We start from the raw sequence: 81439 nt of genomic DNA, 5'->3' as shown, positions 1-81439 counted from the left end.
GAACTGGCATCAAAATACGGCATAGAAATCCGCAAAAAGAGTCCTTATTTTGTGTCCCCAAGGGCAGACTAGTAAATATACATTATGCGCAATTAAGTATTAATGCGGATTGGGGGGTTGCCTCTGGTTACGCTGCTTCTGTTCGCTCGCGCGCCGCAGGCTCTGCGCGGCATCACAGCGCAGCGTCAGCTGCACTCACTTTTGTTTCAGATGATGTAATACGCGGTCGACCTGATGCTGGTAAACATCAAGGTCTTTTACTGTATCGATTGCCGGCATGTATTCCGGCATCAGTTCGTTGTAGATGTATGGGATAAGTTCTGCGTCTGATGTTGCCGGGTAAATCTGGAAGTCCAGATTTACCGGGTCTATCACCGATTCAATCATGTCATCCTGTAACGCATCGAGATCTGCACCGGTATATGTATCACCTTCGACTTCATACATATCTCTTAAACTACCGCCAACATATTCAATGCTGAACCTCGGGCCATTATCTTCAGGTTCTTCATCTTCAACCACTTCATAGCTAAGTTTGAACGCGCAGTATTTGCCGCGCCATTTGCATAAACAAGCCACCGTTTCTTTGTCTGTATCAGCGTGCTTTGCATAGTCCATTGCTGCTTCTATTTTCATAATGCATTCCTTGCTGATTGATGAATCAGCTGTTTACTGTATGCCCATTCAGGTATTTGTGCAGGCTTCGCTTCAAGGATTCTGAACAGCGGCACAACGTTCGTCGTTGCCGGTTCACATGGCCGTAAATCGATGTTAATTCCGTACTCCATCAACGCTTTGCGCTGCCGGTAATATGTGGCTTTTGACATCATTTCGCGTAAGTCATGGCCCTCAGTCCATAAGGTATAAGTGGCAACTAAATTGTTTGGTAACTTGGCCGTGACATCATTGGTTAAGCGGATTTGATCAGTCATTTCGATTCTACCTAAGTATTCGTTAAACACGGTTTTCACTTGGGAAGACGTCACTTTATTAGCGGTAATTAAGTCGAGCTTTTCCAGTTCTTTTCTGTGTAACCGGAGCTCAATCCGCAGTTTATTGTCTACCCAGTTTTCTATGCCTTGGTTGGTTAATGGCTCAGGTAACTGTCCGTTTTTAGTTCTGATTTCTTCGGCTTTGCAATACAGTTTAATTGCCCAGCGCTCAGAGGTTTTTCCGAAGTAAAGTGTTCCTCCTTTCATAGATGGCCGTCCATGGCGGGTTTTCGCTTTAAATTCCATAGCACGTATAAATGCCAGAACGTCAGCTTTCGTTGGAAGTTCGAATGAGTAATTTATGTCAATCATTCCGATGTCGTAAGCACCATCACGGATCTGTGCGATCTCTGATATTTGCGGTGTCAGACCAAGTTGCCGGATGATGATTTTGAACGTGTCGTACACCAGAGCCGTAAGGCTATCTGAGCCAAACACGTTATGGCCTTGAAGGAATTTGGCAGGGTTGCCGCTTATCCATAAATGCGTTGCGTTTCCCTGCCCGTCAGCGCCTACGCTTTTGATAGAGATTTTCTTTTCATAGCTGCCGACAGCTTGCTTTCTTTTTGGGGTGCGCCATTCGATTTCACCGTTTTCATTCGTGCAGAACACTTCGCCCGCATTAAGCGGAGCGTGAACGATCGGGAGTGTGGCACGCACCCAATCAATCATCGTGTTGTATCCTGCAGAGTCTCATTTTGAGACTAAAGTCGGGTATTACTAGACTCCCCGACTTGGTGAATTTGGTTTGCATCCTAAAACCTGTCAATACGCCTATATGTGAAATATAAATTCACATAAAGAGCAAATCAACAGTTTCATTGCATAAACGTGGTGTATGATTTCACCTATATGTGTAAATCAGGATAAAAACCATGTCTATAGGTGAAAACGTAAAGGCTTTAAGACTCCGTGCAGGCTTAACGCAATCACAGCTGGCAAACGCTGCTGGCATTCAGTTAACGCAGATTTCGCGCATTGAGAACAACGATACGGATCCGAAGGCCTCAACGCTGGATAAAGTTATCCTGGCTCTGGGCTGCACAGCTAACGACATTTTCAATAAGCCATCCGGCGAGAAGATGTCTTTAGAGGATTTTATCGGTGCGATTGACTACCGTTCTGGCATGGATATGCGCACAGCAGTCGTTTTATGGAAACAGCTCAACGACCACCAACAATTCATAAAACAGGTTAGCGAGACCTATAAAAACGACTCAGATCCGCAGGGGGATTTGGTTAAGCGGATTCAGGCTACTGAAGCTAAGTGATAATCACGAGCGAGCTATCTTTAAAGCCGGTTTTCGATAGTTCGCTCATGCACCGCAACTTAGTTTGGCAGGACAAGGATGGGCTAATGTCCGTTTTAGAACAGAGATGTCCGATTTTGGATAGTACCTTCGTTCAGCATTGTAAGGTTACCGTTCGCTGCGCTCACTGCATGCCGCTTGCGGCATTAAAAATTAACTCTGTTCATGCCTTTTATTTCTCGCTTCTCTTCTAAGCCTAATCCTTTCTGGAAGGGTGTATCGAGATTCAAAATAGCTTACTGTAAAGTCCAGAATATCTTGAGCTTCAACTTCTGTTACAGTTCCGTCATGTGCACCATCATTTCCATTCTCCCGAATACAATGTGATAACTCTTCAAGGTCAGAAGGCAGTAATGACTGACTAAACAGCTTTTGAAGCCTCGCGAATAACATCCCCGAGATATCATGTTTTTCAGCTATTTCCTTAGTATCGAGGTCTAAGCATAAGCGGAACATTGCTACAGAAGCGTTATAGCAAGATATGGCAAAGCAGGCTGCTCCTTCTTCAAAAACTACTTTTAGATGCTCTGGAGTATGTTCTGGACATTTAATAGATATCTCATCCTTGAGAGATATGTGACCAGTAATATCAAATATGTCATTTAAAGACATATCTACTTGGAAAATTTCTGCAGCATGTTCAGGCCTGCGAAAGAGTCGACTAGCATCTTCAGCGCGATATGATTGCACCACATCTAAAATAGAAGGTGAGTGACACGCTCGACATACGGAGAAAATTTCGTATGTATGGTCACCATTAAAACGAGCTCCTTTATAAACATGGGCTGTAACATTAAATGTAGTATGGTGTGATTTACATCTAGGGCATTCACCAACAATAGTAGGCATGTTCCATCCTTGATTTTTATATGAATAAAGCCATAACTCTTACAGTAGAACAACAGTTACTTTTGGTACGCATGCCTTGCAGGCTGCGAGGAACCTACATTACATGGTTGCTTGGATTCGATCCATACTTCCTGATGAGCAGGGAAACATACTACAGACATGCCAAAGAACTGGCATCAAAATACGGCATAGAAATCCGCAAAAAGAGTCCTTATTTTGTGTCCCCAAGGGCAGACTAGTAAATATACATTATGCGCAATTAAGTATTGATGTGGATTGGGGGGTTGCCTCTGGTTACGCTGCTTCTGTTCGCTCGCGCGCCGCAGGCTCTGCGCGGCATCACAGCGCAGCGTCAGCTGCACTCACTTTTGTTTCAGATGATGTAATACGCGGTCGACCTGATGCTGGTAAACATCAAGGTCTTTTACTGTATCGATTGCCGGCATGTATTCCGGCATCAGTTCGTTGTAGATGTATGGGATAAGTTCTGCGTCTGATGTTGCCGGGTAAATCTGGAAGTCCAGATTTACCGGGTCTATCACCGATTCAATCATGTCATCCTGTAACGCATCGAGATCTGCACCGGTATATGTATCACCTTCGACTTCATACATATCTCTTAAACTACCGCCAACATATTCAATGCTGAACCTCGGGCCATTATCTTCAGGTTCTTCATCTTCAACCACTTCATAGCTAAGTTTGAACGCGCAGTATTTGCCGCGCCATTTGCATAAACAAGCCACCGTTTCTTTGTCTGTATCAGCGTGCTTTGCATAGTCCATTGCTGCTTCTATTTTCATAATGCATTCCTTGCTGATTGATGAATCAGCTGTTTACTGTATGCCCATTCAGGTATTTGTGCAGGCTTCGCTTCAAGGATTCTGAACAGCGGCACAACGTTCGTCGTTGCCGGTTCACATGGCCGTAAATCGATGTTAATTCCGTACTCCATCAACGCTTTGCGCTGCCGGTAATATGTGGCTTTTGACATCATTTCGCGTAAGTCATGGCCCTCAGTCCATAAGGTATAAGTGGCAACTAAATTGTTTGGTAACTTGGCCGTGACATCATTGGTTAAGCGGATTTGATCAGTCATTTCGATTCTACCTAAGTATTCGTTAAACACGGTTTTCACTTGGGAAGACGTCACTTTATTAGCGGTAATTAAGTCGAGCTTTTCCAGTTCTTTTCTGTGTAACCGGAGCTCAATCCGCAGTTTATTGTCTACCCAGTTTTCTATGCCTTGGTTGGTTAATGGCTCAGGTAACTGTCCGTTTTTAGTTCTGATTTCTTCGGCTTTGCAATACAGTTTAATTGCCCAGCGCTCAGAGGTTTTTCCGAAGTAAAGTGTTCCTCCTTTCATAGATGGCCGTCCATGGCGGGTTTTCGCTTTAAATTCCATAGCACGTATAAATGCCAGAACGTCAGCTTTCGTTGGAAGTTCGAATGAGTAATTTATGTCAATCATTCCGATGTCGTAAGCACCATCACGGATCTGTGCGATCTCTGATATTTGCGGTGTCAGACCAAGTTGCCGGATGATGATTTTGAACGTGTCGTACACCAGAGCCGTAAGGCTATCTGAGCCAAACACGTTATGGCCTTGAAGGAATTTGGCAGGGTTGCCGCTTATCCATAAATGCGTTGCGTTTCCCTGCCCGTCAGCGCCTACGCTTTTGATAGAGATTTTCTTTTCATAGCTGCCGACAGCTTGCTTTCTTTTTGGGGTGCGCCATTCGATTTCACCGTTTTCATTCGTGCAGAACACTTCGCCCGCATTAAGCGGAGCGTGAACGATCGGGAGTGTGGCACGCACCCAATCAATCATCGTGTTGTATCCTGCAGAGTCTCATTTTGAGACTAAAGTCGGGTATTACTAGACTCCCCGACTTGGTGAATTTGGTTTGCATCCTAAAACCTGTCAATACGCCTATATGTGAAATATAAATTCACATAAAGAGCAAATCAACAGTTTCATTGCATAAACGTGGTGTATGATTTCACCTATATGTGTAAATCAGGATAAAAACCATGTCTATAGGTGAAAACGTAAAGGCTTTAAGACTCCGTGCAGGCTTAACGCAATCACAGCTGGCAAACGCTGCTGGCATTCAGTTAACGCAGATTTCGCGCATTGAGAACAACGATACGGATCCGAAGGCCTCAACGCTGGATAAAGTTATCCTGGCTCTGGGCTGCACAGCTAACGACATTTTCAATAAGCCATCCGGCGAGAAGATGTCTTTAGAGGATTTTATCGGTGCGATTGACTACCGTTCTGGCATGGATATGCGCACAGCAGTCGTTTTATGGAAACAGCTCAACGACCACCAACAATTCATAAAACAGGTTAGCGAGACCTATAAAAACGACTCAGATCCGCAGGGGGATTTGGTTAAGCGGATTCAGGCTACTGAAGCTAAGTGATAATCACGAGCGAGCTATCTTTAAAGCCGGTTTTCGATAGTTCGCTCATGCACCGCAACTTAGTTTGGCAGGACAAGGATGGGCTAATGTCCGTTTTAGAACAGAGATGTCCGATTTTGGATAGTACCTTCGTTCAGCATTGTAAGGTTACCGTTCGCTGCGCTCACTGCATGCCGCTTGCGGCATTAAAAATTAACTCTGTTCATGCCTTTTATTTCTCGCTTCTCTTCTAAGCCTAATCCTTTCTGGAAGGGTGTATCGAGATTCAAAATAGCTTACTGTAAAGTCCAGAATATCTTGAGCTTCAACTTCTGTTACAGTTCCGTCATGTGCACCATCATTTCCATTCTCCCGAATACAATGTGATAACTCTTCAAGGTCAGAAGGCAGTAATGACTGACTAAACAGCTTTTGAAGCCTCGCGAATAACATCCCCGAGATATCATGTTTTTCAGCTATTTCCTTAGTATCGAGGTCTAAGCATAAGCGGAACATTGCTACAGAAGCGTTATAGCAAGATATGGCAAAGCAGGCTGCTCCTTCTTCAAAAACTACTTTTAGATGCTCTGGAGTATGTTCTGGACATTTAATAGATATCTCATCCTTGAGAGATATGTGACCAGTAATATCAAATATGTCATTTAAAGACATATCTACTTGGAAAATTTCTGCAGCATGTTCAGGCCTGCGAAAGAGTCGACTAGCATCTTCAGCGCGATATGATTGCACCACATCTAAAATAGAAGGTGAGTGACACGCTCGACATACGGAGAAAATTTCGTATGTATGGTCACCATTAAAACGAGCTCCTTTATAAACATGGGCTGTAACATTAAATGTAGTATGGTGTGATTTACATCTAGGGCATTCACCAACAATAGTAGGCATGTTCCATCCTTGATTTTTATATGAATAAAGCCATAACTCTTACAGTAGAACAACAGTTACTTTTGGTACGCATGCCTTGCAGGCTGCGAGGAACCTACATTACATGGTTGCTTGGATTCGATCCATACTTCCTGATGAGCAGGGAAACATACTACAGACATGCCAAAGAACTGGCATCAAAATACGGCATAGAAATCCGCAAAAAGAGTCCTTATTTTGTGTCCCCAAGGGCAGACTAGTAAATATACATTATGCGCAATTAAGTACTAATAAGGATTGGGGCGTCACAGTGTCGCTTCCGGCTGTTGATATATCGCCTGATGCACACTCTCTTGTAGCTTTGTGCTCGTTGGCCTTTCGATGCGGTTCACATATCTGCCGGAATCATGCGCACCAACAGAAAGCATTTGAAATGAATGCTGCACATGTTCCTTTCGCTTGTATTAGCGACTTACAGTGGCTTAGTTCCATTACCATTACCATTACCATTGCCGTTACCGTTGTCTACGATAAATGAAACATCTAACACCAGACATCAGCGTTCTTTTTATTCCCTGAAATCCTTCTATTACTCAGCACGCAGCTTATCTAAATTGATATTCTCCGCATGTGCGGATTTTGGTTAACAAAGTGCCTGATTGTTACGCGACGCTACGTAAAATCTGAGAAAAATTGCGACCTCTGACCTTGCAGATTTCACGTAGCGCACGATACGTTTTCAGGCGTTAGACATTATTTTTGAATGATGACTTTGCAACAGCTTGTCAGAATCTGCTTAGCCGAATTTAAAGAGTTTTCCAAGTTTAATGCCTATAAGTGCTTTCCGGGCATTACCGGACCAATGCATAGAAAACGCCGGATAAATGAATTGCTCAATGGATGATAAATTGTTGCTGTGCTTGTACATGAGCAAAATGGTGTTATGTGGAAATTACTGTAATGCTGATGTTTTGCGTGTGATGGTTTGATTTGAATTGTTTAAGAAGTTCTTTATTGAATCATTCACCAGACAATTGAACGTTTGTACGAAGCCTGAAATTAGAGATATTCAAATATTTCCGCAATACTGTATAAATATACAGACTTCTTGCAAACAGATACTTTTCATCTATGAATTCATCACGCATGATAATTCCAGTTATCATGCGTGATGAATAAAAATGTATTTTATATTCAGTTAGTTAGAATAATCTAAAGTGCTTTTTTTTTATATGTACTAAATACATCAGTCCTCTGCGCCAGTGAGTTTCAGTTCTGTGAATCCACAAAGTCCTCATCCCCGTTTTGAGCATACTCATATACCTCCAACTCAAAGAAATTAGAAAATAAACAAAAGCAAAACATGATACTATTCAACAGATTAAACGGTCATTGATTAGAGAAACGTCTATCTCCCGCCGCTAAAATACAGGATAAAGGAGCTATCTTCTTGCAGCATCTCGTCATTCAATTTATGCGTTCACCCATAGTGTTAATGTGCGCCTCTATTCTGTTGTGGATGCTTTATCCGCCGGTGGTTAACTACCTGATAGACCGCTCCAGCCCAATCTTTGTCGCTGCTACTTCGCATACGCTGGCTGCTATTTCTACGCTTGTGGTCGTCATGGTCATGTTTGCAAAGCGGCAACAAGGCTTTTTCTCTGATATTGCAGTCCATTTCAAAACACCGGCGCTGCTTGTACCCACGCTGTTTTCCGGTGCCCTTATCTGTGCAAACCATCTGCTTTTGTATGCTGCACTGAACATGTCGCAGGAATTTGATGTTATTGCCATTCTCATATTCGAAGCCTGGCCGATTGTATTTTTCTACATAGACAGCACGTTGCGTAAAAAGCACAGAACAACCACTGCGAACGATTATATTTTCTCTGCAGCAGCGTTTGCCGGTTTCATCGTTCTGATGAGCCCGAATCTGGATATTGCAGACTGGCTGCTGCTGGAAAGTCCGATGATAAATACCATTTTGCTGGCGGCATCAGGCGGGCTTGCTATGGCAATTAACTGCTATATGCGCATGAAATGCATGGATGCCTGGTCTGCTATCTCAGATAAAAATGCTCTCAACCTCAGATCTTTGAATAAAGCTTTACTGACTGAATCAGGTGTTCGTTGTGTGGCTGCCCCTGGTATGCTCGCTATCCTGTTTTTGTTTGGCGACTCAGCAAATCAATTTGATTATATGGATTATGCGCTGGTGGCCTTTGCCGGTATTGCTATTCTGGCACTGGGAAGTTTGCTCTACGATTTATCCGTATTTTCGGCGACCAATGCGTCTGTCAGCGTGTTCTGGTATTTCATGCCTGTCGGCGCGGTAGTGATCCTTGCTTTGCTACAGGGCAGATTACTCAATCAGTATGAAGCGGTCGCATCAGTTCTTATTGTGTCGGCGAATATTTTTCTAGGACTGCGCTTTCCTCTGCGTTCATCGCTGCTCATTCTTTTCAGTACCGTATGTATGGTGGGGATATGGGTGTTATTCGCGCCAACTTATCCCATTGACTCGTATTACGATTTACTCGCTGTATCCACGGTCTTTTTTGTCCTGTTGGGTACTTTTGCTCTGGAGCGGACAACATCCCTTAACCGGGAACGGGAACGTTTGCTGGTAGAGTTTAATGATTCGGTGATGCAACTCCCCTCCTCTGCACCAGCCGGCGGCGTATCTGCAGAGAAGTACAAAGCACTGATAAATAATTATATCGTTAAACATTTATACGTGTTCTTACGAGCTTTTAACGGCACAAAGGATATGCGCAATGCTCAGCTGGAAATTCAGGACATTAAGAAAGTACTGATTGCCGGCACCGAAAATACTCCGTTATATCGTGAGCGTTTGCTGGATAATTTCCAGGTGGGTCAGAAACTAATGACCATGGAAAGTGACAGAATTCCACCGGAAGAACTGGTCATTCTCATCTTGCTTGGCGCAACGAACGTCTTCTTCTCACTCATATTTCGTCCTGAAAGTTTCTCCACGGCCTTGTTTGCGCTCATTCTGGCTACTTCGGTTATATTTCTCATTCTGGTTATTAATGAACGGAATCAGTATATCCAGATCCGCCACGATCACGCGCTGGTGTGCCGGGATTTACTGGAATATGCAGACGAATTTAAGCAGAAATCAGGCGCGCAAGATTTTGACGGGCAGCATGAAGCTGTAGAGCGTAGTCTGAGCCTGAAAACGGTCGGTCCCGAAACCGTGAGTCACAGTTACTGGATTTTCAGTATTTTTGTGTTTTTGTTTTGTGGATTCGGCTACGGCTTTTTATATGAAACGCTGGATGATGTGAAGCGGGATGAGTCAGCGCCCATTCTGTCGAAGCGCGATTTAAATAACGCCGAACTGAATATTGCCTTACTGGACTGGCCGACCGCTCAAGTTAAAGCTCATATTCTTGCCATGATTATTAATGAACACACAGAGTCGCGGGCACAGCTCATCAACGTTACTCATGAGCAAGCCTTTAAACAGATGGGCCAGCACGACGGCGACATTGATGTGCATCCGGATATCTGGCTGGCTAACAATGCCGACCTGATCCGCCGGTATGTGCGGGCGTTCGAAACGGTTAAATTGGGTGAAAGCGCCGGCATGGGAAAACAAGGTCTCTGTTATACCGATTTTACAGCGACGGCGACGTTAGCAGTAAACGATCTGGTTATTCCGGAAAACGCTTCACGTTTTGACTTGTCCGGTAATGGTCGCGGTGATATTTGGGTGGGAGCCAAAGGCTGGGCATCAGTGGCAATTGAGAAGCGACGCCTTAACGCCTATGGTCTGGATGCGTATTATGACTATCATGTGTTCGACCTGGACTTACTGGAGCAGCTGATTAACCGCAACAATCAGAATGAACAGCCGGGCTTATTCTTCTGCTATTACCCTGATGCATTGTTTGGAAACCGCCATGTACACTTTGTGGAAGAGCCAGCACATGACGCCGCAACATGGCAAGCCATTTTCAAAGCTCAGGGACTCAATGAACTCACCACAGGCACCTCCTGGCCGCAAAGTGAAATCAAACTGGGTTTTCGTTCGCAACTGGAAGAGCGTTCCCCCGAGCTGGTGAAGCTGTTAAACCGGTTTGTGATTGATGACGCGGAACTGGTGGCAATGCTCTCCGCAGTAGAAAATGGTGAGGATATTGAAACCGTGTCTCAACAATGGGCTGACAATCATAAAGATTTGATCCTTGAATGGCTGACGGGTTTTACTTTACGGGATAGCGCTGAATAGGCTTTCCCTGCCCGACACACACAACAACTGTATTTGTATACAGTCAATATCAATTTAGATATACTACCGGCATCGTACTCCCACGTATGCCGGCTTTTACCCTTCATGCGTGCCACCCTTTTAAATACCTGTATATTTTAAGGATCTGACATGAAGTTGCCGGCATCTCAGCAGTTACAGTTTACAGACTGTTACCGCGATGCTGTGAATCAGTACTTCAATGATATTTTCTCACGGTTACCCCGTAACACGCAGCGTGCTTACATCAGCGATTTCAACGAGTTTGTTATATTCTGTGAGCAATCCGGATTGAGCGGATTCAATGCCTCATTTGAAAATAATGAACTCTGTGTCAAACGTTATGTAGAGATGTTATGTCAGTCGCCACTGGCTTACCGCACCATCAAACGCAGGCTCAGCGCGTTGAGTAAATTCCTGGGTATTGCCAAATTACCGAACCCCATTGTGCAGTCTGTCTATCTTAAAGACTTCATCCGGCTGTCGCTGGCTGAGAATGAAAAATACCAGTTCAGTCACCATCAGGCTGTACCGCTGACACTGGATTTACTGGAAAAAATTAATGAACGCGTGATCCCGGACACGCTGCTGGAAATGCGCGATCTGGCCATGATTAATCTGATGTTCGATGCGCTGCTCAGGGCCGATGAAGTCGTTCGCGTTTGTTTATCTGACATCAATAAACGTACTAATGCCCTGCTCGTCTTAACATCAAAAAGTGACCAGACCGGCAAAGGCCAGTACCGCTACATTTCTCCCAATACTCTGGATATGATTGATGAGTATATCGCTGAAGCGAATTATGACCCTCAGCAAAAAGTTGAGCGAAATGAAGATGATCCGCGAAGGATAAACAAAGGTGTATTGTTCCGCCGGGTCTCAAACAGAGGCCATGCTCTGCTGCCTTATGATGAAGCTGCGAATTTCAAACAGGCCCCGAAGCTTGAATATTCGAGCATTTATCGCACCTGGAAACGCATCGCTGCCCTGGCTGGTATTCAGGAAAATATTACCCCTCACAGCGGTCGTGTGGGTGCGGCTGTTTCGCTTGCAGAAAATGGTGCCACGCTACCTGAAATGCAGCTTGCCGGAGGCTGGCGCTCTCCGGAAATGCCTGGTCACTATGGCCAGCAGGCGGCTGTTAAACAAGGCGGCATGGCCAGATTAACAAAGCGACAAAAGCGCCGGAGTTAAATAAACGGGCGCCTTATTTTTCCGCTAGCGGAAATGTATCAAACTGCAAACCGTCGAATCCTGAGACCATGAAATTGCGAATATTTGCATGATCGGTTCCTTCGGGGTGCTTAAGCACATCATCACGGTAATAACTGCCAAAAAGTGCGAGTGTCTGCGCCTGTGTTAAACTTAACAGCTGGCCGAGGGCCAACAGTTTACAAGACCCGTTATTTTGATTCGCTTCATTGTTGACTGCGCCATTGCTGAAAGCCGAAGGCGTAAAAATGTAGTTATCGTCAACAAACGAAATCACATCGCTGAATACAATTTCATCCGGGGCGCTGGCCAGTTGAGAGGTTAACGCTTCAACACTACTGAAAGACATAAGAACTCCACTATTTAAAAAACAGCCGGCATTGTGCCCTATTCTCTTGCTAAGAACCATGTTCAGATAGCCAGACCTCATCAATAACAATACCGTTTTGATTCACTGAAAGGGTCACATTGTGAGTACCCTTACTCAGCCTTCCCAGATTGACACTATTCTGAATGCGGTTATTCAATACGCCCTGCTTCCACTGCTCGCTTCGTCCTATGGTGTTCAGCGTGAATATCGTCACTGGTTTTTGTGCCAGAGATATTGCGATCTCATGAGAAAAATCATTGGAATGCACAGGTAACGTGGCAACGTTTAACGTTACATCCTGTGCAATGTCAAGGTTGAACAGGTATGTAACAGCGGCCTTTTCTGAGAAGTGTTGTTGCTTCAGCGGATAAAGTGTTAATGCTTTGCCGGAATAGCCGAGATCTCGTACTTCCTGCCAGCTGTAACCCTCAGGTGAAATAAATTTTACTGATGCCGGTTTGATTTGCTTACTTTGGGATCCGTTGTTATCTCTTTTACGCTTTTGCTTTTCGTCATTCGTCAACGTAATCATTTCCGGCTTGCTAAAAACCGGCAGTTTGCGCGGTGCAGCATCCATCATGCCGGCCCATTTTCCTTCAGACAATCTGTTATATTGCTGAGTTAGCCCGTCGATAGTGTTATGTGCATCCAGTGCTTTTTCCATCAGCTTATCAACTACAGATTGTGAGACTGTAAAAGCAGCTTTGTGCCTGAACAGCCACTTTTTATTCATTTCTGAGGACGCCTGCACCGGATAGCTCATAAGCTGAAACCAGGCTGATTGCTCATCCGGCTGAATGCTTTTACTCAGTTCGAAAATGGATGTCTCAAGCATTTGGTATTGCTGAAGACGGTTTTCAATGGTTTTTCCGTTCCAGCCGGATAATTGGGTTTGTATCGTGGGTTCGGTTTGACTCCATCCCATGAATTCCGGGCGTCGGATAAAAGCCAGATGGTAATAGACAAATAACAGATCTGCAGCGTATTGTGGTTCAGAAATCGCAAAATCTCTGCCCAACTGATAAGTAGCGAACGTCTTTGCGTCAGACACTTTATCCGGCCCGTGCCACCCGAGATGTAAGAACCATTCCATATTGTATTCGAGGGGCTTGATGTCACCCACATTTGCTATCCAGATACGGTCAGCACCATTTTCAAATGCCCGTTGCATTTCAAACTGTATTAACGCGGGGTGGGTACTGCTCAGCCACAGGTAATCATGGGGTCTGCCCCAATAGCTTAAATGGTAGTACACCCCTGCTCCGCCTGACCGTGTTTGTTCAGCACGATTACTGTGCCGGCGGATATAACCGTAGTTATCGTCGGGCCACACCAGTGTGACATCGTCAGGCACAGACAATCCCATTTCGTACAGTGAGAGTACTTCTTTATAAGGCGTAAACATTTGCATAAGCGTTTCAGCGGGCTTTTCAAAAACCGCTTTAAGTTGTGCACGCTGGGTATTGATAGCCTGCTGTAAAGTGTCTTTGGCTTGCTGCTGTGAATTGATACCTTCCATTCCGCTGTCATGGATGCCGCGCATACCCAGGGTAAACATTGCAAGATCAGACATATCACTGACCTGCTCAACACGGCTTCGCCAGTATTTATTGACCCTGGCGGCATTATTCGTGTAATTGAAATCACCTGATTGCTGCTTGTCCCATTCATCCACATTGTTTCTCAACATGGGTTCTGCATGAGAACTGCCTACATGAATGCGGTAGCGCTGTGCCATTTCCTTGTTGCCCGGCACTGTGAAGAAGGCTCGGGTTCCCGGATGCATAGCAGGCCAGATGGTATTGGCTTTTAATCTGAGCAATAACTGAAAAACTTTTTCATAAGTCCGGGGCCCTATATTGGCTGTATCTGGCTCGAATGTTTGAGATGCCCACGGCAGCATGCCCCAGTCTTCATCGTTAATAAAAATGCCGCGGTACTTCACAGCGGGACCTTCAATAACAGGTAACTTGCCCAGCGTAAGCGGCGAGGTGGCTTTTTTCACTGGCACGTTCGCCCACCATTGCCAGGGTGAAATGCCCATTTTTTCTGCTAACGTGAACAGCCCGTACACCGTGCCCCGGACATCAGCGCCGGTGATCACCAGAGAGTTCTGTTTTGTGTAAATGGCAAATGCTTCATGATTTCCATGAGGAAATGCGCTGGCATTGAGTGGCGGTAACGAGTCATCAACATTTATGCGAATGAATGGTGTTGAAGCCGCCTCGTCATCACGTTTGACCACAACAAAGGTCGAACCGGTACGCACAGATAAATCTTCCGCCACATCTTTGGCTGCCCATTCAATGAGCGGATCACTACTTTCCACAACAATAAAACGCGCAGCCGGTTCATCGACAGAAATAGTGAAACGTTCTTCGGCAGAAATTGTGACGGGTGCCGCAGTGAGCATGAGAAAAAAGAGAAAGCAATGGTTGAGCATAGTGAGGTTGGCCTGAATAAAGTGTTGCGGGATAAGAACGGGGTCATAAGAACTTATGACCCCGTAAGGTGAAGCTGTCTAGTTGTGATAGCGCACGCCAAGGAAGAACTGTCTTCCTGTGTTGTTATATTCCCGCACCATGTCCAGCGAACCGTCGCCGGTGACGAACAGCCGCGAATACTCATCCGTCAGGTTGATCACTTCAAAGGAGAACGTCAGCTTTTCCGACCAGTTATAAAACGAGGAAAAGTCGATATTCGTCGGGCCTGTTACACCATTTTGGGCATTGCCGGTGATGCCGGGCACTTCGATGAAATAGTCATCCCTGCTGTTTGCCGACAGGCGGGCACCATACTTTTCAGTTTCATAGTACAAGGTGAAATTGTAGGAATTTTCAGAAACGCCGACAATTTCTCCTGAACTTACCCGGGTATAGTTCGCCACAGTACCAAAATTATCAAACGGCGCAGGCAGAAAGTTAAATGGCTGCTGGTAGCTGATTTCAATACCATTTATCGTTGTGCCGTCACCATTGTCGTAGGAGTAATGAGTATAGGGTTCGCTGAACGGATTAACGGTTATCGCGGGGTCATAAACCGGATCGTTATTGATTGCCGTGTAATAAATGCTGTCGACCAGTTTTTCTTCCTGTGTGCTGCGAATGTAAGTTTCTATGTCCTTGTAAAACAGTGTGGCAGACAATAATGACTCTTCGTCAAAATACCACTCTACGCCAAAGTCCACATTGTTCGACACATAGGGGTCAAGATACGGGTTGCCCACCGTCACGAATCCTTCGATGTAGCGAAAAGCAGGATTACCCGGGTTTAGCGTATTTAAGCTTGGGCGTGTCATTGACCGCGTCAGACCTAAACGCACGATAAGATCATCTGCCGGCTCTAATGCCAGGTTCAGAGCCGGTAAAAAGTTCTTATAATCATGTTCAGCGACGATGGTTTCTACGGAGTCTTCCAGGCGAATATATCCCGTTGACGTGGCGGTGGTATCAACATAACGCATACCAAAGTTAGTACGCAAAATCATATCAGCGATATCGAAGTCTGTATTAAACTCCAGATACACAGCCATGGTCTCTTCTTCCACCTGCGTATTTTTCTGATCCTGGGATTGCCAGTTTAGCGGGCCGATAGCGTCTTTTACTGCATCAAAATCAGCCACCACAAAAGGAAACAAATTTCCGTCGAAGCCGTCGCCAAAATTACTGATGGGCAACATTTCTGTTAAGCCTTCTGCCGATCCCGTTGAAAAAGTTGGCAACCCGAAGTATTGGCGGGAGACTTTACGGTTGTTGTACGCCACACCTGCCTTAATTTCGACCATATCCGCCACATATTTACCATCAAATTTGGCGGTCAGGTTTTCTTTATCAGTCTGATCCTGCAAATCATAAGAGGATAAGTTGTACAGAGCAGGATCGTTATAATCGAACTGGAAGTCGAGCAGCGCAGCATTGGGGTTATCTGTAAAATCGAACCCGAAACTATGCGGCTCAGTGCTGTCCATAATGTGACGGAATTCATCACGGGAAAAATCGATTTCTGCATAACCCACCATGGCATCGACGATGAGCCGGTCTGTTAAGCCAAACTCACCCGATAACACATATTGATTAAATGCTGTATCACTGGTGGTTTCACGGCTCTCAACCCGGTTGGTCACGCCATCAAATTGCCCGGCAATAATTTGCTGACCATTAGGGGCAACGGTCACCGATGTTGGCGTAATTTGATTGAAGTAGTTTCTGAACATGGCGTACATGTGATAGTACGAACGTTCGTTTTCCAATTGTGAGTGTAGGTAGTCAAAGGTAAGTAACACATTATCAGCCGGCGCATACTGGAATGAAGACGTAATACCCAGGCGGGTCTGTTCGTTACCGAAATAATCCGGTCGTGGAATTCGGGGCGCATACAAACAATTAATTGTATCGACACTTGCGCCATCTAACTGACAATCTGAGTTGGCAGGCGAGCCGGTAACGCTTGTACTGCTGGTGTCCGCGTAAGTCATATTATTGTTAACGGGCGTTTGCCAGCCTACGGTTCCGAACCCTTGCTGGTTAACGTTTCGGGTCGAATAAGCCAGTGAAAAAAGGACACCAAATTTATCATCGTCAAAGGTATTGCTTACCATCACTGCCGTGCGGGGGTTGGTCTCTTCAGAAACATCGTTGTAGTTCGCCTGCGCTGAGCCGGCATAATGAAAGCCGGGATTATCAAAAGGCTTGGCGGTATACAGATTAACAGAACCCGCGATGCCACCTTCTTCCATTGATGCAGTGGGAGATTTTTGCACGTCCACACGATTAAATAATTCAGACGCAAATACATTGAAGTCAAATGCACGCCCGCCGCTCAGAGCGGAAATTGACGAGTCCAGCTGATCAGTTTCCGCCGGTATTTCCATACCGTTCAGTGTTGCACGGGTAAAGTCCGGGCCGAGGCCCCGCAGTGTGATACGTCTGCCCTCGCCGCCTTCGCGGCTGATTGATACCCCGGAAATACGTTGTAGCGATTCAGCTAAGTTTAGATCTGGAAACTTACCAATATCTTCGGCAGATATGGACTCCATGGAATTCACGTTAGCGCGTTTTGTCAGCAGGGATTTGTTCAGTGAGCTTCGAAAGCCTTTTACTTCGATAACTTCTAACTGGTCGCCGGTAGCGCTCTCCTGTGTGTTCTCCTGAGCTAGCGCATTTGTAGTTAAGCCAGCATGCAATACGGTAATAATGGAGAGTGACAGTTTCTTCAATTTCATAACGGATCCTTTGAAGAGTGAAAGGTCACACATTCAAACCGTATGACTTTTCACCATTTATTTACAATAAATTCACGTTAAATTTGAAGATATTCAGGGTCAATCAAAATCAATTATATGACGTCATTTTGTGTCACCGGGTTTCAATTATGAATAATTTTCCGGTGACAAAACTATTTTACAACGCAGGAAACGCTTCAGGCAGTGACCGGTGAGAGTGAGCTTGAAGAGGCTGGCCATTCACAGTATTTTTAAGTAAATATTCTTAAAATCAATGGGCTGCCCTTCACTTTGAAATGCAATATAACCTGACTTCAGGTTTTTCATCTGTTCCCATGTCGCCGGGTTTTCACCGGTGACCAGATCGTCCTTTTTAGCGAGAGCTAAATCATATTCAAGAACCACATCATCATTGATAAGTTGAGTAACGTGCCCGTCTTTAACGATCAGTTCGCCCCTCACCCATTCACCGGCGGGGAACGTGGGCGATGACGAGTTAAGGCAGTGTTCAGGATAAATGCCGCCCTGATAATAAATTTCAGTACCGGGCGAACACATATTTCCTGTAGGTCTTGCTACACCGGCTTCACGCTCAGCCAACAGCTGCATTTCCACCGAAACCGGCCAGTTTTGATCCGTGAGGATGGAATCAGCAGACTGACTGGCAAACATTACACCACTGTTTAATCGTGCGTAGCCCGGGGCGCTTTCGAGAAAGTCTCCGGTAAAGCGGTACTCAAATTTGAGATGAAAGTTGGTTAATTCAGCTTCATAGAAAAGATGGCCGAATTGTTCGTTGAAGTCATCATAGCCATCATAACGTACAAGTAGCATATCTCCTGAAAACCGGAATGTGTTGGCAAAATTTACCCCTGAAGGATGATGATTAATTTTTGCAGTCCAGTTTTTCTGTTCTGCCGGAGACAGTAAATTTTGCCAGCCATCAACGTTGTTTTGAGTCGTTGAGCATGCAGAAAGAGTCAGCAAACTACTAAGCAGAATAACAAAATGAGAAACGGGTAGTCTTGTAATCATAGGGATACCAGTGATGTCGGTTTAACTGACTTGTCTATCACTGTCCCGGTACACAGCCAATATAAACCGTAGTTTTTCTGTAATAAGTTCCAATTGTAAAACTCAAAAAAGGAGAAACTTAATCACAGGAGCTGGTCATCAATCACTACAGAGCATTGCATTTCATCCGGTTTCATCGCACTATTTCATGACTATTTATCAAGCCGCCTTTCTAACCGACTGAAAATAGTATGGAAAAATAACTTTAAAAAAGGATAAATAAAATGAGCGAAATTCCCGCGAACACCAATGCATCAGGCAGCACTGCCAAAATTGTCTATATCCTGTATCTGGTAGGCATTTTATTTGGTATCACCGGCCTTGTGGGTGTTGTGATGGCCTACATAAATAAATCAGATGCACCGGAATGGCTGCAAAGCCACTACCGTTTCCAAATCCGTACTTTCTGGATAGGTTTCCTCTACCTGGTGATCGGCTCTATTCTGTCAATTGTGCTGATAGGCTGGCTGGTTATTCTGTTCTGGGTTGTCTGGCTGATTGTTCGTTGTGTGAAAGGCATGAAGTATCTTGATAACAATCAAGCCCACCCGGATCCTGCGGGCTGGATGTTCTGATATCAACAGTCGTGCCGGCTTGGTTTATTGCCGGCACATCTTTTAGAGCAATATTTTACCGCTTCCCAGTTCCGTTCCCACTTTTTGCGCCATGTAAATGGCCGCTGGCACACCGGACACATTTTCTGCGGTAAATCAGACTTCTTCATTTTTGCTCAGTTTTGTCAGAAAACGCTGACCGTCTTCCCGCATAGCCGCGATTTTCTCTTCCGCCATTCTGTCGTAGCTTTTATAGACAAACGCCATTCTCGGGTTCTTCCTTAACTTGTCCTGATGGGCATCGAGGAAGCGCCAGTACAGGTAGTTGAACGGACAGGCTCCTTCTCCGGTCTTTTTCGACACACTGTAACCACAATGCTTGCAGTAATCAGACATCTTATTGATGTAGCTGCCACTTGCTACATAGGGTTTGCTAGCGAGATTGCCGCCATCGGCGAATAAAATCATGCCGGAGACATTAGGTAATTCGACCCACTCGTAGGCGTCTGCGTACACCAGCAGGTACCACTCCTGCACTTCAGCGGGTGATAACTCACACAATAATGAAAAATTACCTAACACCATCAAACGCTGAATATGGTGTGCGTAGGCATGTTTTTTAGTGTCAGTAATGCACTGACGCAGACAATTCATATTGGTGTAGCCGTCCCAGAAAAAGTCGGGCAAGGTTCTTTTTGCATTGAAATAATTATCTGTCTGTAACCCCGGCATGTAATGCCAGTAAAACCCCCGCACAAATTCACGCCAGCCAATGATCTGGCGGATGAAACCTTCTACGGAATTGAGGGGGGCTTCACCGGCATGCCAGGCGGCTTCTGCCTGCTGAACCACCTCACGGGGACTGAGCAAACCGCAATTGATATAAAAGGACAGATGGGAATGAAACAACCAGGGCATGTTATGACGCATGGCGTCCTGATAGCGGCCAAAGTCCGGTAGCCGTTCGTCAATAAAGCGGTTTAATACCTCAAGTGCGCCGGCACGATCGGTAGCATAATGAAAATCATCTAATTCACCAAAGTGATCACCGAACTCTTTTTCAACCAGACTGATCACGTCCCGGGTTATCTCATCGGGCTCAAATTTTACCGGTGGTGGCGGAGTGACACTGGCGGGCATGGACTCACGGTTCTTCGCATCGTAGTTCCAGTCTCCCCCCGCCGGCACACCATTTTCCATAAGAATGCCGGTTTCTTTGCGCATTTCCCGGTACCAGAATTCCATACGAAGGGTTTTCCGTCCTTCAGCCCATTCAGCAAACCTCGCTTTACTGGCATAGAACCGTTCGTCGGGTAACAGATCCACAGGCACACCGAGCTGACTTTCCCATTGCTGCATACTCTTCAGTAAACGGTATTCACCCGGTTCAGTGACAACGATATTATCAACATCGTGTTTGCTCACCAGCGCTTTTACTTCATTCAGCAAGCTACCCTGATTGTCAGGGTCATCGTACTTTCTGTAATTTACTTTGAAGCCGTCGTCTTTCAGTTCTTCTGCGAAATGCCGCATAGCTGAAAATAGAAATGCAATCTTCTTCTTATGGTGCTTCACAAAAGTGGCTTCTTCTTTCACCTCTGCCATCAATAAAATATCGCGGGTTTTCACCGCGTCAGTGATCACCGGTAAAGTGGCGGTGAGCTGGTCGCCAAGTATCAATCGCAGAGTACAGCCCATGGTTACCCCTTAATTTCATTAAAGGCGTCCAGTGCCCGTTGTCGTGACGCTTTTAGATCCACCAGAGGTTCAGGATATTGCTCTCCGAGCACGATACCAGCCTGTTTGAGCGTTGCCTTGTCCGCCTCCCAGGGCTTATGAATATATTTGTTTGGCAATTTTTTCAGTTCGGGACACCAGGTACGTACATATTCGCCCTGCTTGTCGAATTTCTCCCCCTGCAACACCGGGTTAAATACCCGAAAATAGGGCGCGGCGTCGGCACCCGACCCCGCCACCCACTGCCATCCGGCGGTGTTATTCGCACCGTCAGCGTCAGCCAGACAATCCCAGAACCAGGCTTCTCCCTCACGCCAGTCGGTAAGCAAGTTCTTCACCAGAAATGAGCCGGTTATCATCCGTACGCGGTTGTGCATATAGCCGGTATGCCATAATTCCCGCATGCCTGCATCGACAATAGGGATACCTGTGCGGCCCTTCTGCCACGCTTCCAGATCTTTCTGACTCCGGCGCCATGGAAACTTATCGAACTTCTCATTGAAGTTCTTATCGGGGAAGTCAGGAAAATGATAAATAAGGTGGTGGGCAAATTCACGCCATCCCAGTTCACTCAGATAGGTATCGATATTCTTATCATCACTGTTGCCAAAGGCATCCTTAATGGCATACCAGATTTGATTAGGAGATATTTCTCCGGCATGAAGATGAGGGCTGAGCAACGATGTGCCCTGCACTGCCGGAATATCCCGGTCGGTTTTATAATTCGCTGCGGCTTCGTCTATGAAGGTAGCAAGCCGGTCTGCTGCTCCGTCTTCTCCCGGTGTCCACATTTTTTCAATGCCATCGAACCACTGAATATCAGGCATCAGGCCGAGTTCATCAATTGACGTGCCTGCATTGTCCACATCCGCGTAAGTGATTCTGGCTACCGGCGCCTGGGGAAAGCGTGGCTCAGCTGCCTGTAAGCAGCCTTTACGGTAAAACGGCGTAAATACCTTATAGGGTGATCCTGATTTATTCTCAATGTCCCAGGGCTCCCACAACAACGAACCATTGAAACTCTTCACCGTTTTGCCGTCATCTTTCAGAGCCTGCTTCAATTTTTTGTCTCTGGCCACATGCCAGGGCTCATACAACCGGTTCCAGAAGATATGCTGCACATCGAACCGTGTCATGAGTTCAGGAATGAGTTCTGCCGGATCGCCGCTGAATACCTGCAAATGGCCGTTAAGGCGATCATTAAGGGAGTTTAATGATTGATGTAACCACCATTTAGTTACACTACCGGGGAGTCGTTTTTCCGGCACAAACGTATCTGCAATATATACAGGGATAATTTTTCCAAGGTCGCAGGCGGCGTTCAGCGCGGGATTATCTTTCACGCGCAAGTCCTGACGGAACCACATAATGCTGACGGGTACCGGCACGTTGTTATCCTTTTTATTCAGAATGATGCAATAGATACGGCATTGTAATAAATCTGATTACAAACGGGTGAAAATTAAGGTTTTGTAATGAAAACATCGCACTATACAAATAGCAGTTATCCGGCCCGTGTGAGGGGCATTTTCTGGTTCCGTCAGGATTTACGGCTTGACGATATGCCGGCACTGGAAGCGATGTGTCAGAACGTTACGGAGTTGCTGCTGGTATTTGTCAGAGATAGCCGGCTGTCAGAAACCACACCTTTCGGCACACAACGTACCGGCGCAATCAGAGAGCGGTTTATCGCTGAATGCCTGGATGAACTGGATGATGCCCTGGTACCTCTTGGCCAGAGGTTACTTGTTCTCGAGGGCAACCCGGCAGTTGTCATTCCAGAACTGATAAAAAAATACGATGTAAGCTGGCTTGGCGCACATGTGAATCCCGGTTTTTACGAATTGCAGGACTGGCAACATGTGGTTGATGCCTGTGACGGTATTAATACGGTGTATAAAGAAGCGGGATCCCTGTTTAACAAGTCTTCGCTCCCCTTTTCTCTGAATGAAATGCCCGGGCAATTTACACAATTCCGCAAACAAACAGAGAGGAACACAATACCGGAGTTACCATTAGATCCTCCGGTATCATACCCACCGCCCTTCGCCACCGAAGTGCAATCTGTGACGGCTGTACATGAGAAAAGCAAAACACCTCCTCTTTTTCGTGGCGGAGAAAATGCTGCGCTGGAACGGCTGAATGAGTATTTATTCAAACACCGGCATGTGCTGCGTTATAAAGAAACCAGAAATGCGCTGGATGACGAAACGGGCAGTACACGTTTCTCGCCATGGCTTGCGGCAGGCGCCTTGTCTCCCCGCAGGGTATATTTTGAGCTCAGGCGTTTTGAAGATGAAGTGGAAGCCAATGAGTCCACATACTGGGTTTATTTTGAATTATTGTGGCGGGAGTTTTTTCATTTTGCCCAGCTTAAGCTCGGCAAAAACTGGTATCTGCAGGCAGGACTGCGGGATGAAAAACGTCCAGGCCATTACGATGCGGACAAAATAATCTGTTGGCAACAAGGAAGAACTGGCTACCCGATTGTTGATGCCTGCATGCGGCAACTGATGCAAACCGGTTTCATGTCTAACCGGGGCAGACAACTGGTTGCCAGTTGTCTGGTCCATGAGCTGGGACAAAACTGGCAATACGGGGCGGCCTGGTTTGAACAATGTCTGGTAGATTACGATCCCGGCAGTAACTGGGGTAACTGGCTCTACCTTGGAGGAGTGGGTCATGATCCCCGTGGTCACCGCCAGTTTGACCTTGAAAAGCAGACGAATATGTACGATCCGGAACGGACATTTATCAACAAATGGCTGAGCTGAAGCCCGATATTGCGGTGGTATGGCTCAAACGGGATTTACGTCTGCGGGATCATGCCCCCCTGAAAGAAGCCGTCCGGAGCGGCTTGCCGGTGCTGTTAGTATTCTGTTATGAGCCGGAACTCATGCAGGATCCGCACATGAGCGACAGACACTGGCGATTCATCTGTCAGAGTATCACCGATTTAAACGGGCAGTTGCCGGGATTTGCCGCAGTATTGACTACCACCCGTACAGTTGAAGCGACCTTCAGCGAAATAGCAACGCACTGTACAGTCCGGGAAGTGTACAGCTATCAGGAAACCGGGCTTAAAATTACCTTCGATCGTGACTTGTACATGCAGGCCTGGTTTCAGGCACGGCAAATACGTCATATTGAATTTGCCAGCGGCGCTGTAAGCCGGGGACTGATAAACCGCCGGAACTGGGAAAGACACTGGAAAGCGGTAATGTCACAGCCTGTTGACGACATTACCTTATCCGCAGTGAACTGGTGGCAATGGACGACATCACCGCTGAGAAGTATCGCAGCCTCGCCCTCTTATCCGCATTGTGAACTCATGCAGCCCGGCGGTGAACGACGCGGATGGCAGGTTTTAAAACACTTTCTTGCAGATCGGGGCAAGCGATACCATCAGGGCATATCCAGGCCGGCGGATGCACGTATCACCTGCTCACGGCTCAGTCCTTATCTTGCATGGGGTAATCTGTCAGTGAAACAGGTCTTTCAGTATATTGAATACCGTAAGTCTGAACTCATTCATCAGCCCGACGGTGACGGAGCGCTCTGGAAGAAGGCCCTCAATGCACTGATGTCCCGTATCCACTGGCACTGCCATTTTATTCAGAAATTTGAAAGCGAACATGAAATGGAGTGGCGGGCACAAAATGCGGGATATGCAAGCTTTCCTTACATCGACGGACCGGAGGCCAGCAGACGCACCTGGCTGTGGATAAACGGGAAAACAGGTTACCCGCTGGTGGATGCCTGTATGCGGGCGCTCGCTGCCACCGGCTACCTCAATTTCCGCATGCGTGCCATGGTAACCAGTTTCCTGTGTCACCATATGAACGTACACTGGCGGCACGCGGCAGAATACCTTGCCCGTGCTTTTCTTGATTTTGAGCCCGGTATTCATTTTCCGCAGATTCAGATGCAGGCCAGTATTACCGGTATACACACCGTCAGGTTATATAATCCTGCAACCCAGTCGGCCAGGCTCGATCCTGAAGCCGTGTTTATAAAAAAATGGGTACCGGAACTAAAAAATCTGCCGGCAGCGCTGTGTCATAATCCGGCAGATATTCCGCCGCTGGAAGCAGCCATGCTGGATTTTGATATACAACGGGATTACATGCTGCCGGTGATTGATATCAGACAGCACAATAAACAAACCGCAGAGCGGCTGTGGTCTTACAGGGAAAGAGAAGAGGTGCTCAGAGAGTCAGCCCGGATCGTCAGAAAGCACACGACATCCGCGAGTCCTTCCCGGCGCTGGTTAAAATCCGGGGCTAGCGCTTCTGATCTTTAAGCCACTGATTCAAAAGACGGATTTGACCACACTTGTAGGCTGCATAGGTTATGCGTAACGCGTTGGACAGTACTTCACTGTCACTCCATCCGGTTTTATCGCTGATTTCTTTATAGCACTGCATGGCTTCGGGGCTGACATAGCCACGAACCATTTTTTTTCCTGCTGCTTTTTGTCTTTCGCGGAAACGACGCTGTTTTTCAGCATTGGCGGAAGGATTGGCTTTTTTCTTTTCAGTCATACCGTTGTCATCTCGTGATTACGTGCACAGTGTAACATGTAAATTTTCACAATAAATGACTGTTCAGAGTTGTTTAGCGTACAAGTGTTCGCTAAATTACCACGCTGAAAATCTAACAACAAAGGGATATCATGTCCGACAAACAAAATAGTTTTAACCGTGAAGACTTGCTGGCCTGTAGCCGCGGTGAAATGTTTGGGCCGGGTAATAGTCAATTACCGGCTCCTAATATGCTGATGATGGACCGTATCAGTCATATCAGTGAAGAAGGCGGTGAGTACGATAAAGGCGAAATCATTGCCGAACTGGATATCACTCCTGATCTGTGGTTCTTTGACTGCCACTTCCCGGGTGACCCTGTAATGCCTGGCTGTCTGGGTCTGGATGCCATGTGGCAGCTGGTGGGTTTCTTCCTTGGCTGGAGCGGTGGCCCCGGTAAAGGTCGTGCTCTTGGCGTAGGAGAAGTGAAATTTACCGGTCAAATTTTGCCTACGGCTAAAAAAGTAACCTACCGCATCAACATGAAGCGTGTAGTTAAACGTAAACTGTTTATGGGTCTGGCTGATGGTCAGGTTGAAGTAGACGGCCGTGTTATTTATACCGCGAAAGATTTGAAAGTCGGTCTGTTCCAGGACACGTCTAAATTCTGACTTCTTTCAGGTATAAAAAAGCCCCGTTAAATCGGGGCTTACCTATACTGAAAGAGATGCTTAACGCACGTTGAATCCTAATTGTCTGTCTTCAACGGCTTCCCTCCAGCCTCCGAGCCATTGTGACCTGGCGTCAAAAGCCTGAAATGGACAGTTCTCCTTTGAACGACCGCTGATACCAGCTTGATACCCTTTTGCGTGTGCACGCGTCAATTTATCTCTTTTTTGTCGTTTCATTGATAAGCCTCTTTTGATTATTTAACTGTGCCGTGATTGACTATCGGGCTCTCCTGTCAGTATGGGTTGATGGTGCCTTCAAGTTTTTTCACGCACATATATGTGATAGTGCAGAGGCAGGCTTGGTTCAACTTAATTAAATTTTTTTTGGTATTGACAAATAGTAAGTTAATGAAAATTTGTCTAATTTAATGTTACATTTTTTTGTCATAAATATTACGTTTTTTAAAACGTCAAACTATATGTACAAAAAAACCGCACATTGGTGCGGTTTTTGATAGGCTCGCTATACATATTTAGCACAGTTTACGTGCTATGCAGCGGCTAAACAGTGCTCATTTCACATTACTGTTTACGTCGTCTGAACGCGAGTAAGCCGCCTGTTAATAACAGCCACCATGGAGAAATTGCCGCACCTTTACGCTCGTAAGCCACATCGTCAATTTCATCTTCAGGAATGTCACAGGTCTCCACTTCACCGTTTTCCAGCGGCGTGAGTTTCACTGCAATAATGGTATCGTCGATGGGCGTTTCACCTTCATCGTCAATCACTTCCACACCCGTTACATAACGTTCACCGGTACGGTAGCGGGCATTTGCAATAATCTCATTGCTGTCATTGATACCGATGGCGTCGACAATGGTGTATACACTGTCACAAGGTAACAAATCGTTCAGATCCGTCATTTCTTTCGCTTCAATGTCGTACATGAAGCCGTGGGTTTCACGGTTTGTATCAACAGTGGAGTCGTATTCTGACGAGCCAACCACTATGTTATTATTGTTGATGCCTTTACCTTCTGAGCCGGCATTGGTAAAGAAGCCTTCCGGATACAGTGCTTCACCTGTGTCCAGGTTGTAGACGAACACACGGTTACGGGCAGTATCATTAGGGGCACGTAGTACGTAACCTGTTACCCAGTTGTCATTGTTAATGGCAACTGCTTCAGACATGATATTTTCGTCACGGGGTAACATTTCGGTTGTTTCGCCTTCTGCATAACTCACTGCAACATTCAGGCGCTCATAGCTATAACCTGAAGGACGGCGGATGTAAGCAATTTCGTCAAGAGATGACGCACCTACAGCAATACCCTGATCATTAATATCCTGCGCCAGCGACCAGTATGCAGACTCATCGTCGGCATCAGGTTCAAACACCAGCGGATACGTATCTGTAGTAATCGTGTTGCCGTTAGCATCCAATTGCCAGACAGTGGCACGGATATGCACACCCGGCGTTGAACGGTCGCCCACGGCCGGTAAACGGAAGCCGTAGGTGGATGTATCTGAAGATGCGTCTACCCGGATACTGCGGTAACAATATTCCACAGGAATGTCACCACGGGTTTCTTCTTCTTCACAGGCTTCAATGGCGTCATCAATGCCTTCAATGTGGTCAACCATGCTGCTGCCCACAACCTGAAGATTGCTGTTAATGGCAAACGCCTGACTGAGGCCGTTTAACGTATCGTCTTCAGAAGCCAGCAGTTTGGTTTCACCGTTTACACTGACAAAGGCCGTAGACTTGATGTCGTTAAGTACATAAGTGGTATCGTTGCCGTCTTCATCTTCATAATCCAGCTCGTAATACGGGCCTTCAGTTGAGCCGGTAACATAATCACCGTTCAGACTGTCACGTGCATAGGTTGTAACCGCATGGGCGTAATCATCAAACAGTTCCGACCACGCATCCAGACCGGGGATGAGATCGGCATCTGTCGTATCTGTGATATACGAGCGGTAAGGCGTCAGGTGCTGGTAAACAAAAGCATTCCGGGCAGTCGTGCTGTGAGACAGTAAACCGGTAACAATCGTGGTGTAATCCACATCTGAGAAAATGCCCTGTCTGACGTCGTCTTCACTTTCGAAAGTCGATGCATTGTTGTCGATAAATCCGGATTCTTCCAGAAAATCGAGGTCGATGGGTGGATTAAATTCTGCTGATGTCATCGTCACCGTGAAGCCGGACTCGTCGATAGACTGGGCAAAATTGTTAATACTGATATCCCTGACTGGTACAGGTGTGACTGTATAGGTGGCGGCCAGGGCAGAAGCTGACGCAGTGGTCATTGCCATGGCAGCGGCAAGCTGTGTTAATTTCATTTATAATCCTAATTACTGCTGAGTGTCTTCCAGCATGCTTTCCAGTTCATCCCAACGCGCATATTTCCGGGATAGGGTTTCTTCTGTTTCTGATAACGTGGCCAGAGTTGCGGCTGTGCTGTCGGCAGTTTGTTTAAAAAACTCAGGATCATTCACTTGTTCCTGTAATTCTGCTAACGCGGTTTCCAGCGTTTCTATCTCTGCAGGCAGAGAATCCAGTTCATGTTGATCTTTATATGATAACTTTTTCGTCTTGCGTACTGAAGACTTTGGCTTAGGACTGTCAGAAACCGGTTTAGTTTCATCTTTTACCTTTGCCTCTGCAGTTTTCTGTGCTGCATTTTGCTTATACCAGCTCTCCACATCTGTGAAGCCGCCGATAAATTCTTTGAGCTCACCCTCGCCTTCAAACACCAGGCAACTGTTAGCGACGTTATCCACAAACTCTCGGTCGTGGCTGACAAGTAATACCGTGCCTTCATATTCATTCAGCAAGGTTTCCAGCATTTCCAGCGTCTCAACATCCAGGTCGTTGGTCGGTTCGTCGAGCACCAGTAAGTTGCTGGGTTTCAGCATCAGCTTTGCCAGCATCAGACGGTTTTTCTCACCACCTGACAGGGATTTTACCGGGGCATTCACCCGCTCCGGGGTAAATAAATAGTCCTGCAGATAACTGATCACATGTCTGGGGTGACCATTCACCATCAAATCACGCTTTCCGTCACCGACAGCGTCAATAACTGACTTCTCAAGTTCCAGGCCGTGGCGATGCTGATCAAAATACGCAACTTCCAGATTAACGCCCTGGCGGACGTTACCGGATTGGGGAGCCAGTTCACCCAGTAATAACTTAATAAGGGTAGATTTACCGCTACCGTTCGGGCCGATGAGCGCTAATTTATCGCCCCTTAACAGGTTTAGGTTAAGGTGTTTAACGATGGCTTTCTCGCCGTAGCTGTAACTGGCGTCAGTTACCTCGAACACCATTTTACCTGAGCGGGAACCGGCATGTTGTGCTACCACAGCGTTGCCCTGGGTTTCGCGACGGGCTTTACGGGTTTCACGAAGCTTTTTAAGTGCCCTTACCCTGCCCTCATTACGGGTCCTGCGGGCTTTAATGCCCTGACGGATCCACACTTCTTCCTGAGCGAGTTTCTTATCAAACTCTGCATTCTGAGCAGCCTCGATATCCAGATCCTGCTGTTTCTTTTCCAGGTAGGTGGCGTAGTTACCGGGGTAACTGGTCAGCGAACCGCGGTCGAGATCCACAATACGGGTTGCCATGTTGCGAATGAATGCACGATCGTGACTGATAAAAACGATTGCACCGCGGAACGCCGTTAAGCTTTGTTCCAGCCAGCGAATCATTTCAATATCAAGGTGGTTAGTCGGCTCATCAAGAAGTAATAAGTCGGGCTGACGCACCAGCGCTCTGGCCAGTGCCGCTTTTCTTCTCCAGCCACCGGACAGCGTGGACAAAGACATGTCCGCATCCAGTTTCAGCATGGTAAGGGTTTGTTCTATTTGCTGCTCGAATTGCCAGGCATCACGGCTTTCGAGCGCTTCCTGCAGGTGTTGCAGTTTATTCAGGTTAGCTTCGGAAGGATCATCCGACACCTTACGGGTCTGATGAAAATACTGCTTAAGAATATCGCCCACATCGGCAAGCCCTTCGGCTACATAGTCAAACAGTGAGATATCAACAGTTTGCGGAGGATCCTGTTCGAGTCTCGCAACAATGGTTTTACTGTCGATAATACGCTGCCCGTCGTCAGCGATAATGTCTCCGGCCAGCACTTTCATAAGCGTGGATTTTCCACTGCCATTTCGTCCGACCAGGCACACCCGTTCTCCGGGTTGAACCACTAATTCAACGCCATCCAGTAATGGCGGATTACCGTAGATAACGGTGATGTTTTTTAACTGAATTACACTCATGATAAAAAGGATTCTGCCTGTTCTACGTCAAAAGGCCAGCCAAGTTCGGCACCGGTATCCATGCGTTTGATCACAGGAATACGGACTGCATACAGATGATACAGGTTTGCGTCGTTGCGGATGTTACATTTTGTAATGTCCAGCAACGGCGCCTGGTGAGTTTGTGCCAGCACATCACTGGCAAGATCACATAAATGACAACCCGGTCCTGTATAAAACGCTAATTTCACTTCTTCAACGTCCAGCATTGGTGAATATTTGCATGACGGGCGAAATCTTCCGGAATAGTCTTTGCGGTAATATCTTCAATGTCTTTATATCCGGCTCCGGCTAACGCATCAGTATCAAGTTTGAAGCCCCGGCGGTTATTCGAAAACATCACTTCACCGCCATCATTCAAACAACGGAACGCATCTTTCAGTAAAGCAACGTGGTCGCGCTGAACATCAAAGGTATCCTGCATACGTTTTGAATTTGAAAACGACGGCGGATCGATAAAAATAAAATCGTATTTGCCGGGGTGTGTTTTGAGCCACGTCGTACAATCAGCCTGAATAAAGGCATTGGCGCCTTTCACTTTATTCAGTGTCATGTTGTCTTTCGCCCAGTCCAGATAGGTTTTCGACATATCGACAGTAGTCACAGAACGGGCACCACCCAAAGCAGCATGCACAGAGACACTGCCAGTATATGAAAACAGGTTCAGAACATCTTTATTTTTCACCCGTTGTGACACCAGTTTACGGGTGTCACGGTGATCCAGAAATAATCCTGTATCAAGATAATCTGTCAGGTTAACCAGCAGTTTCGCACCGTTTTCGTAAACAGTCAGCCGATCACCTTTCTGATCCATTTTTTCGTACTGGTTTTTACCCTTCTGCTGACTGCGCACTTTTAACGCAATTTGCTTCGGGTTTGTGCCGGTTACTGCCGGCAAATGCAACAGTACTTCCTGTAAGCGGCGACGTGCTTTGTCTTCAGAAATGGTTTTCGGTGGCGCATATTCCTGCACAACCAGCCAGTCACCATAAACATCAATAGCCACATTGTAATCAGGCAAATCGGCGTCATAAATACGGTAACAGTTGATGTCCTGTTGCTTTACCCAACTTTTCAGCTTTTTAAGATTCTTTTTAAGCCGGTTAGCGAATTCGTGATTCACCCCGTCTGACCCAAATTGCCGGCAGTTGTCTTCATCCATGACATAATTAACCAGCCGGCATTCCAGCTTACCGTTATTCATGCCGTAGTCTTTTGACGAGCGCAGTTTCATCATTCGTAATAAATCGCGGTTGCTGCTGAGCAGGGACACATGCCAGCCTGACCAGGCCGCTTTCAACTGCTTACCCAGTTCTGAAAAGGTCGGGATAAGGTCTGTGAGTTCGCCGAGCCGTTCGCCATAAGGCGGGTTACTCACCAGATAACCGGCTTCTTTAACCTGAGGTTCAGCTTTCAGCGCATCGCAGCTATCAAAATGAATGTCTTTAAATACACCGGCCTGATCGGCATTCGTGCGGGCAATATTGATGAGCTTACGGTCAATATCTGTAGCAGTAATACGAATATCACAGGGCTTTTGTGCTGCCAGAGCATCATCGTTAATCTTGTCCCACAGAGGCTGGTTATGTTGCAACCAGCGACTGAAGCCCCAGTAACTGCGTTTGATGCCGGGCGCAATATTTCTGGCAATGTACGCTGCTTCGATAGCGATGGTGCCCGAACCACAAAACAGATCCGTGAGTGGTTTATCTGTGTTTGCTGTCCAGCCTGAGCGGATCAGCATGGCGCATGCCACGTGTTCTTTTAACGGTGCCTCACCGGTTTTCGAACGGTAAGCTCTCTGGTGAAGACTGTTTCCGGACATATCCAGGCCGATGACCACATTGTCCCGGTGTACGCGGGCCCAGATAGGAAAATCTGAAAATTTCTTTTCTACAGACGGCCGTTGATCTAACTCTTCCATAAACTGATCAACAATGGCGTCTTTTATTCGCACAGCACCGAACTGAGAATTTTTAATGGCATGGTTGGTGCCGTTGAACTGTACACTCAACGTGTCACTGGCCCGCAGGTGTTGCTGCCAGTCAACGGATGAAGCGGTATCGTATAAAGATTCTGCTGAGTCACACTTTCCTTCGGCCAGCACCCAGATAACACGGTTCGCCAGCCTGGACCATAAACAAACGGTATAGGCCTGTTCAAGGGTGCCGGTAAACGTTACTGTGCCGGGCGATAAGCGACAAGCAGTATCAGGGCAAAGCGCTTCAATTTCAGCTTTTAACAGCTCATCCAGACCACGGCTGGTTGTAACAATAATTTGATTCATAACACTCATAGAAACTGCACACGTTCTGCACCCGCGCAGTGATTAAAAATAATCGAAGTAAAAGGGCTTTTACAGCGCCTTTACGATGTTTTTCACTAGTGACGGCCCCTGATAGATAAACGCCGAATAAACCTGTACCAGCGAAGCGCCGGCGGCGAGCCGGTCTTTTGCAGTCTGCGCGTCATGAATACCGCCCACGCCGATGATAGGAATTGCGCGGTCCAGTGCAGCAGACAATTTGCGTGTCACATCCAGACTCATTTCCGTCAGAACATCGCCACTTAAACCGCCGGCTTCATCAGCGTGTTTCAGTCCCTGAACACTGTCACGGCTTAGCGTGGTATTCGTAGCAATCACTCCGTCCATTTTACTGTTGATCAGTGAACGGGCGATGCTTTCAATTTCATTATCCGCCAGATCCGGCGCGATTTTAATAAACAGGGGCACATATTTACCGTGTGACTGACACAGCTTTTCCTGTGCATCTTTCAGACCGTTAAGCAGTCTGTCCAGCGCCTCGCCATACTGAAGGTTACGCAGTCCCGGCGTATTGGGAGATGAAATATTCACTGTCACGTAGCTGGCGTAAGGATACACTTTGTTCAGACAAATGAGGTAATCATCAATGGCGTTAGCTTCTTCGGTATCTTTGTTTTTACCGATGTTAATTCCCACCGGCCCTTCGAAACGGGACGCTTTTACCTGACTGACCAGATGATCCACACCGTGATTATTAAAACCCATGCGGTTAATGATAGCGTGCTTTTCCGGCAGGCGGAAAATACGGGGCTTGGGGTTACCCGGTTGGGGACGGGGTGTTACTGTACCGACTTCTACGAATCCGAAGCCCATGCTGCCAAAGGCATCAATACATTCGCCGTTTTTATCCAGACCGGCAGCCAGGCCTACCGCATTTGGGAATGTGATCCCGGCAACTTTTACCGGCTTACTGATAGTTTCATTACTGTACAGTAATTTCAGCGGCGTATGCTGGGTTCTGTGCAGCCACTTGATGGCAAAATCGTGGCTTTTTTCGGGCTCGCACTGGAGCAAAATTTTCTGGGCGATGGATTGCATGGTCTTTCTCTAAGAAAAAGCCCTGTCAAAACAGGGCTTCGTCGTTTCTGAATAGGCGTATTCTAATGGCTAGACTTGGCGCTTAAAAGCATCAATTCACGTAAAGCCACAGAAAATTTCGCAAATTCATGTGTAGAGCTGGTTTTGAACTCTGACATCATGTGGTACCAGCGTTTCAGCAGAGCCTGATTATTGTCCATCCAGCTTTGCAGAATTTCGTCGGCATCTTTGCTGTCAGGGCGCGACTGTAACAAGTTCAGCGTAATGGAGCGCTGTTGCCAGTCAAGCTCTTCACGGTAGGACGCTCTTGCCAGGGCCTGCCAGTGGTTACTGACATTCTGGTTGGTAATTTGCGCCAGGAACCAGTGCAGTTCCAGTTTCGCGCCCAACTGGAAGTACAGCTTCGCAATGACAGAGGTATCATGGCTGTCTGTTTCATCGATTTGCGCCAGGTCGAGACTGGAGAACAGATTCGAGAAACTGGACACCTGCGTGGCAATATCTTCCGGTACACCTTTATCAACCAGTTTAGCCGCCTCTTTCTGCAATGATGCATATTCATCAGCGACCAGATAATTCTGCATGTTACTGGCAAGGTTATCAAAGGTAGCGCGGTAAGCTTCAATTGCAGAGTGAATACCCAGAGATTTATTGCCGTGACGGATATACCAGCGCGCAGTGCGGCGCATAATACGACGGGCACTCTCCAGAATTCTCAGTTGCAGATCAGCGTCGATGACATTGTCCAGCGCTTCAACTTTGCGCCAGAGCGGATCGATATTGAAAATACCTTTCACCACCGCGTAAGCATCAGCGATTTCATCCACCGTCGCACCAGTCTCTTCCTGCATACGGAACACGAAATTCAGGCCCATATCGTTAACAATGTTATTGGTTAACTTAGTTGCGATAATTTCGCCACGCAGCGGATGCTGTTCCATCTGCTCCGGATACTTGTCACGCAGTACCGGCGGGAAAGCATTGACCAGCAGTTTACCGTGATACGGATTCTCTGTGATCTCCGGAATATTAAACGCGTCTTTGAGTACCATTTTACCGTAAGCAATCAGCACACTCAGTTCCGGACGGGTAAGTCCGCGGTCTTTCGCCACGCGATCTGAAATTTCATCATCGGTAGGAATAAATTCCAGTTCCCGGTTAAGACGTCCTTCACGCTCAAGACCATGGATGAACCGCAGTTGTTCTTTAAGTTGCGATACACGTGCCCGTTCTGTAATGGAAATCGACTGCGTTTGACGGTAGCAATCTTCCAACACGATTTTGGCTACATCATCGGTCATGTCGTACAGCAGTTTGTTTCGCTGTTTAACGGTTAAATCACCGTTACTCACCAGGCTGTTAAGCAGAATTTTAATGTTAACTTCATTGTCCGAGCAGTCCACACCACCCACGTTATCAATAAAGTCGGTATTCACGCGGCCGCCGTTTGCGGCATATTCCACACGGCCAAGCTGCGTAAGACCCAGGTTACCGCCCTCACCCACAATTTTCGCCTTAACGTCTTTACCGTTAACACGTAAATCATCATTGGCACGGTCTCCCACTTCAGCATGAGACTCTTTAGTACTCTTAATATAAGTACCGATACCACCGTTCCAGATCAAATCGACGGGCATTTTGAGAATATTATGAATAAGCTCGTTCGGCGTCATCGTCACCTGACGGGTACCCAGCCATTTTTTCATTTCCGGAGTAAGCTTAATAGACTTACTCGCACGGCTGAAGATACCACCGCCTTTCGAAATCAGCTTACTGTCATAGTCTTCCCAGCTTAACCCCGGGTTTTCAAACAGGCGCTTACGCTCTTCCCAGGTTGAAGCTGCATCCGGATCAGGATCGAAGAAAATGTGCAGGTGGTTAAACGCAGCAATTAACCGGGTGTGTTTTGACAGCAACATACCGTTACCGAATACATCACCGGCCATATCACCTACACCCACCGCAGTAAAATCTGTCGTCTGACAGTCGATACCCACTTCACGGAAATGACGTTTAACCGATTCCCATGCACCACGGGCCGTGATCCCCATTTTCTTATGGTCGTAGCCCACGCTGCCGCCGGAAGCAAAAGCGTCACCCAGCCAGAAGTTATATTCTTCAGAAATGCCGTTTGCGATGTCTGAGAACGTGGCCGTGCCTTTATCTGCAGCAACAACCAGATACGGATCGTCTTCGTCCAGGCGTACCACATCTTTTGGTGGCACAACTTCGCCATTTACAATGTTATCTGTGATATCCAGCAGGCTGCGGATAAACGTACGGTAGCACGCCTGACCTTCTGCCTGGAATGCCGCTCTTCCGCCTGTTGCTGGCAGTTTTTTGCAAACAAAACCACCTTTTGCACCTACAGGCACAATAACGGTATTTTTAACTTGCTGAGCTTTCACCAGGCCAAGGATCTCAGTGCGGAAATCTTCCTGACGGTCAGACCAACGCAGACCACCCCGCGCCACTTTGCCGCCACGTAAATGCACACCTTCCACACGGGGGCTGTACACAAAGATTTCAAATTTGGGCAATGGCAGCGGCATTTCCGGAATCATTTCCGGCATCAGCTTGAACGATACATACGGCTTTTCGTTGCCGGCATCGTCGCTCTGGTAGAAGTTGGTGCGGAGTGTCGCCAGCATCATATCCAGATAACGGCGGATGATCCGGTCGTCATCCAGGTTGCTGACGTTATCCAGCGCTACTTTGATTGAATCAAGCAGCGCATCTTCTTTTTTCTTACTGCGCTTTTTAAACGGGTCGAAACGTAAGTCGAAAAACTCCACCAGTTTCTTGGCAATGTCAGGATAGGCAGACAGCGTATTGGCAATGTAATCGCGGCTGAAAGAGCTGCCTGTCTGACGCATATATTTTGCGTAGGCACGGAGAATGGTCACTTTACGACCGGTCATGCCGGCACCCAGGATCAGGCGGTTAAAGGCATCATCTTCCAGTGTGTTTGCCCACACTTTGGCAAACGCATCCTGAAACAGCGCTTGTGCCTGCTCCATGTCCAGGTCTTTACCGGACTTATGAAGCATGGTGAAGTCCATTACCCAGTTCAGCGACGAATCGGCGCAATTGACTTTGTACGGACTTTCGTCGATAACGCGCAAGCCGAAGTTTTCCAGCATAGGTAACACGTCAGAAAGGTGAATAGGCTCTGCTCGGTGGAACAGTTTCAGTTTCACAACCTGACTGTCAGCACTTTCTTCCTGCGGACGGTAAAACAACATATCCAGCGTATGGTCATCACTCAGTAATTCAAGTTTTTCCATATCAATCAGGGCAGCGCTGGGCAGGTTCTGTTCCATATAACTGCGGGAAAAAGCATTGGTATACTTGCGTTCCAGTGCTTTACCTGATGCTTCACCATGGGCTGCCTTTATGGCAGATGCCAGACGGTCATTCCAGGTTTTGGTGAGCTCAATGATGTTTTGCTCGATTTCCTTCACATCGTATTCCACATTGTTGTTTTTGACGCGGGCGATATAGTGCGTTCTGGCGTACACAGATTCAGAGAAGAACGTCGTAAATTCGATTTCTTCATCAGTACCAAATGAGCGCTGCAGCAGGTTCTGGGTATCTTTACGCAACTGGGTGTTGTAGCGCTCTCTGGGCACAAACACCATACAGGAAATAAAGCGGCCAAATACATCCTTGCGAACGAACAACCGGGTAATGCCCCGCTCCTGCATCTGGAAGATGCCCATGATGATTTGAGCCATTTCCGCAGCAGGTGTTTGCAACAACTCATCCCGTGGATAAGTTTCAATAATATTCACGAACGCTTTGTACGCGTGGGTACCCGGCTCATAGCCGGATAACGTACAGATTTCTTTAATTTTTGACGCCAGCACCGGCACTTCAGTGGCACTTGAGTTATAGAAAGAAGCACTGAAAAGACCGAGGAAACGGTGTTCACCGACAACAGCACCATCGCTGTTAAATACCTTCACACCCACATAATCCATATAGGCAGGACGGTGTACCCGTGAACGTGAATTGGTTTTAGTCAGCATCAGCGGATTCTGACTCAGGGCTTCAGCCCGCGCAGACGACGGTAAATTAGAAATCAGACGCTCACGATCGCTGACAGACTTTTTCATCAGCCCAAGGCTGCTGTCATTATCAGGGATCCAGCGGTAATCACCTTCAATGGCACGGGCGTCGTAATAACGGTAGCCCATCATGGTGAAATTATGATCAGCCAGCCAGCTTAAAAACTGCAGAGTCTGGGCTTTCTTATCGGCATCTACCGGCCAGTTGTGTTTGTCAGCATCTTTAATAACGGTTGCCAGCTTACCCGACATGGACTGCCAGTCTTCAACCGCAAGGGAAACTTCATCAACCACTGAACGAAGTTCTTTGGTAAGTTTATCAATGTCTTTTTTCGCGGTCTGTCTGTCGATTTCAATCAGCAGCACGGTTTCTTTGACGGCCGCTTTGGTTTTCTTACCGCTTTCATAAAAGGCTTCCACCTGCCCTTTGTCGCCACGTTTCAGCCAGATGGGGCTGTGCAACATGAGATGAGAAGTAATATTCAGGCGGTTCAGCGACATGCGCACGGAATCAACCAGGAAAGGCATGTCCCGCACGATAATTTCAACGATGGTATGGCTTGAATGCCAGCCATGTTTGGCGATTTCAGGATTGAAAACCCGGATATACGGTGACGACGGATCGAACGAGGAGAACTCGTTCCACAAACTTAATGTTGCCCCGTACAGGTCGCTGTCATTGCGATCTTCCAGGTCATCATTAGAAATTGTCTGGAAAAGATGTTGGCCGAATTGTTTAACCAGCGCATTTTGCTGCGCATCGACTTTCTTTTCGATGAGTGAGAAAACATTATCAAGCAGCACCGACTGCCGCTGTGAGGTGACTGTCATGGTTTAACCTTTATTAGTCGTAAGTGCACAGAATCCTTACCTATTTTCGCTAATCTCCGGCCTTAATGAAAGAGGAGTTTTAACGCTTTATTAACAGCATAGATAACTATGCAGAAAACGCATAAAAAAAAGGGCCAAACGGCCCTTTTTTGTAGTTACTTATGCAAAAATATTTTATGCATCAGGGGCGTTTTTACTTAACCAGAGGAATCTGGACAGTGCCGGCAGCACAATAATCGCGCCCAGCATGTTCACGAGGAACATAAATGTCAGCAAAATACCCATATCCATCTGGAATTTCAGTGAGGAAAACACCCAGGTGCTCACACCAACTGCCAGTGTGATCCCCGTGAAGAGTACTGCACTTCCCCGCTCTTTCAGTGCATCCAGGTAAGCCTGTTGCACTGTCTCACCGGATTTGAGTTTATGACTCATGGTAGAAAGTATGTAGATACCATAATCTACGCCAATGCCAACACCCAGTGCGATTACTGGTAGTGTAGACACGGTCAGCCCGATTTGCAGGAAAGTCATCAGTGCCTGTGCCAGCACCGACACCACATAAAGTGGCAGTACGACAGACAAAGTCGCTCTGACAGAACGGAAGCTGATAAGGCAAAGTACAATAACCGCACCAAACACGTATACCATCATCGGGCCCTGGGCCGCTTCCACGGCTTCATTAGTCGCCGCCATTACGCCTACAGGGCCGGAGGCCAGTTTGAACTTCATATCGTCGGTTTCATATTCCTTACGGAATGCTTTCACAGCATCAACCACATGAGAAATGGTCTCAGCTTTGTGATCTTCCATAAACAAAATGACCGGCATTACCGAACAGTCTCCGTTTAATAAACCGGACGAAGTAGGTACCAGCGAAATATCCTGCGCCAGAGTCTGCTGATTCCGGGGCAGTACCTGCCATTTGATATTGCCCTCGTTATAACCGGCATTGACGCCTTTTGCCACTGACGCCAGCGAGACAGCCGATTGCACACCCTCAACGTTAGTCATCTTCCACTGAAAGTCGTCCATTGCACGCATGACACCGTACGATGTACAGGCTTCCGGCGTGGTTTCTACTACCACCGACAGATAATCCACGGTCACCGAGTACTTGTCGGTGATCAGGAAAGTATCCTGGTTATAGCGGGAACTCTCCTGTAAAGACGGCGCCCCGGCATGTAAGTCACCTATCTTCATTTGCTGGGATTGTATCAAGCCGAAAATGAATAAGGCAGTCGTCACAGCCATGATGATAATGGCCGGTTTTTTACGGGTGCAGGCTGCAATCGCATTCCAGAAAGCAGTGTTACGTTGTTCCTTTTTATTGAACTGCTGAACATATTTGTCATCCAGCTTCAGGAAGCTCATCAGTACCGGCAGCAAAATAAGGTTGGTCAGGATAATGACGGCGACCCCCATGCTCGCAGTAATGGCCAGTTCCCGGATAATACCGATATCAATAACCAGTAAAGTCATGAAACCTACTGTATCGGAAAGCAGAGCAATACCGCCGGGCACAAGTAAAGCACGGAACGCACTCATGGCTGCATGTTGCGCGCCCATGCCCGCAACCACCTTTTTCTCCACAGCGTTAATCATCTGCACGCCGTGACTGACACCAATGGCAAACACCAGGAAAGGCACCAGAATTGACATTGGGTCAAGGCCGAATCCCAGCACCGTCAGTAAGCCCAGCTGCCAGACAACAGCTACCACAGAGCAAATTAAGGGCAGCAGCGTCATCATGATACTGCGGGAGAAGAAGTAAACCATCACAGCAGTGATAGCCAGGGCTATGGCGAAGAAAAGCACCACGTCTTTTGCGCCATTTGCCACATCACCAATCATTTTGGAGAAGCCGATGATATGGATGCTGACCTTATCCGATTCAAACTGGCCTCTGACCTGTTGTTCCAGGTCATCTGCGACTTTGAGCATATCCAGCGGAGCGCCGGTTTTCGGGTCCAGATCAAGTAACTGCGCAGTCACCATGGCACAACTGTAATCGTTGGATACCTGGCGGCCAACAATTTTAGCCTTTTCCACATTGGTAGCGACCTGCTCCAGTGCTGCCGGCCGTGATGAGTCGAAATCCGCAGGGATAACCGGCCCGCCGGAAAAGCCCCCTTCTACAATTTCCGTAAAACGGGTAGACGGGGCAAACAGGCTGACAACCAGCGAACGGTCCACACCGTTGATAAAAAACAACGCATCATGGACTTGTTGCAATGTGTCCATAAAGTGCTGGTTATAAATATTCCCGCTGGTATCACACACAGAAACCAATACGCTGTTGGCACCACCGAAATCACTGCGGTGAGCCATGTAGGTTTTCATGTATTCATGATTAAGCGGCACATTTTTTTCGAAACCGGCGTCCAGATGCATCATCGACGCCTGATAGCCAAGATACACTGTGGCCAGCAGAAAGAGCCCGACTACAACTTTCCGGTATCCGAAAATTAGTCTTTCTAAAAGCGAGGTAAAACTTGCCATGTCAGTGTTTTAATCCATATCCAGTTGTTTGATACCATTCGCCGTGACAGCGATAAGATGACCGTTAAATCGTGCAACGCTGACGATGCTGGCTTTGTCCTTAAGTTGTTCGCGGCTGAGACCGTCAACCGGCTCACAACTGTCTGCAGGCCCCCGGGGATCGAACTCACTTGTTTCCAGCGATGCCGGTACTGAAATCATCATCCCGTTATTGCCGAACAGGCGTACACGCTCACCGGCCGGTAAAATCTTATTCAGCGAACCTGACAAACAGGTCGGTACGTTTTCCCACTCACCTGTCCCGCGACGGACAAAGGTGTGTCCCCGCAGGCCGGCGATGACGATTGTGTCATCTGCTGTCTCAGCAACGTCAAGAAAAGACCCTTCATAGGTGGTATCCATACGGGTCCATGTTTCTCCCATATTGTCACTCATGGCGACCAGGCCCGCTTCACCGACAAGGTAAAGGGTTTCTCCCACCTGCTCCAGTTTATTCAGGTGAGGCAAAATGGCGCGGAGTTCCTCTTCGTAGTATTCCGGTGTATCCCGCTTTACTTCATCAAGATATTCCTGATCGTAGGGATTGAGTAACGTAGCGTGCAGCTCCCGGTTCCAGGTTTTACCGCCATCACGGGTGCGGAAGAATAAACCGTAAGCCCCCGCAGCGACGCCATGCTGATGATCAAAAAAGAGTATATCGAGAAAGGGCATTTCCAGCTCAGGGGCAGACATTTGCACTGTCCACGTAGTGCCACGGTCGGATGAATGCAATATGGTTGCATCATGCCCGGCCACCCATACATCGCCGCCAACAATATCCACCGCTGTCAGGGTAGCAGTGACAGGTACAGCCTGTTGAACGAAGTTTTCGCCGTCTGATGACGTCAGAATATGGCCTCTTTCCCCGGCCACAACAACGTAGTCTGCGGTATCGATATCGAGCAGTACTGATTTCGTTACCAGCGGAGCCTGATAAGCTTCCTGAGCATGGACAGAAAACAGTGCCGACAACGCGATAATCGCCGCCAGAGTGCTTTTCATGAGTATTATTATCCTAATAGCGCAGAACTATACAAAAACGGTTGGCACTGCCAACCGTTTGATTCTGTAGAATTAACGGCCTTCCCGTCTGAGAGCCTGAGATGTGAATTCGGCTTCACGTGGCTGGATAGTGAAATCATACATTTTTTCTTCGTTATCCAGCCCAATTGCCAGGTAACGACGGGAATTCAAATCATGATACACATCCAGTGTAGACCATTGGGTCGGCACATCATAGTAGTTCACACCGTACGTCATCGCGACGCGGTACAACTCACCATTCTTGTCGTACATGTCTGCTTCCTGAATCTGCCAGCTGTCTTCATCAAGGAAGAAAACACGTTTCTGGTAAATGTGACGCAAGCCCTCTTTTAAGGTTGCCTCAACCACCCATACACGGTGCTTTTCCCAGCGGGTCAGATCCGGATTGATGTGGTTAGGTTGCAGAATGTCTTCATACTTCACCTGATCGCTGTGCAACTTGTAGTTGTTGTAGGCAACGTACATTTCTTTTTTGCCTTTCAGCTCCCAGTTGTAACGGTCAGGAGAACCATTGTACATATCGAAGTCGTCTGTAGTACGCAGACCATCGGCCTCGGTTCCCGGTGTGTCATAAGCAATTTGCGGAACACGGTTCAGACGTTTACGACCCGTATTATACTTCCACGCTTCACGGGGCTCTTTCACCTGGTCAACGGTTTCCTTAACCAGAAGAATATCGCCGGCAAGGCGGGCTGGCTCAGTGATTTTCTGTTTGAAGAAGAACAGAATATTATCTTCTTCAAGTTCTTCCGGCTTCGCATTTTCATTGGAATATTTGATCAGCAGTTTCTCGTCAAAACCAATGAGATTGTAATCACCGGATGATGTTACAGCAGCCTGACCGCCAAAACGCTGAACAGCCTGACCGCGATAACGCAGAATGTGATTCCAGATTGCTTCCAGACCATTTTGCGGTACAGGGAACGGAATGCCCGTTGCCGCACCTTTGATACCGTTTCCGGATTCAATCAGTGATGCACGGGTTGCGTTTGCTCTGGTCGCATCATAAACAAACTGAGGGTTAGACGCTGAGCGGCGGCTTTCATAAACCGGCATACGGTATGTATCCGGATAGGTTTCGAACAGCTTTTTCTGACCGTCAGACAGAAAGTCCGCATACTCTTTATAATTTTGACCTGTGATCTCAAACAATACCTGATCACCCGGATAAGGGTCCGGATGATGGTCACCTGCAGAGTAACCGGCCGGTGCGGCTGTTATCCCGCCGGTATAAGCCGGAATGCTGCCATCAGCATTGGCAGCAGCCTCACCACCCAGTGGTGTCAGGCTGTTACCCAATTTATCGGCTTCTGCCTGAGACACTGCCGCCATGGTTGTAGATGACAGCGCTACCGATAACGCAGCAGCAATAAGACCTGCTTTTCTTAACATACGATACCCCTTAAATCGAATACTTGATGTTGAAAGATACAAAATCACGATCTGACAGCTGGTTTGTTGTACCCACACCACCCCAGAATGCACTGTAAGATGCAGTGGCTGACCAGCTGCTAAGATAATTAAAGGTAAATGCCAGACTGGCTGATTTTGAATCTTCGAGGAAAACATACAACGGATCGGGTGTTGTCCCTTTCACATCATGTGAGAACGTTGCACGGGTTTGCATATTTACGCCTGAGAACACGTTGTTGAAATCAGCAACGGCCAGTAAACGGTAGCCCCAGGCATCATCTGTAGCAAACGGGTTTGTTTCAGGTCCGTTTGATAAACCTGTGTGTAAACCAACACGTGGATTGCCGTCTTCTGTAGGTTCAAGTGACGGCGTTCTGCCTGTACCGGGTGCGTTCAGACGCAATACTGAAGGGTCCGGAAAATCGACGATATTTACATAGCCAACTTCACCCAGAACAATCAGGTTATCTGTACCCAGTGCCGGACCAAATACCTGAGACAAGGTAAACTGAGCCTGCCAGGTATCTGAGAATACAAAACCTTCAGCTGTTTCACCCGGTCCCACTGCCCGGCCGATGTTGTTTAACTGAGAAATACCGGATAAGTCAGGACGGTAGCCTGTGTTAGCAAGCTGTTCCGGCATACCCATGTAGAGCAATTCTACATCGTCGATTTGTAACGGTTCATCAACACGGTAAGCAAATTCACCGGCCAGAGCCCAGCTCTCAATGTTGGTGTTGAAGCTGAAGCCGTACAATTGAATGTCTTCGGGATAATAGAACTTCGCTTCAGTGAACGCTTCCAATTGAGTAATGTTATCTTTAGTGATTTCTGTGGTCGCCAGCATAGCCAGATCTGACGCAATACCTTCCTGCGAGAAATCAGACGTAATACCGGAAATCAGCGGACGCTGACTGTGATAATTAATGTGGTAGAAACTGAGTTCACTGTCGTTCAGCAGCTCTGAGAACCAGGTCAGACGAATACCGTATTGGCCCTGATCATCTGCATCTTCATGAGCAGCATCTGAATAACCGCGCACCGCCACTTTTGTGGGATAAGCCAGATATGCCTGCCCGATTGTGGATGCATCAGCACCTGCACGCAAAGCAGAACCCAGCCCATTTAATGAGCTTAACAGGAAATCCAGGTCTATATCCGGGTTACCGGTAAAGCCGAGCTGAATATTGTTTGCCTGACCACCCTCACCGGCAAAATCGTTTGTTGCGAAATAGCTGCCGGCAACCGGTAACCAGCTGCGCTCCCAGCGATACTGGTAATAGGCCGACAAACTGACCGTATCAGTCAGACCCAGAGAGGCGTACACCATACCCACAGGAATAAACACTTCTTTTAATTCAGCACCGGGAGCACGGGCACGGTTTACATCCACGGGGTTAGTGGTATTGATACCGTGCTGGATAAACGTACTCTCACCCCAGCTGATCACCTGATCACCTACACGGATAGAGAATGGTTTATCATCAATCCAGAAGTCACCGTAGAAATACGCATCCAGGATACGGAAATCTTTACACAGTAAATCATCAGCTTCCGGGGCCGCACATAAATCGGGTGTTCTGCCGGTGATTGGGTTCGCGGCGACGTTGTCGTTATCGTTCTGAACAAAATCATAGAACCAGAACGCGCGGGTAAAGAAACCCCAGTCACCCATGTTAATGTCTAAATCGTGGTTACCGGATATCTGGGTAGAAAAGGCTTTACCCGGATCCCAGGACAAATCTCCCTGGTCATTATTTGATGAATAATCACCGTTCGCCTGCGCCCAGACATCAGCAGGCTGATAAATCACATTCGTTGCAGCGTTATAACCGGACCAGTCAAACTGGGGATGGTTGCTGTTACCGATTAATTTATAGTCTCTGTCTTCAGCACGGATACTGGTCGCCAGCGTAAACGTGGAATCCAGTGATACTGAAACATCTCCAAATTGCCAGTTTGCGGCTAAAGCCGGAGAGGCGGCACCAAGTAAGGCAATGATACCAGCGGCAACTGGTGTCTTTTTAAATGTGCTATGCCTAATTGTCATAGTTTTTATTCTCCTGATCCAGCGCATACGATAACAGGTAGCGACGCGCAGACGTGTGACCAACCAAGGTAGTTAACAAAATGATTACATCATTTTCCCTGTTTCGCAAGAACTAATCGTACCAGTTAACACTAGTAATAACATTTTTCCTTTCAACTAGTTATTGAACAAAAGTGGCAAAATCGCCAGTTTTTAGCTGAAATTATCTTAATCGCTCGAAGGATTTTATTTTATTTTCGGAGCTGACGAGGAGCCTGAACCGGCCGGTAAGACCGCGGCTGTCAACGTAGGGACGAAGCCGGCTTACAGGTATTTGTACCCTTTTGCCGGATTCTGAAGTGAGTACAGCAGAGGCGCCGGCGCTTTCATAAAGCGCCTGACACCGGCTGTAGGATAAGGAGAGAGTAAAAAAATAGGTAGTATCAGTCACGTCTTTCGTAGGCCAGACTCTTACTGACTTTTTCAAACACGTCTTTACTTAAACCTTCATGGTTCAGCAACCGTTGCAGCTGTGCTTTCATGAGTTGCTGGTGCACCGGCGCATAATTTTGCCACTGCGTGAGTGGTGTTACGATACGTGAAGCCACCTGAGGGTTCTGTTTATCAAGTTCAATCAGATAACTGGTTACGTATTCATAACCGCTGCCGTCTTCAGCGTGAAAACCGGTGGAATTGTAAAAAGCAAAACTACCGATAAGCGCGCGGACACGGTTCGGATTACCAATACTGAACTGAGGGTGCGACTTCAGCATGGTGATGTGTGCCAGAATATCTTCCCGCTCTGTGGTAGCGTGCAAAGCGAACCATTTGTCCAGCACCAGAGGCTCTTTCTCCCAGCGCTGACCGAACCGGGTCATTAAGTCACTGAAGAGTTCCCCGTCACAGATTTGCGCAGCCTTTAACGATGCCAGAGCATCAGTCATATTGTCGGCACTGACGTATTGTGCCCGTATAAGCGATGCGCCGTGAGATGTGCGGGCAAGATGGCCGAGCACCACATTTTTGCAACGGCGGGCATTCACATTACGCTGATCGTAGACATAGTCCGTGGTTTCGATAGCCTGCCACACAGCAATCAGTCCGTCATGTAACGCGTCAGCAAACTGCTGGCAGAATGCTTCTCTGGCTGCAAACAGTGCCTTAACGTTTATCTGGCTGCGGCTCTGACACAAGGTTTCAAAACTGGGCACCGATAAACACTCGCCAAGCAGCTCATGATTAGCCTTTTCATCATGTAACACTTCACGCAGATAATCCCAAACCGTATCGGGGATGGCTGCGCCCTGCTCTATTACACCGATACACCAGTCGTAAAGCGACTGCATGGCATCCCAGCGATTAAACAGATCATCAGCAAAACGGAAAATCTGCAGTAATTCTCTGGCAGATAAAGGGTTATCTACCCGCACTGGCGCAGAGAAATTCCCCAGCACAACGGGTAAACAGGACTCAGGAACATCCGAAAAAGTCAGAGACACTGACGGCTTGTCCACGATCACCAGGCCATTCTGTACCAGGCTTTCATCATCGCTGTAGTGATGACCATTGTCGTCAATACATTCAAACGCCACCGGAATATACAGGGGCTGTTTTTCTGCCTGATCTGCCGTCGGCGGTGTGTGCTGTGACAGCGTAATGTGCAAAGTACGCTTCTGTTTGTCATAAACCCGTTCAACGGCCAGGACCGGTGTACCGGACTGACTGTACCAGCGGGCGAAATGACTGAGATCTTTTTCTGTTGCGGTCTGCATAGCTGCAACAAAATCGTCGCAGGTAACTGCCTGACCATCGTGACGCCGGAAATACTCATCCATGCCTCTGCGGAAGCCCTCAGGGCCGAGAAGCGTATGGAACATGCGGATCACTTCAGCGCCTTTATCGTATACCGTCACTGTGTAGAAGTTATTCATTTCAATCACTTCATCAGGACGGATAGGATGGCTCATCGCACTGGCATCTTCAGCAAACTGATGTTCCCGCATCACACGTACATGCTTAATCCGGTTGCTCAGCGCTGAAGTCATGTCGGCGCTGAATTGCTGATCACGGAATACAGTGAGACCTTCTTTCAGGCTCAGCTGGAACCAGTCGCGGCAGGTAACGCGGTTACCGGTCCAGTTGTGGAAATACTCGTGGGCGATGACTGATTCTACGTTGAAAAAGTCGTCATCAGTGGCACTGTCCTGATCCGCCAGTACAAATTTGCTGTTGAAGATATTCAGGCCTTTGTTTTCCATTGCGCCCATATTGAAGAAATCCACGGCGACAATCATGTAGATATCGAGATCGTATTCCAGACCAAACGTGTCTTCGTCCCACTTCATCGCCCGCTTCAGAGATTCCAGAGCAAAATGACCCCGTTCACGCTTACCTTTATCCACATACAACTCAAGCTTAACGTCGCGGCCGCTGGTGGTGCGGTAAGTGTCTTCCAGCAAATCAAAATCACCGGCCACTAACGCAAACAGATAGCTGGGTTTAGGATGAGGATCTTCCCAGGTAACCCAGTGAGTCCCGTCGGCTTCTTCCCCTGAATCCACAGGATTACCATTTGCCAGTAACGTGGGATATTGCTTTTTATCGCCGCTGACAGTGACGGTATATTTCGCCAGTACATCGGGGCGGTCAGTGAAATAAGTAATGCGGCGGAAGCCTTCTGCCTCGCACTGTGTACAAAATACGCCATCAGAAAGATACAGGCCTTCCAGTGCCTGATTGTTTTGCGGGTCTGTTTCTGTGTCGATGACCAGTTCAAAGCTGTCAGGTACGTCTTTCAGTAGTAATCCGGCATCCTGTAAATCATAGGCGGTATAAGGCTGCCCGTTAACGCTTACAGAATGTAAAGTGAGTTTTTCGCCATCAAGGAACAGAGGTTCATTGTGATTCCCTGCTCTTTCTACTGTGGATTTCGTTGTAATAAGTGTGGCGACCGGATGCAGTTTTACATCCATGATTACCCGTGAAATGGTAAAAAGCGGCGGCTGGTAGTCCAGCCGGCGTTTTGCATTGACGCTCATAAGTACTCCTTAAAAAAGAAAGTTATGCGCGCTCCCCGTCGTCCTCTTTGCGCTCGAAGGGAGGGTCCAGGCGAAGAATTTTGATGCCCAGATACGCATAAATAATCGCGAGGACAGGATTAATTACGTTAAAGAAAGTATAGAAGATGTATTCAAACGGATGCACCATTAATACGCCCTGCATGTAAGCACCACAGGTGTTCCAGGGAATTAACGGTGATGTCAGTGTGCCGCCGTCTTCAAGGCTGCGGGACAGGTTAAGCTGGTTCAGTCCGCGCTTTTCAAATTCCTGTTTATACATACGGCCGGGCATAACAATCGACATATACTGATCAGCCGTTACCAGATTTGTACCCAGGCAGGTAAGAATCGTCCGGCTGATCATGTCACCGGCAGACTTCGCGCCATGAAGAATTGCACTGACTGCCCGCTTAAGCAGGCCGACCCGCTCAAGTACGGCACCAAATGACATCGCGCAGATAATCAGCCAGATAGTATTCAGCATTGATGACATACCACCACGGCTGAGCAGCGCATTTAAGTTTTCATCCGGCGTGGAAAAACTGACGCCGTCGAACAATGCAGTCCACACCACTTTCAGCGTACCGATGGCCGGAGAATCCTGCGCATCCGCCATGCTGGCGACTACATCGCCCTGAAACACAACGGCCCAGATACCACCAAGCAGCGCACCGATGGATACCGCCGGAAATGCCGGCATTTTCTTCACCGCCAGTGTCAGTAACACGACCAGCGGAATGAGCAGATACCAGCCCAGAGAAAATGATTCACCCAATAATGTCTGCATTTGCTCGATGCGCTCAAGAGAAGCTGCATCGGACTCACTGAAGCCAAGAATAACAAACAGGATTAAAGCAATAATAAAGCTGGGGATCGTTGTCCAGAGCATGTAGCGGATATGTTCAAATAAATCCGTTCCCGCCACTGCCGGTGCCAGATTCGTTGTTTCTGAAAGAGGTGAAATTTTATCGCCGAAATACGCACCGGAAACAACAGCGCCTGCTGTAATTGCTGCCGACATATCCATTCCGGATGCCACCCCCATCAGGGCAACACCGACAGTGGCCGCTGTGGTCCACGAACTGCCGATACTCATTGCCACTACAGCACAAATCAGACAGCTTGCAGCATAAAAGAAAGACGGGTTAAGTAGCTCAAGCCCGTAATAAATGAGTGTGGGAACGGTACCGGCCAGCATCCAGGTGCCGATCAGTGAGCCTACTGCCAGCAAAATCAGGCAGGCGCCCAGTGACATGGAGATCCCTTTAACGATGCCTGCTTCGATTTCCTTCCAGCTATGGCCATTTTTCATGCCGATGATAGCAGCGAGGCCGGTACCCAGCAACAGAGCAATCTGGTTAGGACCAAAAGATGAATTGTCGGAGAACAGATAAACCGCACTGCCCATCATGATGACCAGTGCAACAATAGGAATAAGCGCATCCGTCAGTGACGGGTCTTTAATCGTTTTATTCATTGTAGTTATTACTCTTATAAGACAGAACGGACGAACATCAGCAGGATGACTACCGGACAAACAAATTTCACATACCAGGGCCAGATTTTCCAGAACAGACTGTGTTCTGCATCAGCAAAACCTTCTTTCAGTTCCGCCAGAATAGCATCTCTGCGCCAGACCCATCCGGCAAACAGACACAATGCAAATCCGAGTAGAGGCTGACTGTACTGGGTAGTCGCAGCAATGACCAGGCCAAACAGACTTTCAAAATTAAGAATGATGATACAACTGGCAGCAAAAATCAGTGCAGCCATGATCCATACAGCACGGCTTCGGGGCTGTTTGCGGTTCTCAACCAGATAAGCAACAGGCACTTCCAGCATAGAAATTGAAGACGTTACAGAAGCAATAACCATCAGGGCAAAGAACGCCACGGACACCAGTACACCGACAGGGCCGATAGACTCAAACAGGGCCGGCAATACATTGAATATCAACTGGTCCCCGTCCATTAACGCGCCGGTTTCAGTAAAAATTTCTACGCCATTATTCAGCGCCACATACATAGCGGGAATGATGAGCATACCGGCAATAATTGCTACACCGATATCAACCAGTGCAACCCATGCACCTATTGAGGGCAGATTTTCCTGCTTAGACAGATAAGAACCGTAAACCAGCATAGTACCGACCCCTAAAGACATAGAGAAAAAGGCCTGCCCCATGGCGCTGATTAATAAGTCCGGATCGAGAATGCGTGAGAAATCAGGTAAGAGATAGGCTGCCCAGCCTTCAACGGCCCCGGGTTGAAAGCTTACATAGACAATCAATGCCAGGATGATCACAACCAATGTCGGCATTAAACGCACTGACCATTTTTCAATGCCTGACTTTACCCCGCCCAATACGATAGAAGCGGTCAGTAACATAAACAGGCCGCAAAAAATCATATTGCGGCTGTCAGAGAAACCCATCAGCCAGACTGAAGTCTCTTCAAGACCAGCAGTTTGCACAATGCCGTCAGCGAAATAAGCCAGCATCCAGCCACCGACTATGCCGTAGAACGCCAGAATCATGGATACAGTGACACAGCCCCACAGGCCGGTAAGCGTACCGGAAACATTACCTGAGATATTCGTCAGCGCGTCCACCATGTTCGCACGGTTGGAACGGCCAATAATGAGTTCAGCCATCAATACCGGATAAGCCAGTACGAACGCTAAAAGAAGATAAACAATTACAAATGCTGCGCCGCCGTTAGTGGCGACTTGCGTGGGAAAGCCCCAGATATTTCCGAGACCGACGGCGGAACCGGCAGCAGCCAGTATGAATCCGATCCGTGATGAAAATTCACCTCGCATTGCCATGGATGTATTCCCTTTATTATTGTTTTAATCGTTTGTTGTCGTGTGATTTTTATTATAGGTACAAAAAAGGGGCTGGCCCGGCACCAGCCCCTGTAGTATGTATTTTATTGTTGATGTATTGCGTATTTACCGGTGTCTAACATGTCGAAAGTGATGTTAGCCGCTTCATCCAGGAAAGGATCCAGCTCTTCAAGCTCATCCGGTAAATCGTCCAGCGATTCAACCGGCTCCTTGCCCATACGTGCCAGGCGCTCATTGGCCCGTTTCAGATCATTCTCGCGGGATTCTTCTTTCTTTGATTCCCGTTCTGATTTCACCAGTGACACATATTTTTTGTCTTTATTCTTTTTGTACTCGTCAATATCTTCGGCGAGATACATAAACTCAGGCTCTTTCAATACACGGGCATTGTGCTTGGCTGCCAGCACATCCAGTGCACTCTGGCTGTCGCCAAAAGTGGTGTAGTTCGCGCGGTCAATGCTGTCCCAGGGTAATGCATTTTCTTCCTGGCTTTCACCCCAGTCTGCCGGATCAATGGGCGACGGATATTTAATGTCCGGTACGACACCTTTGTGCTGGGTGCTGCCACCGTCGATACGGTAGAATTTCGCAATGGTAAACTGCACACTGCCCAGCGGGTTGTCATACAGGTCGTAAATCCGGCCAAGTCCGCGGTGCTGTTGAACGGTGCCTTTACCAAAGGTTTGTTCACCCACAATCAAAGCACGGCTGTAATCCTGCATGGCTGCAGCAAAGATTTCAGATGCAGACGCACTGTAACGGTCAACCAGTACTGTTAACGGACCATCGTACGTTACTACACCGTCAGTATCACGGTTAACACTCACCTTGCCTTCGCCATAGCGAATTTGTACTACCGGTCCTTTTTCAATGAACAGTCCGGTGAGTAACGTCGCTTCTGTCAGCGAACCACCGCCGTTACCACGCAAATCGACAATGATGCCTTTGACGTCCTGAGCTTTCAGTGAATCCAGTTCTTTTTTCACGTCAGCATGCAGGTTGTTATAGAAACTGGGAATTGTGATAACGCCTAACTTCTCACCGGCATACGGGCCGGTTTCCGGCTCATAAACCTCAGATTTCGCGGCGCGGTCTTCCAGCTTGATTTTGTCACGGGTCAGACTGACCACAGACATGGCTTTGGTATCTGACGTGCCTTTTTGTATCTGTAAACGTACGGTACTGCCTTTGGGTCCTTTAATGAGATCAACAACCTCATCCAGACGCCAGCCTACAACATCCACGAACTCTTCGTCGTCCTGCGCCACACCAATAATTTTATCTTCCGGTTTCAGCGCATTGGATTTATCAGCAGGGCCGCCCGGTACAATGCTTTTAATTACAGTAAAGTCATCTTCTGCTTGAAGTACAGCACCAATACCTTCAAATGACAGGTTCATTTCCATCTGGAAACGGTCGGCATTTCGGGGAGACAGGTAACTGGTATGCGCTTCAACGCTGCGGGCAAAAGAGTTCATAACCGTCTGGAAAACGTCTTCACTCTCAGCTTGCTTCAGTCGCTTAACGGCACGGGTATAACGCTTGGTCAGTAAGTCTTTTGCTTCTTCCCAGGTTTTATCCGCCATAATCAGATTAAGCGCATCGTATTTAACCCGCTGACGCCACAATTCATCCAGCTCTGCTTCTGTGGTTGGCCATGCTGCGTCTTCACGGTCGTAATAGAATTTGTCGTCAGCTTTTTCAAAATTGAAAGGCTTGTCTAACAGGCTTAACGCAAACTCAAAGCGCTCAACACGACGTTTTGCACTTTGATTATACATATCATAAGCGATAGACAAGTTGCCGCGACTTAACGCTTCATCAAAAGAATCACGGTACTTTTCGAAACCATCCACATCTGACTTCAACAAAACCTGTTTGTTGTTATCGAGAGAGCGGAGAAAACGGTCGTAGATTTTTTCCGACAAAGCGTCATCCAACGCAATTTCCTTGTAGTGCGCTCTGGTGAACAAAGCACTTACCCTTTTTGCAGCCACACTGTGTTGTGTTTCCTGCTGCAGAACGGGTAAATCTTCTACCTTTTCAGTGGTAGTAGTTGCACCGGCGCCAATGCCAACGGTTAAAAATGCACTGGCAATGGAAATGCGAAGGATTTCTTTCATATTACGACCTCTTGGAATTCGCCAAACGTAAAGCGTCTGCGTTGACTTTTACCACCATGCCCGAATCAAGTTGCACGTGAATACCGTCTTTAGCGACTTCAGTAATAACCGCATGCATCGGGGCTTTACCCAACTTCACTGTGACGGATGTGCCTGGCTGGCAATCGGCATCGGTAAGTTTGGCCGGTGGTGTTTTATTTGGTCTTTCAGAATTAAATTTAGTTCCCTTTTTCCCGCGCTGCTGAGGTTTTTCAACATTTTCGCTGCGTGGTTTGCGTTGGGGTGGACGCTTTTCGCCAGTGGTCTTTTGCTTCGCTTTGCGCTTTTCAGCAGCTTTCGCTTTGCTTTCATCCAATTGCTGCTTTGCGTGGTCAGCATGCTCTTTTTCAATTTGAGCATCCTGATTACCATCTAAGTCAACGCGGTGAGCGCCTTCTTTGATGCTGTGCAGGTAACGCCAGCTGTTGGTGTAATGTCTTAATGTTGAACGCAGTAAGGTTTTGCTAACCCGTTCTTCATTTTCTAAACGCTGAGCCAGATCCTGAAAAATGCCAATTTTCAGAGGCTGTGCTTCGCCCTCGGTGGAAAAACAGTTTGGAAAGGTTTCTGCCAAAAAGGCGATGACTTCTTTACTGTTTGAAAACTTCTCTGGTGATTCCATCTATACTTTACGTGTGGTTAATAATAATCTTCATTGTCAGCATCATCCCAAGTTGCCAGCGTGTGGTCAACCCAATCAAGCAATTCATCGTCGTCTATGTCCAATAAATTGCGTGTTTGATGCCATGTTTCCCAGGTATAGTGCAATAAACGCTCAAGCCAGTGCGTATCCGCATCTTCATCGGCTCTGTCGTAAATGCAATGCAGAATGAAATTTATCCGCTCTGCTGCCTCTTCGGGTTCGTCAAAATTGTCTTCCATGTCGGCCGGCGTTGCCAGCACAACATGGATATCAACATATTCTTTCATCGCTGAGAATCCAGTAAAGCCTCAGCCAGCGCTTCCAGACCGGCCTTATCTTCCTCGTCAAACCGGCTGTATTCAGGACTGTCGATGTCCAGTACGCCCAGTAATTTGCCGTTAAGTACCAGCGGAATAACGATCTCAGAATTGGATGCGGCGTCACAGGCAATGTGGCCTTCAAACGCGTGGACATCTTCTACCAGTTGGGTCTGCAGGCTTTGTGCCGCAGTGCCGCATACACCGCGGCCCACCGGAATGCGTATGCAGGCGGGCTGGCCCTGAAAAGGCCCGAGCACAAGTTGATCCTCTTTATATAAATAGAATCCGGCCCAGTTTACCTTTTCCATGCGGTTAAACATTAACGCGCTCAAATTCGCCATGTTGGCGATGAGATCGCTCTCACCGCTCATTAAACCCTTCGCCTGCGTCAGTAACTCTTTGTAAAACTCGTTTTTCAACTTACCCTCAATCTCATTCATCTATCGCGAAGCTGACGTTCACCCGTGCTTCCACGACTTGTTCACCGGGCATGGCTGATGAAAAGCTGTCGGCCTTCGCGGACATTTCCATTCTCATCACCGGCATGGGGTAACTGTTGCCGCTCTCTGACACTGCAATTACCTTACCTGTTTTTACGCCCAGTTCTTCTGCTAACAGTCCGGCGCGTAATTTGGCGTCTTTAACTGCATTTATCAAGGCCTTTTCGTAAGCATTATTCTGCTCACTGGCAATAAACTGAAACCCTTGCATACGATCTATACCGCGGGATAAAGCGCCGTCAATGATACGGTCATAGTTATTTATATCCGTATCCGTTACCTGAATTTCTCTGCTGAGTACAAATCCCCGTTGTTCACGGCCCTGAGGGGTAGATTCGTAATACGGATTTAAATTCACCTGCATGGACTGCACGTGCTTTTCTTCAATACCGTTGTCGAGCAGAAATTTAAGCACAGACTTCATGTCTGACTGCATCTGTGTATTCAGTTTAGAAACGGTTTCGCCTTTTTCTTCCATCACAAATGTCAGAGTATAAGCATCGGGTACAACGGAGAAAGAGCCTTTGCCGCTCACCTGAATAACCGGTTCCATGGCCTGTGCACTGGCCAGAACGGGCATCGCTGCGAAGATTACTGCGGCACTGATTTGTTTTAAATTCATTTCTGTCACCTTATTTAAATGTCAGACCTGATTATGCTTACGTCAACTGAACGGCAGGTGAACAAAGACTTAACCAAAAAACCAGTAACTGACTAAAATTGCAGCAAAAATTCCTGCAAAGTCTGCCGCCAGACAACATGCTACGGCATAACGGGAGTGCTTGATCCCCACGGCCCCGAGATAAACGGCAATAACGTAGAACGTGGTTTCTGTCGATCCCTGAAGGACCGAGGCCAGTCTGCCGGCGAAAGAATCTGCGCCGTGATGCTGCATCGTTTCTATCATGAGCGCTCTGGCGCCGCTGCCACTGAGAGGTTTCATAATGGCAGTAGGTAAGCCATCCACAAACCGGGGGTCGCCGCCTAAAGCGGTAACCAGGTAGCCGATGCCGTTAACCACCATATCCATAATGCCACTGGCTCTCAGCATGCCAATAGCAACCAGCATGGCTAATAAAAACGGGATCAGCGAAACCGCCACATTAAAGCCTTTCTTAGCGCCGTCTATAAATAATTCATAGGTGTCGAGTTTTCGCCGCCAGCCGGTGACGAGTACCGCAACAATAAACGAGAACAACAAAAAGTTCGCCACAATGGCAGACTGCTCTGCCAGCTCTTTTGCTGCCAGATGGGAAAAATACACAATCACTGCACTCAGCAGACCAAAAATACCGGCCAGATACAAAACCACCACACGGTTAAACAGGTTCACCCTCTGCACCAGACAGGTAATGATAAGCCCCGCCATGGTAGAAGCGCTGGTTGCCAGTAAGATAGGAATAAATACGTCAGTAGGCTGTGCCGCGCCCTGCTCTGCCCGGTAGAGAAAAACCGCAATGGGAAACAATGTCACTGAAGACGTGTTCAGTACCAGAAACAGGATCTGACTGTTGGTGAGGGTTTCTTTATCTGTTGCCAGAGTTTGCATATCCTGCATCGCTTTTATGCCGAAAGGCGTAGCAGCGTTATCCAGCCCGAGTACGTTCGCCGACATATTCATGGTAATGCTGCCAAGTGCAGGATGATTGCGGGGAATATCGGGCATGATCCGGCACAGAAATGGTGCCAGTACCCTTGAAAACTTTTCTATCATGCCTGATTTTTCGGCAACTTCGAATATACCCAGCCAGAATGCCAGTACCCCTATCAGACCGATAGCGATATCCACGCTGAGTTGCGCCATGCTGGTGACAGATTGCATCACATCCTGAAAGCCACCCGGTGAGGCGCCAAAGAAGGCCTGCCAGACGGTGGCCAGAAAGGCGAGAACAATGAATGATAACCAAATACGATGCAGCATAATCCGTTATTTTGTCTGTTATTGTTATTCGTCGTAGTCTACCGGATTTATTTCTGCCCGCATGTTATTTATGACAAACGGAGAACTCTGTACGATAAAGCCGGTGATAGCCTCCGGTATTCAGTGTCATTTCTAATGCAACATCCTGTCCTTGCAAAAGGAAAAGCAAGACTCAGGACTTGCATATTGAAAAGCAAGGATATAATCTTGCTTGGTAACGAAATAACAAGGGATAACAACATTATGGCTGCGGTCCTTACCGGCGATCTGGTCAAATCCACCGCCTTAACGTCCTCTGATTACCAGCACACCATGTCGGCGCTCACCCGCCAGTGTGAGGCAATAAAAGCACGGACAGGCTGTTTATACGAAATATTCCGCGGCGACGGCTTTCAGTTTGTTTTCGAAAAACCGGAGGACGCTGTAACCGCCATGCTTGAACTCAAGCTCTATCTCAACAGTCAGATAGACGGGTTGCAGGTCAATTGCACCCAGGCGCTGGCAACAGGCAGTGATGCCGTGATAAAAGCCACGCCCGGTACATCTTCCGGCAAGGTATTTGTTGAATCAGGCCGTGCTCTGGACGAAGCCCGTAGCGGAGAAATCGTTGTACGCACTCCGCTGGCAGAACAGCAAATAGCTACCGGTATCATCTGCACACAGTTAAGCTACATACTGAACCGGCTCAGTAAAAAACAGGCTGATTTGCTGTACCATTACATTCATCTGGGGTTTCCGTTACACCAGGTTCTGGCAGAACAACAGCAAACCTCACGGCAAAATATCAGCGAACGCCTGAAAGCGGCCGGCGGGGATTTACTGGAGCCATTTATTCATTATGTCACCAACTTAAAGGACGATGCCGGATGACACTCTTTCTGCTTTTGCTGAGCGCCCATTTTATCGGCGATTTTTACCTGCAACCGGCTAAATGGATCCAGTGCCGTCACGATAAAGGGTTGCAATCACCGTCACTGTTTCTTCATGCCGGTGTACATGCGGCCCTTGCACTGGTGGCGCTGTGGCTGGCTGACGCAGGATTATGGCGGGGACTGGCAGCAGCCGGCGTCATTACTGTCAGTCATTTTCTCATCGACTGGGCGAAAGCAGGACACAAAAGTCACCTTGCCTTTGCACTGGACCAGCTTGCTCACTTTCTGGTTATCGCGCTGGTCGCCCTGTCATTCACCAAAATCGATATTGCTTCGCTGCTGACCAGTAAAGCCATCTGGCTGACCCGTGAAAACCTGCTCTACCTCACCGGATACATCATTATTTTTAAACCGGCCAGTATTCTTATCGGGCAACTGTTGTCACAACATGCTGAACAACTGAAGAAAACGCAGGGTGAAGAAGAAGGAAAAAGCCTGGGCAATGCCGGGCGCTGGATTGGTTATGTTGAAAGATTGCTGGCGCTGTCTTTTATTCTTGTCGATGAATACACAGGGCTGGGTTTTCTGGTGGCAACTAAAACCGTGTTCCGCGTAGGTGATCTGTCCCGGGAACGGGATATGAGACTGACAGAATACATGATGCTGGGCACGCTGATGAGTTTTGCCATTGCGCTGATAACGGGCTGGCTGGTACTGGCATTAAAATCCTGAGCCGGATATCCGGCTCAGTGATTCTTACTAGCGGATCGCCTTTTCAAGGCTGGCCAGACAATGGTCGATATTGCGATCTTTACACGCATATCCCATCAGACCGATACGCCAGACTTTTCCGGCCAGCGCACCAAGACCGGCACCGATTTCCAGATTAAAATCATTCAGCAACTGACTGCGCACCTGTGCATCGTCCACACCGTCAGGAATAACAACAGCATTCAGCTGAGGCAACCGGTATGCCTCATCCACAGCCATAGACAGACCCAGTTTATCAAGACCAGCCACCAGCTTTGCATGACCCTGCTCATGGCGTTGCCATGCCTGCTCCAGACCTTCTTCTTTCAGCATTACCAGTGATTCGTGCAGGGCATAAATACTGTTAACCGGCGCGGTATGATGATAAGCCCGTTTGCCGCCCTGTCCCCAGTATCCGACGATAAGATTCATATCGAGGAACCAGCTCTGAACCGGCGTGCTACGTCCTTTGATAACGTCAACTGCACGATCGCTGAAAGACACAGGAGATAAACCCGGCACGCAACTTAAACATTTTTGCGAACCGGAATAAATGGCATCTATGCCCCAGCCGTCCACATCAACTTCAATACCGCCCAGCGAGGTAACGGCATCCACAATGGTCAGGCAATCGTATTGCTGTGCCAGTTTACACAGGGCCTGAGCGTCGTTACGCACGCCGGTAGAGGTTTCTGCATGCACGAAAGCCAGAATTTTGGCATCAGGATGGGCTTTCAGTGCTGATTCTACTTTGTTGAGATCAGACTGATGTCCCCATTCATCTTCAACCTTAATGGCCTCACCACCACAGCGGACTACGTTCTCCACCATGCGGTTACCAAATACGCCATTAATGCAGACGATGACTTTATCGCCAGGTTCTACCAGGTTAACAAAGCAGGCTTCCATACCCGCCGACCCCGGTGCAGAAACCGGCATGGTCAGCGCATTGGTCGTTTTAAATGCATATTGAAGTAACGCCTTTGTTTCATCCATAAGCTGAACAAACAGCGGATCAAGGTGCCCCAGGGTAGACCGGCACATCGCATTAAGTACACGGGGAGAAACATCAGAAGGACCAGGCCCCATTAAGGTACGCTCTGGCGGAATAAAAGTTGATGGTGTTGTCATAATCGTGCCTCAGACTGCAATTTAAATGTAAAACTATTGTGGCACTATCAACGCTTACGGACAATTGCACATTCCCGGTATAAATAAGATGAATGGCTATGGCGGTTAATCATTCACCGGGATTTAGATTCGTTCTGTTGAATAAAATGCGACCAACCTGTGGGTAATTTTTGTTCAGTTTGGTGGCTGGTCAGAGCAGAAATAAGCTGTTGTTTTTTAAACAGGGATGGAACTGAGAATAAGTCTCTGATAATATATCGATAAATTTTTTCAAAAATTTGTTTATAAAGTGAGCGGTTTTGATCTATAGTTACGATCCGTTGTGAATAAGTTCACAAACTTCTCCCTTGTAAAAGTTAGCGCACGGCTCAGCAATGAGCCATTCCCCTAGGCCCGGATGAAAATTCCGGGCATTTTTTATTCTGCGAAAAAATTATTCACCGGCCAGTTACCGCCATAGAATAGCCGGCACAGTTATTCACCCTGCCGGTCAATTTTACGCATCAATCCTTCCTGCATGGTGGAAGCCACCAGCTCACCCTGCCTGTTGAATATCTGGCCTTTCACAATGCCACGGGCATTACCGCTGAACGGGCTTTCTGCCACGTATAACAGCCATTCATTAAAATTCACCGGTTTGTGGAACCACATAGCATGGTCAATAGTGGCAATACGCAATGCACGGTCGGCCATAGAGACCCCGTGGGGTTGCAATGCTGTACTTAAAAAATGATAGTCAGACGCATAGGCCAGCGACGCCTGATTAATTTGTGCATCAGTGCCCATTTCTTCCTGCGCACGCAACCAGATATAACGTAGCGGATCACGTTTCTTTGCAGAAAATGAATTCACTGCGTCAACCGTACGGATATCAACCGGCTTATGATAGCTCAGTGCTTCCTGCATCGGACGGGCAAGCTTTTCGTAATTGGCTTCATAGAAAGCGATATCGGGCGTGATGTCCTGCGGCGGTGGTACGTCGGGCATGACGGCAAACTGATGCTCCATCCCGTCTTCGGGTAACTGGAAAGACGCCGTCATATAAAAAATATTACGTCCTTCCTGAATGGCTTTCACCCGACGGGTACAGAAACTGCGACCGTCGCGGACAATTTCCACATCATACATGACCGGCTTTTTGGCATCGCCGGGTAACAGAAAATAGCTGTGAAATGAATGGGCTGTAAATCCGCCGCCTACGGTCTTGTAGGCCGCCGACAGAGCCTGACCTAACACCTGACCACCAAACAGTGCACGAAATCCGAGATCCCAGCTTTGTGCGCGGTAGATCCCCTGTTCGATAGTCTCCAGCTCCATCAGTGAAGCGAGTTTAACTTCAGCCATGTGCGTTTATTGTCTCCATGTTCGCTTGTTTCGGGTTACGGGGGTAATACTTTTCAGGCAACTGAGCACAATGCTCAAAAAAACGGGTATCTTTATACGGCAATTTCATAAAGCCGGAAATGCCTATCCCCCGGATATCAGGTACTGCCTGAACCAGCGTCGCCAGCAACGCTGTAAAGCGTTCCTGCTGGCTGTGATCAAGCAGCGTATAATAACTGTGGATTTTCAGATGCGCCGGCAATGCTTCAAATATCACGCATCCGGTATGGTGAATTGTATTCAGTTCTTCCAGTACCGACATAATACTGGCTGGCAGACGTAATAGTTCATCCGGGTCATCACCGTCTTCAAAATAAGAGTGCGTCCGGCTGTTATCCTGCACAACAGGCGCTCTGGACAACTCAAAAGGGATCACGCATTCACTGCCGGGAATAAAAGGCTCTGACTCATCCTGCCTTTCAATGTGCAGGGTGTCTTTAGCATTAAACAAACAACACTTGAATATCCCTTTACGGTGGATAGCTCTTGCCAGCGTGATCACGTTGTTCACTGACTGTTCAAAGGAGACTTTCAGACTTTCATCGTACAGATTCAGGCTTGAATCCACATAAATGCCGTCGGGCATCCAGCGGATAGCTATACCACCCACTACCGGAAAATGGCCCAGCCGGCTGACAGCAGAGATGAAACCTTTTTCAGTTTCCCCCATCCCCTGAAGATAGTTTTTGTAATAGCGGTCAAACTGAGCATCGTTGATGTATTTCAGTTCATTATCATTCACCAGCGCCGCTTCACGGAGAAATGATTTACGGGAGCTGTACACCACCGTTTCAATATCTTTCTCCTGCGGGGCGCACCAGCACGGGATCATGGCTTTGTATTCCGCCGGCTTATCTTCTGTAAATACCATGCTGCGAAGTACATGCAGGTGATTAAAGAAGTAATCACCGCCCTGACGTTGTTTAGCTAAATCATCACTCAGCATGTAATCTAAAATGTTTGCCAGCATTTTGGGTAAACCCAGCGACAGCGGCGTAATCACCTTGCGGCCATAACGGCTTGACTGACCTGAAGCCAGCGCATACAACGTGCTGGCAAGGCCCTGTTCGTCAAAACGCGGAGATGATAATGCCCCGTTCAGCTGTTCATCACCGATAAAGTACACATCACCCAGACGTGCATTCGTTTGCTGCATATCACCTGACATCAAATCCATCACATTGTTGCCGGTATGCTGACCATTTTCATCCAGCTGGGCAAACACTGATGAACCCCAGTCAATTAAACGGGCGGTTTCAGTGTCGTCATCCCACACCAGATTCGATGGTTTAATGTCGCCGTGCACCACGGGACGGGGAGCGTGATTTACCTGATGACGGCGAAGCGCCAGCAGCACTTCCCCCATCTGTACCGCCAGACGCACTATCAGCCGTGGCGGTAACATACCTTTTCGTAAACTCACCTGCTCCATATCGGCACCGGCAGCACGCTGCATGACCAGAATGGCCTGTTTACCTATTTGCTGGAATTCACACAATGCGGGAACCAGAGGATGCTTGATCTGCGCCAGCATGAAGGCTTCTTCCTCCAGCCGGTCCTGAACATGCTGTGGCAGGTTGATCCGGGAGAATTTGAAAACACGGTGTTCACCGCCGGGTGACACACCGGCGAATACAAAGCCGAATGCACCTTTACCGATCAGGCCCGTTTGCGTGTAACCCAGTTGCCGTAGCTGCTGATTACATAACTCAACCCAGTTCCTGAGCTTGACGGCATCTTTATGTGCCAGAAGATAGACAGACTGATCTTCCGGAATATAAAAATGTTTAAGCCCGCGGGGTTGTGTCAATCGTCAGCTTCCTGTTTAAGCCAGGTCACACTGGCATGACTGTCAGTGCCGAGGTGAGAACACACTTCATCCAGCGCTTCGCGGAGTTGTTCATCCAGTTGCCAGGGAGGATTCATCACCAGTACGCCGGAACCGTACATACCGGTATCGTCATCCGGCGACGCTACATGCAGTTCTGCCACAAAAGCGGTTTTTGCAATGTCTTTTAAGTCATCGACCATGTTCTCGCTGGCTCCGGACTTTTTACCCGCCCGGGCAGACAACAACGGATACCACAGAACAACCTGCGCATTCTGCCAGCGACGGAAAAGTTTGGTTACCGTGCGTGTAACATCCGCATATTCTTCAAAGCGTTCATAAGGCGGATCAATAAGCACGGCACCACGGTTAGGGTTCGGCGGCGTCATCGCTATCAGTCCTTCCAGCCCGTCACGGTGATGCACATGGGCATTACCGGCACCCACGCCTCTGATCACTTCAGACAAAATCCCCGCCTCTGCCGGATGCAGTTCCATAAGGTGCGCGGTATCCTGCAAACGTAAGCCTCTGGCAGCAATGAGCGGCGACCCCGGATACTGTTGTTGTTGCCAGTAAACGTTCATGGCACTTAAATAAGATGCAAGCAACGGCGACGTTGCACTGACCCCGGACAACGGGTCGAAACCAGACTCAAACTCACGGTTCTTCTGAGTTTGCTCACTGTTCAAAGGGTAGCAACCGGCCCCGGCATGGGTATCGAAAAGCGTGAAAGGCTTCTCTTTTTTCTTCAGGTATTGAATGACACCGGTCCAGCACAAATGTTTGATCACATCCGCATGGTTACCGGCATGAAAGGCATGTTTATAACTTAACACAAACAATCCGTTCCGCATGAATTAAGAACGTTATTGTAACACGTTATTTTGCAGAGAAAGAGCCATAAGCCGGCTCTTTACTCCACATCCTTTTATCAGGCCAGATGCATCAGCATGGCTGACGGGTTCTGCAAATAATGGCACCACAGGTTATTAAACTTCACCATGGTAGCACCATCTATAATGCGGTGATCGCCGGACCAGTTAACATGCATGATATGCTGCGCCGTCACATTCCCGTTATCATCGAACCTGGGCAGTTTTTGCGTTTTACCCAACGCTACGATAGCCGCTTCCGGTTTATTGATTACCGGCGTGGCAGTAATACCACCCAGTGCACCAATATTGGAAACCGACACGGTACCGCCCTTCAATGCACTTGCCGGCACTTTACCTTCTCTGGCCTGCTCAATAATAGTCTGCATCTGTGAAGCAATATCAAACAGGCTTAAATCCTGAACCCGTTTAATATTCGGCACCAGCAGGCCAATTTTACTGTCTACGGCAAAGCCGACGTTATGATCGTCAAAGTAATGCAAATATTCACCGTCATCAGACATCTGGCTGTTGATCACCGGAAATTCTTTTAATGCAAGAGACAGTGCTTTAATGAAAAACGGCATAAAACTGAGTTTAACGCCTTTCGCTTCGAAGGCAGGTTTAAGCTCAGCGCGCAGTGCAATGAGCTTATCCATCATCAGTTCATCACTTACCGTGAAATGCGGAATAGTTTGCACTGACAATTGCATTTGTTTTGCCATCGCCGCCTGTAATCCCCGTACCTTCTCTGTACGTTTGCCACCGGACTCTACAGGTCGTCTGGTATCTTCTGATGCCGTTTTTGTCTGCTTTGAGGCATCGTTAAGTTCATTGTTTGCATTTAACAACTCTGCTGCACGATATACATCCTGTTTCAGCACTCTGCCTTTTTTACCCGAAGCCTGCACCGATTTGAGATCGATATTATTCTCTCTTGCGATACGACGAACGGCCGGACTGGCCAGTACTTTTCCGGGAATAGCCACCGGCGGCTCAAAACTGCCTTCACGCGCGGCGCTCTCAGAGGTTGCCGGTTCAGGAGTTGCTGCTTGAGATACCGTGGCCTCAGCCTGTGTATGAGCGGGCCTGCTTTGCGAAGAAGTACCGGCACTGTCGTTATGATCCAGGGCAAATAAAGGTGCATGCACTTTTGCAATGTCACCTTCACCATAATAAAGCTTTGTGATCAGGCCGGCGTGTTTGGCGGGAATTTCCACCACGGCTTTATCAGTCATGACTTCCACGACCACCTGGTCTTCTTCAACAGACTGCCCCTCAGCGACCTGCCATTTCACAATCTCACATTCAACAATGCCTTCACCGATATCCGGCAGCAAAAAGTCTTCACCTGCGCCGGCGCTGGCAATACCAGTGTTACTTGTACTGGCCGGATGATTTTGTGTAACAGCGCTTTCAGGTTCCTGCTTTGTAACCTGTTCTGACGTAGCCATGGCGAACAGGGGCGCATGCACTTTAGCGATGTCACCCGGTTGATAGTGAAGTTTCATTACCGTACCTGCATGCATGGCAGGAATTTGTACAGTGGCTTTGTCTGTCATCACCTCAGCAACGGGCTGATCTTCTTCTATCACATCCCCTTCGGCTACCAGCCACTCAAGGAGCTCACATTCCACGATACCTTCGCCGATATCAGGCAATATAAATTCTGTCGTCATTGTCGTTTGCCCTTAGTAATGCATGGTACGGAGAATGGCTTCGTAAGTTTTAAGTTCGTCCGGCATGTACTCTTTTTCATGAGAAAGCGGATACGGCGTATCCAGACCGCAGACTCTGGCAACCGGCGCTTCCAGGTACAGGAAACACTGCTCCTGAATAGTTGCAGCAATCTCACTGGCAAAGCCTCCGGTCAGCGGCGCTTCATGATTGATAAGTAAGCGGCCTGTTTTCATCACGGACTCAGCGACGGTTTGCGCATCCCAGGGGGCAATACTGCGCAAATCAATAATTTCGCAGTTAATGCCGTCATCCAGCGCTTTTTTAGCGGCCTTTTGCAGAATTTCAATCTGAGCACCCCAGCCAACCAGGGTTATATCTTTTCCTTCCTGCACGACATCCGCTTTCCCCAGCGGCAATTCATAGTCCTCTTCAGGCACATCGCTAACTGATGCCCGGTACAGGCGTTTCGGCTCCATGAATAACACCGGGTTGTCGTCACGGATAGAGGCCAGCAGCAAACCTTTTGCCTGATATGGGTTACGCGGCACCACAATCCGTAAGCCCGGACAATGAGCAAAGAAGGCTTCCGGTGACTGGCTGTGATAGTGTCCGCCAGCGATGCCGCCGCCGTATGGCGTGCGGATGGTGAGTGTGCCGCAACTGAATTGTCCCCCGGAGCGGTAGCGGAATTTCGCCGTCTCGTTAACGATCTGGTCAAAGGCCGGAAAAATGTAATCACCGAACTGGATTTCAGCTACCGGCACTGAACCCTGCGCAGCGAGACCGTTGGCAAAGCCGATTATACCCTGCTCCGTAAGCGGCGTATTAAAACAGCGGCCTTTACCAAATTTCTCCTGTAAATGACTGGTGGCACGGAATACACCGCCAAAATGCCCCACATCTTCGCCGAATACCATCACGCGCTCGTCTTCTGTCATGACAGTGATAAGCGCATTGTTAATTGCCTGCAGCAGATTCATTTTTGCCATTATTTTATTCTCCCTGCTGTTTTCGGATACGCCTGCGGATAACGGGCGATGTGTTGCTTAAGTGCCTGAAGCTGGTCGTTGAGATGCCGGGGAACGTGGTCGTATACATCTGTCACAATATCGTCGATGGGGTTAACCGGTACTTTTTCGGCTTCTTTAAGGGCCGCTAACACCGACTCGCGGGTCGCTGTTTTACGCTTTTCTACAGCTTCCGCGTCAAACCACTCTTTTGATTTGAGCCACTCACTTAAACGCAATACCGGATCCTTCTGGCGCCACTTCTCTTCTTCATCTTTAGACCGGTAGCCACTGGGATCATCGGAGGTGGAATGAGCAGCCAGACGATAAGTCATCGCTTCAATCAGCACAGGACACGCTTCTTTAAGCGCAATTTCCTTTGCCTGTCTGGTGGCGGCATAGACAGCCAGCGGATCATTACCGTCCACCCGGATTGTTTTCACCCCGTAGCCGATACCCCGGCTGGCAATACCGTCACCGGCGAACTGCTCTTCAGCGGGGGTTGAAATGGCATAGCCATTATTACGGCAAAAGAAGATAACCGGACAATGCAACACCGCGGCCATATTCAGACCGGCATGAAAATCACCTTCTGACGCCGCCCCTTCTCCAAAATAGCAAATCGTCAGCGCCTTTTTGCCGGCCATTTTCTGGCCATAGGCATAGCCTGATGCCTGGGGGATCTGTGTACCTAAGGGAGAAGATATGGTCATGAAATTAAGCGCTTTATCACCATAATGGATGGGCATCTGACGCCCTTTATTCGGATCCTTCTCATTACTGAACATTTGATTCATAAACTGCTCAGTTTTATATCCCCGCCATGCCAGTGCGCCCTGTTCGCGGTATTGAGACATGATCATATCATCGTTAGTTAATGCTGCTGCGCTGGCAACAGCAGCCGCTTCTTCACCGGTGGAAGCCAGATAAAAACTAATTCTGCCCTGACGCTGCGCCGCCACCATCCGTTCATCAAGAATGCGGATAAACTGCATCACTTCCAGCATTTTTTCTGCGGTATCACGGGTGATATCCGGTTCTTCAGCGTCCGGGTGTACCATACCGTCCGGCTGCAGAATTTGCAGCATGGGGATATCTATCAGGCCATTTTCTATTATTTTTACCTGACGGGTGGTTTTCACGCTGGCGAGATGATTTCTGTCCTGCACAACTAAGCCCTCATTGAGTGGTGCCACAACGGCAATATCGATAGTGATAATGCTAGTGTGAATTCTCAAAATACGTGTTGCTAAATACAGGTGGTCACATCAATAAGGGAAAATAGTTATCCGCTTCAACAGGTTTTACCTGGTCATTTCATCCTACGGTTTTAACATTGATTTAAAATAAGGTCACACTTAACTTTACATTAGCCATCCCGTATAAAAAGTTTAATGAAAGACAATGGTTCATAAGCCTTTCATATATAAGAAGGTATACTTTTAAGTACTGATGTTCAGGCAGCCTGAGTGTAAAACTGGCCTGTGATTTATAAAATCTGGTATAAGCTTTTAGCTGAAAAAGTAAAAACGCGCGCGGCAACGGGAGAAGTGTATGAATTGTCGAATCGCCTTAGCGGTTTCATTTGCGCTGGGTAGCAGCATTATTTCATTACCGCTGATGGCGGATACGGCAAAACATAAATCCGGTAAATCCGTTTACATTGTTGAACTGGATGAGAGTCCTGTGGCCACCTATGAAGGAGGTGTGCAAGGTTTTAACGCGACGTCCTCAGAAAAAAGACGCAATAAGTTAAATACCCGCTCTGATGCAGTCGTTCAGTACCGCCGTCACCTGAAGAACCGCCAGTCAACTGTATTGTCAGCCATCGCTGATGGCACAGACACACCAAAAGCCCTTGCACAGTATCAACTGGCCTTTAATGGTTTTGCTGCAAAGCTCACCCCGGCGCAGGCGAAAACCTTGTCACAAACAGAAGGGGTTAAAAAAGTACGTCGTGACACGTTACATAAACTGAATGCCTATGTGGGACCGGCCACTATCGGCGCCCCGCAGATGTGGGACGGTACAGAAACCTCGTCCGGCTCTGATGTGCTGGGTGAAGGCATGGTGGTTGCGGTTCTGGATACCGGCATCAACACAGATCACCCGTCATTTGCGGCCACCGGTGACGATGGTTATGCTCACACCAATCCGCTGGGTAGCGGAAATTACCTCGGAGACTGTGCAGTAAGCTATCCTGCTTTGTGTAACGACAAGCTCATCGGCGTATACAGTTATCCGGCGATAGTTAATGCCTATTCCGACACTGATATTTTTCCGTCAGGCCTCCCCGAAAACGGTGAGGATTACAATGGTCACGGCTCTCATGTAGCAGCAACCGCTGCAGGGAACATTCTTTATAATGTTGCTGAAGTGATTCCCGACTACGATCAAACTGCCAGTGACGGTGTGGAAACCGGTTATATTTTTGAAGAAGTTTCCGGCGTAGCGCCTCACGCGAATATTATTTCTTATCAGGTATGCTATCCCGGTGAAGATGACGACACTTATACCGGGTGTCTTGAGTCTGTCATGCTGGATGCCGTTGAAGACATTATCGACAGCGGCATAGTGGATGCCGTGAACATGTCGATTTCCGGTGGCGACTTTCCCTGGGACGGACCATTAAACCGGGCGTGGCTGAATGCCCATAATGCCGGAATATTTGTTGCCCAGTCTGCGGGCAATGACGGCCCCGATGATGCAACGACCGACAAGCATGCCCCCTGGATGACCGCTGTTGCTGCCACTTCCCACGGCATCTCAGTGTCGTATGAAAAATCCATCACAAACTTTTCCGGTGGCAGTTACACCCCTGCCGCAATGCAGGGTTTCAGTAACACCGGTTCAATTGCCGCTGACATCGTATACGCCGGCGACTTCCCCAACGGCAACGACCCATCCGGCGATCCCGGTCAGTGTCTGGAGCCTTATCCTGCCGGTACATTCAGTGGACAAATTGTTGTTTGTGACCGTGGTGACGTCGCGCGGATCCAGAAAGCAAAGAACGTTGTTGAAGGCGGTGCCGCAGGTTTCGTGCTGGCTAATGTGCAGGGCGGTGAAAACTTTCTGGCTAACGATGCCTACGTAGTGCCGGGTATTCATATAGATGCTGATGCCGGCGATGCACTGAAACAATGGCTGGCATCCGGTTCCGGCCATAGCGTCACTATCACTGAGGCAACCGCTGAGGTTGTCACTGATGAAACAACCGCAGATAAACTGGCAGACTTTTCTTCCCGCGGTCCGAACAGTTCAATCAGTACATTGTCGCCTGTAATTTCTGCTCCCGGCGTAGAAATTTATGCTGCGTGGGCAGATGAACACTATGGACATGAAGAATCCGGACCGGCCCCCGCCGACTATGCGTATTCATCAGGTACATCGATGGCAAGTCCCCATGTGGCAGGCGCGGCTTTACTGCTCAAGCAGGATCATCCGTCCTGGACACCTGATAACATCCGCTCAGCCATGATGATGACAGCAAATACCGGTGTGGCGCTTTCAGGCACAGATGTTGCGGCCAACTGGTTTGAAATGGGCGCAGGTCGTCTGCAGGTAGACGCGGCCACTCAAACCGGGCTTATCATGCAGGAAACCGCGGCGAACTATTCCGCTGCTAATCCGCAGGAAGGCGGCGAACCGCGTTCTCTTAACGTGCCCGCCGTAGTGGATGAAAATTGCGTCACCTCATGCAGTTGGACCCGTACAGTTACGGCAACACGGTCAGGAAGCTGGCAAGTGACTGCAACAGCAGTGACGTCCGGATTAAGCACAACGGTATCGCCCTCCTCTTTCTCGCTGGCAAGCGAACAGTCGCAGACCCTCACATTTACCATGGATACCCTCGGAACCACTAACTTCGCCTGGGCATATGGCAGTGTAAATCTCACCAGCAGTACCTCACCTGATTTACACATCCCCGTTGCTGTGTATGCTTCTAACGGCAGTATTCCTCAGTTTGTTGATCTGACAGCCCACCGGAATGAAGACAGCCGTTTACTTAAAGATGTTACGACAGCAGAAATTGAGTCTTTTAACTTTGAGTCTTACGGATTAACACAGGTAACCACCGTGGTTGAGACAGTCAGTGAAGATCCGACACCTGATGAACTGTTTGATTCTGCCAGCGGTACTGTGATCACAGAAATCAACGTAGAAGAAGGTGCGCTGCGTTTATATGCAGAAATTTATGATGCCACCGCCAGTGACCTGGATTTGTTCCTTGTTTATGACGCTGATGGCGATGGCAACCCTTCAGACGATGAGATCCGCGAAGAAAGCAGTTCTCTTGAAGCCGATGAAGTCGTCGACCGGCTGAATCCTGAAGCCGGCACCTGGTTTATCGTGGTACAGAACTGGGAAGGCTCTTCAGCCTCCTCCGACAGTTATATGATGGATTATGTGCTGGTGGATGCTGATGACGAAGGCAACCTCACCGTTTCCGGTCCGCAAACTAATGCGGCCCTCTCGCCCTTCGATTTACGTATTTTATGGGATCTTGGAGACAGCAGTGAAGGAGATAAATTCTTTGGTGCTTTCGCGCTGGGTACCAGCAGCAGCGAAAACAGTAATGTTGGCGTGACCCATGTTGTCATTGAGCGGGAAGAAAATGATGTCTACATGTCGGCGCCTGATGATGGCCGTGTGAATAAAGGTGGCCAGCAGACCTTCAACGTAAATATCATCAGCAATACAACCGGAGAAGATCGCGATTACACCGTAGGCGTAACCTTGCCTGATACGGTTTCACTGGTCGCCGGTTCCGTATCTGATAATGGCAGTGTCACCGGTAACCGTGTATACTGGGAAGTCACTCAACCAGACAGCGAAAGCACCGGCGCTGCTGCACAAACATCAGCCGCTGCAACCTTATCATTTGCGGTCACAGTGGAAGACAGTGCGTCCACAGGTCCGCTATCTCTGCAGGCATCCTCAGTAGTAACAAATATCCCTGGTGCAGGCTCTGAGAATGCAGCCGTATTCAGTGACGTGCAGGTCGAAGGCGCACCGGTAGTCACGATTGCCGGCGGTACAACAGCCACAGCAGTTGTGTCATCAGGCAACAGCCTGTCTGTAACAGCAGAAGCTGACGAGCCTAATGGCGATGCGGTAATCTGGTCGTGGGAGCAGTTATCCGGTCCGGCATTAACTTTAAACGGTACGAATACTGCGACAGTAACGATTGCTGCGCCTTCCGTACAAAGTGACACAACCGCTGTACTGCAGGTAACCGCAACCGATCCGTCAGGCAATCAGTCTGTGGCATCTGTCACCGTCACCATTTCGCCGAATCAGCCCCCGGTTTTATCTGTTACATCTCCTGCCAGTGTCAGTGCTGGCAGCACAATCACCATCAGGGCAACCGCTACCGATCCGGAAAACGACACACTCTCATTTACCATAGATGGTGTAGCCGGTTCCGTTTACAGTACTCAGGCCCCGGATTCTGCAGCAGGATCGTCAGTCTCTTACACCGTAACGGTGAGTGATGGCATCAATACGGTGACAGATACCGTGAGTGTTGCCGTGACTGAACGTCAAAGCTCAGGTGGCGGCGGCAGTACCGGAATTCTGGCTCTGCTGCTGGTGCCGGTTGTCGTATTCCGCAGATGGCGGCGTATGTAAAAAAGAATTAATATCATTTCTATTGAAAGCGATATTCGCTAGAATCTGCAACCGGTAATGAAATTATACTTTCGAACAGGTTTTGCATGGCGCGTGTGTCTAATCGCTTTCTCTTTCAACTCCACGGCTGGTTTTCACTCCCCGTGTGGGTGTTATTCAGTTTTGTATGTCTGACAGGTACTGTGGCGGTGATGAGCCATGAATTTGCCTGGCTGACCAACGAAAATATCCGGGCAGTAAACCCCGATAACCGTCCGGCACAATCTGTAGCAGAGTCTGTCGCCACCGTTAAAAAGACCTTTCCGGATGCAGATGTTACCGGCGTCAGCGTACGGGAAAGCTACATGGCTCACGAAGTCATGTTTACTGCTACAGGCAAACCTTTTGCCATTGCATATGTTAATCCTTACAGCGGTGCTATCCAGGAAGTAAACGATGGTGTCACCTTTATCGGTTTCATGCGTACGTTGCACGGATGGCTGTATTTCCCGTGGCATGGCAGTTACAGTCTTGGCTACTATCTGGTTTCTTTAATGTCTGTGGTCATGCTCGGGGCGTTGATAACCGGATTACTCGTCTTCAAGAAATTCTGGCAGGCATACCGTAACCCCAAAATTCGCAGCCATCAGGGACCGCGTACACTGACCGCAGACTTACACAAGCTTGCCGGTGTATGGTCTATCTGGTTCATGGTGATCATGAGTGCAACTGGACTTTGGTATCTTATTCAGTCTGTCATGTGGCATGCAGATATTGAAGTGGATCCCTGGCCTGCGCAGCTTGACGCACAATCGCTTCCGGTATCCTCTCATAATACGCCAACAATGCCGGTATCTCTGGCTCAGGCCATTACAAAGGCAGAGAATACCTTCGACAATTTTCAGACCAGTTATATCATGATGCCGGAACATAACCGGGACACCTACAAATTGTACGGGGGCGGCAATAACCCCTTTTACGACGGTGCCAGTTTCCAACTGGCAGTTAACCCGTGGAACGGCGAGATCACACAAACCATTACCCCGCAAAATATGAACGCCCTGCAAACCATTATGCACATCGCTGACCCGTTGCATTTCGGGACTATCGGCGGAATATGGACAAAACTGCTGTGGTTTGTTTTCGGTCTAATCCTCTCCGGTATGTCTGTTTCGGGTTTCATTATGTGGTATTTACGTCTGGCAAAAGCACGAACAGCCAGCCGGAAAGCAACAGCTGCACGTTTACAGGAGGCTTAACATGGCCCGCTTAAAGAATAAAAAAACGGCGTCAAAACGCTACTGGTTAAATGCACTGTTGCTGATATTGCCGGTGGTGTTTATCTATCAGTCATTTAATCCTGAATTTCCCGCCAGTCTGCCAGAAACCCAAGCCGGTGATTTCACGCTGACAGCAATGCCTTATGATGAAGACAAACCCTACCAGCATGACGGTCTCTACGTTAAAGATTTTCTGGTGATGTTTCAGGACGGTGGTGTTGAAGAAATCAGACAGGGCTTTTTAAATATCGGTGACAAACCATTGCCAATTGAAGAAGCACAGCAGCATGAACTCGGTATTTTACATGGCACACGACACGGACAGCATGTGCACGGTCTGGCTCAGGAACGCATCACTGCCGGCCAGAAAATTTGGGTAACACTGCAGACCTGGGATGGTGAAATTCATCAGGGCTCATGGGATATCCCCGCACATCTTATCAGTGACGTTTAATCTCTGATCTCAAAGCAGTTTGTTGTACACTGTGCCAACTCATCTGAATTAATTCTTCTGTAGCAGGAACACAGAGTTGGCACATTCCACCTTTTCCCTTGCCGGTTTGCGGCATCTTACACAGCTTCTCGGCCCCGGCGTTCTGATGGCAACCGCTGCCATTGGTGGCAGCCACCTCGTTGCATCTACACAAGCCGGCGCAAATTACGGCTGGCAACTGGCATTGCTGGTGCTGGCGGTCAACATACTCAAATATCCTTTTTTCCGGGCCGGGGTCAGTTATACCATCAGTACCGGTGAAACCCTGCAACACGGTTATCTGCAGATGGGCAAAGGCTACCTGATCACCGCCCTGTTGCTGAATGTCATTTCATCGGTTGTGAATGCCGCTGCTCTGCTGATGTTTGCAGCCAGCCTGCTTGGCTACTTTGTACCCTTTACAACCAGTATTCCTGTGTTAAGTGGTATTGTTCTGGCTGCCATATTGTTCATATTGATTGCCGGACATTATTCAGCCTTAGACAAAGTTTCCAAAGTCATTATGGTGACACTGGTGATAGCCACGCTGGGTGCTACCTTTATGGCCTGGCAAAATGGTGCTGTGGCACCAGATGATTTTGTTTCCCCCTCGCCCTGGACAATGGCAGCAGTCGGATTTCTGGTAGTGACCATGGGGTGGATGCCTGCCCCTATAGAGATTTCAGGTATCACATCGCTGTGGCTTAAAAAACAAAAGCAGGAGCAGTCAGTTACCCCGCAGTCTGCGCTGTTTGATTTTAATCTGGGCTATTTTACAACTTTGCTACTGGCGCTGGTGTTTCTGGCACTGGGAGCCCTGGTGTTACACGGTGCCGACAACACGCTGGCCTCTGGAGGTATTGGCTTTTCAAAGCAACTTGTGGATTTATATGCCGGCACTATCGGTGAGTGGGCCCGCTGGTTAATAGCCGTAGTGGCATTTTTGTGTATTTTCGGCTCAGCCCTTACGGTATACGATGGCTATTCGCGGGCTGTAGCAGAGGCAGCGATGCTGCTTAAAGGGCAAAAAGATACGCCGGAAAGTATCTTTATTGTCGTGCTCAGTGCTGTTGCTGTAATCAGTTTTGCCATTGTGTTGTTCTTTAAATCTGCCCTGCTCGCCATGCTTGGATTTGCTATGACACTGGCCTTCATGACCACGCCGATGTTTGCTCTGTTAAACCATAAACTGGTAAAACAGGCTGCACTAAATGACGACGTAAAAGCCAGCCCGCTGGTAACGCTGTTAAGTTATGGTGGTCTGATTTATCTGTTCGGGTTCCTCGCGTTGTTCATTGCATGGAAATGGTTTTTATAAACCGCCGGCAGTGCGGAGTGCATGAATGTCCGCCCCCACTATCGCTTCCAGATTGGCGGTGATTTTCTCTGCACTCCAGTTCCACCAGGCAACAGACTCCAATGTTTCGATAATACTTTCCTGAAAACGGTATTTAATGACTTTCGCAGGATTGCCACCCACCACGCTGTAAGCAGGCACATCTGCAGTGACAACGGATTTGCTGGCAATGACTGCCCCGTTACCTATTTTTACCCCGGGCATTACCAAAGCCTCGTAACCAATCCATACGTCATTGCCAATTTCAGTGTCACCCTTAAAAGGAAGCTCTCCTTCACCTGGCATCACTTTCTCCCATCCGTTTCCAAAAATTTGAAACGGATACGTAGAGAAGCCTGAAATTTTATGATTGGCTCCGTTCATAATGAATTTCACGTCTTTGGCGATGGCACAAAATTTTCCGATAATCAGCTTATCTCCAATAAAGGGAAAATGGTAAAGCACATTACTCTCGAAGCGCTCTGGACCGTCCGGGTCATCATAGTAGGTATAATCGCCTACAATGATATTGTCAGAAGTAATAAAGTTCTTCAAATAACCCACTTGCGGGAAACCCGCCATTGGCGCTCTGTTGTCAGGATTGGGGCCGTTCATTACTTGTCCTTTATTCGATGAAAATCGGAGGTTATTCACACAACATGGATGCCTGCTGCTGGCACTTTGAAACAGATCCGTCCTGAGAGCTTCCTCCCATGCAGAAATTACATACTTTCACTATCCTGCTTCCACACTATCTAAAAACTCACGATTCAGTTCTTCAGAACCGTCCAGCATTTTATAGTCCAGCAAATGATCCAGTTCCGGATAAGTAAAGTGTGTACACGAGGATGATTCATTTTGCTTCATCCTTTCACAAATACTTTCAGCCATTGAAACAGATGGCCAGATTTCATCTCTTCCACCGGAAAACAAATACACACTTCCTTGTATATCTTCTGCTTTGATTGACGCTTTACCGCCATCTTGTCTGTTGGCTAATGACTGTGAATAAAGATCGAGTAAACCACTGACGGCCCCCGACGGATTAAATTGGACGTAATCCAGCTCCTTTTGCCCGGAGGTCCAGCTTGATCCGGGGGTTTTTTGCCAGTCATTCAGAATACCAGCCCAAACTACCGCACTTGGTGCAATCGCGACAACACGATTAAATATGGCATCTTTTGAAGCCAGCAACAGCGATAATTCTGCCCCTTTCGACCATCCGGCCACAGTCAGGTTCCCGTTTTCAGGGTGCTTATGAAGGAGCCACTCTTTGGCATTTTCAAAATATTCTAATGGTATTTTTTCAAGTTCATCGGGCAGTGATTCTTCCTTAAAATAGGCAACAGCCAGAACAGGAAACCCATCAGCAGCAATAACGTTTGCGAGCCGGGAAGGAATACCGCCTTCTGAACCACCCAACACAATAACTGGCTGTTTGGCTGCACCGGCAGAATTGGAGGAAGGCTCATAGTAGTGCCCGACAAAGCCATTTTCTTCAACATTGAGTTTTTGAACGTCAGTTCCTGATGCGAAAGCATGAAAACAACATGACAAAACAAGTAACAACACGTTTCTTTTAAATTTCACTAAAAAAACACTCCTTTGTGAGGTAACAAATATCTCAGAGCACAGCTGATTTACTGCGCTATAGTGGGTCGCGAGCGGGTTTATGGGGTTGTATGGTTCGTGTATCACTCTGGCAGGCCACCGAACTTTGGTACGTCTTCTAACGTCTTATTCCACGCAGCTTTGCCGGATATGAAGATGTGTGCAGTTGGTAATATAGATATATCAGTATCCAGACACCCTGCCGGAACAACAAGTAGGTCTGCTATCTGAGTGTTAGGTAATGCTGAGCCACACCGCATACAAAAGCTTTTGCTATGACGAGTGCCCGGCAGCGTAAAGGTGGTGACCACATCCGGACCGGACAGCCAGACTAATTTAGCTGAGCTTGAGAAAAGATTTGCCGCATGAGCAGAGCCCGTGTCTTTTTGGCAATACTGGCAGTGACACAAATAAAAGCAATCAAAATCCCCTTGCACCTCGAATTTTACGGTGCCACACAAACAAGAACCATAATACTTAGTCATAAAGCCTCCTCTTGTTGCCTTAATATCACGGGTTCATGATCCCCTGCTAATGCATTTAATTTTATCTACGTTAAATTTTAAAAGCGCGAATGACAAAATAAACGCTTACAAACAATGCACTTAGAAGAACCTGTGCGACAAAGACAACAAAAACACCGACTGCTGCTTGTGGATCTGATCCCACGCCAAAAAACATTACCATGCTGGACAGCATGAGGAGCAACACCAGTCCCGTATTTGCGATGAGGAATGTCCGGCTTTTGTTTTTGACGAAGTGAACGAGCAGGAATACGATCACATAAGGAATAAAAATAAGAACTAACCCTGCCAGATTCCCCCTTGACGGGGAAAGCAGAATGATAAATATGAATGGGGCAATAAGGCATGCCTGCTTTATAAATTTTTCCAAAAATCCTCCCTGGATAAAGTTTCTTCAACTACATAGCCCCGGGAATAGGAGCATTAAGTTTTAGCTTAAAAACCGCAGGTCTGTCAGCCATGTGCTGGTGAAAACGACAGAGCTTATGCGTTATGGTCCCCGCGAGCGATACGAAATCCTTGAATAAATTGTTATTTACATGTCTGTTCGTAGACAGAGGGTTGCCATACCTGCATCAAAATTTCCGGATTGGCAACTGACTCAAAGCCAAATTTTGCGTACAAGCCATGCGCATCGCTGGTTGCCAGCATAAAGCGCCGTAAACCCTGAAGTTCCCCGTGTTGACATATTGCTTCCATAAGCAGTTTACTGATGCCAAGCCCACGATAGTTTTCAAGCACGAAAACGTCGCTCAAATACGCAAATGTGGCTTTATCAGTAATCACACGGGCGAAACCTGCTTGTTCATCATTACTGCCATAAGCACCAAACACGAGTGAATTTTTGAGAGACCTTTCAAAAACCTCAAATGGAATATTCTTAGCCCAATATGAATTGGAGATAAATGAATATACGAGATTAATATCAAGGTCTTCAAAGTTCGTAGAAATTTTAAATCCGTTCAACTGAATGAGTTCCTTTGAAGAATAAAACAACCGCACGACGCTGCAAATATACCCCTGTGACAGTAACAGGCGAGGCACAAAGTACCCGGATGTTTTTGTTCCCTGTAGTTGCGAATAATAATGCCGTTTTTAGATCGCACTTTCTGCCTCATGCTCAATCAAAAGTGTATAAGAGCTGACAACACCGGCAAAGTTACAGTTAGACTGAACGGATATAATGTTCCAGCCATCACCTTCAATTTCTGCGATTTGTTGGTTTAATAAATCTAAATCTGGCTCCGTAAGAAACCAGTTCTGCTTTTTTGAAAAGTGCACAATTTTTCGCATTAAACTTCCTTGTTTATTCATATCTAATAACTGTTTAGCATGCTGCTTTTATGACCACTACACTTAGGGGCATAAACACACAGGCTAAAAATAGTTGAAGAACGACGTAGCCTATTTGTGAGTTAGCGAGAGACTTGGCGTCATTGTCAGATGCCGTCTACTCTGACTTTGAAGAACTTAGTTTTGTCACTTAAATGTTGATAAACCCAGGGAGGATCAACTACTTCAACGTTGGATACGCCAAGTTTCGCAAGCCCTTCGAGCGAATAGTACCAGCCGGTAAATTCTTCTTTTCCGCCAATCGCTTTATATTCAGAAGATTGTCCAAGTGTTGTTATTTGCTGATCCACACCAATTTTTTCGAAAAACTCCCGCTCGCGTATCACAGCTGACTTCATATACCTTTCTAAATTTTGCTTTGTTGATTCCTGTTCCTTCTCAGGAAGAGCCGTAATAAACGAGGTTATTTCTTTCTCCATCCCCGTTGTACCGCCGTGGAATCCAATAACTGCGTGATTCGATATTCTGTGATGTTTTGCAGCAGAAAAAACGTAGTTAGCGCATGAAGAAAGACAATAGTCATTTACCTCAAGCTTTAAATCATAGTCATGAACGATATCACCAAGATCCATACCATGATTGATTTCGCCCCCTTCAGATGTTATCGACAGCCATACAATTTTACTCTCGCCGTTTTTAAGTATTGAAAGCAGCTTCTGATTTGCTGATGGTGATAATTTACCGCGATATATTACCGTCTGTTCACTCGAAGAAACTGTTGTTTCATTAGTTTGTGCTGACACGCATGATATAGGAATAATTAAAATGAAGGACCATAATTTTTTAAACATGCTACTTCCTTGTGTCATTTAACGTCTCTCTTAATAGCGGATATGCATGGGACAAAATTTAAACCACGTTTATTCAATTTTTTAGAAAAAACTAATATTTACTTCACAGTGAGGGCACTTCATAAGACTGCCTTAGTAATGTAATCCCGGATAACGGGGGAAAAATGAATGTTGATAAGCTTGTTATGTATGCACTTTCAAGAGCCCGTTAAATATCATGTCAGGCAGACCATATTGAAAGAGTACTACAACGTATAATTACTGCCTGAAGTTATCCAGGTTGAAGTGGTTAGGAGGTGGGAAAAGAAACGCGAATATAGTGTAGACCACAATAGCGAATCCAAAAGAAAGAATACCAAATATTACCCAACCTGCCCTCGCTCTGGCTGGTGACCAACCAAGAAACTCTCCCATACCCGCTGCAACACCTGCTAAAAGGTTGCTTTGTGATTTTTTCAAACTACGAAACCTTGACATGAAAACTTCCTTTTATATTAATTTCCCAGCAGTTTATTAACACCATCATTTCGGACGATAAAACATGGGCTAAAATGTGGAACGAAGTGACTCTGCCAGGGTAGTACTGTTCCGCTAAACCTGTGAATGTCTTGAGTGGCTTATTATAAGCGTTTTTCAACTTTCCAGGGAGGATTTAAACGGTTCTCACCTGCCCGGTAAAGTTTGATTTTATTACCAGACGGATCTTTAAGAATAGCCTCTTTCCATAGGTACCTTTGTTCTGTTGGTAGTTGTTCAAATTGAATACCTCTCCGGGACAAATCAGCACACAGTTCTTCATGCTCGAAGTAGATTACAGATCTGTTTTCAAACTCTTCAGTTTCGAGTGATAAGGAGAAAGTCGAGTTACCTTCCGGGCAAGAAAATCTGGCATAATGCGGTGTATCGACAATTTGAGTAAAACCGAGCTTCAGATAAAAGTTAACGGCAGCATCCATATCTTTTACTGGCAAAGTAATTTGATTAAGTTCCATTTATACTCCGGAAATATAAAACCCAAATAAAGTAGCTGCTAGCGGTCCAATATGATTGTTTTAGTTTTGAAAAAATTACGATTAGTTACCAGGCATCTGCATACTGTTTATTTGCTTTGAAAGCCTCGATTTCTAAAGGTGCTTTATCATACCCAAATTCAGCTATGTCAGAGAAGTGCTGAGTTATCACGTGATCAAGACTAGTTCTTTCGATTTGAAGTACATGAACCAATTCATGAGCCAATTTTGGTCTGTTAAGTTCATATCCATTACGAACATAAATGGAATAACCGAAGGCCTGAGCATTATTGGTGATACCTTCGCCGATAAAGCCTAATGCTTCACCAAGTGTTTTTAAAGCGAAATTTTCGTATGGAAACGGAACTTCATCAACATGTACAATCCTGACTTTCTCTGGTTTTTGTATTCCTATTTCGGCTGCCAAAGCTAACTCCCGTAAATTCAACGGAGCTCCTGACTCTAAGCCTCTTTTTTCTGTTTCATAAGCCCAGTCAACATACTGTGGTATTAATATGCCCGAAATAATTTTCTGATGAAAAATTGCTGCGCCGATAATTAAAAAAACCAATATTAGCGCTGAATATTTTAGAAACTTCATACAACTAAAATCCCTTTTAAAATCTTTGTTTAACTTTCGGAAAACATAACACCCGAATTCAGATAATAAGTGCACCACTCATGGTTAACGGGTGATAGATGATCAACTGCCTGTTGGTGGTATTCTAAAGTCGCCAAACAATTAGAGTATTACCATGAGTTACAAGCAGTTGATCGAG

The 81439-nt window shown here is 47.5% G+C and carries 66 protein-coding genes; 14 read left to right on the top strand and 52 right to left on the bottom strand.

The features are described from left to right. Nucleotides 1-195: 195 nt before the first annotated feature. Together J3369_RS10265 and J3369_RS10260 are read right to left on the bottom strand one after the other, a co-directional pair. Nucleotides 196-636, bottom strand: coding sequence for a hypothetical protein (locus J3369_RS10265; protein ID WP_349586389.1), 441 nt, complete (start codon nucleotides 634-636; stop codon nucleotides 196-198). After that, nucleotides 633-1664, bottom strand: a complete 1032-nt coding sequence (locus J3369_RS10260) for a phage/plasmid replication protein, II/X family (RefSeq protein ID WP_349586386.1) — start codon at nucleotides 1662-1664, stop codon at nucleotides 633-635. The genes J3369_RS10265 and J3369_RS10260 overlap by 4 nt, the downstream gene beginning before the upstream one ends. Before the next feature lie 203 nt (nucleotides 1665-1867). Between J3369_RS10260 and J3369_RS10255 the strand changes: the two genes are divergently transcribed. After that, nucleotides 1868-2263, top strand: a complete 396-nt coding sequence (locus J3369_RS10255) for a helix-turn-helix domain-containing protein (protein ID WP_349586384.1) — start codon at nucleotides 1868-1870, stop codon at nucleotides 2261-2263. A 192-nt stretch (nucleotides 2264-2455) separates the two neighbouring features. Here the strand turns inward: J3369_RS10255 and J3369_RS10250 are convergent, their stop codons facing one another. The 3 genes from J3369_RS10250 to J3369_RS10240 form a co-directional block, all read right to left on the bottom strand. Next, entirely contained in the window at nucleotides 2456-3151 is a 696-nt protein-coding gene (locus J3369_RS10250; protein ID WP_349586382.1) for a DUF4145 domain-containing protein, read from the bottom strand. A gap of 362 nt (nucleotides 3152-3513) precedes the next feature. Beyond that, a complete protein-coding gene (locus J3369_RS10245; RefSeq protein WP_349586389.1) occupies nucleotides 3514-3954 on the bottom strand; it encodes a hypothetical protein in 441 nt (146 codons plus the stop codon). After that, nucleotides 3951-4982 (bottom strand): phage/plasmid replication protein, II/X family, encoded by a 1032-nt coding sequence (locus tag J3369_RS10240; protein ID WP_349586386.1) that lies wholly within the window; start codon nucleotides 4980-4982, stop codon nucleotides 3951-3953. Before J3369_RS10240 ends, J3369_RS10245 begins: the two co-directional genes overlap by 4 nt. 203 nt (nucleotides 4983-5185) lie before the next feature. Between J3369_RS10240 and J3369_RS10235 the strand changes: the two genes are divergently transcribed. After that, a complete protein-coding gene (locus J3369_RS10235) occupies nucleotides 5186-5581 on the top strand; it encodes a helix-turn-helix domain-containing protein (protein WP_349586384.1) in 396 nt (131 codons plus the stop codon). A gap of 192 nt (nucleotides 5582-5773) precedes the next feature. On the opposite strand, the gene J3369_RS10230 is transcribed toward J3369_RS10235, so the two are convergent. Then, entirely contained in the window at nucleotides 5774-6469 is a 696-nt protein-coding gene (locus J3369_RS10230; protein WP_349586382.1) for a DUF4145 domain-containing protein, read from the bottom strand. Nucleotides 6470-7898: 1429 nt separating this feature from the next. Between J3369_RS10230 and J3369_RS10225 the strand changes: the two genes are divergently transcribed. After that, nucleotides 7899-10706: a glycine betaine ABC transporter substrate-binding protein gene (locus J3369_RS10225; RefSeq protein ID WP_349586380.1), complete on the top strand. Its 2808-nt coding sequence runs from the start codon at nucleotides 7899-7901 to the stop codon at nucleotides 10704-10706. Nucleotides 10707-10856: 150 nt separating this feature from the next. Then, a complete protein-coding gene (locus J3369_RS10220) occupies nucleotides 10857-11918 on the top strand; it encodes a tyrosine-type recombinase/integrase (RefSeq protein ID WP_349586377.1) in 1062 nt (353 codons plus the stop codon). A gap of 13 nt (nucleotides 11919-11931) precedes the next feature. On the opposite strand, the gene J3369_RS10215 is transcribed toward J3369_RS10220, so the two are convergent. The 4 genes from J3369_RS10215 to J3369_RS10200 all read right to left on the bottom strand — a co-directional run bounded on the left by J3369_RS10215 (nucleotide 11932) and on the right by J3369_RS10200 (nucleotide 18562). Continuing rightward, complete coding sequence (locus tag J3369_RS10215; RefSeq protein WP_349586374.1) at nucleotides 11932-12285, bottom strand: HopJ type III effector protein; 354 nt, start codon at nucleotides 12283-12285, stop codon at nucleotides 11932-11934. 49 nt (nucleotides 12286-12334) lie between these two features. After that, nucleotides 12335-14749, bottom strand: coding sequence for a glycosyl hydrolase 115 family protein (locus J3369_RS10210; protein WP_349586372.1), 2415 nt, complete (start codon nucleotides 14747-14749; stop codon nucleotides 12335-12337). Nucleotides 14750-14827: 78 nt separating this feature from the next. Next, nucleotides 14828-17527 carry a TonB-dependent receptor gene (locus J3369_RS10205; RefSeq protein ID WP_349586369.1) on the bottom strand — a complete coding sequence of 900 codons (2700 nt, stop codon included), beginning with the start codon at nucleotides 17525-17527 and terminating at the stop codon, nucleotides 14828-14830. 240 nt (nucleotides 17528-17767) lie between these two features. Continuing rightward, entirely contained in the window at nucleotides 17768-18562 is a 795-nt protein-coding gene (locus J3369_RS10200; RefSeq protein ID WP_349586366.1) for a 3-keto-disaccharide hydrolase, read from the bottom strand. A 263-nt stretch (nucleotides 18563-18825) separates the two neighbouring features. On the opposite strand from J3369_RS10200, the gene J3369_RS10195 reads away from it, so the two are divergent. Next, the gene (locus tag J3369_RS10195; protein ID WP_119501372.1) at nucleotides 18826-19176 is read left to right on the top strand and encodes a DUF4870 family protein; all 351 of its coding nucleotides are present in this window, start codon (nucleotides 18826-18828) and stop codon (nucleotides 19174-19176) included. Nucleotides 19177-19178: 2 nt separating this feature from the next. Here J3369_RS10195 and J3369_RS10190 read toward each other — a convergent pair whose 3' ends face one another. Genes J3369_RS10190 through J3369_RS10180 form a run of 3 tightly spaced genes read right to left on the bottom strand, consistent with a single transcriptional unit; the run spans nucleotide 19179 to nucleotide 22280 of the window. Next, nucleotides 19179-19325 carry a DUF2256 domain-containing protein gene (locus J3369_RS10190; RefSeq protein WP_303575182.1) on the bottom strand — a complete coding sequence of 49 codons (147 nt, stop codon included), beginning with the start codon at nucleotides 19323-19325 and terminating at the stop codon, nucleotides 19179-19181. Beyond that, complete coding sequence (locus tag J3369_RS10185; protein ID WP_349586363.1) at nucleotides 19312-20853, bottom strand: cryptochrome/photolyase family protein; 1542 nt, start codon at nucleotides 20851-20853, stop codon at nucleotides 19312-19314. The genes J3369_RS10190 and J3369_RS10185 overlap by 14 nt, the downstream gene beginning before the upstream one ends. Nucleotides 20854-20855: 2 nt before the next feature. Next, nucleotides 20856-22280 carry a cryptochrome/photolyase family protein gene (locus J3369_RS10180; RefSeq protein WP_349586361.1) on the bottom strand — a complete coding sequence of 475 codons (1425 nt, stop codon included), beginning with the start codon at nucleotides 22278-22280 and terminating at the stop codon, nucleotides 20856-20858. A gap of 87 nt (nucleotides 22281-22367) precedes the next feature. Between J3369_RS10180 and J3369_RS10175 the strand changes: the two genes are divergently transcribed. Further along, nucleotides 22368-23666, top strand: a complete 1299-nt coding sequence (locus J3369_RS10175; RefSeq protein ID WP_349586359.1) for a DASH family cryptochrome — start codon at nucleotides 22368-22370, stop codon at nucleotides 23664-23666. Further along, complete coding sequence (locus J3369_RS10170) at nucleotides 23654-25195, top strand: cryptochrome/deoxyribodipyrimidine photo-lyase family protein (protein ID WP_349586357.1); 1542 nt, start codon at nucleotides 23654-23656, stop codon at nucleotides 25193-25195. The genes J3369_RS10175 and J3369_RS10170 overlap by 13 nt, the downstream gene beginning before the upstream one ends. Here J3369_RS10170 and J3369_RS10165 read toward each other — a convergent pair. Further along, nucleotides 25176-25436 (bottom strand): RepB family protein, encoded by a 261-nt coding sequence (locus tag J3369_RS10165; protein WP_119501366.1) that lies wholly within the window; start codon nucleotides 25434-25436, stop codon nucleotides 25176-25178. The two genes, J3369_RS10170 and J3369_RS10165, sit on opposite strands and share 20 nt — an antisense overlap. Nucleotides 25437-25567: 131 nt before the next feature. Between J3369_RS10165 and fabA the strand changes: the two genes are divergently transcribed. Further along, nucleotides 25568-26086: a 3-hydroxyacyl-[acyl-carrier-protein] dehydratase FabA gene (gene fabA, locus J3369_RS10160; protein WP_119501365.1), complete on the top strand. Its 519-nt coding sequence runs from the start codon at nucleotides 25568-25570 to the stop codon at nucleotides 26084-26086. 60 nt (nucleotides 26087-26146) lie between these two features. On the opposite strand, the gene rmf is transcribed toward fabA, so the two are convergent. From rmf to J3369_RS10055, 21 genes are all read right to left on the bottom strand, one after another. Beyond that, nucleotides 26147-26323 (bottom strand): ribosome modulation factor, encoded by a 177-nt coding sequence (gene rmf, locus J3369_RS10155; RefSeq protein WP_070124638.1) that lies wholly within the window; start codon nucleotides 26321-26323, stop codon nucleotides 26147-26149. A gap of 345 nt (nucleotides 26324-26668) precedes the next feature. Then, the gene (locus tag J3369_RS10150; protein ID WP_349586354.1) at nucleotides 26669-28429 is read right to left on the bottom strand and encodes a DUF3466 family protein; all 1761 of its coding nucleotides are present in this window, start codon (nucleotides 28427-28429) and stop codon (nucleotides 26669-26671) included. 12 nt (nucleotides 28430-28441) lie between these two features. Beyond that, nucleotides 28442-30367: an ATP-binding cassette ATPase Uup gene (gene uup / locus J3369_RS10145; protein ID WP_349586351.1), complete on the bottom strand. Its 1926-nt coding sequence runs from the start codon at nucleotides 30365-30367 to the stop codon at nucleotides 28442-28444. After that, complete coding sequence (locus J3369_RS10140) at nucleotides 30364-30597, bottom strand: glutaredoxin family protein (RefSeq protein WP_303575190.1); 234 nt, start codon at nucleotides 30595-30597, stop codon at nucleotides 30364-30366. Before J3369_RS10140 ends, uup begins: the two co-directional genes overlap by 4 nt. Further along, on the bottom strand, nucleotides 30594-32693 hold the full coding sequence (gene rlmKL / locus J3369_RS10135; protein WP_349586347.1) for a bifunctional 23S rRNA (guanine(2069)-N(7))-methyltransferase RlmK/23S rRNA (guanine(2445)-N(2))-methyltransferase RlmL: 2100 nt from the start codon (nucleotides 32691-32693) through the stop codon (nucleotides 30594-30596). Before rlmKL ends, J3369_RS10140 begins: the two co-directional genes overlap by 4 nt. A gap of 69 nt (nucleotides 32694-32762) precedes the next feature. After that, a complete protein-coding gene (gene pyrD / locus J3369_RS10130) occupies nucleotides 32763-33770 on the bottom strand; it encodes a quinone-dependent dihydroorotate dehydrogenase (RefSeq protein ID WP_349586344.1) in 1008 nt (335 codons plus the stop codon). 62 nt (nucleotides 33771-33832) lie between these two features. After that, nucleotides 33833-38671 carry an NAD-glutamate dehydrogenase gene (locus J3369_RS10125; RefSeq protein WP_349586341.1) on the bottom strand — a complete coding sequence of 1613 codons (4839 nt, stop codon included), beginning with the start codon at nucleotides 38669-38671 and terminating at the stop codon, nucleotides 33833-33835. A gap of 174 nt (nucleotides 38672-38845) precedes the next feature. Further along, entirely contained in the window at nucleotides 38846-41173 is a 2328-nt protein-coding gene (locus J3369_RS10120) for an efflux RND transporter permease subunit (protein ID WP_349586338.1), read from the bottom strand. A gap of 9 nt (nucleotides 41174-41182) precedes the next feature. After that, nucleotides 41183-42214, bottom strand: a complete 1032-nt coding sequence (locus tag J3369_RS10115; protein ID WP_349586335.1) for a WD40/YVTN/BNR-like repeat-containing protein — start codon at nucleotides 42212-42214, stop codon at nucleotides 41183-41185. A gap of 72 nt (nucleotides 42215-42286) precedes the next feature. Then, the gene (locus J3369_RS10110; RefSeq protein ID WP_349586332.1) at nucleotides 42287-43648 is read right to left on the bottom strand and encodes a DUF1329 domain-containing protein; all 1362 of its coding nucleotides are present in this window, start codon (nucleotides 43646-43648) and stop codon (nucleotides 42287-42289) included. Nucleotides 43649-43658: 10 nt separating this feature from the next. Then, a complete protein-coding gene (locus J3369_RS10105) occupies nucleotides 43659-45719 on the bottom strand; it encodes a DUF1302 domain-containing protein (RefSeq protein ID WP_119501357.1) in 2061 nt (686 codons plus the stop codon). Nucleotides 45720-45921: 202 nt separating this feature from the next. Then, entirely contained in the window at nucleotides 45922-46149 is a 228-nt protein-coding gene (locus J3369_RS10100) for a DUF2835 family protein (RefSeq protein ID WP_349586328.1), read from the bottom strand. Then, nucleotides 46142-48736: an aminopeptidase N gene (pepN, locus tag J3369_RS10095; protein ID WP_349586326.1), complete on the bottom strand. Its 2595-nt coding sequence runs from the start codon at nucleotides 48734-48736 to the stop codon at nucleotides 46142-46144. The genes J3369_RS10100 and pepN overlap by 8 nt, the downstream gene beginning before the upstream one ends. Nucleotides 48737-48758: 22 nt before the next feature. Beyond that, nucleotides 48759-50234 (bottom strand): Na+/H+ antiporter NhaC, encoded by a 1476-nt coding sequence (gene nhaC, locus J3369_RS10090; protein ID WP_349586324.1) that lies wholly within the window; start codon nucleotides 50232-50234, stop codon nucleotides 48759-48761. Between the two features lie 14 nt (nucleotides 50235-50248). Next, the gene (locus J3369_RS10085; RefSeq protein WP_349586321.1) at nucleotides 50249-51583 is read right to left on the bottom strand and encodes a sodium-dependent transporter; all 1335 of its coding nucleotides are present in this window, start codon (nucleotides 51581-51583) and stop codon (nucleotides 50249-50251) included. Between the two features lie 104 nt (nucleotides 51584-51687). Then, complete coding sequence (gene prc / locus J3369_RS10080) at nucleotides 51688-53727, bottom strand: carboxy terminal-processing peptidase (RefSeq protein ID WP_349586319.1); 2040 nt, start codon at nucleotides 53725-53727, stop codon at nucleotides 51688-51690. 1 nt (nucleotide 53728) lies between these two features. Continuing rightward, nucleotides 53729-54388 (bottom strand): RNA chaperone ProQ, encoded by a 660-nt coding sequence (gene proQ, locus J3369_RS10075; protein ID WP_349586317.1) that lies wholly within the window; start codon nucleotides 54386-54388, stop codon nucleotides 53729-53731. A gap of 17 nt (nucleotides 54389-54405) precedes the next feature. After that, nucleotides 54406-54696 carry a hypothetical protein gene (locus tag J3369_RS10070; RefSeq protein ID WP_119501350.1) on the bottom strand — a complete coding sequence of 97 codons (291 nt, stop codon included), beginning with the start codon at nucleotides 54694-54696 and terminating at the stop codon, nucleotides 54406-54408. Continuing rightward, nucleotides 54693-55169, bottom strand: a complete 477-nt coding sequence (gene msrC, locus J3369_RS10065) for a free L-methionine (R)-S-oxide reductase MsrC (protein ID WP_303575199.1) — start codon at nucleotides 55167-55169, stop codon at nucleotides 54693-54695. Before msrC ends, J3369_RS10070 begins: the two co-directional genes overlap by 4 nt. Further along, a complete protein-coding gene (locus J3369_RS10060; RefSeq protein WP_349586313.1) occupies nucleotides 55162-55851 on the bottom strand; it encodes an SIMPL domain-containing protein in 690 nt (229 codons plus the stop codon). The genes msrC and J3369_RS10060 overlap by 8 nt, the downstream gene beginning before the upstream one ends. A gap of 69 nt (nucleotides 55852-55920) precedes the next feature. Then, complete coding sequence (locus tag J3369_RS10055) at nucleotides 55921-57150, bottom strand: spore maturation protein (protein ID WP_349586310.1); 1230 nt, start codon at nucleotides 57148-57150, stop codon at nucleotides 55921-55923. A gap of 243 nt (nucleotides 57151-57393) precedes the next feature. Between J3369_RS10055 and J3369_RS10050 the strand changes: the two genes are divergently transcribed. Continuing rightward, on the top strand, nucleotides 57394-58020 hold the full coding sequence (locus J3369_RS10050; RefSeq protein ID WP_349586308.1) for a hypothetical protein: 627 nt from the start codon (nucleotides 57394-57396) through the stop codon (nucleotides 58018-58020). Then, the gene (locus J3369_RS10045) at nucleotides 58017-58754 is read left to right on the top strand and encodes a DUF3307 domain-containing protein (protein ID WP_349586305.1); all 738 of its coding nucleotides are present in this window, start codon (nucleotides 58017-58019) and stop codon (nucleotides 58752-58754) included. Before J3369_RS10050 ends, J3369_RS10045 begins: the two co-directional genes overlap by 4 nt. A gap of 27 nt (nucleotides 58755-58781) precedes the next feature. Here J3369_RS10045 and J3369_RS10040 read toward each other — a convergent pair whose 3' ends face one another. From J3369_RS10040 to J3369_RS10010, 7 genes are all read right to left on the bottom strand, one after another. Further along, nucleotides 58782-59903, bottom strand: a complete 1122-nt coding sequence (locus J3369_RS10040) for a pyridoxal-phosphate-dependent aminotransferase family protein (protein ID WP_349586302.1) — start codon at nucleotides 59901-59903, stop codon at nucleotides 58782-58784. Nucleotides 59904-60377: 474 nt separating this feature from the next. Further along, entirely contained in the window at nucleotides 60378-61247 is an 870-nt protein-coding gene (locus J3369_RS10035; protein WP_303575203.1) for an acyl-CoA thioesterase, read from the bottom strand. Further along, nucleotides 61240-63096 (bottom strand): protein kinase domain-containing protein, encoded by a 1857-nt coding sequence (locus tag J3369_RS10030; protein ID WP_349586299.1) that lies wholly within the window; start codon nucleotides 63094-63096, stop codon nucleotides 61240-61242. The genes J3369_RS10035 and J3369_RS10030 overlap by 8 nt, the downstream gene beginning before the upstream one ends. Next, the gene (locus J3369_RS10025; protein ID WP_349586296.1) at nucleotides 63093-63950 is read right to left on the bottom strand and encodes a 23S rRNA (adenine(2030)-N(6))-methyltransferase RlmJ; all 858 of its coding nucleotides are present in this window, start codon (nucleotides 63948-63950) and stop codon (nucleotides 63093-63095) included. Before J3369_RS10025 ends, J3369_RS10030 begins: the two co-directional genes overlap by 4 nt. A 95-nt stretch (nucleotides 63951-64045) precedes the next feature. Then, entirely contained in the window at nucleotides 64046-65665 is a 1620-nt protein-coding gene (locus J3369_RS10020) for a dihydrolipoyllysine-residue acetyltransferase (RefSeq protein WP_349586293.1), read from the bottom strand. A 12-nt stretch (nucleotides 65666-65677) separates the two neighbouring features. Next, the gene (locus tag J3369_RS10015; protein WP_349586290.1) at nucleotides 65678-66655 is read right to left on the bottom strand and encodes an alpha-ketoacid dehydrogenase subunit beta; all 978 of its coding nucleotides are present in this window, start codon (nucleotides 66653-66655) and stop codon (nucleotides 65678-65680) included. Next, nucleotides 66655-67842, bottom strand: coding sequence for a thiamine pyrophosphate-dependent dehydrogenase E1 component subunit alpha (locus J3369_RS10010; protein ID WP_349586392.1), 1188 nt, complete (start codon nucleotides 67840-67842; stop codon nucleotides 66655-66657). Before J3369_RS10010 ends, J3369_RS10015 begins: the two co-directional genes overlap by 1 nt. 385 nt (nucleotides 67843-68227) lie before the next feature. Here J3369_RS10010 and J3369_RS10005 point away from each other — a divergent pair, with 385 nt between their 5' ends. The 4 genes from J3369_RS10005 (at nucleotide 68228) to J3369_RS09990 (ending at nucleotide 75353) form a co-directional block, all read left to right on the top strand. Next, nucleotides 68228-72304, top strand: a complete 4077-nt coding sequence (locus J3369_RS10005) for a S8 family serine peptidase (protein WP_349586287.1) — start codon at nucleotides 68228-68230, stop codon at nucleotides 72302-72304. Nucleotides 72305-72390: 86 nt separating this feature from the next. Continuing rightward, complete coding sequence (locus J3369_RS10000; protein WP_349586285.1) at nucleotides 72391-73542, top strand: PepSY-associated TM helix domain-containing protein; 1152 nt, start codon at nucleotides 72391-72393, stop codon at nucleotides 73540-73542. A gap of 1 nt (nucleotide 73543) precedes the next feature. Next, the gene (locus J3369_RS09995; protein ID WP_349586282.1) at nucleotides 73544-74017 is read left to right on the top strand and encodes a PA2404 family protein; all 474 of its coding nucleotides are present in this window, start codon (nucleotides 73544-73546) and stop codon (nucleotides 74015-74017) included. Between the two features lie 145 nt (nucleotides 74018-74162). Beyond that, nucleotides 74163-75353 (top strand): NRAMP family divalent metal transporter, encoded by a 1191-nt coding sequence (locus tag J3369_RS09990; protein WP_303575226.1) that lies wholly within the window; start codon nucleotides 74163-74165, stop codon nucleotides 75351-75353. Here the strand turns inward: J3369_RS09990 and J3369_RS09985 are convergent. The 10 genes from J3369_RS09985 to J3369_RS09940 all read right to left on the bottom strand — a co-directional run bounded on the left by J3369_RS09985 (nucleotide 75348) and on the right by J3369_RS09940 (nucleotide 81261). Continuing rightward, nucleotides 75348-75986, bottom strand: coding sequence for a Vat family streptogramin A O-acetyltransferase (locus tag J3369_RS09985; RefSeq protein WP_303575210.1), 639 nt, complete (start codon nucleotides 75984-75986; stop codon nucleotides 75348-75350). The two genes, J3369_RS09990 and J3369_RS09985, sit on opposite strands and share 6 nt — an antisense overlap. Nucleotides 75987-76106: 120 nt before the next feature. Further along, complete coding sequence (locus tag J3369_RS09980; protein ID WP_349586280.1) at nucleotides 76107-77069, bottom strand: acyl-CoA thioester hydrolase/BAAT C-terminal domain-containing protein; 963 nt, start codon at nucleotides 77067-77069, stop codon at nucleotides 76107-76109. Next, nucleotides 77066-77467: a GFA family protein gene (locus J3369_RS09975; protein ID WP_119501330.1), complete on the bottom strand. Its 402-nt coding sequence runs from the start codon at nucleotides 77465-77467 to the stop codon at nucleotides 77066-77068. The genes J3369_RS09980 and J3369_RS09975 overlap by 4 nt, the downstream gene beginning before the upstream one ends. A gap of 70 nt (nucleotides 77468-77537) precedes the next feature. Next, nucleotides 77538-77876, bottom strand: a complete 339-nt coding sequence (locus tag J3369_RS09970) for a hypothetical protein (RefSeq protein WP_349586277.1) — start codon at nucleotides 77874-77876, stop codon at nucleotides 77538-77540. Between the two features lie 161 nt (nucleotides 77877-78037). Beyond that, nucleotides 78038-78472 (bottom strand): GNAT family N-acetyltransferase, encoded by a 435-nt coding sequence (locus J3369_RS09965; RefSeq protein ID WP_349586274.1) that lies wholly within the window; start codon nucleotides 78470-78472, stop codon nucleotides 78038-78040. A gap of 129 nt (nucleotides 78473-78601) precedes the next feature. Continuing rightward, a complete protein-coding gene (locus J3369_RS09960; RefSeq protein ID WP_349586271.1) occupies nucleotides 78602-78820 on the bottom strand; it encodes a hypothetical protein in 219 nt (72 codons plus the stop codon). A 125-nt stretch (nucleotides 78821-78945) separates the two neighbouring features. Beyond that, entirely contained in the window at nucleotides 78946-79650 is a 705-nt protein-coding gene (locus J3369_RS09955; RefSeq protein WP_349586269.1) for a hypothetical protein, read from the bottom strand. A 258-nt stretch (nucleotides 79651-79908) separates the two neighbouring features. Further along, the gene (locus J3369_RS09950; protein WP_349586267.1) at nucleotides 79909-80127 is read right to left on the bottom strand and encodes a PspC domain-containing protein; all 219 of its coding nucleotides are present in this window, start codon (nucleotides 80125-80127) and stop codon (nucleotides 79909-79911) included. Between the two features lie 143 nt (nucleotides 80128-80270). Then, complete coding sequence (locus J3369_RS09945) at nucleotides 80271-80642, bottom strand: VOC family protein (RefSeq protein WP_349586265.1); 372 nt, start codon at nucleotides 80640-80642, stop codon at nucleotides 80271-80273. Nucleotides 80643-80727: 85 nt separating this feature from the next. Beyond that, on the bottom strand, nucleotides 80728-81261 hold the full coding sequence (locus J3369_RS09940; RefSeq protein WP_349586262.1) for a hypothetical protein: 534 nt from the start codon (nucleotides 81259-81261) through the stop codon (nucleotides 80728-80730). Nucleotides 81262-81439 lie beyond the last annotated feature (178 nt).

Source organism: Alteromonas sp. NFXS44 (assembly GCF_040148705.1).
Taxonomy (GTDB): domain Bacteria; phylum Pseudomonadota; class Gammaproteobacteria; order Enterobacterales; family Alteromonadaceae; genus Alteromonas.
Note: the sequence above shows the minus strand (reverse complement) of the source record. Positions and strands in the feature narration are given on the sequence as shown.

Excerpts from the sequence above, each read along its gene's own strand:
- uup (WP_349586351.1), bottom strand. The coding sequence starts at position 30,367 with ATGAGTGTAATTCAGTTAAAAAACATCACCGTTATCTACGGTAATCCG.
- J3369_RS10045 (WP_349586305.1), top strand. The coding sequence starts at position 58,017 with ATGACACTCTTTCTGCTTTTGCTGAGCGCCCATTTTATCGGCGATTTT.
- J3369_RS09955 (WP_349586269.1), bottom strand. The coding sequence starts at position 79,650 with ATGTTTAAAAAATTATGGTCCTTCATTTTAATTATTCCTATATCATGC.
- J3369_RS10070 (WP_119501350.1), bottom strand. The coding sequence starts at position 54,696 with ATGAAAGAATATGTTGATATCCATGTTGTGCTGGCAACGCCGGCCGAC.
- J3369_RS10170 (WP_349586357.1), top strand. The coding sequence starts at position 23,654 with ATGGCTGAGCTGAAGCCCGATATTGCGGTGGTATGGCTCAAACGGGAT.
- J3369_RS09945 (WP_349586265.1), bottom strand. The coding sequence starts at position 80,642 with ATGGAACTTAATCAAATTACTTTGCCAGTAAAAGATATGGATGCTGCC.
- J3369_RS10105 (WP_119501357.1), bottom strand. The coding sequence starts at position 45,719 with ATGACAATTAGGCATAGCACATTTAAAAAGACACCAGTTGCCGCTGGT.
- J3369_RS10220 (WP_349586377.1), top strand. The coding sequence starts at position 10,857 with ATGAAGTTGCCGGCATCTCAGCAGTTACAGTTTACAGACTGTTACCGC.
- J3369_RS10125 (WP_349586341.1), bottom strand. The coding sequence starts at position 38,671 with ATGACAGTCACCTCACAGCGGCAGTCGGTGCTGCTTGATAATGTTTTC.
- pepN (WP_349586326.1), bottom strand. The coding sequence starts at position 48,736 with ATGAGCGTCAATGCAAAACGCCGGCTGGACTACCAGCCGCCGCTTTTT.
- J3369_RS10205 (WP_349586369.1), bottom strand. The coding sequence starts at position 17,527 with ATGAAATTGAAGAAACTGTCACTCTCCATTATTACCGTATTGCATGCT.
- J3369_RS09940 (WP_349586262.1), bottom strand. The coding sequence starts at position 81,261 with ATGAAGTTTCTAAAATATTCAGCGCTAATATTGGTTTTTTTAATTATC.
- J3369_RS10195 (WP_119501372.1), top strand. The coding sequence starts at position 18,826 with ATGAGCGAAATTCCCGCGAACACCAATGCATCAGGCAGCACTGCCAAA.
- J3369_RS10020 (WP_349586293.1), bottom strand. The coding sequence starts at position 65,665 with ATGACGACAGAATTTATATTGCCTGATATCGGCGAAGGTATCGTGGAA.
- J3369_RS09995 (WP_349586282.1), top strand. The coding sequence starts at position 73,544 with ATGGCCCGCTTAAAGAATAAAAAAACGGCGTCAAAACGCTACTGGTTA.
- pyrD (WP_349586344.1), bottom strand. The coding sequence starts at position 33,770 with ATGCAATCCATCGCCCAGAAAATTTTGCTCCAGTGCGAGCCCGAAAAA.
- J3369_RS10150 (WP_349586354.1), bottom strand. The coding sequence starts at position 28,429 with ATGAAATTAACACAGCTTGCCGCTGCCATGGCAATGACCACTGCGTCA.
- J3369_RS10115 (WP_349586335.1), bottom strand. The coding sequence starts at position 42,214 with ATGAAAAGCACTCTGGCGGCGATTATCGCGTTGTCGGCACTGTTTTCT.
- J3369_RS10185 (WP_349586363.1), bottom strand. The coding sequence starts at position 20,853 with ATGGGCTGTACTCTGCGATTGATACTTGGCGACCAGCTCACCGCCACT.
- J3369_RS10050 (WP_349586308.1), top strand. The coding sequence starts at position 57,394 with ATGGCTGCGGTCCTTACCGGCGATCTGGTCAAATCCACCGCCTTAACG.
- J3369_RS10235 (WP_349586384.1), top strand. The coding sequence starts at position 5,186 with ATGTCTATAGGTGAAAACGTAAAGGCTTTAAGACTCCGTGCAGGCTTA.
- nhaC (WP_349586324.1), bottom strand. The coding sequence starts at position 50,234 with ATGAATAAAACGATTAAAGACCCGTCACTGACGGATGCGCTTATTCCT.
- J3369_RS10040 (WP_349586302.1), bottom strand. The coding sequence starts at position 59,903 with ATGACAACACCATCAACTTTTATTCCGCCAGAGCGTACCTTAATGGGG.
- J3369_RS10215 (WP_349586374.1), bottom strand. The coding sequence starts at position 12,285 with ATGTCTTTCAGTAGTGTTGAAGCGTTAACCTCTCAACTGGCCAGCGCC.
- J3369_RS09960 (WP_349586271.1), bottom strand. The coding sequence starts at position 78,820 with ATGAATAAACAAGGAAGTTTAATGCGAAAAATTGTGCACTTTTCAAAA.
- J3369_RS10055 (WP_349586310.1), bottom strand. The coding sequence starts at position 57,150 with ATGCTGCATCGTATTTGGTTATCATTCATTGTTCTCGCCTTTCTGGCC.
- proQ (WP_349586317.1), bottom strand. The coding sequence starts at position 54,388 with ATGGAATCACCAGAGAAGTTTTCAAACAGTAAAGAAGTCATCGCCTTT.
- J3369_RS10255 (WP_349586384.1), top strand. The coding sequence starts at position 1,868 with ATGTCTATAGGTGAAAACGTAAAGGCTTTAAGACTCCGTGCAGGCTTA.
- J3369_RS10120 (WP_349586338.1), bottom strand. The coding sequence starts at position 41,173 with ATGGCAAGTTTTACCTCGCTTTTAGAAAGACTAATTTTCGGATACCGG.
- J3369_RS10240 (WP_349586386.1), bottom strand. The coding sequence starts at position 4,982 with ATGATTGATTGGGTGCGTGCCACACTCCCGATCGTTCACGCTCCGCTT.
- J3369_RS10175 (WP_349586359.1), top strand. The coding sequence starts at position 22,368 with ATGAAAACATCGCACTATACAAATAGCAGTTATCCGGCCCGTGTGAGG.
- J3369_RS10085 (WP_349586321.1), bottom strand. The coding sequence starts at position 51,583 with ATGGCAATGCGAGGTGAATTTTCATCACGGATCGGATTCATACTGGCT.
- prc (WP_349586319.1), bottom strand. The coding sequence starts at position 53,727 with ATGAAAGAAATCCTTCGCATTTCCATTGCCAGTGCATTTTTAACCGTT.
- fabA (WP_119501365.1), top strand. The coding sequence starts at position 25,568 with ATGTCCGACAAACAAAATAGTTTTAACCGTGAAGACTTGCTGGCCTGT.
- J3369_RS10190 (WP_303575182.1), bottom strand. The coding sequence starts at position 19,325 with ATGAAGAAGTCTGATTTACCGCAGAAAATGTGTCCGGTGTGCCAGCGG.
- rlmKL (WP_349586347.1), bottom strand. The coding sequence starts at position 32,693 with ATGAATCAAATTATTGTTACAACCAGCCGTGGTCTGGATGAGCTGTTA.
- rmf (WP_070124638.1), bottom strand. The coding sequence starts at position 26,323 with ATGAAACGACAAAAAAGAGATAAATTGACGCGTGCACACGCAAAAGGG.
- J3369_RS10245 (WP_349586389.1), bottom strand. The coding sequence starts at position 3,954 with ATGAAAATAGAAGCAGCAATGGACTATGCAAAGCACGCTGATACAGAC.
- J3369_RS10005 (WP_349586287.1), top strand. The coding sequence starts at position 68,228 with ATGAATTGTCGAATCGCCTTAGCGGTTTCATTTGCGCTGGGTAGCAGC.
- J3369_RS09990 (WP_303575226.1), top strand. The coding sequence starts at position 74,163 with ATGGCAACCGCTGCCATTGGTGGCAGCCACCTCGTTGCATCTACACAA.
- J3369_RS10060 (WP_349586313.1), bottom strand. The coding sequence starts at position 55,851 with ATGAATTTAAAACAAATCAGTGCCGCAGTAATCTTCGCAGCGATGCCC.
- J3369_RS09985 (WP_303575210.1), bottom strand. The coding sequence starts at position 75,986 with ATGAACGGCCCCAATCCTGACAACAGAGCGCCAATGGCGGGTTTCCCG.
- J3369_RS10000 (WP_349586285.1), top strand. The coding sequence starts at position 72,391 with ATGGCGCGTGTGTCTAATCGCTTTCTCTTTCAACTCCACGGCTGGTTT.
- J3369_RS10250 (WP_349586382.1), bottom strand. The coding sequence starts at position 3,151 with ATGCCTACTATTGTTGGTGAATGCCCTAGATGTAAATCACACCATACT.
- J3369_RS09975 (WP_119501330.1), bottom strand. The coding sequence starts at position 77,467 with ATGACTAAGTATTATGGTTCTTGTTTGTGTGGCACCGTAAAATTCGAG.
- J3369_RS10110 (WP_349586332.1), bottom strand. The coding sequence starts at position 43,648 with ATGTTAAGAAAAGCAGGTCTTATTGCTGCTGCGTTATCGGTAGCGCTG.
- J3369_RS10260 (WP_349586386.1), bottom strand. The coding sequence starts at position 1,664 with ATGATTGATTGGGTGCGTGCCACACTCCCGATCGTTCACGCTCCGCTT.
- J3369_RS10210 (WP_349586372.1), bottom strand. The coding sequence starts at position 14,749 with ATGCTCAACCATTGCTTTCTCTTTTTTCTCATGCTCACTGCGGCACCC.
- J3369_RS10230 (WP_349586382.1), bottom strand. The coding sequence starts at position 6,469 with ATGCCTACTATTGTTGGTGAATGCCCTAGATGTAAATCACACCATACT.
- J3369_RS10265 (WP_349586389.1), bottom strand. The coding sequence starts at position 636 with ATGAAAATAGAAGCAGCAATGGACTATGCAAAGCACGCTGATACAGAC.
- msrC (WP_303575199.1), bottom strand. The coding sequence starts at position 55,169 with ATGAATGAGATTGAGGGTAAGTTGAAAAACGAGTTTTACAAAGAGTTA.
- J3369_RS10035 (WP_303575203.1), bottom strand. The coding sequence starts at position 61,247 with ATGGCTGAAGTTAAACTCGCTTCACTGATGGAGCTGGAGACTATCGAA.
- J3369_RS10165 (WP_119501366.1), bottom strand. The coding sequence starts at position 25,436 with ATGACTGAAAAGAAAAAAGCCAATCCTTCCGCCAATGCTGAAAAACAG.
- J3369_RS10200 (WP_349586366.1), bottom strand. The coding sequence starts at position 18,562 with ATGATTACAAGACTACCCGTTTCTCATTTTGTTATTCTGCTTAGTAGT.
- J3369_RS10015 (WP_349586290.1), bottom strand. The coding sequence starts at position 66,655 with ATGGCAAAAATGAATCTGCTGCAGGCAATTAACAATGCGCTTATCACT.
- J3369_RS09950 (WP_349586267.1), bottom strand. The coding sequence starts at position 80,127 with ATGTCAAGGTTTCGTAGTTTGAAAAAATCACAAAGCAACCTTTTAGCA.